This is a genomic window from Chryseobacterium sp. CBTAP 102 (genome assembly GCF_003201365.1).
Taxonomy (GTDB): domain Bacteria; phylum Bacteroidota; class Bacteroidia; order Flavobacteriales; family Weeksellaceae; genus Chryseobacterium; species Chryseobacterium candidae.
The window spans coordinates 57,672-152,716 of the sequence record NZ_QICX01000010.1; the positions used below are offsets into that span (position 1 = coordinate 57,672).

General features: G+C 35.5%; 85 protein-coding genes and 12 tRNA genes (1 of these 97 only partly in view). 30 read left to right on the plus strand and 67 right to left on the minus strand.

Features of this window, described 5'->3' with window-relative positions:
- A protein-coding gene (locus C8D70_RS14310) for a type VI secretion system contractile sheath small subunit (RefSeq protein ID WP_076596830.1) crosses the window boundary here: on the minus strand, nucleotides 1-351 show its 5' portion. 96 nt of this gene lie to the left of the window's left edge; 351 of the gene's 447 nt are visible here — the first part of the coding sequence; the start codon lies at nucleotides 349-351; its stop codon lies off the left edge, out of view.
- Between the two features lie 353 nt (nucleotides 352-704).
- On the opposite strand from C8D70_RS14310, the gene C8D70_RS14315 reads away from it, so the two are divergent.
- Nucleotides 705-1,751: a hypothetical protein gene (locus tag C8D70_RS14315; protein WP_076596804.1), complete on the plus strand. Its 1,047-nt coding sequence runs from the start codon at nucleotides 705-707 to the stop codon at nucleotides 1,749-1,751.
- 59 nt (nucleotides 1,752-1,810) lie between these two features.
- Here the strand turns inward: C8D70_RS14315 and C8D70_RS14320 are convergent, their stop codons facing one another.
- Nucleotides 1,811-3,907, minus strand: a complete 2,097-nt coding sequence (locus C8D70_RS14320; RefSeq protein WP_110367745.1) for a M13 family metallopeptidase — start codon at nucleotides 3,905-3,907, stop codon at nucleotides 1,811-1,813.
- A 196-nt stretch (nucleotides 3,908-4,103) separates the two neighbouring features.
- Nucleotides 4,104-4,997, minus strand: a complete 894-nt coding sequence (locus tag C8D70_RS14325) for an AraC family transcriptional regulator (RefSeq protein WP_110367746.1) — start codon at nucleotides 4,995-4,997, stop codon at nucleotides 4,104-4,106.
- A 183-nt stretch (nucleotides 4,998-5,180) separates the two neighbouring features.
- Here C8D70_RS14325 and C8D70_RS14330 point away from each other — a divergent pair, with 183 nt between their 5' ends.
- Nucleotides 5,181-6,383, plus strand: coding sequence for an MFS transporter (locus C8D70_RS14330; protein ID WP_076596829.1), 1,203 nt, complete (start codon nucleotides 5,181-5,183; stop codon nucleotides 6,381-6,383).
- Between the two features lie 67 nt (nucleotides 6,384-6,450).
- Here the strand turns inward: C8D70_RS14330 and C8D70_RS14335 are convergent, their stop codons facing one another.
- Entirely contained in the window at nucleotides 6,451-6,831 is a 381-nt protein-coding gene (locus C8D70_RS14335; RefSeq protein ID WP_076596792.1) for an STAS/SEC14 domain-containing protein, read from the minus strand.
- A gap of 113 nt (nucleotides 6,832-6,944) precedes the next feature.
- On the opposite strand from C8D70_RS14335, the gene C8D70_RS14340 reads away from it, so the two are divergent.
- On the plus strand, nucleotides 6,945-8,150 hold the full coding sequence (locus C8D70_RS14340) for an NAD(P)/FAD-dependent oxidoreductase (RefSeq protein WP_110367747.1): 1,206 nt from the start codon (nucleotides 6,945-6,947) through the stop codon (nucleotides 8,148-8,150).
- 279 nt (nucleotides 8,151-8,429) lie between these two features.
- On the opposite strand, the gene C8D70_RS14345 is transcribed toward C8D70_RS14340, so the two are convergent.
- Together C8D70_RS14345 and C8D70_RS14350 are read right to left on the minus strand one after the other, a co-directional pair.
- Nucleotides 8,430-9,620, minus strand: coding sequence for a VWA domain-containing protein (locus C8D70_RS14345; protein WP_110367748.1), 1,191 nt, complete (start codon nucleotides 9,618-9,620; stop codon nucleotides 8,430-8,432).
- A 197-nt stretch (nucleotides 9,621-9,817) separates the two neighbouring features.
- Nucleotides 9,818-10,492 carry an SIMPL domain-containing protein gene (locus tag C8D70_RS14350; protein ID WP_076596795.1) on the minus strand — a complete coding sequence of 225 codons (675 nt, stop codon included), beginning with the start codon at nucleotides 10,490-10,492 and terminating at the stop codon, nucleotides 9,818-9,820.
- 138 nt (nucleotides 10,493-10,630) lie between these two features.
- Between C8D70_RS14350 and C8D70_RS14355 the strand changes: the two genes are divergently transcribed.
- The 3 genes from C8D70_RS14355 (at nucleotide 10,631) to C8D70_RS14365 (ending at nucleotide 13,862) form a co-directional block, all read left to right on the plus strand.
- The gene (locus C8D70_RS14355; protein ID WP_110367749.1) at nucleotides 10,631-12,424 is read left to right on the plus strand and encodes a histidine kinase; all 1,794 of its coding nucleotides are present in this window, start codon (nucleotides 10,631-10,633) and stop codon (nucleotides 12,422-12,424) included.
- Nucleotides 12,425-12,509: 85 nt separating this feature from the next.
- Nucleotides 12,510-13,244 carry a LytR/AlgR family response regulator transcription factor gene (locus tag C8D70_RS14360; RefSeq protein ID WP_110367750.1) on the plus strand — a complete coding sequence of 245 codons (735 nt, stop codon included), beginning with the start codon at nucleotides 12,510-12,512 and terminating at the stop codon, nucleotides 13,242-13,244.
- Between the two features lie 75 nt (nucleotides 13,245-13,319).
- Complete coding sequence (locus tag C8D70_RS14365; protein ID WP_110367751.1) at nucleotides 13,320-13,862, plus strand: lipocalin family protein; 543 nt, start codon at nucleotides 13,320-13,322, stop codon at nucleotides 13,860-13,862.
- A gap of 65 nt (nucleotides 13,863-13,927) precedes the next feature.
- Here the strand turns inward: C8D70_RS14365 and C8D70_RS14370 are convergent, their stop codons facing one another.
- A complete protein-coding gene (locus tag C8D70_RS14370) occupies nucleotides 13,928-14,401 on the minus strand; it encodes a hypothetical protein (RefSeq protein WP_110367752.1) in 474 nt (157 codons plus the stop codon).
- Nucleotides 14,402-14,515: 114 nt separating this feature from the next.
- Here C8D70_RS14370 and C8D70_RS14375 point away from each other — a divergent pair, with 114 nt between their 5' ends.
- The 3 genes from C8D70_RS14375 to C8D70_RS14385 all read left to right on the plus strand — a co-directional run bounded on the left by C8D70_RS14375 (nucleotide 14,516) and on the right by C8D70_RS14385 (nucleotide 21,516).
- Entirely contained in the window at nucleotides 14,516-15,766 is a 1,251-nt protein-coding gene (locus tag C8D70_RS14375; protein WP_110367753.1) for a CinA family nicotinamide mononucleotide deamidase-related protein, read from the plus strand.
- Nucleotides 15,767-15,854: 88 nt separating this feature from the next.
- Nucleotides 15,855-19,253 (plus strand): polysaccharide deacetylase family protein, encoded by a 3,399-nt coding sequence (locus C8D70_RS14380; RefSeq protein ID WP_110367754.1) that lies wholly within the window; start codon nucleotides 15,855-15,857, stop codon nucleotides 19,251-19,253.
- A 205-nt stretch (nucleotides 19,254-19,458) separates the two neighbouring features.
- On the plus strand, nucleotides 19,459-21,516 hold the full coding sequence (locus tag C8D70_RS14385; protein WP_076596802.1) for a M13 family metallopeptidase: 2,058 nt from the start codon (nucleotides 19,459-19,461) through the stop codon (nucleotides 21,514-21,516).
- 234 nt (nucleotides 21,517-21,750) lie between these two features.
- On the opposite strand, the gene lipA is transcribed toward C8D70_RS14385, so the two are convergent.
- On the minus strand, nucleotides 21,751-22,617 hold the full coding sequence (gene lipA, locus C8D70_RS14390) for a lipoyl synthase (protein WP_076596790.1): 867 nt from the start codon (nucleotides 22,615-22,617) through the stop codon (nucleotides 21,751-21,753).
- Between the two features lie 269 nt (nucleotides 22,618-22,886).
- Nucleotides 22,887-23,447, minus strand: a complete 561-nt coding sequence (locus C8D70_RS14395; protein WP_076596789.1) for an RNA polymerase sigma factor — start codon at nucleotides 23,445-23,447, stop codon at nucleotides 22,887-22,889.
- Between the two features lie 198 nt (nucleotides 23,448-23,645).
- Here C8D70_RS14395 and tyrS point away from each other — a divergent pair, with 198 nt between their 5' ends.
- Complete coding sequence (gene tyrS, locus C8D70_RS14400) at nucleotides 23,646-24,941, plus strand: tyrosine--tRNA ligase (protein WP_076596788.1); 1,296 nt, start codon at nucleotides 23,646-23,648, stop codon at nucleotides 24,939-24,941.
- A 77-nt stretch (nucleotides 24,942-25,018) separates the two neighbouring features.
- Here the strand turns inward: tyrS and C8D70_RS14405 are convergent, their stop codons facing one another.
- Complete coding sequence (locus tag C8D70_RS14405) at nucleotides 25,019-25,450, minus strand: hypothetical protein (RefSeq protein ID WP_228402587.1); 432 nt, start codon at nucleotides 25,448-25,450, stop codon at nucleotides 25,019-25,021.
- A 245-nt stretch (nucleotides 25,451-25,695) separates the two neighbouring features.
- Here C8D70_RS14405 and C8D70_RS14410 point away from each other — a divergent pair, with 245 nt between their 5' ends.
- From C8D70_RS14410 to C8D70_RS14420, 3 genes are all read left to right on the plus strand, one after another.
- Nucleotides 25,696-26,334: an alpha/beta hydrolase gene (locus C8D70_RS14410; RefSeq protein ID WP_110367755.1), complete on the plus strand. Its 639-nt coding sequence runs from the start codon at nucleotides 25,696-25,698 to the stop codon at nucleotides 26,332-26,334.
- Between the two features lie 118 nt (nucleotides 26,335-26,452).
- The gene (locus C8D70_RS14415; protein WP_076596785.1) at nucleotides 26,453-27,772 is read left to right on the plus strand and encodes a PDZ domain-containing protein; all 1,320 of its coding nucleotides are present in this window, start codon (nucleotides 26,453-26,455) and stop codon (nucleotides 27,770-27,772) included.
- A gap of 4 nt (nucleotides 27,773-27,776) precedes the next feature.
- Nucleotides 27,777-28,304 (plus strand): hypothetical protein, encoded by a 528-nt coding sequence (locus tag C8D70_RS14420; RefSeq protein ID WP_076596784.1) that lies wholly within the window; start codon nucleotides 27,777-27,779, stop codon nucleotides 28,302-28,304.
- Here the strand turns inward: C8D70_RS14420 and C8D70_RS14425 are convergent.
- From C8D70_RS14425 to C8D70_RS14610, 37 genes are all read right to left on the minus strand, one after another.
- Nucleotides 28,297-29,340, minus strand: a complete 1,044-nt coding sequence (locus C8D70_RS14425; RefSeq protein WP_110367807.1) for a L,D-transpeptidase — start codon at nucleotides 29,338-29,340, stop codon at nucleotides 28,297-28,299. The genes C8D70_RS14420 and C8D70_RS14425 overlap by 8 nt on opposite strands.
- A 556-nt stretch (nucleotides 29,341-29,896) precedes the next feature.
- Nucleotides 29,897-29,970: transfer RNA gene (locus C8D70_RS14435), tRNA-Asp, on the minus strand.
- 327 nt (nucleotides 29,971-30,297) lie between these two features.
- Complete coding sequence (locus tag C8D70_RS14440; RefSeq protein WP_110367757.1) at nucleotides 30,298-31,485, minus strand: glycosyltransferase family 4 protein; 1,188 nt, start codon at nucleotides 31,483-31,485, stop codon at nucleotides 30,298-30,300.
- Nucleotides 31,485-32,618 (minus strand): glycosyltransferase family 4 protein, encoded by a 1,134-nt coding sequence (locus C8D70_RS14445; RefSeq protein ID WP_110367758.1) that lies wholly within the window; start codon nucleotides 32,616-32,618, stop codon nucleotides 31,485-31,487. Before C8D70_RS14445 ends, C8D70_RS14440 begins: the two co-directional genes overlap by 1 nt.
- Nucleotides 32,615-33,409 (minus strand): hypothetical protein, encoded by a 795-nt coding sequence (locus C8D70_RS14450; protein WP_181416136.1) that lies wholly within the window; start codon nucleotides 33,407-33,409, stop codon nucleotides 32,615-32,617. The genes C8D70_RS14445 and C8D70_RS14450 overlap by 4 nt, the downstream gene beginning before the upstream one ends.
- On the minus strand, nucleotides 33,378-34,601 hold the full coding sequence (locus C8D70_RS14455) for an O-antigen ligase family protein (protein ID WP_110367760.1): 1,224 nt from the start codon (nucleotides 34,599-34,601) through the stop codon (nucleotides 33,378-33,380). The genes C8D70_RS14450 and C8D70_RS14455 overlap by 32 nt, the downstream gene beginning before the upstream one ends.
- Nucleotides 34,591-35,730 (minus strand): glycosyltransferase family 4 protein, encoded by a 1,140-nt coding sequence (locus C8D70_RS14460; protein WP_110367761.1) that lies wholly within the window; start codon nucleotides 35,728-35,730, stop codon nucleotides 34,591-34,593. The genes C8D70_RS14455 and C8D70_RS14460 overlap by 11 nt, the downstream gene beginning before the upstream one ends.
- A 6-nt stretch (nucleotides 35,731-35,736) precedes the next feature.
- A complete protein-coding gene (locus tag C8D70_RS14465) occupies nucleotides 35,737-36,873 on the minus strand; it encodes a polysaccharide pyruvyl transferase family protein (RefSeq protein ID WP_110367762.1) in 1,137 nt (378 codons plus the stop codon).
- Nucleotides 36,863-38,344, minus strand: coding sequence for an oligosaccharide flippase family protein (locus C8D70_RS14470; RefSeq protein WP_110367763.1), 1,482 nt, complete (start codon nucleotides 38,342-38,344; stop codon nucleotides 36,863-36,865). The genes C8D70_RS14465 and C8D70_RS14470 overlap by 11 nt, the downstream gene beginning before the upstream one ends.
- A gap of 9 nt (nucleotides 38,345-38,353) precedes the next feature.
- The gene (gene wecB, locus C8D70_RS14475; RefSeq protein ID WP_110367764.1) at nucleotides 38,354-39,475 is read right to left on the minus strand and encodes a non-hydrolyzing UDP-N-acetylglucosamine 2-epimerase; all 1,122 of its coding nucleotides are present in this window, start codon (nucleotides 39,473-39,475) and stop codon (nucleotides 38,354-38,356) included.
- Nucleotides 39,476-39,502: 27 nt separating this feature from the next.
- Nucleotides 39,503-40,669, minus strand: a complete 1,167-nt coding sequence (locus tag C8D70_RS14480) for a nucleotide sugar dehydrogenase (RefSeq protein ID WP_110367765.1) — start codon at nucleotides 40,667-40,669, stop codon at nucleotides 39,503-39,505.
- Nucleotides 40,670-40,684: 15 nt separating this feature from the next.
- Nucleotides 40,685-41,980, minus strand: coding sequence for a nucleotide sugar dehydrogenase (locus C8D70_RS14485; RefSeq protein ID WP_110367766.1), 1,296 nt, complete (start codon nucleotides 41,978-41,980; stop codon nucleotides 40,685-40,687).
- 52 nt (nucleotides 41,981-42,032) lie between these two features.
- On the minus strand, nucleotides 42,033-44,375 hold the full coding sequence (locus C8D70_RS14490) for a GumC family protein (protein WP_110367767.1): 2,343 nt from the start codon (nucleotides 44,373-44,375) through the stop codon (nucleotides 42,033-42,035).
- 3 nt (nucleotides 44,376-44,378) lie between these two features.
- The gene (locus tag C8D70_RS14495; protein ID WP_228408033.1) at nucleotides 44,379-45,089 is read right to left on the minus strand and encodes a polysaccharide biosynthesis/export family protein; all 711 of its coding nucleotides are present in this window, start codon (nucleotides 45,087-45,089) and stop codon (nucleotides 44,379-44,381) included.
- A gap of 342 nt (nucleotides 45,090-45,431) precedes the next feature.
- The gene (locus tag C8D70_RS14500) at nucleotides 45,432-47,327 is read right to left on the minus strand and encodes a polysaccharide biosynthesis protein (RefSeq protein ID WP_076596769.1); all 1,896 of its coding nucleotides are present in this window, start codon (nucleotides 47,325-47,327) and stop codon (nucleotides 45,432-45,434) included.
- Nucleotides 47,328-47,554: 227 nt separating this feature from the next.
- A tRNA-Asp gene (locus tag C8D70_RS14505) sits at nucleotides 47,555-47,631 on the minus strand.
- Nucleotides 47,632-47,663: 32 nt separating this feature from the next.
- A tRNA-Asp gene (locus C8D70_RS14510) sits at nucleotides 47,664-47,737 on the minus strand.
- A gap of 32 nt (nucleotides 47,738-47,769) precedes the next feature.
- Nucleotides 47,770-47,843 (minus strand) — tRNA-Asp (locus C8D70_RS14515).
- A 32-nt stretch (nucleotides 47,844-47,875) separates the two neighbouring features.
- Nucleotides 47,876-47,949: transfer RNA gene (locus C8D70_RS14520), tRNA-Asp, on the minus strand.
- 126 nt (nucleotides 47,950-48,075) lie between these two features.
- Nucleotides 48,076-48,393 (minus strand): thioredoxin, encoded by a 318-nt coding sequence (gene trxA, locus C8D70_RS14525; RefSeq protein WP_047380983.1) that lies wholly within the window; start codon nucleotides 48,391-48,393, stop codon nucleotides 48,076-48,078.
- Between the two features lie 80 nt (nucleotides 48,394-48,473).
- Nucleotides 48,474-49,649 carry a cysteine desulfurase family protein gene (locus C8D70_RS14530; protein WP_110367769.1) on the minus strand — a complete coding sequence of 392 codons (1,176 nt, stop codon included), beginning with the start codon at nucleotides 49,647-49,649 and terminating at the stop codon, nucleotides 48,474-48,476.
- Between the two features lie 2 nt (nucleotides 49,650-49,651).
- Nucleotides 49,652-50,119, minus strand: coding sequence for a hypothetical protein (locus tag C8D70_RS14535; RefSeq protein ID WP_076596767.1), 468 nt, complete (start codon nucleotides 50,117-50,119; stop codon nucleotides 49,652-49,654).
- A 24-nt stretch (nucleotides 50,120-50,143) separates the two neighbouring features.
- Complete coding sequence (locus tag C8D70_RS14540; RefSeq protein ID WP_076596766.1) at nucleotides 50,144-50,731, minus strand: HAD-IB family hydrolase; 588 nt, start codon at nucleotides 50,729-50,731, stop codon at nucleotides 50,144-50,146.
- A gap of 5 nt (nucleotides 50,732-50,736) precedes the next feature.
- Nucleotides 50,737-51,462 carry an SDR family NAD(P)-dependent oxidoreductase gene (locus tag C8D70_RS14545; protein ID WP_076596765.1) on the minus strand — a complete coding sequence of 242 codons (726 nt, stop codon included), beginning with the start codon at nucleotides 51,460-51,462 and terminating at the stop codon, nucleotides 50,737-50,739.
- The gene (locus C8D70_RS14550; protein ID WP_076596764.1) at nucleotides 51,462-52,781 is read right to left on the minus strand and encodes an FAD-binding oxidoreductase; all 1,320 of its coding nucleotides are present in this window, start codon (nucleotides 52,779-52,781) and stop codon (nucleotides 51,462-51,464) included. Before C8D70_RS14550 ends, C8D70_RS14545 begins: the two co-directional genes overlap by 1 nt.
- A complete protein-coding gene (locus C8D70_RS14555) occupies nucleotides 52,778-53,665 on the minus strand; it encodes a decaprenyl-phosphate phosphoribosyltransferase (protein ID WP_110367770.1) in 888 nt (295 codons plus the stop codon). Before C8D70_RS14555 ends, C8D70_RS14550 begins: the two co-directional genes overlap by 4 nt.
- Before the next feature lie 107 nt (nucleotides 53,666-53,772).
- The gene (locus C8D70_RS14560; protein WP_076596762.1) at nucleotides 53,773-54,462 is read right to left on the minus strand and encodes an OmpA family protein; all 690 of its coding nucleotides are present in this window, start codon (nucleotides 54,460-54,462) and stop codon (nucleotides 53,773-53,775) included.
- A gap of 26 nt (nucleotides 54,463-54,488) precedes the next feature.
- Complete coding sequence (locus C8D70_RS14565; protein WP_076596761.1) at nucleotides 54,489-54,980, minus strand: lipocalin family protein; 492 nt, start codon at nucleotides 54,978-54,980, stop codon at nucleotides 54,489-54,491.
- A gap of 124 nt (nucleotides 54,981-55,104) precedes the next feature.
- Nucleotides 55,105-56,787, minus strand: a complete 1,683-nt coding sequence (locus tag C8D70_RS14570) for a S8 family serine peptidase (protein WP_110367771.1) — start codon at nucleotides 56,785-56,787, stop codon at nucleotides 55,105-55,107.
- Between the two features lie 93 nt (nucleotides 56,788-56,880).
- Nucleotides 56,881-57,504: a WbqC family protein gene (locus C8D70_RS14575; RefSeq protein WP_170872089.1), complete on the minus strand. Its 624-nt coding sequence runs from the start codon at nucleotides 57,502-57,504 to the stop codon at nucleotides 56,881-56,883.
- Nucleotides 57,505-57,563: 59 nt separating this feature from the next.
- The gene (gene lepB, locus C8D70_RS14580; RefSeq protein ID WP_110367772.1) at nucleotides 57,564-59,210 is read right to left on the minus strand and encodes a signal peptidase I; all 1,647 of its coding nucleotides are present in this window, start codon (nucleotides 59,208-59,210) and stop codon (nucleotides 57,564-57,566) included.
- A 131-nt stretch (nucleotides 59,211-59,341) separates the two neighbouring features.
- Nucleotides 59,342-60,043, minus strand: coding sequence for a 4-hydroxy-tetrahydrodipicolinate reductase (gene dapB / locus C8D70_RS14585; RefSeq protein ID WP_076596758.1), 702 nt, complete (start codon nucleotides 60,041-60,043; stop codon nucleotides 59,342-59,344).
- A gap of 63 nt (nucleotides 60,044-60,106) precedes the next feature.
- A complete protein-coding gene (locus C8D70_RS14590) occupies nucleotides 60,107-60,745 on the minus strand; it encodes a DUF5683 domain-containing protein (RefSeq protein WP_076596757.1) in 639 nt (212 codons plus the stop codon).
- Nucleotides 60,746-61,636: a ParB/RepB/Spo0J family partition protein gene (locus tag C8D70_RS14595; protein WP_076596756.1), complete on the minus strand. Its 891-nt coding sequence runs from the start codon at nucleotides 61,634-61,636 to the stop codon at nucleotides 60,746-60,748. It lies immediately after the preceding gene.
- Between the two features lie 68 nt (nucleotides 61,637-61,704).
- Nucleotides 61,705-62,478, minus strand: a complete 774-nt coding sequence (locus C8D70_RS14600) for a ParA family protein (protein WP_002981269.1) — start codon at nucleotides 62,476-62,478, stop codon at nucleotides 61,705-61,707.
- A 164-nt stretch (nucleotides 62,479-62,642) separates the two neighbouring features.
- Nucleotides 62,643-63,485, minus strand: coding sequence for an energy transducer TonB (locus C8D70_RS14605; RefSeq protein WP_110367773.1), 843 nt, complete (start codon nucleotides 63,483-63,485; stop codon nucleotides 62,643-62,645).
- Between the two features lie 311 nt (nucleotides 63,486-63,796).
- A complete protein-coding gene (locus C8D70_RS14610; RefSeq protein ID WP_062676417.1) occupies nucleotides 63,797-65,083 on the minus strand; it encodes an adenylosuccinate synthase in 1,287 nt (428 codons plus the stop codon).
- 235 nt (nucleotides 65,084-65,318) lie between these two features.
- On the opposite strand from C8D70_RS14610, the gene C8D70_RS14615 reads away from it, so the two are divergent.
- Complete coding sequence (locus tag C8D70_RS14615; protein WP_146212887.1) at nucleotides 65,319-65,720, plus strand: hypothetical protein; 402 nt, start codon at nucleotides 65,319-65,321, stop codon at nucleotides 65,718-65,720.
- A gap of 60 nt (nucleotides 65,721-65,780) precedes the next feature.
- A complete protein-coding gene (locus C8D70_RS14620) occupies nucleotides 65,781-66,704 on the plus strand; it encodes an alpha/beta fold hydrolase (RefSeq protein WP_110367775.1) in 924 nt (307 codons plus the stop codon).
- 158 nt (nucleotides 66,705-66,862) lie between these two features.
- Here the strand turns inward: C8D70_RS14620 and C8D70_RS14625 are convergent, their stop codons facing one another.
- Both C8D70_RS14625 and C8D70_RS21210 read right to left on the minus strand, forming a co-directional pair.
- Nucleotides 66,863-68,452, minus strand: coding sequence for an ABC-F family ATP-binding cassette domain-containing protein (locus tag C8D70_RS14625; RefSeq protein ID WP_110367776.1), 1,590 nt, complete (start codon nucleotides 68,450-68,452; stop codon nucleotides 66,863-66,865).
- A 76-nt stretch (nucleotides 68,453-68,528) separates the two neighbouring features.
- Complete coding sequence (locus C8D70_RS21210) at nucleotides 68,529-68,660, minus strand: hypothetical protein (protein ID WP_262484570.1); 132 nt, start codon at nucleotides 68,658-68,660, stop codon at nucleotides 68,529-68,531.
- A gap of 189 nt (nucleotides 68,661-68,849) precedes the next feature.
- On the opposite strand from C8D70_RS21210, the gene C8D70_RS14630 reads away from it, so the two are divergent.
- The 5 genes from C8D70_RS14630 to C8D70_RS14650 all read left to right on the plus strand — a co-directional run bounded on the left by C8D70_RS14630 (nucleotide 68,850) and on the right by C8D70_RS14650 (nucleotide 73,513).
- Nucleotides 68,850-69,404, plus strand: a complete 555-nt coding sequence (locus tag C8D70_RS14630) for a phosphoribosyltransferase (RefSeq protein WP_076596749.1) — start codon at nucleotides 68,850-68,852, stop codon at nucleotides 69,402-69,404.
- Nucleotides 69,405-69,557: 153 nt separating this feature from the next.
- Nucleotides 69,558-70,136, plus strand: coding sequence for an adenylate kinase (locus C8D70_RS14635; RefSeq protein ID WP_034697446.1), 579 nt, complete (start codon nucleotides 69,558-69,560; stop codon nucleotides 70,134-70,136).
- A 56-nt stretch (nucleotides 70,137-70,192) separates the two neighbouring features.
- On the plus strand, nucleotides 70,193-71,176 hold the full coding sequence (gene obgE / locus C8D70_RS14640) for a GTPase ObgE (protein ID WP_076596748.1): 984 nt from the start codon (nucleotides 70,193-70,195) through the stop codon (nucleotides 71,174-71,176).
- A 320-nt stretch (nucleotides 71,177-71,496) separates the two neighbouring features.
- A complete protein-coding gene (locus C8D70_RS14645; protein WP_110367808.1) occupies nucleotides 71,497-71,988 on the plus strand; it encodes a DUF6438 domain-containing protein in 492 nt (163 codons plus the stop codon).
- 217 nt (nucleotides 71,989-72,205) lie between these two features.
- Complete coding sequence (locus C8D70_RS14650) at nucleotides 72,206-73,513, plus strand: DEAD/DEAH box helicase (protein WP_110367777.1); 1,308 nt, start codon at nucleotides 72,206-72,208, stop codon at nucleotides 73,511-73,513.
- 57 nt (nucleotides 73,514-73,570) lie between these two features.
- Here the strand turns inward: C8D70_RS14650 and C8D70_RS14655 are convergent, their stop codons facing one another.
- From C8D70_RS14655 to C8D70_RS14690, 8 genes are all read right to left on the minus strand, one after another.
- Nucleotides 73,571-74,716, minus strand: a complete 1,146-nt coding sequence (locus tag C8D70_RS14655; protein WP_110367778.1) for a hypothetical protein — start codon at nucleotides 74,714-74,716, stop codon at nucleotides 73,571-73,573.
- 3 nt (nucleotides 74,717-74,719) lie between these two features.
- On the minus strand, nucleotides 74,720-75,487 hold the full coding sequence (locus C8D70_RS14660) for a TatD family hydrolase (protein WP_110367779.1): 768 nt from the start codon (nucleotides 75,485-75,487) through the stop codon (nucleotides 74,720-74,722).
- A gap of 5 nt (nucleotides 75,488-75,492) precedes the next feature.
- On the minus strand, nucleotides 75,493-76,014 hold the full coding sequence (locus C8D70_RS14665) for a DUF4269 domain-containing protein (protein ID WP_110367780.1): 522 nt from the start codon (nucleotides 76,012-76,014) through the stop codon (nucleotides 75,493-75,495).
- Nucleotides 76,015-76,965, minus strand: a complete 951-nt coding sequence (locus C8D70_RS14670) for a GSCFA domain-containing protein (protein WP_110367781.1) — start codon at nucleotides 76,963-76,965, stop codon at nucleotides 76,015-76,017. It abuts the gene before it with no gap.
- 76 nt (nucleotides 76,966-77,041) lie between these two features.
- A complete protein-coding gene (locus tag C8D70_RS14675) occupies nucleotides 77,042-78,013 on the minus strand; it encodes a polyprenyl synthetase family protein (RefSeq protein ID WP_076596742.1) in 972 nt (323 codons plus the stop codon).
- Nucleotides 78,014-78,114: 101 nt separating this feature from the next.
- The gene (locus C8D70_RS14680) at nucleotides 78,115-79,257 is read right to left on the minus strand and encodes an inorganic phosphate transporter (protein ID WP_110367782.1); all 1,143 of its coding nucleotides are present in this window, start codon (nucleotides 79,255-79,257) and stop codon (nucleotides 78,115-78,117) included.
- 12 nt (nucleotides 79,258-79,269) lie between these two features.
- Complete coding sequence (locus tag C8D70_RS14685; protein ID WP_027374906.1) at nucleotides 79,270-79,908, minus strand: DUF47 domain-containing protein; 639 nt, start codon at nucleotides 79,906-79,908, stop codon at nucleotides 79,270-79,272.
- Between the two features lie 151 nt (nucleotides 79,909-80,059).
- On the minus strand, nucleotides 80,060-81,760 hold the full coding sequence (locus tag C8D70_RS14690) for a DEAD/DEAH box helicase (protein ID WP_076596740.1): 1,701 nt from the start codon (nucleotides 81,758-81,760) through the stop codon (nucleotides 80,060-80,062).
- 466 nt (nucleotides 81,761-82,226) lie between these two features.
- Here C8D70_RS14690 and C8D70_RS14695 point away from each other — a divergent pair, with 466 nt between their 5' ends.
- The 3 genes from C8D70_RS14695 (at nucleotide 82,227) to C8D70_RS14705 (ending at nucleotide 85,463) form a co-directional block, all read left to right on the plus strand.
- Entirely contained in the window at nucleotides 82,227-82,892 is a 666-nt protein-coding gene (locus C8D70_RS14695) for a DUF2461 domain-containing protein (protein WP_110367783.1), read from the plus strand.
- 268 nt (nucleotides 82,893-83,160) lie between these two features.
- A complete protein-coding gene (locus tag C8D70_RS14700) occupies nucleotides 83,161-83,955 on the plus strand; it encodes an FkbM family methyltransferase (RefSeq protein WP_110367784.1) in 795 nt (264 codons plus the stop codon).
- A gap of 8 nt (nucleotides 83,956-83,963) precedes the next feature.
- The gene (locus tag C8D70_RS14705) at nucleotides 83,964-85,463 is read left to right on the plus strand and encodes a lipopolysaccharide biosynthesis protein (RefSeq protein WP_110367785.1); all 1,500 of its coding nucleotides are present in this window, start codon (nucleotides 83,964-83,966) and stop codon (nucleotides 85,461-85,463) included.
- Between the two features lie 18 nt (nucleotides 85,464-85,481).
- On the opposite strand, the gene C8D70_RS14710 is transcribed toward C8D70_RS14705, so the two are convergent.
- The 4 genes from C8D70_RS14710 to C8D70_RS14725 all read right to left on the minus strand — a co-directional run bounded on the left by C8D70_RS14710 (nucleotide 85,482) and on the right by C8D70_RS14725 (nucleotide 90,089).
- Nucleotides 85,482-86,522, minus strand: a complete 1,041-nt coding sequence (locus tag C8D70_RS14710; RefSeq protein ID WP_110367786.1) for a glycosyltransferase — start codon at nucleotides 86,520-86,522, stop codon at nucleotides 85,482-85,484.
- A gap of 122 nt (nucleotides 86,523-86,644) precedes the next feature.
- Nucleotides 86,645-87,499 carry a glycosyltransferase gene (locus tag C8D70_RS14715; protein ID WP_110367787.1) on the minus strand — a complete coding sequence of 285 codons (855 nt, stop codon included), beginning with the start codon at nucleotides 87,497-87,499 and terminating at the stop codon, nucleotides 86,645-86,647.
- Nucleotides 87,500-87,590: 91 nt separating this feature from the next.
- Nucleotides 87,591-88,991, minus strand: coding sequence for an aspartate ammonia-lyase (gene aspA, locus C8D70_RS14720; protein WP_110367788.1), 1,401 nt, complete (start codon nucleotides 88,989-88,991; stop codon nucleotides 87,591-87,593).
- 72 nt (nucleotides 88,992-89,063) lie between these two features.
- Nucleotides 89,064-90,089 carry an N-acetylmuramoyl-L-alanine amidase gene (locus tag C8D70_RS14725; protein ID WP_076596733.1) on the minus strand — a complete coding sequence of 342 codons (1,026 nt, stop codon included), beginning with the start codon at nucleotides 90,087-90,089 and terminating at the stop codon, nucleotides 89,064-89,066.
- A 136-nt stretch (nucleotides 90,090-90,225) separates the two neighbouring features.
- Between C8D70_RS14725 and C8D70_RS14730 the strand changes: the two genes are divergently transcribed.
- The 3 genes from C8D70_RS14730 (at nucleotide 90,226) to C8D70_RS14740 (ending at nucleotide 90,516) form a co-directional block, all read left to right on the plus strand.
- Nucleotides 90,226-90,310 (plus strand) — tRNA-Ser (locus C8D70_RS14730).
- Nucleotides 90,311-90,325: 15 nt separating this feature from the next.
- A tRNA-Pro gene (locus tag C8D70_RS14735) sits at nucleotides 90,326-90,400 on the plus strand.
- A gap of 42 nt (nucleotides 90,401-90,442) precedes the next feature.
- Nucleotides 90,443-90,516, plus strand: a tRNA-Arg gene (locus C8D70_RS14740).
- Nucleotides 90,517-90,700: 184 nt separating this feature from the next.
- Here C8D70_RS14740 and C8D70_RS14745 read toward each other — a convergent pair.
- From C8D70_RS14745 to C8D70_RS14770, 6 genes are all read right to left on the minus strand, one after another.
- On the minus strand, nucleotides 90,701-91,237 hold the full coding sequence (locus tag C8D70_RS14745; protein ID WP_076597589.1) for a thermonuclease family protein: 537 nt from the start codon (nucleotides 91,235-91,237) through the stop codon (nucleotides 90,701-90,703).
- A 134-nt stretch (nucleotides 91,238-91,371) separates the two neighbouring features.
- Nucleotides 91,372-92,109: a hypothetical protein gene (locus C8D70_RS14750; protein WP_110367789.1), complete on the minus strand. Its 738-nt coding sequence runs from the start codon at nucleotides 92,107-92,109 to the stop codon at nucleotides 91,372-91,374.
- Nucleotides 92,110-92,247: 138 nt separating this feature from the next.
- Nucleotides 92,248-92,571 carry a hypothetical protein gene (locus C8D70_RS14755; RefSeq protein WP_110367790.1) on the minus strand — a complete coding sequence of 108 codons (324 nt, stop codon included), beginning with the start codon at nucleotides 92,569-92,571 and terminating at the stop codon, nucleotides 92,248-92,250.
- A 71-nt stretch (nucleotides 92,572-92,642) separates the two neighbouring features.
- Nucleotides 92,643-93,281, minus strand: coding sequence for a hypothetical protein (locus tag C8D70_RS14760; protein WP_146212888.1), 639 nt, complete (start codon nucleotides 93,279-93,281; stop codon nucleotides 92,643-92,645).
- A gap of 49 nt (nucleotides 93,282-93,330) precedes the next feature.
- A complete protein-coding gene (locus tag C8D70_RS14765) occupies nucleotides 93,331-93,666 on the minus strand; it encodes a hypothetical protein (protein ID WP_110367792.1) in 336 nt (111 codons plus the stop codon).
- A gap of 190 nt (nucleotides 93,667-93,856) precedes the next feature.
- Complete coding sequence (locus C8D70_RS14770; RefSeq protein WP_110367793.1) at nucleotides 93,857-94,291, minus strand: hypothetical protein; 435 nt, start codon at nucleotides 94,289-94,291, stop codon at nucleotides 93,857-93,859.
- A gap of 164 nt (nucleotides 94,292-94,455) precedes the next feature.
- On the opposite strand from C8D70_RS14770, the gene C8D70_RS14775 reads away from it, so the two are divergent.
- The 4 genes from C8D70_RS14775 (at nucleotide 94,456) to C8D70_RS14790 (ending at nucleotide 95,030) form a co-directional block, all read left to right on the plus strand.
- A tRNA-Pro gene (locus tag C8D70_RS14775) sits at nucleotides 94,456-94,530 on the plus strand.
- Nucleotides 94,531-94,548: 18 nt separating this feature from the next.
- Nucleotides 94,549-94,622, plus strand: a tRNA-Arg gene (locus tag C8D70_RS14780).
- A gap of 242 nt (nucleotides 94,623-94,864) precedes the next feature.
- Nucleotides 94,865-94,939: transfer RNA gene (locus C8D70_RS14785), tRNA-Pro, on the plus strand.
- A gap of 17 nt (nucleotides 94,940-94,956) precedes the next feature.
- Nucleotides 94,957-95,030, plus strand: a tRNA-Arg gene (locus C8D70_RS14790).
- Nucleotides 95,031-95,045 lie beyond the last annotated feature (15 nt).

A 95,045-nucleotide genomic window follows, 5' to 3' on the forward strand; every position in this document is an offset into this window, starting at 1 on the left:
TTTCAGCTGACGTACTATTTTGTTGTACTGCTCCTGTTCCATGCTCAGCTGCTGCAGATAATCTGATTTCTGAGTAAGGCTTTTAGGGGTAAAGTCTCCAAGGTTTTGAAAACGGAATTCCTCTTCTATCACTCCACCGTCTTCTGCTTCATGCTGTACAGATATTGCAGGCTGAAAATGTTTGAAAACATCTTCCACGGTTTTTAATCCTGTTACAATTTCAGGGGTATAAGACTCTTCTGTTGTAAGTTGGCTTACTATCAGTGATTTATTTTCCTGTATTTCCTGAATAGCTTCATTAGCGTCTACTTTTACCTCGTTTCCGCCAACACCATAATTAAACATTGCCATATTATTGTTATTTTGAGATTTATTAATTTGGTTTGGATTTGTCTTTGAATAATTTACTGATGAATCAAATAAATTACCAATCCAATGTTTAAATTTAAAAAAAAACTGTAACATAAAAAATTTTACTAAGATTTTTCCTGGATCATCAAATTTATTTTGCATTTATTCAACATAAAATCACCACATTACGATATCACTAAGCTATGAAAAAATAAATAAAGTCTTCCAAGAAAAATAAAATAAAATTTTTGTTTGTTTTACTCTTTAACAAACATGCCTAATGAATATTAAAATAAGAATTTCTCTCACTTTGCAAAAAATATTTTTTATATTTAAACAAAGTGAACAGTGTCATGAAAGATGTAAAAATAGCGTTCAGAAAACCCATATTTCCAGTTTCGGAAGCGTTACAGCAGTATTTGGAAAAATACAACAGAACCACCAAGATCAAGTTTCTGTATGAAGACCTTTTAAGGTTTAGTGACAGTGTGAGAATTCTGGATAAAGAAGGCAAAGATACTTTGTGGCTTGGGGTGCTGTATTCTGAATATGAGTTTAAAGAAATAGAGGCCAATTTAAATAAAATTTATACCCTCCTTCATTCTGATGGAGATACGGCTACATTACCTTATCTGAAAGTTGACACGATCGATTTTTGTACTTTCGGGAATTCCAAACCTTTCCGGATCCGGGTAAGAAATGTACTTAATGATAATTATACTTATTTTTATATTAAACAGGCTGATGCCTCACGAATATTCGGATTGGAGCTTGAAGACCTGCTTTCTCCCAACCGGATTAATTTTCTGGTTTATAAAAACACTTTGATTGAAGAACATATTTTAGGAATTCCCGGAGATGTTTTTATCCAGAAGCACCTTGCCAACTGTACAGAACTGGAAAAAGCACAGATCTCCAAGGAATTTGTGAAGTTTAATGAACGCTGCCTTATCGGGCTTCTTGGTGACATGCGTTCTTATAATTATGTTGTAATTCCCATCCATGATTTCGACCAGGTTATTTACAGAATCCGCCCTATCGATTTTGATCAGCAAACGTATGAGGGAAATCTGAAAGTATATCTTCCCCAATATTTTAAAGAAAACAATCAGATGGTGAATATGGTTTTGGAAAAACTCAAACCAAGTTCTATAGAACAGTACCGTAAGGAAGTACGTTCGCAGATCGTAAAAAGAGTTACAAGCAGCCAAAACAGATTTGATGAACTGATTTCTATTATGAAAAAAGACAATATAGCACCGGAAGCCAATGTTATAGAACTAAGAACTGCTTTACAAAAACTCACCTACGATGTCAATTTCAAGTATTGTAAAACCATGGGAGATATTATGGAAACCGGAATAAAGTTTGTGCTCCGGAATTATAAGAAAGAATATTAAAAAGAGAATCCGCTTCGTATTGAAGCAGATTCTTTCTTTTCTAACAATTTAAGGTAAAATTACCAGATTTTTATTCTGTCCTGAGGAGCTTTATACATTTTGTCTCCCGGTTTGATATCAAATGCTTTGATGAATGAGTCCTGATTTACCAATGGCCCAAAAGCTCTGAACATTCCCGGAGAATGCGGATCGGTCTTCACCTGATTAATCATATACTGATCGGTAGCTTTAGTTCTCCAGACCGTAGCCCAGCTCATAAAGAATCTCTGATCCTGAGTGAATCCGCTGATCTTACCTGGGTTTCCTTTATCTTTTAAATACATCTGAAGGGCATCATAAGCCACCGCTACTCCACCTAAGTCACCAATGTTTTCACCGCTTGTGAATTTACCGTTTACGAAGCTTCCTTTTACAGGTTCGTAAGCACTGTACTGAGCGGCTAACTGACCTACTTTTGCATCGAAGTTTTTACGGTCTGCATCCGTCCACCAGTTATTCAGGTTACCATCTCCATCGAAACGCGAACCGCTGTCGTCAAATCCGTGAGAAATTTCGTGACCGATAACGGCTCCGATTCCTCCGAAGTTCACCGCGGCATCAGCTTTAGGATTGTAGAAAGGCGGCTGAAGAATAGCTGCAGGGAATACAATTTCGTTGTTTGATCCGCTGTAGTATGCATTTACCGTTTGCGGAGACATTCCCCATTCTGTTTTGTCAACAGGTTTTCCAACTTTATCCAAACTTCTCTGATACTGCCATGCTGCAACATTCTGAAGGTTAGAATAAAGGGTAGCCCCTTCTTTTGGAGATTCTACTTTCAATTGGGTATAATCTTTCCATTTATCAGGGTAAGCAATTTTCACCGTAAACTTGGATAGTTTTTCCTGAGCTTTTACTTTCGTTTCAGGAGACATCCAGTCAATATTGGCGATATGTGTTTTGAATGATTTTAAAAGGTAATCAATATACGTTTCCATCTGCTTTTTAGCTTCAGGAGTGAAATATTTGTCTACATACAGTTTTCCGAAAGCTTCTCCAAGAACACCATTGACAAGGGAAAGCCCTCTTTTGTTCATTGGACGCTGTTCTTTCTGACCCTGTAAATATTTAGCATAGAAATCGAATCTGATCTGCTCTAAACTGTCATCAAGATTGCTTGCATTTCCGTTGATGATGTGATATTTCAGATAGTCTTTCAGCAGAGGAAGGTTTTTCTGCGTAATGAACTGATCCATATTCTGGTAATATTTCAGTTCTCCGATAATTACCCTGTCTGTATTTACTCCTGCATCTTTCAGGTATTTGGCAAGGTCAACGTTTTTTACAAGCCCTGACAATTCTGATACATTTTTAGGATTGTATCTTAAATTGGCATCTCTGTTCTGCTCAAGAGTCAATAAATAATTGGCGAGCTGTTTTTCAAAGTCTACCACATTCTGTGCAGCCTGAGGAGAATTTTTATATCCTAAAACCCCGAATAGCTTTCCAACGTAGGTTTGATATTCTGCTAATGTTTTAGTATTGGCATCGTTTACTTTTTGATAGTAATCTCTTCCTAATCCCAGATCCGGACCGCCAAGATATACCGCATTCATGTTGGAATTTTTCATATCAGCACCTACTCTCCATCCATAGAAAGAGTTGTCTCCTAATTTTGTAGCATCCAAAAGGTATTTCTGAAGATCACCAAGACTTTTAATAGCATCTACTTTGGCAAGATCAGCTTTGATAGGTGCCAGACCTTCTGCATTTCTCTTATTGGTATCCATAAAAGAAGCATACAGATTCTGGATTTTCTGTCCTTCTGACCCAGCAGGATATGATTCGGTAAGAATTTTGTTTAAGATATCTAATGAAGCATCATCTACATTTTCTCTCAACGCATTGAAAGAACCCCAGCTGGCTTTATCGGAAGGAATCTGAGTATTTTTCACCCAGTTTCCGTTCACATAGCTAAAAAAGTCATCCTGCGGGCGGACACTGGTATCCATATACGATAAATTAATTCCCTCTTCTTTTGCTTCTTCTTTTACCGGTTCAGCTACTTTTGCTGCAGCTTCAGTTTTATTCTCAGTTCCTGCAGTCTTTGCTGCGCCACACGAGTTAAGAAATACAATACCTGAAAGGGCAAGTATCCCAATATTTAGCTTTTTCATTAAAGATAATTTTTGATTTTACACAAACTTATCAAATATACAAACTTTAATGATATGTAATGAATGATATTTATATATGGGTAAAAAATTGAACATTTGGATTAAAAGTTTAAAGTTCATAGTTTAATGTTTGACGGGGTGGTTCATACAACACTCACAAAAGCATCCACAGCAGCGGACTTTAGTTAAAAATTACTTAACAAGTCGTATCCTTCTTAATCACTCCAATTCTTCCATTGATTTCAATAGGTCTGAAATGTTTTTTCTTAAATTCCGAAGGCGTTTCTCCTGTATGCTGCTTGAATAATTTATTAAAATAAGAAAGGCTTTCAAAGCCCACCTGAAAACAAACTTCCGTCACAGACTGATCTTTCAGCAGGAATATTTTAGCCTGATTGATTCTGTAATTGTTGACAAAATCTGTAAAGGTCATATTTGTCTGCTTTTTGAAATACCGGCAGAAAGCAGGAGTGCTCAGGCTCACTACCTTGGCCACTTCATTCACATTAGGCTTTCGGTCGTAATTTTCATGAATGTAATCATAGATAGTTCCCATTCTGATTTTATCATTCAGAAACCATTTGATTCTTGTATCTTCTTTATTGAGTTCCTTTACTTCAGTAGAATCGGCGAGGATTTGCAGAATTTCAATTAACCCAACTAAAGATTCAAAAGAGTTTTTATCTTTAATAATCTGCAGTTTTTCAACAACTGTATTTTTCGTTTCTCCGGAAAATGATAGTCCGAGGTATGACCGTTCTAAAAGGTTTTTAATATTTTCAAATTCAGGAACAGGAAGAATAATATCCTGAAGGAAGCTTTCTCTCATCTGCAATACAAGCTGTTTACATTCGGTCTGAATACCGTAATCAAAATTAAGATGAGGTACATTGGAACCAATCAGTAAAAGATCACTGTCTGTAAAGCCTGAAATATTTTTTCCAACGTGACGGATTCCATTCATAGCTTCTACATATACCAGTTCAATTTCCGGATGATAATGCCAGAAAAAACAGTTTTTCAGAGAAGGAGCAAACAGCTTGAATGATTTTCCTTTTTCAAACTCAATAATTTCTTTCTGGATTTTCATTTTGTTCTGATTTGATTGTTTCTGAATTTAAATTTAAATAAAAAGGTTAATATGGAGCAAATTTTTATCATTCAAAGAGGTGTGAAATTCAAACTTTCTGTCGATTTTTGCACTTTCAAAATAAAGATACTCAGTGAGTCATTTAATTTGAAAAGAATTAATTCAGAAAAAGATTTAGATACAATGAAGATTGATAAAAGAATAATACCACTGGCCATAGGTGGTTTAGGGATAGGAACTACAGAATTTACGGTCATGGGACTTTTGCCGGATATTGCCAAAACATTGCAGATCACCATTCCGCAAGCCGGACATCTGATTTCTGCGTATGCTATGGGTGTGGTTATCGGAGCTCCGATTCTGATTGGGTATTCTGTGAAATTTCCACCCAAAAAAGTTCTGATGGCTTTCATGATCCTTTTTACATTATTTAATGGTCTTTCGGCTGTTGCTCCTGGATACAACAGTATGTTGGTTATCCGTTTTATGTCCGGACTTCCTCATGGAGCATTCTTCGGAGTAGGAACAGTGGTGGCTTCAAGAATGGCAGGAAAAGGAAAAGAAGCCTTTTATATATCCATGATGTTTACAGGTCTTACGGTCGCCAATCTGGCAATGGTACCTCTGGTCACCTATATAGGGCACACTTTCCACTGGAGACTGTACTTTGCTATTGTAGCAGTTATTGGACTTTTTGCTATCTTATTTTTAAAACTCTGGCTTCCCGCAATGGAATCCAACCAGAATACTCATTTCATGGAAGAGTTGAAATTCCTTAAAAATAAACAGTCTTGGCTGGTATTGGCCATTACAGCGATAGGATTTGGAGGATTGTTCACATGGTTAAGCTATATCACCCCTTTAATGACCATTGTTGCCGGAATCAAAAGCAGCCAGATGGCTTATGTAATGGTTCTTGCCGGAGCAGGAATGGTAGTAGGAAATCTGGTTGGAGGCATTGTTTCAGATAAATTGGGTCCGGAAAAAACCTGTTCTCTTTTGATCTTCCTGATGATGATTTCTCTTGGTGGTGTTTTCTTTCTTGCGGAATATAAAAATATTGCTCTGGTATTGACATTTATGTGTGGTGCTTTGTCCATGTCTATTGCATCGCCTATCAATATTATGATGATGAAAGCGGCCCCGAAAAGTGAAATGATGGCTGCCGCTTTTATGCAGGCTGGTTTTAATATTGCCAATGCAATGGGTGCTTTTCTTGGTGGTATTCCTTTGGAATATGGCTATTCATTCAATTATCCGTCATTGGTAGGAGTGGGAATGACATTGATTGGAGTAGTTATAAGTATAAGGTATATGTATCTGTACGGCTCAAAAACTCAAAATGAAGAAGAAGTGGCTGCGGAATGTGTATCATGTGATAAATAAAGAGTTATAGTTAAAAATGTAATCGCCTGTTTCTCACTGAAACAGGCGATTTTTTATAAGATAAGTTTTATGCCTCTACTTCATCTCCGTTTTTACACCAATACAGGGCATTATATAAATTTTCTTTAGGAAAGGATTTAAATTCTCCCGGCATCAGGACACTGAAAATACTGGTGAAATTCTGTATTCCTGCTTTGTCTGTTACAATGGCTGCACGATTCCAATGGGCAAGGTTCTTGAACCCTAACAGCAAATCTTCAAGCCATGCTCCTACGGTAAAATTATCCAGATCGGTATCCAAATACAATAAATAGTTGAGTTCACCGAATTGCTCTACCTTCTCTTTCACACGCGGAATTACCAGTCTTTCAAAATCCTCTTTCGTTACTTCTCCCGTTGCATTAAATGCTGCAACATTCTCCGGAGCTTCTGGAATAATTGTTATCATAATAAATATTTTTTGGTGGTTTAGTTTAAAAAATAACAATAATTACACCATTATTTGATGTATAATTGTTAAAAAAGGTATAAATATTGATATTTTAAATGTAAAATATCAATATGGATTTAAAATCAAATGAACCTTTCTGGCTTTTAAAAAACGGATTATTAGCATCTTACCCTTCATTAAAATCAAACGAAGAATGTGATGTTCTCATCGTGGGCGGAGGTATTACGGGAAGTCTGATTGCCCATCAGATGATAGAAGACGGATATAGTACGATTCTTATTGATAAGAGAGAACTTTGTAACGGAAGTACTTCTGCTACAACTTCAATGCTCCAGTACGAAATAGATGTTCCACTCTATGAACTGATAGAAAAAATAGGAGAAAAGGGCGCGATCTTAAGTTATAAAGCTTGTAGTGATGCTATTGATAGGATAGAAAAGCTTTCAAAACTCACCAAGTCAAATGCAGGTTTCAAAAGAAAAAAATCACTGTATTTTGCTTCAAAAAAGAAAGACCTCCAATGGCTGAAGAAAGAATACCAGGCGCGGAAACAAAACGGATTTGAAGTACAATGGCTGGAAGCAGAACAGATTTTAGAACAATTTGAATATGACAATACCTATGGCGGAATTTTATCAAAACAAGGAGCAAGTATTGATGCTTTTCAGTTTGCTCATGAGTTATGTATACATAATGTAAAGAAAGGGCTTAAGATATTTGATAAGACTGAAATGGTAAAAGTAAAAGAACACAAAGGGTTTAATCTGGTTACCGTTGACAGTGGATTTGAGATCAAAGCAAAAAAAATCATTTACTGTATTGGTTACGAAAGTAAAAACCTGTTAAAAGAAAATTTTGTTAACCTGAAAAGTACCTATGCGGTAGTTTCCGAAATAGATAAAGACAAGTTTAAAAACATAAGCAGCACTTTAGTATGGAATACCGACGACCCGTATCTCTATATGAGAACTACTGATGACGGAAGGCTTCTGATTGGAGGAGGAGACGAAGATTTTTATGACTCAGAAAAGCGTGACGCCATACTCCATAAAAAAGAAAAAGAGATTCTGAAAAATCTAAAGAAAATAAAGCCGGATTACCACTTTTATCCTGATTTTGTATGGGCTGGTACTTTTGGTGAAACTAAAGATGGTTTACCTTACATCAGCGAACATGAGAAATTTAAGAACTCCTATTTTGTGCTAGGTTTCGGTGGAAATGGAATTACTTTTTCGGTAACGGGAATGAAAATGGCTTCTTTGTTTATGAAAGGTAAAAAGCATCCGTTATCAAGGTATTTTAAGTTTGGAAGGTGATGCTTTATTTTACCACAATTTTTTAATAAGAATAAAGGTTATTTAGATTCCTACGGAATGACAAACTGCCTGGATAAATCGTTATTCCAATTGTGTCATTCCATAGAAATTCTGCTTAAATCATTTGAAAAAATGTAGTAAAAAGATACTTTGACAAATAGCCCGATAGAAAGACCTTAATTCCCCTCCTCCGGAGGGGTGTCGAAAATTCAAAGAATTTTTGACGGGTGGTTTTATTCATTATCCAGCATCAAAAAAGCGGGTTTTAACCCGCTTACACTACAAACTATACCCATTCTTCTTAGCCAGTTCAAGAATAGAACTCTCAATGGCTTTTCCCAAATCGTCAGAATCATCAGTACCCCGTTTTTTCATTTCGGAGTCAATGTACATCTGACGTTTTCTGGAAAGTTCCTCAATTTCCTTTTGAATTTTGTCCCGAGCTGCTGATTTTATAGCAATTGTCTTTTGAATTTCTTCCTTGCTTTTTCCTTTCAATTCTGCAGGAAGTTCACTTTCTTTTACATTGGCGATAAATCCTGCATCTTTTTCAGCTTTATCCACAAGATCCCAGTGATCATTTTTATAAGCATTCTTTTTAGATTTGGCAACCGCTCTTTCCACTAAGTTGGATGCCGATTGGGCTTCTGCATTTTTATCCTGTGTGATCTGCTTAAGCCTGTATTCTGAGCCATGATTTCCGTAATAGATATACGTATCATTCAACTTTGCATTGCATTCAGAAATTCTGATGTCATAAGGTGTTTCAATATAGAGTACTTTTCTGTCGCTATCAATATTGAAATACTTTCCACCTCCTAATAAAGCTCCGTTTTGCCAGAAAGTCTGGATTCCTTCTTCCCGGCTTCCACAGAAAATGGTATTGGTGTAAATATTTTTACCTTTTGATTTTGAAACAACCTCTTTATAATTTATTTTTCCCTGATCAAATGATTCGTTACCAGCAATATAAATCAGTTTCATGCTTTTTTCATTGCTGTCCCAGTTCAGATTGGCTGAAGCGTCACGAATCACAGCGCCACAGTATTCACTGCCGCCATTGGTTCTTAATGCAAATAATTTTTCAGAAACCAGATCAAGATCCTGAGTGAGAGGAGTAACCTGACGGATGTAATTTTCATCACGGATTCCGTCATTACCGTATTCATACAGTGCAATTTCTATCTCGGGAGCTTTTCCGTTGTATCTAAGAGTAGTCAGCGTATTTACGATATTCCATAATCTGGATTTTGCCTGATCAATCAGTCCGTCCATACTATTGGAAGTATCCAGAAGAAGAGCAACCTGAATTTTGTTTTCTTTTGTGATGGAGTTTACGGGAATCAGTACGTTATTTTGAACCTGAAAATTATGATTTTCATTACTTTTTGCATAACGGTTATCAGGAAGATTTCCGGAGCTTAATAAAGCCGTACCTGCTGCAAGTGCTAAGATTTTTAAAGTTGTCATATTGTTATTTTTTTATAAGTTATAATTAGGAAATAGCGTTTCGTCGTTTATTATTTTGAATTTCTAAAGTAAAATTATCCCTATTTAAGATTTGGAATTACGAGACTTGGTGAATGAGTAGTTTGACTTGGTGAACCTGGCAACAAGCAAAAAATAAAGACAGCTCAGGAGGAACTGTCTTTTCAAATCTGTTATTTTTAAAGGATCTCGTATTTTGTTTTAATGCTGTATTTCAGCTTGATGTTTTCAATATTATCAAATGAAAAATCTATCGGAGAATCCGCCATTTCCAACTGAATATTGCTTGCTCTTCCTTTGTAAGCTACTGGCATAATCATATCGCTGGTGTAATCTTCTATTTCTACAATTTCAAGAGCGTTTCCTGTTTTTTTACCCATGCTTTCCAATAAGTAGTCAGCTTTTTCTTTGGCTGCCTTTAGAGCATTGATCTTAACGGCTTTTCTGAAATCCGCAATTTTGGTATTCTTTACCTCTGCAATGTTCAGGCTGCTTACCCACTTTTGGTTCAGATCTTCAAAGATCTTGCTAAGGCTTGATTTTGTGCCGGCTTTGAACTGATAATTTTTGGAAAACCTGGCTGTTTTAGAATAGATATTCTGGTACATGGCTTTGAACTTGATATCCTCGTTCTTTACTCCTGCGTTTTTTAAAATATCAAATAGCTTCTTTTCATTATCTGCCAGATCGTTTTTATTATCAGCTTTGATCCCTATGCTGAAGATAATTTCATCCGGTTCTACTTCCATTTCGGCAACGCCTGTTACTTCAATGACGTTTTTCTTTACTTCCTGAGCATTTACAAAGCTTCCAAGGGTTAAAATTCCGATTAATAAAAAATGTTTCAATTTCATAATTTCCTGTTTTTAAATTTTTAATTCTGATGTAAAATTACTCAGATCAGAAACCTGAATCCGGGAGACTTGGTGAAATGGAGCTTTCACTTGGTGAATAATTTTTGAGTGCACTATATATATGTATATCTTTGTTTTATGAAAATGCTTACACTTTTTACTTTCTTTTTACTGATGCTTTGGGGAAATACAATATCTTCCCAAACCACCAATAACAGTAGTACCGCTGTAGAAGAGGTGCAGGTAGAAACGAAGAAGCTGAAAAAAGCAATGGACAGTAAAAACGAACCTGCCCAGGCAGATTCTTATTATAATATCGGGGAAACATTTTTCAATGGCGGAAACTTTCCGAAAAGTGAAGAGTATTATACAAAAGCCAAAAAACTGTATGAAAAACTCAATGACAAACCCAATATTGAAAAAGCTACCCGGAGATTAGCCCAGTCACAGGAAAAACAGAATAAAATAACGCCTGCCATCAGCAATTACAGCATGGCTGCACAGATGAGTTACAGCGAAAAAAGTAAAGCTGTCAATTCTAATGATGTGGCAAGGCTTTCTTCTCCTACACCGGAGCTTAAAGCAGAGGCTATTCAGAATAATATCAATCTTACTAAAAAAGAAAATGAGCAAGGCGATCTTGCAGAAAGCTACAGTCAGCTGGCAGATGTTAATCTCAGACAGAAAGACGTATCCAGTGCTGAAGAAAACCTGAATACAGCCTATCAAATTTCTAAAAAAGAAGCTCCTCAACAGGCGTTGGCAATCAATCAGAAACTGGCCGATCTTTATGTAGAAAGCAAAAACTTTGAGAAAGCTATTGAAGCTAAAAAGAAAGTTCTGAAGGAGGATTTCGTGAAAGAGAACTCACAGGAAAAAGTCAATCAGATTCAGGAGCTGGCAGATATCTATATTAAGAAAAATGATCCGAAGGAAGCCGTAGATCTTTTGAAAAATGCCTACGGAATTGCTTTAGACAAAGGTCATACGCTGGAAGCACAGAGAAGTGTGAAAAAACTGGACAGCCTTTATGCCATTTCAGGAAATTTAGATGCTTCAGTTCAGTTATACAGAGACTTTTTGGGAAAACTTCCGAATCTCGTTTCCAAAGACAGAAGCCTTGTTGATAATAAGATTCTCGAAGATACAGAACAGCGAATCTCACAACTGGAAAAAGAAAAAGAGCTGAAAGATGAGCTTATCAGAAAGAAAAATGTTTTTAATTACGGACTGATCGGAGTTTTGATTTTACTGACAGGATTAATCATTTTTATTTTCATAACCCTGAAAAAAGTTCAGACGAAAAATAAGAAAATAGCGCTTCAGTCGCTGCGTCGTGAAATGAATCCTCATTTTATTTTCAACAGTTTAAATAGCGTTAACCATTTTATAGCCACCAATAATGAACTGGAAGCGAATCAGTATCTTACAAAATTTTCCAAACTGATGCGCGGTGTAATGGAAAACTCTACTGAAGATTTTATTCCTTTTCAGCAGGAGCTGGATCTTCTTCAAAATTATCTTGCTCTGGAAAAAACACGTTTTGCAGATAAATTCGATTATGAAATTGAAGTAGATAAAAGTCTGAATATGCAAAACCTGCAGGTTCCGGGAATGCTGATACAGCCGTTTCTTGAAAATGCCGTATGGCATGGGCTTCGTTACAGAACCGAAAAAGGATTCTTAAAATTAAGTTTTGATAAAAGCGAATCCCATCTTAAAATTCTTATTGAAGACAACGGAATAGGAATTGAGGAAAGTAAAAAGCAGAAAACCCAGCACCAAAAGACCAGAGAGGGAAGAGGAATGAAAAATACACTGGAAAGAATCCAGCTGCTGAATGATCTGTACAAAAAAGACATCACCTGCTCGGTAAAGGATAAGGAAAACAACAATGGTGTTTTGGTAACCATCCGAATGAATCTTGCCTAACCGGAATTAAGGCGGATTGTACGATTGGTTAAATATCACTAATTTGCATCTGCAACCTATTAGCAGCCACCTAAAATCTGTTCAAATGAAAATAAAAGCAGTCATTGTAGATGATGAACTCATAGCAAGGGAAGTTTTACGAAGCTATCTTACCAAATACTGTCCGCAGGTAGAAATTTTGGGTGAAGCTGAAAATATCAAAGAAGCTGTTCCGTTAATTGCTGAAAAACAGCCACAGCTGGTCTTTCTGGATGTAGAAATGCCTTTTGGAAATGCCTTTGATGTTCTGGAAGCCACCAGAGATTTCTCCTACGAAACCATTTTCATTACCGCATTTTCACAATATTCTTTACAGGCTTTAAATAAATCGGCAAGCTATTATATTTTAAAACCCATTGATATTCAGGAACTTATTCTGGCCGTCAATAAAGTGGCGGAGAGCCTTGAGAAAAAAGATGAGCTCAACCGGAATAAGATTCTTCTTGAAAACCTGAAATTAAAACCTGAAAAGCAGCAGTTGATTTTACCAACTTTACAAGGATTTGATGTTGTAAAGACCGAAGATATTGTCAGGCTTCAGGCGGATGGAAATTTTACTCAGGTATATCTTACAGACGGCTCGAAGAAGATGGTATGCCGTTTTCTGAAACACTTTGATGACCTTTTGGAAAATCCGTTTGTAAGGGTTCACCGTTCTCATATTATCAATACAGGTTTCGTAAAATCCTATCATAAAAGCGGAACGGTTATGTTGTCTGATGATACGGAAATTGAGGTTTCAGGAAGCTTTAAAGATAATTTCCTAAAGGTATTTTCATAGAATTTATTGTACCTTTAACAGACTTAAGGCATTATTTTTGACGTTTTTATAACAACCACACAAAATATTTCTGTCATGAAAACTATTCATAAAATTATACTTCCCGTTTCATTAGGAGCATTGGGGCTTATCGTTTTCAATTCCTATTCTGTAAGAATTCCAAGAAGAGCAGCTGCAGTAAAGAATTTTGATCTTAAAAAATACCTTGGCAGATGGTATGAAATAGCACGTTTTGATTACAGGTTCGAAAAAAATATGGATAATGTTACCGCAGAGTACACGGAGAATCCGGATGGAACAGTACAGGTAAAAAATAAAGGTTACGATTATAGTAAAAAAGTATGGAATGAATCCATCGGAGAAGCAAAATTTGTAAAAGACCCGACAGAAGCCCGCCTCAAAGTTTCATTTTTTAAACCGATATGGGCTGGTTATAATGTGATAGATATTGATGAAGACTATCAGTATGCGCTGGTAGCAGGAAGCAGCTTAAAATATTTATGGATACTTTCCCGTACCACCAGCATTCCGGAAAGTATCCGCCAGCGTTTCATTCAGAAAGCAAAAAAAATCGGCTATAATACCGATGAACTGATCTGGGTGAAGCATAACCAATAAAAAAACGAAGAAAACAGATGAGGTTCATCAACTAATTTGCTCTCTGTTTTCTTCATTCTAAGTTTTTAGCTGTTTATATATTCCTTCCATTCCTCAAAACGATGATCAATAACCTGTTTCATCAGATCATAGTTTTCGTAGGTATCCTCTATGTGATAGAATGTTTCGTATTCGTAGTCGCTTTCTTCTGCTTTGGTATCAAAAATATTCACATAATCATCAGCGAATGAACTGTATCTGTTTCCAAAATCGGTATCATCAGCATAATAATCTTTTGCAAAAAGATTCCCCAGTTCATTCAGATCATATTCGGAAAATTTTCCATCGCAGGAATCCATAACAAATTCTGCACCGGTAATTTCTCTTCGTTTTACTTTTTCTATTTCCTCTTTTGCATCTTCTTTCAGCTCATCAGAAATAAGATTGTTATGAATACACCAGTTCAGAAACATTCCTGTATGTGTTGCCCCGTTTTTCTGAGGAAGTCCTTCCGGAAAATCACCGCCATAATGCCATGAAGCATCATCATATTTAGACATAATTTGTATTGTAGTTTTTGATAATTCTGGCAAAAATAGAAAAAATCAATTTATATTGCCGCTGCCACAGAATTTTCCGTCATTTGCATAGAATTTTTTTCAACAAAAAAACATATGGAAAAAGCTGTTCTGATTACTATCGGGGATGAAATTCTTTCCGGAAATACGGTAGATACCAATTCTAATTTTATTGCAACTGAACTTAAAAATATTGGAATAAAAGTTATTCAGATTCTTACGATCTCAGATGAAATTGAAACCATTAAAAATGCATTGAATGTTGCTTTTGAAGCAGGTGATTTAGTCATTACAACGGGTGGACTTGGCCCAACCAGAGATGATAAAACCAAAAAAGCCCTCGCAGAATATTTCAACGATCAAATAGCTCTGGATGAGGTAACCTTCAACCACCTGAAAGGTTATATGGAAAGACGAGGAAGAGCAGATATTCTCGAAAGAAACAGAGAACAGGCTTTTGTTCCTACCAAATCCATTGTTTTTCAAAACCATTACGGAACTGCTCCATGCATGATGATGGAAAAGGACGGAAAATTGTGCTACAGCCTTCCGGGTGTTCCTTACGAGGTGAAACCACTTATTAAAGATCAGATTATCCCTTATTTACAGCAAAGATTCAGCCTTCGCTATATCTATACCAGAATTGTTTCTGTGGTAGGGATTCCTGAAAGTATTCTTGCAGACAAAATTGAAGACTGGGAACTGGCACTTCCGGAAAATATTGCACTATCTTATCTTCCGGTAGGAACACGTGTAAAACTTCGTCTGACAGCTTCCGGAGAAAATGAAGAAGATCTGAAACAGAGAACGGAAGAAGAAATCCAGAAATTGCTTCCTCTGATAGAAGGTCATGTGATTGCAGTATATGAAGATAAAATTGAAAATATTCTGGCAGAAATGCTTACCGAAAGAAAGCTGACGATTTCAACCGCAGAAAGTTGTACCGGAGGTGAACTGGCAAAAATGATCACTTCAGTTTCCGGAAGTTCAAAATATTTTCTGGGCGGAATGGTAGCGTATGCCACAGAGAAAAAGATTAAAATTCTGAATGTTTCCAGAGAAACCGTTGATGAATTCACTGTGGTGAGCGAACAGGTGGCGCAGGAAATGGCCAGAGGCTGCCAGGAATTGTTTGAAACTCATATTTCCCTTTCTACAACAGGTGTTGCAGGACCGGGAAAAGGAGAAGACGGTAAAGATGTGGGAACGGTTTACTATACGATCAGAATCAATGATCAGGAAGTAACCTCAAAATTGTACATGCCTCATCTGGAAAGAGCAGACTTTATGCATTTTGTATCTCAAAAGGTGATTCAGGATTTGGTAAGTCTTCTTGTAAACAGTTAGATAGACTATATCTTTTTAATTTTTTTTTAATTAATTTTTATGCAGTTTTTCACGCTTTTTGAAAGCCCTACAATAAATTTCAAAAATCGTGGAAAATTCCAAACAGATTTTTCAGACCAGCAGCAAAAAACGATGGAAAAGTGTACAGTGGGGAAGCCGTGTTTTTATCTTTATAGGAATACTGCTTCTTCTTGCTTTAGGTCTGATGATGACTCTGGACAGAAGTCCTAAAATTCCTTTTAAAGAAGATTATAAAGCGGTAATTACAGCCAACAAACCTTATCTTCAGGAGAATAAAATTTCCAAAGAATATAAAGGTTTCAGAAGTTTTATTTCTGAAAAAACAATTCATACCAGTCTCGACAAAATTGAGAAGGCAAGAGCCGAAAGATACAAGAATCAGAACCGAAACTGGACCCAGTTTCCGGGAGGAATCCGTTCTGCATTTTATGTGGCCTGGGACCCTCAGTCGCTGATGTCTCTGAAAAGAAATATCAGACACGTGAATCTTGTTTTCCCTGAATGGTTTTTCCTTGATCCCAAAACAGGTGACCTTAAAACCAATGTGGATCCGGAAGGCTACAAAGTGATCAAAAGAACGGGTGTTGCTGCTATGCCAATGCTAAGTAACAACTCAGACAGAGAATTCCGTTCAGAAGGATTGGTGAAAGTTCTTAATGATCCTCAGAAAAGAACCCATCTGATTCAAAAAATTACTCAGCAATGTCAAAAATATCATTTCAAAGGAATTAATATTGACTTTGAAGATATGAACCTGAATTCTGATGACAATCTGATTGCCTTTATGAAAGAGCTATCAGAAACCTTCAAAAAGAATCAGCTGCTGGTGACCATGGATATCATGACGGATAATGACGATTACAATATCCCAAGATTGAATCCTTATGTAGATTACTTTGTGCTGATGGCTTATGATGAATATTCAGCAGGAAGTGATGCAGGTCCGGTTTCTTCTCAAAAATGGATTGAAGAACAGACTGGAAAAATTGTAAAACAAACCTCTCCTCAAAAGATTGTTTTAGGGTTGGGAGCATACGGTTACGACTGGAGTTCCAATAAGGATGATAATACTTCTGTTACTTATATGCAGGCAATTACCAAAGCCAGTGCCAGTAAAGCAGTTATTGATTTTAATGACAATACTTTTAATTTAAATTATTCTTATACCGATTCTAAAAATTTAACCCATACCGTATTTTTTAATGACGCCGCTTCTATTTTCAACACAATGCGTTTCTCTTCAGAATATCCTCTGGCCGGAACAGCACTTTGGAGGTTGGGAAGTGAAGACAGCAGAGTCTGGAATTTCTATGATAAAGACCTCACCTTTACCGGGCTTTCCAGACTGAATTTAAAAACACTGGAAAATGTAAAAGGGCAGACCATGGTGGATTATATCGGAGACGGAGAAGTATTAGATGTTCTGAATACGCCTCATGACGGAAAAATTGCACTGGAAATTGATCCTAAAGAGAAAATTATCACAGACGAGAATTATATTACCTATCCAAGTTCTTATGAAGTAAAAAAATATGGAAGCGCTCCTCAGAAAGAGCTTGTCCTCACTTTTGATGACGGTCCGGATGAAACCTATACGCCGCAGGTTTTGGATGTATTGTCCAAATATCATGTTCCGGCAGCCTTCTTTCTGGTAGGATTGAATGCAGAAAAAAACCTTCCGCTTGTGAAAAGGATTTACCGCGAAGGACATGAGATAGGCAATCACACATTTACCCACGAGAATGTAGCAAAAGTAAGCCCGGAAAGGGCTTTGCTGGAAATGAAACTGACAAGACTGCTGATTGAATGTATCACAGGCCATAGTACAATTCTCTTCAGAGCGCCATATAATGCAGACTCTGAGCCTACCACTTCGGAAGAGATTATTCCGGTAGCTTTGGCCAGACAGCAAAACTATCTTGATATCGGGGAAAATATAGACCCTGAAGACTGGCAGCCAGGGATAAAAGCAGATGAAATTGTAAAACGTGTAATGGCTGGAATCAAGCAGCAGAGAGGAAATATCATTCTTCTTCACGATGCAGGAGGAGATACCAGAGAAGAAACGGTAAAAGCTTTAAAGATTCTGATTCCGACACTTCAGAAACAAGGCTATCATTTTACCAATCTAACGAATATTCTGCACAAAAGCAGAAACGAACTGATGCCTGAAGTTCCTAAGACAAAGTCTTATTACATTATGCAGCTGAACCTTGTTTTGGCTACCGTTATCTATGGAGTAAGTCATTTTCTCGTGGCATTATTTACTATTTTCATTGTATTAGGATTAATCAGATTATTGCTGATGGCATACTGGGCTTTTAAAGAAAGAAGCAAAGAAAAAAAACTGGGTGAGTTTCCAGTTCTGAAATCTTATCCGAAGGTTTCCATCATAGTTCCTGCTTATAATGAAGAAGTGAATATTGTGTCTTCCCTGCAGAATTTGCTGAAACAGACTTACCCCAATTTTAATATTATTATGGTAGATGACGGAAGTAAGGATTCTACTTATGAAAAAGCAAAAACTGCATTTCCTGAACATCCGAAACTGAAAATCTTTACCAAAGGAAACGGTGGAAAAGCCACAGCTCTGAATTTCGGAATATCACAAACCGATGCCGAATATGTAGTATGTATTGATGCCGATACGAAACTGCAACAGGATGCTGTGAAATATCTTATTGCAAGATTTTTAAATTCAAGTGCGGAAGAAAAAATAGCGGCTGTAGCAGGAAATGTGAAAGTAGGAAACAGAGTCAACTGGCTTACCAGATGGCAGGCTATAGAATATACAACAAGTCAGAATTTTGACAGGCTGGCATATGCTCACATCAATGCGATTACCGTTATTCCGGGAGCTATCGGAGCATTTAAAAGATCCGTGATCATTGAAGCAGGAGGCTATTCATCCGATACTCTGGCAGAAGATTGTGATATTACGGTGAAAATATTAAAAGCCGGATATACTGTAGCGAACGAAAACAGAGCAATAGCAGTAACGGAAGCTCCCGAAACCACAAAACAGTTTTTAAAACAACGTTTCCGCTGGACTTATGGAATTATGCAGATGTTCTGGAAACAGAGACAGACTTTCCTTAACCCTAAATATAAAGGATTGGGACTTTGGGCAATGCCGAATATTTTATTATTCCAATATATTATACCATTTTTCTCACCATTGGCAGACTTGATAATGTTCTTTGGAATTCTTTCCGGAAACGGAGACAAAATATTCACCTATTATCTGATCTTCCTTTTGGTGGATGCTTCACTAGCTTTAATTGCATTCATCGTGCAGCGTGAAAAGCTGATTAATCTGCTGTATATTATTCCACAGAGATTCGGGTATAGATGGCTGATGTATATTGTATTGTTTAAAAGTTTAAGAAAAGCACTGAAAGGCGAAATGCAGTCCTGGGGATTTCTGAAAAGAACCGGAAATGTAAAAGAGATAGCAACTTCATGATAACTAATAAAGGCTGGAAGCAGGAAGAATGAGGCTGGATGTTATTATTCAGGAAGCTGAAGTTTGTGTTATGACTTTCATAACTTCCAGCTTCCTGCTCCCAACTTCCCATTTAGGATGCTTTCATGTTATTTGTTTAAATTTTTTTCGTTGAAAAGTAACAAATCCGAAATAAATTATACCTATTCTAAAAATTGTTATCATAATGAAAAAAATAACGCTTTCTTTGTTTTTAATAGCAGGGATCTGTACTCAGACTACGATGAGCGCACAAGCTAAAGCTGCTAAAGTAGCAGTGAATAACACAGATAAAGGCTTAGACCTTAGCTTGATGGACACTTCGGTGCGTCCTCAGGATGATTTTTACAACTACGTAAGTGGAACCTGGATGAAAACAGCCAAAATTCCATCTGACAAACCAACATGGGGAAGCTTCAACAAACTGGCTGAGGATACGGATAACAATTCCATGACCATCCTGAACTCTCTTCTGAAAGATAAATTTGCTGACGGAAGTGAAGGAAAGAAAATTCAGGATCTGTATGCCACTTATATGAATATGCAAAAGAGAAATGCAGACGGCATTAAACCTATCCAGGAAAACCTGAACAAGATTGATGCTATTAAAAACATGGCCGATCTTCAGAACTACCTTACTTCTGTAACCAAAGAAGGGGAAAACGTTTTCTACGGATGGGGAGTGGATGCAGACCTTAAAGATTCTAAAATGAATGCCGTTTATCTAGGAAACGCTTCATTAGGTTTAGGAAGAGATTACTATCAGAAAGTAAACGAGAAAAATACAGAAGCAATTGCTGAATATCAGAAATATGTAGCTTCAATGCTAAAAGAATTAGGATACAAAAATGCTGATGAAGCAGCAAAAGGTATTGTTAATTATGAAAAAAGCATCGCAAATACTTACCTGACAAACGAGCAGAGCCGTGATAACACCCTTCAGTACAATCCTAAAACGATGGCTGAACTTTCTGCTTTAGTAAAAAATGTTGACCTTCCAGGTTACCTTAAAAAAGTAGGCGTAAATTCTGACAAAGTAATTATCAGTGAATTAGGATTCTATAAGAACTTTGATAAATTGGTAAACGCTCAGAATCTTCCTGTAATCAAGGATTATCTGAAATTTCACATGATCCACGGAAGTGCTTCTTACTTAAGCGAAAACTTAGGAAACATGAAGTTTGCTTTCTATGGTAAATATCTGAGAGGACAGCAGGAACAAAGAGCTCTTAACAAGAGAGGATTTGAATTGATCAACGGTACTTTGGGAGAAGCTTTCGGAAAACTATATGTTGAGAAATATTTCCCTGCTGAAGCAAAAGCTCAGATGGTGGAATTGATTGACTATTTAAAGAAAAGTTTCGCTGTTCACATCAACAACTTAGCGTGGATGTCTTCTACCACTAAGGAAAAAGCAATGCAGAAACTGAACAAGTTTACTGTAAAAGTAGCTTATCCGGACAAATGGAAAGATTATTCAAAATTAAATATCGTTTCTGAAGCTAAAGGAGGAAATCTATATCAGAACCTTCAGAACATCGGTGAATGGCAGTATAACAAAGATTTGGCTAAAATTGGGAAGCCGGTAGATAAAACAGAATGGGGAATGACGCCACAAACTGTAAATGCATATTACAATCCGGTAAACAATGAGATTGTATTCCCTGCAGCCATCCTTCAGCCGCCATTCTTTAATCCTAAAGCTGATGCTGCGGTAAACTTCGGAGGAATCGGAGCCGTTATCGGTCACGAAATGAGCCACGGATTTGATGATTCAGGTGCACAGTTCGATGCAGACGGTAACTTAGTAGACTGGTGGACTCCGGAAGATAAAGCAAACTTCGAAAAAGCAACAAAAGCTCTTGCTTCTCAATATGACAAATACGAGCCTGTAAAAGGAACTTTTGTAAACGGTACTTTCACAAACGGTGAAAATATCGCTGACTTAGGTGGTGTAAATATCGCTTATGATGCTCTTCAAATGTATTTAAAAGACAAAGGAAACCCAGGGAAGATCAGTGGATTCACTCAGGATCAGAGATTCTTCCTAAGCTGGGCAACGGTTTGGAGAACATTATCAAGTGAGAAATATATGGTGAATCAGGTGAAAACTGACCCGCACTCTCCAGGATATTTCAGAAGCTTCGGTCCGCTTATCAACGTTGATGCCTTCTATAAAGCATTCGATGTGAAAAAAGGAGACAAATTATACAAAGCTCCGGAAGAAAGAATCAAAATCTGGTAACAACAACAACCGCTCAGCAATGGGCGGTTTTTTTTAGGTGGCAGGAGGAAGATATTAGGTAACAGGTGATGAGATTTAGGGATTAGGAGATCGGAAGACTTTATTGTAAAGATTGCCACATTCATTAGCTAATCCGTAACACCTGATACCTGCAACCTATCACCAATAATCTGCTACCTGATCCCTGCTACCTAAAAAAACAAAAAAACCGTTCATTGCTGAACGGTCTGTAATTTAATGAATATGTTTTTCTGCGTGGTAAGAACTTCTTACAAGAGGAGAACTTTCAACGTGTCTGAAACCTAAGCTTCTTGCAAAATCCCCGAACTCATCAAATTCTTCAGGCGTGATAAATTTCTTTACCGGAAGATGTTTTTTAGTTGGCTGCAGATATTGTCCAAGAGTGATTACGTCTACGTTGGCGTTTCTGATATCTTCGATCGTCTGGAAAACCTCATCTTTAGTTTCCCCTAATCCAAGCATAACCCCTGTTTTTGTTCTTCTTTGGCCGGCCTCTTTCAGATATCTTAATACTTCAAGGCTTCTTTCATATTTTGCCTGGATTCTCACTTCTCTGGTCAGACGTTTTACCGTTTCCATGTTGTGAGAGATCACTTCAGGAGCTACATCTACCAATCTGTCCAGGTGTTTTGTAATTCCCTGGAAATCCGGAATAAGTGTTTCCATTGTAGTTCCCGGAGAAATTCTTCTTACAGCATTCACTGTTTCTCCCCAAAGAATAGATCCCATATCTTTCAGATCATCGCGGTCTACAGAAGTAAGAACAGCATGTTTGATCTTCATTAATTTGATGGATCTTGCTACTTTTTCAGGCTCATCCCAGTTTACATCCAGCGGTTTTCCTGTTTTTACGCCACAGAATCCACAGCTTCTTGTACAGATATTTCCTAAAATCATGAAAGTAGCTGTACCTTCGCCCCAACATTCTCCCATGTTCGGGCAGCTTCCGCTTTGGCAAATGGTATTTAATTTATATTTATCAACCAAAGTTCTCAGCTCTCTGTAATTCTTTCCGGTAGGAAGTTTTACGCGGATCCATTTTGGTTTTTGAACGGTAGTGTCTTGAACTGAATTTTCCATTTCTAAAATTGAAGTTCAAAGTTAAGGATTTTTTAATGGAAACCATCAACCGGATCTATTGATGAAATTGATCATTCAAATTTCATTTGTATATTTATCTCTCCAAAATATTCTTATGAAAAAATATTCTTCCTTCTTTTTCTTCCTAAAACAAAAGAAGAGGTTTATTTCTAAATAAAAGTTGTGATATTTAAGTTTTGGCTAAATCCAATTTTGAATTTATATTTTTAGTAAACAGGCTTCTATTGAATAGATTGATTTTTCTGAGCTTAATGATCATCAAACTCATTATTTTTCAATAGCTCGGCTAAGACTTTTTTAGCACGCATTACCCTTACCTTAGTATTGGCAACTGAAATTCCCAGTTCTTCAGCAATTTCCTTGATGCTTTTTTCTTCAAAAAATCTCAGCTTGATAATGTCCTGGTAGTTCGCATCCAGAGATTCTATGGTTTTGATGATTTTCTTTTGTTCTTCTTCAGAAATGAGAAGTTCTTCCGGTGATTTGGCATATTGATTTTTTACCTCTTCAAGATTTTCAACGGCGTCTTCGTTATCCCGGTTCTTTTTTCTCCAAAAATCGATTACCGTATTCTGGGCAATAGTTAATATCCAGGTTTTAAACTGAAAATGGGGATCGAACATATCCAGTTTTGACAATACTTTTGAAAAAACGTTTACTGTAATTTCATCGGCATCATTTTCGTCTCTCACTTTCTTCATGACAAAAGAGAAAACGTCCACCCAAAAAACATTGATGAGCTTAGTCTGGGCCTTCTGGTCTTTATCTTTGGCCTTCTGTATGAGCAGGAATAGCTGTTCGTCGTTCATTAATAACAAATATAGATTATTTAGGGTGAAAAAACAAAGGGATAAAAAGGTTAAGCCATTCTATTATCAAAGTGGCCGACCAGAAAGTTTTGTGATATTCTTATTTTATATTCCTACCCTATTGCTCTTTTGCTTTTTTACCCTTAATACTTCTGAATTTACTATCTTTGCATCTTAAAATTTTAAAGTTAAAAATCAATGAATTCCTTTATAGAAGAACTGAAATGGCGTGGTCTGTTTGCCGATATGATGCCAGGAACCGATGAACAACTGAATAAAGAGGTAACTACTGCATATATTGGTTTTGATCCTACTGCCGATTCTTTACATATCGGAAGTCTTATCCAGATAAAAATTTTAGCGCACTTCCAGCTGCATGGCCACAAGCCGATTGCGTTGGTAGGAGGTGCAACAGGGATGATCGGTGACCCATCCGGAAAATCTGCTGAAAGAAATCTCCTGGATGAGGAAACTCTTTTACATTATGTAGACTGTCTAAAGAATCAGCTTTCAAAGTTCCTTAATTTTGAAGGAAACGAACCTAACAAAGCTGAGCTTGTGAACAACTACGACTGGATGAAAAATATTTCTTTCCTTGATTTTGCTAAAAATGTCGGAAAGAATATCACGGTCAACTATATGATGGCTAAAGATTCTGTGAAGAAAAGATTCTCAGGAGAATCCGGCGCAGACGGAATGAGTTTTACAGAATTCACTTACCAGCTCATCCAGGGATATGATTTCCTTCACTTATATCAAAACAATAATGTAAAGCTGCAGATGGGAGGTTCTGACCAGTGGGGAAATATCACTACAGGAACAGAATTGATCCGTAGAAAAGCTCAGGGTGAAGCATTTGCATTAACAGTTCCTTTGATTACCAAAGCCGATGGTTCCAAATTCGGGAAGTCTGAAAGCGGTGAAAATTACTGGCTGGATAAAAAGAAAACTTCTCCTTACAAATTCTACCAGTTCTGGCTGAATGCTACTGATGAAGATGCTGAAAGATTTATCAGGTTCTACACTTTCTTAGGAAAAGAAGAAATTGAAGGTTTAATTGAAGAGCATACAACAGCTCCACACGAAAGAAAGCTACAGAAGAAACTGGCTGAAGAAGTTACCGTTTGGGTACATGGAAGAGAAGAATATGAAAAGGCACTGAAAGCTTCTGAAATTCTTTTCGGACGTTCTACTGCTGAAGATCTTGTAAGCCTTGATGAGGAAACTTTCCTTGAAGTTTTTGATGGTGTTCCTCAAAAAGAAATGGCAAAAGCTGATGTTTTGGGAGTAAATATTATTGATCTTCTTTCTGAAAAATCAGGATTTTTGAAATCCAAGAGTGAAGCACAAAGAGAGATTAAAGGAAACTCAATCTCTGTCAACAAGCAAAAAGTAAATGATACTTTTACAGCTAATGAAACGGACCTTATCGATGGTAAATTCTTATTATTACAAAAAGGTAAGAAAAGCTATTTTATTGTAAAGGTAGACTAATCTTAAAACAACATATAAAAAGAATCCGTCTCACAAATTGGTTGTGAGACGGATTCTTTTTATAATGTTAAAGTAATTTAAGGCTCTAAGAAACTGTAATCAATAGAAGCAACCAATACACCTTTCCCTTTCTTCTTCACTGTTCTTGCTACCTCACCATCAATGTAAAGAGTGATTGTCAATTCAGAATTATCATCCGGCATTGAAGCGTTAGCATCAAGATTAAGCTGTGCCTGGCTGGAATTTACAAAGAACTCTCCACTTGTCCAGGGTGAAGTTACAGGAGACTGCGGAGTGTTAAATATATCTGTTTTAGTTGTACCTACCTGTGTTACAACACTTATAATGTTTCCTCCGGCAGTTGTCTTCACTTCGAACTGCACCACATGATCCTGAAATTCTTCATCATCATCTTTTTTACAAGAATTGACAACGGTGATTACAGAAAATAATAAAACGAATAAAAAAGAAAGTCTAAGTAAACTTTTTGAATTGTAAAATTGCTTCATTTCTCCAAATAGATTTTTTAATGTTTCAAATATAAGTTTTTTATTAATATAAAAATAACTTTTATGAAAAATTTCCAATAAAGATTTCCAAATAATATCAAATCAATAAAAATAAAAATTCTCCTGGAAATTCAAAAATATACTCTAAATAATTAATCATTACACATAAATCATCATGCAGCAGAAGTTCATTGTATGAATAACAAAAGTTAAGATTCTGTGGGTAAATTAATTATCTTTGCTGTATGAATTTAGATTATCTAGTAAGAGAGCCGAAAAATATAACTTCCCAAACTCCCATTCTTTTTATGCTTCATGGCTATGGCAGCAATGAGCAGGATCTTTTCAGTTTTAGAGAAACGCTACCCAATGACTGGATTATTGTAAGTTTCAGAGCTCCGCGTGATACTCAGTTTGAAGGATATTCATGGTATGATATCAATTTTAATGATCCTGAAAATTTCATTGATGTTCCCCAGGCGAATGAGTCTTTACATGCTGTTCTGGAAAGTATGCTGAAGATTATCAACCACTATGGACTTACGGAAAGCAAAGCTCATCTTTGCGGCTTCAGCCAGGGAGGAATATTATGTTATGCTTTGGCTTTAAAACATCCTGAGCTTTTCAATCGTGTTGCCTGTATGAGCAGTTATCCTGAAGAAAAAATCCTGAACGGTATTGTAAAAGATAAAAAGAAACTGGAAGGACTTCGTTTCTTCATTTCTCATGGTACGGATGATGCTGTAATCCCACTTGAATGGGGAAGAAAAGCAGCAGATCTACTTTATGATCTCAGCTGTTACTTTACATTCAGAGAGTATATGAGCGGACATGGTGTTAATCAGAAGAATTACATGGATTTGATGGACTTCTTTTCAAAGTAAAAAGACTTCTTTAAAATAAATTCAACAAAAAACACTACTTTATTGTAGTTTATATAAACATTTCAGGTTTTGGAATGTTTTTTTATTATGATATAGATAAATTCACTAAATTCAGTAAATGAAATTTAAATTGCTTTTACTGGGACTATTTCTAAGCATTTTTGTAAATGCCCAGAATACTTTTGAACTGATCAATACTAAAAAAGCAGTTATTCCTTTTAAGTTTATCAACAATCTTATCTTTATTCCTATTAATATTAATGGTGCAGAACTTACCTTTCTTCTGGATACGGGAGTTTCTGAAACCATTCTTTTTAGCCTGGAAAATAAAGAAGTGAAGCTAAGCAATGTTGAAAAAGTAAAATTTTCCGGACTTGGGGGAAGTTTAAGTATTGATGGGCTGAAGTCTGAACGTAATCTGGGCAGAATAGGTGATGGAATAATCAATACCACTATGTCTCTTTATATCATTATTGATGAAGAATTTAATATTTCGCCTCACGTAGGAATTCCCGTAAATGGAGTGATTGGCTATCATTTCTTCAAAAACCATCCTATTTATATCGACTATTCTTCCAAGAAAATAACGGTATTTGAAGATGCCTCTCTTTTAGAAAAGAAAATCAGAAAATTTGAAGAATTTCCCATTACTATTGAAAGAGATAAGCCCTATATGTATGCAGGGGTAGAAATGACGAATGAAAAGAAAGACTCAAAATTACTGATTGATCTTGGAAACAGTGATGCCATATGGCTCTTCCCCACACTTATTAAAAATTTTGTTTATAACAGACCTAATATTGATGATTTTCTTGGCCGCGGTTTCAATGGAGATATTTATGGTAAAAGAAGTCGTATCCATAATTTTTACCTCGGAAATTTTAAGTTTGAAAAGCCTCTTACTTCTATGCCTGATGAATTCTCTATACAACACGTCAATTTAGTAGAAAACAGGAAAGGATCTGTAGGCAATGAAATTATGCGCAGATTTACAGTAATTTTTGATTATCCCAATAAAAAGTTATATTTGAAAAGAAACAGATACTTTAAGGATCCTTTTCATTTTAATATGAGCGGATTGGACTTCAAGCAGGACGGGCTGGAATGGCAGCAAGACAGAATAAATATTGAAACTCAAAAATCAGCTAAAGTAGTTAATGAAGTTTATAAAGAAGCTTTTCGTTATAAATTCAGTCTGAAGCCTATATTCTCTATTGCAGGAGTAAGAAAAGACTCTCCTGCATATGAAGCAGGCCTGAAAAAGGAAGACAGAATTCTAAGTATTAATGGAGACCCTACTTCTGAGATGACACTGGAGAAAATTGTAGAGCTTATGAAATCTAATGAAGGCCGAAATATTACTATGGTTATTCAAAGGAAAAATGAAAAACTCATATTAAGTTTCACCCTTCAAGACCCTATTCCTTATCAAGAATAAAAATATGAATACCGAAGAAACCACCTTAGACAGAATAAGAACGAGACCCAGATTTAAAATGTTTACTCACCTTACCAAAGAAGAGTATGCTGAAAATCTGAAAAAATATATGGAAGTGCATAAAGATGAGTTTTCAGGCAACATCAATAAAGAAGTGGCTACCATCTGGGTAAAAACAGAATATGATAATTACTGGAAACCCCGTCTTGCCTTACGAATAGAAATGGAAGATGAGCATACGGTAATACGAGGCGTGTTTGGCCCGAGTTCTGCGGTGTGGACATTCTTTATGTTCCTTTATTTTTCTTTTTCTATTCTCTGGATGACCTTTTTCACCATGTATTACGTTGAAAAGCAAATAAAAAGCGCCGAATACCCTTGGGCATTGAGCGCTTCTTTTATCATGTTATTTTTTATTATTCTTACTTATATTGCTGCAAGATTCGGGCAATATAAAGGTAAAGAGGAAATGCTTAATCTTAGAAAATTTGCGGAAGAATCTACTTTACAGTTTGAAAAGAAAATTAATTAGACAGAGATTCTACAGGCTTTTCATTCTGAATAGGTACAGCTGATGCTTTTGCCGCTTTGATAGAATCCGCCACTTTTTCTCTGTTGCTTTGTTCTTTAAGCATTTTCGGGACATCCGGTTCTAAGAGTTTTGTAAGTTCTTCAACAGAAATATTGTTGGCATTAGGATCGTCCAGAAGCTTTCTCCATGGTTTTCTTCCGCCCCATTTATAATCTCCGAATACCATTACTGCTGTACCTCTGGCTTTAGTGGTAGCACCTCCGGGATTCAGAATCCAGGTATCTGCATAGGAATACAGCCATTGGGCATCTTTTCTCAGCAATCGTAAACATGAGTGTGAAGCAGGATATCCGGGAAGCGTATATTCATGCCATCCGATTCCTCCTATATTATGAATATTAAAGTTGTAAGGAAGTTTCCATTCACTGCTCACGGTGGAAATAGCCAGTTTCTTTTTCCAGTTGGCAAAAGTAAGTCCCCTTGTGGTCTGAGCTGCTTTTTTACCCATACTTGTAGGTCCCCATTTCACGAGACTTCCATTAGAATATACAGCAAAAGCCTGTATAGGATATGAGAAGATAACAAACTTTTTCACTCCGCTCAACACATCCAGCTGCATGGGAAAAGGTGAATATGCCATCAATGTTGTATCTATTTTCGCAGGAACAACCAATGTGTCTGCATTCCATTTACTTTTAGAATCTAATCGGTTTAAGGCTAAAATAGCAGTTCTTTCCTCTACACTATATTTTTTACTGAATTCTGCATAAATAGAATCACGCATTTTTTTATCCTTGGGAAGAACAAAAGCGTTATAAAAACCATTCTCCTGCATAACAGGTGGAACGGATTCTTTTTTTACTACAGGAACAGAATCTTTCTTTATAGAATCTTTTTCAACCTCCGGAACTTCTGAAGAAGAAACGGTATCTTTAAAAGTATCACTTATTTTTTCTATTTCCTTTTTACAGGAAACAAGCGAAAAAGCGCATAAACAGACATAAAAAAAGGATTTTTTCACAGATATGTTTTTCATAAATAAATCGGCCATTTAGTTTGGCTACCCAGTACAAATATCAGACCTAAATTTGAATCCTAAAAGACATTCTTAAAAATACCGTAAAAAAACGGATGCTTTATCACTGTAAATGAGGAGTTATAGTTGACAAACCGAAAGAAAACATAGATTTTAAAGGTATTCCCCGATATTGAAAAGAAACATTATTCATCAGTCTTTTATCTTGTAGAAATCCATTCTAGATTTCCCTTTTGTCAAAACCGTTAAGCATCCTGATGCCATCCTGCTCCACCTCGGCATCCTGTTATTAAAAGTTTCTTATCTTTTTCTACACTGACATCACATAAACATGAACAGCTTGAGTGCGAAGAGTCCGGTTCTTTAAGCTTTTCAAAACGTTTGCTTCGGATTATACAAATAAATTTCAAACATCCCGTATACTCCCATTCCATCATCAGGGACAGAAAATGCTATATCATCATTCCGGATCAAAATTATAATCTTCGATAATACGGATCAGCCTCAAAAGTTGGGGTAAAAATAAAAAAGTCTTCTATTTCTAGAAGACTTTTTGCGATCCGGACGGGACTCGAACCCGCGACCTCCGCCGTGACAGGGCGGCATTCTAACCAGCTGAACTACCGGATCAATAAGGTAGCATTTGCTTTTTAACTGGTGCAAATATATAGCTTTTTTTAGCTTCTTCAAAGAAACCTATTTCTTTTCTTTCACAGCCATTGTTAAGGTACAGATTGTCAAACACAAAAAATTAAGATATAATTACTATTAAATGTCTTTTTATTATTTTTTACTTAGAAAATTTAAGAAAGTTGATAATAAAAACACACAAGATCAACATTCCTGTTACTTAAATTCCAAAATAGTAATTTCTCCGTACTATTCAATTAGAGATATAGCGTGTATGATACTTTTAATATATTTTTTGAACATAGCAACCCATTCTATCTTGATTATTTATTCTGTTTGTTCGATAACTTCAACAAATTTTTTACACAAAATAGATTTGTCGTAAACTGTTTCAGCCAGTCTCCTCGCATTCTGTCCCATTTTATTTACCAATTCAGGGTTATCTTTCAGATAGAGTACTTTTTGTACAAGCTCTTCCGGACAGTTTGGGTTTACATAATATCCGCAATGGTATTTTTCAGCTATATCTTTAGTCCATCCGGCAGAGTTTACCATAATTGGTTTTCCTGCAGACAATGAATCGAATAATTTGTTTGGAGAGTTGGTGTACAAAATCGGGAGATCCAAAAAGGAAATCATAGAAACATCCGAAAAATTGACAATCTCAGATACGTCATTCATAGGGAACTTTCCGAGAAATTTCACATTTTTAAGTTTATTTTTTTCTACTTCATCTACCAAAGTTTTTTCGGTGGAACCTCCTCCTACAAACAGAAATTCTATATCATCTCTATTTTTTAATAATTTGGCGGATTCAATAATTGAATGAGCTCCATTTGCCAATCCCAGAGACCCAAAATGAACTACTTTGAAGGAATCTTTTTTTAACCCGAGCTTTTCCATTAGTTGATCGTTTTTTCCTCTGGGCCAGAATTCGTCCATTTTAGCCATATTCGGAATCATTGATGTTTTTTCTTTTGGAATATATTTAACGACTCCGTCCTGCATACCGGGAGAAAGTGCAATAACATGGGCAGCATTTTTATAAATCGTTTTTTCCAGCAGACGGATTATTTTTATTGTCCAGCTGTTTTTTATAGCTCCCATCTGAATGGGTACCTCCGGCCAGAGGTCTCTTACTTCAAAAACATAAGGTGTCTTTTTAAACCACTTTAATATAAGTGCCGGAATACCTATTGTAAGAGGCGTAGATGTAGCAATCACCAAATCGATATCTTTCTGTTTCAATCCCACAACAGAGGACTTGTACATAAACTTCAAGAAAGCTTTTAACCTTCTGGAAACACTCATATTCTGGTCGTAATCTTCTTTTATATAAATGATTTCAATACCATCAATTTTTACAATTTTAATATCTTCTGAAAATTTGGATGATGAAGTAAGCATAGTAACTTTATGCCCTTTTTTAATAAGTTCTTGTGCCAGCCAATACGATCTTGTTCCTCCTGGTTCCCGGGGAGTTACGAAATATTGATGTATGTATAGAATGTTCATTATTGTTTTTGTTTATATAATTGCTGATATGCTTCTGCTATTTTCTTCCAGTCGTGATTTTCTGAAAATTTTCCAATATCAAAACTATAATGATCCCGTTTTTGGATTAAGCGTTCAAGCCCTCGTTCAATTGCTGAAACAGAAGTATCTTCCACTTTTTCCCCAATAGAATCATCATAAAAACCATCGATTCCTTCATTTTGCGTGTACATCACCGGTAATCCCTGCAGTAACGCTTCTATATAGACCAAGCCAAAGGTTTCGGCTCTGGAAGGCATTGTAAAGAAGTCGCTTCTTTCGTAATAGGATTTTAGAACAGGCAGGCTGTTTACTCTTCCTACAAACTCAAATGAGTGATCGTTTTTAATAGAATCCAGGATTCTTTTCTCGTCATTTCCTCCTCCTCCAATCAGTGTCAATTTTACCATATTCTGAACTTTGTGATTGTGATTTTTAACAGCATTAATGAGGTTAAAGACATTTTTTCCTTTATCAAATTTTCCTATATACAACAACTGAATCTTTTTTTCGTTCTCAACAATTTTCCTCTGAGAAACCTTTGATTCTATCCAATAAGAATCCACACCGTTCGGGATCATCATTATTTTTTGCTGTACATCATTCATGATATGAGACAGCCGGGGATCTTCCAGCATTCTTTTCTTATAGACTGCCGAAATGGTTATGATCTTATCTGCATTCTGGAGTATTTTTTTACCATAGCCTCTTTCGTGCAGAAAATATTTCAAAAACAGATTAAGATCCGTATTGCGCACTGCCACTATGTATGGGATATTATATTTTTTATGAAGCTCATAGGCTGCCCCGCCATCACTGTACCATGTGTGAGCATGAATAAACCTGACGGACTTTAGATCTATTTTTGCTTCAATGTCTTGTACTATTTTTTTTATTTTTTTCTGATACAAAACCCTATCTGCATATTTTGATAAAATATGACTATAGATAATCTGAGAGCGGCTACTTTTAAAATTTATTTTATTTTTTCCCATTCTGGAAACCTCCCGAAAAGGATTATACACAATCTGCTCTACCCCGTTATTATCCAGCTCCCTCACTAAATTTTTATACACTGTGGATCCTGAGTAATCGTTTGTAATGTGAAGTATCATTTATCTAAAATTTTTAATGTACTATTAAGTTTCTCGTTAATATTAATTGTTTCTTTCGAGGGTTCCCAATAAATAATACCGCTTACTTTCTTTCCTTTGTAGCTATAATCTTTTATTAGTTTTAAATAAGTATCATATAAATTTTCATTAACTACACTACCACCGGAAATTTTATTATAAGGGTGAATTTTATACCAAATAAATGGCAACACTGGCTTTTGAACTTTTTCTGCCATATGAAAGCTCAGATCTAAATTAGTTGTGATATAGTTTTTAAAATAATTATCACCTTTTTCAAAATTAGAGTACATTAGGTATAATGAAGGTGCCAGATAATCTACACTTTTTAGTAATGGCTTCAGCTTTTCAAAGTCATTAAATTTCTTTTGAAAATCATAGTTGAAGTTAAACGGAACGCCATATAATACAACTTTTGCATTAGGTCTCATTTTTTTAACAAGATTTACCATATCTACCAGTTTCTTTATATTTGAAGCATAATTGACATCAAATCTGCTTTTCTGTTTGACATCCTGATAAATCTTATTTTCAATATCCAGTACTATTAAATCGGTACTTTGTTTGTTAGGTATTATAGTATTAATTCCTTGAGTTAAGGTATTAAGGTCAATGATATTTTTTTTATTCCCATCAATGTAATGTTGACCAAAAAAATAATAATTTTTTATACAATTTTTACATTGTATATTATACCTTTTACTTTGTGTATATACATAAAATTGTTGTCCATTAAACCAGCTAGGCACTAAGCACAGGAGTACGATGAACATTAAAATATTTTTCATATCTAAAAGTAATAATTGTTAAAATCAATAAATACCATAGCAAATTGTTGGAATAAATATTATTTGAAAACATACTGAAAATAAAAAACTGGCAAAAAATCATCGGAACCCAACCCGTTGAATGATCATTCTGTATAACATACTTACCTTTTATAAAAAGAGTTCTAATAAATAATATTACAAGTATCATTCCGATAAAAAAACCTGTTGCCATAAAAGCTTCGACAAAAAGGTTATGAGGATAAGAGCCTATATATGGTTTTGTTTGTATTAAAAAATTTTTTCCAAAAAAAGGATTGTCAATAAATTCTCTTAAAGCGACCTTAAATAATTTTTCACGCTCATTATCCTTTTCAAAAGTTGAAACCAATCTATCTAAAAAATTACTTTTAAACAGACTTCCAAACAATTCCATAATCTGAAAAAAGAAAACAGAAATAAAAACAGCAGGTATACTCAAATAAAAAACTCCTTTCGTTCCTTTTTTAATAACAAAATAAAAAACAGTTGACAAAATCAAAGCTATAAACGGACTTCTACTTGCTGATACGAAGATAATCAGTGCCCCTAAAATTATACCGGCTATATAAAGAATAGAAAAAATTCCTTTTTTCTCATTTGTTAGCTTATAAATCGACAATAATGCTAACATAGTTCCATATTGTCCATATACAAGGACTCCTATTTCAAGATCTCCGACATCTCTTCCTGTAACATTATTGTTATTTCTTGATAGTAGTGATATAAAGAGTAAAGCATATATAATATAATAAATTATGTTAAGTATTACTTTAAAGTTTAATTTCTTAAAGTCCAATACCATAAAGCCGAAAGAAGGTATTAACACAGCTCCAAATGCAAACTGAATATATTCTGAGTAAGATTTATTGGAAGCTAACCTAACAGGTTCTATATAAATATCTTTTAACAGGAATAATGAATAAAATCCCCAAAAAATTATAAATAACGTATAAAAGTTAAAAACTTTATAATTAAACTTTTTGGAAAAAATATTGGTACTGATAATTATAAGGCTAAAAGCTAGTACGAGTACACGATAGATTATATTAATACCCTGTCCTTGTATTTTTAAAATAGAAGGTAGGAAACTAGATATTAAAAAACCAGCTAAACAAAAGATTACATAAAAATTATAAAACTTTTTTTTAATTTGCATTATGCACTTTATTAATAAAATTCATCCAATTTATTTTCCATTTTTGTTCATTGAAAGAATACTCTATTGTTTCTTTTGCTTTTTCTGAAATTCTTTTTAAAATATCAGGATTTTCAATCAAAAAACTTATTTTTTCAATAAAAGCTTTGCTATCAGGATTCATAATATATCCATTATAATCGTCTAGAATAATATTGGTCATTCCCCCCACATTTGAAACAATAGGTACAGCTCCCGCCGCCATTCCTTCTAATAATGAGAATGAAGTCCCTTCACTTCCATAAGTCGGCACTAAAGTAATATGATGTTGTAAATTGAACTGCTCAGATTCTCCGATATCATATTTAGTAATGGTGACATTTGAGAAAGAACCGATTTCTTTTATTAATTCATTTTTTAATAGTCCTTCTCCACATATTGTAAATTCTACATTATCATATTTTGTTGTAATATTTTTTACTATATCTATCAAAATATGTACACCTCTCATCATCTCGAACCTTCTTGCAAAAAGAATTTTAATTTTATCCCCAGAAATCTGATTGATGCTGGTTTCTTTAGAAGTGGTAGCATAATTAGGTATCACTACCGTATTTTCTGAATAACTTCGAGGTAAAATTGTTCTTATCCAGTTTGTAAAATTATAATCTACACATACAACATTTTTACAAATAAGAAAGTCTTTTGCATTTTTGTAACATTGTAAGAGTTTATAGAATATACCTACTATGTTCTTTTTAAAAAATCCGGGAAAGGCATTATATGAAATATAATCAAATGAAATCCCATGTTGGATAGAAATCGTTTTTGAATATCCTTTTAACTTAAATGCGATCTTATCTGTACCAAAAACAATTATATCATTAACTGAAATTTTATCTTTAACCTGGCTAAAAACATCTTTCGTTTGTTTTTTTAATGATTCTTTCAGATTGTTTTTCTTGCCTATAATAGTTATTCCTTTATATTCTGACACAAAGTTTTCGTCTGCACCCTGGTAAATTACTACCTCATATCCTGCATTTTTTAAAGCTGTACCTAGACCTATTAAATAATTCTGAATACCTCCAACCGTAATCTGCTTACCCAAACGATCCATTACTGCTAAATAAAAAATATGTATTTTCATCTGATATTATTGTAATTGATTATAATATTCTTTTAATTTTAAAAACATTTGATCAGATAATGTTTTAAATGCAAGCATCTTCTGCGTCAAATATGTTTTTCGTTGTACATAGTTTTCATTGAGTAAAGAAATCTTGGAATACAAATCTTCCAGATCGAACGGATTTCCCCAGCTATATGAACTTTCAGAATAGGTTTCTGAAATAAACTTTAACTTCTGTTCAACTTCAATTGTTATAAATGGTGTATTCAATAATGAAGCAAAGATAGCCCCATGAAAACGAGCTGTAATAAATAAATCGCACTTTGAAATCTCTTCCAAAAAAGAGTCAAATTTATCCTTTTCAGGATTCCAGATGATCATATCCAATTTATCTTTTTTGCTATACCAATAGGAATCAGATTCGGCATCAAAAAGGATATACTTTATCTCGTATCCGTCTTTCTTAAGCTTTTCCGTAGCTTGCTGCAATTTTTCATAGTACTCTCCTCCTCCATTTGCATAATTCCAGTCTCTTACAATAACACCTATCTTCTTTATTTCGTTAGTCTCATTTGTATATGAATCTAAAAAATGGCTATTAAAAGAATAACAAATATCCGGTGAAAGAATTGGTTTTTTAACACCCCATTCTTTTGATTTTTTTAAAGCAAATTCATCTCTTACTCCCACAAATTCAGCCTTAGCAAACAACTCTCCCGTTTTTCTCTCTATAGTTGAATTTTCTATATCAAAAGGGCCTACACCTACACCAACCAATGCAATGTGTGAAGCATAATTGCTGATCTGGAATTTGTTTTCAATAAAGTTTTTCTTTACTATTTTTTTGTTAATATAATTTTTAATATGGCTGAGATTAAATATTTTATCTTTTAACGCTTTGCTGAAAGTATTTTTTTTAAAATGATAAAATTGTGTTCCCCCTCCATATACTAATAATTTTGAATTTACAGGTTCTTTAAGTTTATGATAATCCATAACTTTAATACCAGGTAAAATATTATTAATATAAGAAGCTGACTGGCAAAGAAGTACAATATCAGTGGAAACTTCATTCAATTCCTTTACAATAGTATACATTAAGGCATCATCACCAAAATTACCAAAACCATAACCTCCTCTTATAACTATATTAGTTTCCATTTTTTTCTAAAAATTTTAAATACCATATCTTGAAAATAAATGCAATAAATAAAAATGACATCAACATAATAAAAGCCCTTAAGAACATATTAAAATGAAAATAGTATGTTAAAACATTTCCAATTATGAGCAAATAAATAAGTAAATTATATTTGGTCATCAGTAATTCCTTGTTTACAAGCTTATTCTTTATAAAGTATGGAATAAAGACTACAAAATTTAATATATAAGCAACTAGAAAAGCGATAGACCTTCCTATTGCTCCTTGTTTAATTAATAAAAAAGAAAATAGAATTGCTGTAACAGCCCAAAATCCATTGCTAAATACACTAAACCACATAAAATTGCCAGCTGCAAAATTCCTTGCGACCCCTAATTTTTGTGCATTAATTAAGGTGAATAATACGACTATAACTGTAGTATTATACATAATAGAAGAATTATATTTACTCCCAAATAACTGAGAAAAGACATCAGGAAAAGTTAAAATTGGCAAGCATATAATTATACCGATAATGTATGGCAGCAGAATATTAATAAAATCAAACTTTCTGTTTCCTTTTCCAAAATTTTTAATTGCCATAGGATATATTACTTGTCCGACAATTCCCAGTAATAATGTTGCTAATTGGGAAAAATTAAAAGTCGCATTATAAATTCCTAATTGATAATATCCACTTATATGATTTTTTATCAACATAGAATTACAAATCAGTACCACGGGGCTTAGCATCATACTGCTTATAAAAGATGGTAAAGTGAAGTTATACACTGTTTCTAAATGCTTCTTCTGGCCTTTTATTGTAAACTTCATTTGTTTAAGGTTTAATTCTCTTTGTAATAATATTGCTGAACAGAGCCAAATAGAGAAATTAATTATAACAAGAGAAACAACTACACCGTAAATTCCAAATTTGTATGCAGAAAACATTATCAGCGGTAATGAAAGAATCCCATTTACCATATTGACAAATGATATGCTTTTAAAATTTTCAAGACCAGCAAGAGCACCAGTTTGCAATCCGTTAAGGGATGAGAAAAAAATAGCAAAAGCACAAAGTAATACCTCCTTATACATATTTTGATTTCCCACAATATACTCACCTATCTGTTTATTAAACACTAATGAAAGAACAAGTATCGCCACTGCTAAAAAGAATACAGACAATCTTGTTAAAGAATAAATCTCACTGGCCTTTTCCTTATCACTCTCAGCATATAGAGCAAGATATTTTGTAGCAGTTACACCAAAACTTGCAAGGCTGAATGTAGTAAATGTATTAATGTATGATTGCAATAATCCCAACTTTCCGTATTCGTCTACTGTTAATATTCTTGCCACTAAAAAAAGAGCTATAAAAACAAATCCTTTAGATATAAGAGTTCCCAAAAAGGACCAGAATACTCCTTTAATAATCTTTTGTTGGTTTCCCGTCCCTAAGACTTTCTTATATAATGATTTTATATTCACCTTTCAAAATTATTTGGATGATATAAAGTCTACGATTCTTTTACACGCCTTCCCGTCTCCATACGGGTTATGAAGCTCACTCATTAAGTTATATTGTTCGGAATTATCAAGTAAATTTTGTGTTTCTGCAACAATTTTATTTTTATCTGTTCCTACCAAAATAACTGTTCCGGCATCTACCGCTTCAGGACGCTCAGTTGTATCCCTCATTACTAAAACGGGCTTACCCAAACTCGGAGCTTCTTCTTGAACCCCTCCTGAATCCGTAATGATCATATAAGACTTATTCATAAGCCAAACAAATGCAGGATAAGCTAGAGGAGATATTAGATGAATATTATCAATTCCTGATAAAATTTTATAAACAGGTTCTTTTACATTTGGATTTAAATGAACAGGATATATCACCTGTACATCTGGATTGTTAATGGCAATTTCCTTAAGTGCTTCACAAATATTTATAAATCCTTCTCCGTGATTTTCGCGTCGATGACCAGTTACCAATATAAGTCTTTTTGAGGAATCAACGATGTTTTTCAAATAATCAATTTCATTATTGGATATTGTGTTGACTCTATCAGTACTATCTAATAAAGCATCGATAACAGTATTACCGGTTACAAGAATATTTTCGTTTTTTATATTCTCATTTAATAAATTTTGTTTCGATTGTTCGGTTGGGGCAAAATGGTAGTCCGATATACGTCCTGCAACCTGACGATTTATTTCCTCTGGAAATGGTGATCTTTTATTGTGTGTTCTTAATCCTGCTTCTACATGGCAAACTTTAGCTCCTGCATAAAAAGACGCAATACTTGCAGCCATTGTAGTCGTTGTATCTCCATGAACATACACAAAATCAGGTTTAAACTCCTCTAGAATAGGACGAAGTCCTGTAATAATATCGCCTGTAAGAGTGTATAGATTTTGATTAGGCTTCATTAAGTTTAAATCATAATCAGGCTTTATCTCAAAAAAATCAAGTACTTGATCCAACATTTCTCTATGTTGAGCAGTCACACATACTTTTGTTTCAAAATCGTCACATTTTAAAAGTTCCTTTACTAAGGGAGCCATCTTTATAGCTTCTGGACGAGTTCCAAATATAATTAGATGTTTTGTTTTAATCATTAAATTAATTATAATGCATTTATACTTTTAATCATTACCAAATAGATCCCTTGTATACACTTTTTCCTGTACATCAGCAAGTTCCGATGCATTACGGTTAGAAATAATTACATCGCATTCTTTCTTGAAAAGTTCGAAATCTTTTACTACTCTGGAACCGAAAAAAGACTCTTCATTAAGTGCCGGCTCAAACACTTCCACTTCTACTCCCTTAGCTTTAATCCTTTTCATTACACCCTGTATGGCAGATGCTCTGAAATTGTCGGAGCCTGCTTTCATGATCAGACGGTAAACACCTACCTTTTTTGGTTTTTTGGCGAGTACAGAATCTGCTATAAAGTCTTTACGGGTTCTGTTTGCATCTACAATTGCCTGGATAATATTATTGGGAACAGCGTTATAATTTGCCAAAAGCTGTTTGGTATCTTTAGGCAGACAATATCCTCCGTATCCAAAAGACGGATTATTATAATGTGAACCAATTCTTGGATCCAGACCAACACCTTCTACAATCTGGCGGGTATCCAGTTTATGGATTTGCGCATAGCTGTCTAATTCGTTGAAATAAGCTACACGCAATGCTAAGTAGGTATTTGAAAACAATTTAATGGCTTCGGCTTCTGTAGGATTTGTAAATAAAACTGGAATATCCTTTTTTATGGCGCCTTCTTTCAGCAATTCTGCAAAAATTTTTGCTCTCTCGCTCTGCTCGCCGACAATAATTCTGGAAGGATATAAATTATCATATAAAGCTTTGCCTTCTCTCAAAAATTCAGGAGAAAACACCACATTATCTGAATGCATTCTGCTTTTTAACTCTACAGTATAGCCTACCGGAACTGTAGATTTAATAATAATTACAGCGTCAGAATTATACTCCGCAATTTCTTTAATTACATTTTCAACACTGCTTGTGTCGAAATAATTGGTAGTAGGGTCATAATCTGTGGGGGTAGCAACAATAATATATTCAGCTTTATCATAAGCTTCCTTTTTATCTAAAGTGGCTTTGAAATTAAGGGGTTTCGTGCTTAAAAACGTACTGATATCTTCATCTTCAATAGGAGATTGTTTAGAATTAAGCAATTCTACTCTTTCCTGAATAATATCTAAAGCTACCACTTCATTATGCTGGGCCAATAAGACGGCATTAGACAAACCAACATATCCCGTTCCTACTACTGCTATTTTCATTTTTTATTTTCTTTTTTATAAACGATTATCGTATTTTTCTAAAATTCCTTTAACATCATATACAACTGCTTCTTCCTTCAGATAACGGGAAAGATCAATATTCAGGAACTCATCATGCGAAACCGTGAGAACGACAGCATCAAATTTTTCCTCCATATCTTCAAGAGTATTTCTAGATTTTATACCATATTCGTGCATTACTTCTTCCGGGCTTGCCCACGGATCGTAGGTTACAACTTCGATAGAATAGTCTTCAAGTGCATTGATAACATCTGCTGCTTTTGTATTTCTTACATCCGGACAGTTTTCCTTAAAGGTGATTCCAAGATTCAGTACTTTCGCATCCGTAATATTGATTCTTTTCTTAATCATTGTTTTTACCACCTCGGAAGCTATAAACTGCCCCATAGAATCATTCAGTCTTCTTGCTGTAAGGATAAGCTCAGAATAATATCCTACGTCCTGTGCTTTCTGAGCAAGATAGAAAGGATCTACCCCTATGCAGTGCCCTCCTACCAATCCGGGCTTGAACTTCAGGAAATTCCATTTCGTTCCTGCTGCTTCCAAAACTGCGTGTGTATCAATATCCAATAGATTAAATATCTTTGCGAGCTCATTCACAAAAGCAATATTGATATCACGCTGTGAATTTTCGATCACTTTTGATGCTTCAGCTACTTTAATGGTTGGTGCCAAATGGGTACCTGCTGCAATTACGGATTTATATAATTCATCTACTTTTTTACCAATTTCCGGTGTAGAGCCTGAAGTTACTTTTAAAATCTTCTCTACGGTACGTTCTTTATCTCCCGGGTTAATTCTTTCAGGAGAATATCCTGCAAAAAAATCTTCGTTAAACTTCAATCCCGAAACTTTTTCAAGCACAGGGATACACTCTTCTTCTGTAACACCAGGATATACAGTAGATTCATAAATAACAATATCTCCTCTTTTCAATACATTTCCCACTGTTTCAGACGCTTTATATAGAGGCGTCAGATCAGGACGGTTATGTCTGTCTACCGGTGTAGGAACAGTTACGATATAAATGTTAGCATCTTTGATATCCTCCAGATTAGATGAGCAAAGCAATCCTTTTGATAAACTTGAAAATGGATTCTCTTTTACTAAAACCGGCAGCAATACTTCATCTTCTACCTCCAGGGTAGAATCTTTTCCGCTATTCAATTCTGCAATTCTGGCCTGATTGATATCAAAACCAACTACGGAATATTTTGTTGCAAATAAACGAGCCAGAGGTAACCCTACATATCCTAAACCTATTACCCCTATTTTATTTTCTATATTCATATTTTATGGTGTTCTTACTTTATTTTTATGTTTATTTTTGAAGATAATTTGATTACTTATTAAAAAGCTTTTGCCACCAGTTTTTCTTCTTATCAGCTGTATATCCGTAACCGTAGCCATAGTTGTATCCATAGCCATAACCACCAACATTTTTAGAAACATCGTTGATCACTAAAGAGACGTTTGATATTTTTGATTCTTTAACCAGTTTATTTGCAAAATCTAGTAATATTTTTCTTGATACTCCTGATCTCAGTACGTATAAAGAAGCATCGGCAGTATCAGAAATACTCAATGTATCTGACACAAGCATCAGCGGAGCTGAATCGATCACAATATATTCGTAACGGGAAGACATCTCACTGATAAGCTTCTGATAACGACCGTTGGAAAGAAGCTCCTGAGGATTTGGAGGAATGGATCCTGCATAAATTACATCACACTCAGGATTGGTATCTGAAGTATAAATAAGATCTTCTACATCTACCGTTTCGTCATATAAATATTCCGTAAGACCAGCATTCTTAACACGTTCATCGTCATATCTCTGTATCTGTGGATTTCTAATATCCGAACCAATTAGCAATGATCGTCCGTTTTTATTTCCCAATGTCAGAGCAAGATTCACTGAAACCAGTGTTTTTCCTTCTCCCTTCACTGAAGAAGTTACCAATATGACTTTCGCTGAATCTTTCTTAGGAAGTAAGAATTTCAGATTGGAAACTAATATTCTGAATGCTTCAGCCAATTCTGAGAAATCGTTTTTCTGTACAAGGTGAAGCTGATCATCTTTTAGAGCAGGAATATCTGCCAGTACCCCAAGAGATGAATTTTCTGAAATATCTGTACGGTTGTAGATTTTATCATCCCACATAAAGAAAAGATAGAACAACACAAGCGGTATAATTAATCCTAATATAGCGGCAGCCAAAAGAATGATGTTTTTCTTAGGCGAAACCGGAATATCATCAGTGTAAGCAGGATTTACAATTTTAGCTTTCGGAACATTCACAGAAAGATTGATCGCATTTTCTTCTCTTTTCTGTAAAAGGAAAAGGAAAAGCTGTTCTTTAAGATTCTGCTGGCGTTCGATACCTCTGTAGATTTTCGACTGTCCGGGAACTTTTTCAATCATTCCTGTACTGGTGGAGATCTGGCTGTTTATCTGTGCAATAGTAGCCTGAATCGTTGCTTTTTGCTGACGGATGTTATCTCTCACAATTTCTTTTAGTGAAGAAATTTCTTTATTCATTTCTATCACAGCAGGGTTTTCATTGGTAGCCTGCTTCAAAGTTTTATTTCTGGTGATAACAAGAGTATTATATTGTGAAATTGCCTGTTCCAAAGCAGGATTGAGTCCTAAATTTGAAGGCATAAGCTGATTATCTCCTTTTGAAGCTTCATTTTGAAGTGAGTTAAGAAGATCCAGTTGTGTTTGCTGCTGAAGCAATTGCTTGGTATTTTCATTTGTATTTTGAAGTGCCAGCTGAGCCTGAGCCTGCAAATCCACGATTTGGTTACGGTTCTGAAAATCTTCTTTCTGATTCTCCACTCCGGAAAGATCCCGTGAAATAACTTCTAATCGTTTATCGATAAATTCCTGCGTATTTTGAGCTTGTAAGTTTTTATCTCTTAGCCCATCCAGATTATACTGTTTTGTTACTTCATTAAGAATGGCTTCTGATTTTTCGGGAACAGTTCCTACAATCTTAATGTCCATAAGCATAGCTTTCTGATCCGGAAGGTCAACCTGAATCTTTTTTTCCAAAGATTTTATCTTCTCTATAGGATTCCAAAAGACAATTTTATATTTATCTTTAAAGGTAAGACCCGGAACTTTTTGAAGAACTACAGTTCCAAAATCAAGTGCTAGATTTTTATCGAAAACCCCCTTTACTTTTTTGCTTTCCTTATCTTCTAAAACAAATTCGTTTCCGTTTACCTCTTTCACCATGTATTGGGAAGAAACAAATTTTTTGGTATTATTATAAGAAATAATTTTGGCAACAATCGGAACTTTGGTAAATAATTCGGAATCTCTTATTTCGCCTGAATTATAATATTGTATATTAAGATTCAGGTTTTCAACAACTTTCATCAGAATAGGTCTGGAGCTTACTACAGCCACTTCACTTTTAAGTTCATCTGCATTTCCTAAACCAAGTCCTAAGTTATCAAGATCAATTAATGCGCCTGTTAAATCAGACTGTTTCTTATCAAATTTTAAAGTAGTAATCGATTCATATTGAGGGACAGCGTATCTTAAATATATGAAGGCTACAATAAGAAATAATAAGACAGATGTTATAAACCAAGGCCATTTGACTAAGTACTTTCCAATGATCTTTCTTAAATCCAACGATTCTTCACTTTCCTGAAATTCTATCTGCTGCATATTTTATCTACGAGTTAAAGCAATAATAAGTGTACCAGCTGTCAGTAAAGCACCAATAATCTGGAATGTAAGGGCTCTGTTCGGATTCGAGTTGGCTTGAACCTGTTTATTTTTGTCTGGCTGTACATATAATATGTCATTTTGCTTCATATAATAGTATGGCGAACTCACAATATCAGATCTGGTAAGGTCGATATGAACAATTTGGTCTGTACCATCTTCTCCTGTACGGATAAGCTTTACGTTTGTACGGTCTCCGAAATCTGTCATATCACCTGCAAGACCAAGAGCCTGAAAAATATTGATTTTTTGAGAGACACTTTCTTTCTGTCCTGGTTCCTTCACCTCTCCTAAAACACTTACATTGAAGTTTTTAAGGGTTATAGTTACCAATGGATCTGTCAGATATCTCTTAAGACGTGATTCAAGTTCCTGTTTCAATTGTATCTGTGTCATTCCTTTGGTATACACATTTCCTAAAACCGGAAAAGAGATATAACCTTCTTCATTGACAAGATATTGACTGGGTTCTACATACTGGTTAATTCCCCTACCACCATCACTTCCAACCTTGTTGGCAGTATTTAAGTTAAAAGGTTTTACAGCAATTTCATCAAGTGCAGAAACAAGAATTAAAAGTACATCTCCTTCCTGAATATGCAAGCCTTGAAATTTTGCTTTAGCAACCTCCTCTTCCATATTATGTTTTGACATATATACCATATTCTGCTTTGGCCGGCATGATAATAAAATAACCGACAAAAGTGTTATATATGTAATAATCTTTTTATTCATATGCTATTTATTCTAAGTCTACTTGTGTTATTATTTAATAATCTATCTGGGTTAAATTTAAGATACTTATTGTAAGAAAGCTAACCACACATAATTTATTATATTAATCAGGATATTCACTTATGCGAAGCGTATTTTAATCTGTATATTTAAATTAATTCATTCTCTAGCAATTTTCATTCCGTTTGGAATTAAAATTGTTAAATTATTATTTTATACTTTTTTTTGTGGCTTTTATGCTTTAATTTCCGTCATACACTTTTACCCGGATACGCAGTCAAGAATTTCAAACTCCGAATTATTGCTTATAAATTCAGGAACAATAATTTTTAATATTCTCACAATCTGTAAACTATCTTTATTCATTGCTGACAGAATAATTTGTGTACTCAAATTTTCTATATCTTCAAACTTCATTAATGGATCTCTTGATATCATAATTTTCTCATGGTGCGTTGGAATTGTTGTAGCATTATCTGTTAAAAGTTCTTCATACAGCTTTTCACCAGGTCTTAACCCAATAAAATCAATTTTAATATCAATACCCGGAGTATATCCTGATAATTTTATCATTCTTTCCGCCAAATCCAGAATTTTAACCGGTTTCCCCATATCAAAAACATAAATTTCACCTCCCTGCCCCATCGTTCCGGCCTGAAGTACCAATTCGCAGGCCTCCGGAATCGTCATAAAATAACGAATAATATCGGGATGGGTAATCGTTACCGGACCTCCTTTTTCAATTTGTTTTTTGAAATGTGGTATTACAGAGCCATTGGAACCTAATACATTTCCAAAACGTGTTGTTATAAATTTTGTTGTATTATCTGAAGAATTTTGTAAAGACTGCACAAAAAGTTCTGCAGCTCTTTTGGAAGCCCCCATTACGTTAGTAGGATTTACAGCTTTATCCGTAGATACCATCACGAAACGATTAACATCATATTTTTTTGATAAGAGCGCAACATTCTTAGTTCCTCCGATATTTACAAAAATAGCTTCATGCGGATTATCTTCTATCAAAGGTACGTGTTTGTATGCTGCTGCATGATACACTATTGAAAACTGATAATCATCAAACAATTTTTCCATTCTGGAATAATTTGAAATATCCGCCAGTATAAATTTAAACCTTTGATTGGGAAATTTTTCTAATAAATCAAGCTGCAATTCATATAAAGGAGATTCAGCCTGATCTACAACTACAATAAGTGACGAATTTAGCTGAGCAACCTGTCTTACAATTTCGCTTCCTATAGATCCTGCTCCTCCGGTTACCAGAATATTTTTATTAACATGATAAGATTTTACCTCATCATTCTCTATTTTAATTGCCGGACGGTTCAGTAAATCCTCAATCTGAAGAGGACGAATGTCTTCCACTTTATGATTTTCTTTTATTATATTGGTTACCGGTGCTTTTAATACTTTCAATCCTTTATCCAATGCAAAGCTAGTCCATTCTTCTATCTCTTGCTTAGTCATCACATCTTTGATTAACACCGCATCAAACTGTTCTTTAAGATTACCGCTTTTAAGAAATTGCTTTTTATTATAAATTTTATGACCAAGCAACATTGCTTTTTTAGAATCCGATCTTGCACTAAGAAACCCAGCCAGCTGATATGGATGATCGGGATTATGAATAATAGCCTTTGCTAGTGACACAGAAGTATCCTCTACCCCTACAATAGCAATTCTGTCTTTAGATAGAGTACCCTTACTTTCTAACACACCAAAAAGTTCTTTTGTTATCATTCTGAAAAAGAACATCAGAAAAATAGAGATAAAGAAAAATAAAAAAAGAACAGGGTATAAAAATACTGGTTTACCCAATATCAGTTCCGATATAAAATTCAGCCCCAGCAAGACAATAAGAGCACTGCCTGAAGACCATACAATTCTAAAGAAATCAAAAAAAGTAGAGTGTCTGATAATTCCTGCATACGTCTTGAAAAGAACTATACACAAAATATTAATGATAATCACTGAAAATATTTTTTCCTTTTGATACTTAATGAAGTTAAGTTTTACTCCTAGACTATTCAAAAGAAAATATGAAACTAAAACTGAAAAAAAAATGACTGAAATATCAATAAGAAAAACCGACCACCTGGGTATATATCTTACTTCCCTGATTTTAAAAACATTCCCCATACACAAATAAACCTAAAGTATCTTTTTCATTAATTCAACATTTGGTGGTTTTATTATCGAGCGAAGATAATAATTATTATTAATATTTTTAATAGCATATGTTAATTTTTATTCAAAATATAAATCTTCTGTTTTGAGATATTCTTATATTTAATTCACATGCATACACAAAAAAAAATACTGTAAAATATGTATTTTACAGTATTTTGACTACTTTGATATCGCAGTGGCGATCCGGACGGGACTCGAACCCGCGACCTCCGCCGTGACAGGGCGGCATTCTAACCAGCTGAACTACCGGATCAATTTTTTTAAAAGAAATTGAGAAAACTTCTGCGATCCGGACGGGACTCGAACCCGCGACCTCCGCCGTGACAGGGCGGCATTCTAACCAGCTGAACTACCGGATCAATTTTTTTAAAGTAAATTGAGAAAACTTCCGCGATCCGGACGGGACTCGAACCCGCGACCTCCGCCGTGACAGGGCGGCATTCTAACCAGCTGAACTACCGGATCAATTTTTTTAAAGTAAATTGAGAAAACTTCTGCGATCCGGACGGGACTCGAACCCGCGACCTCCGCCGTGACAGGGCGGCATTCTAACCAGCTGAACTACCGGATCATTATTTTAAAGAACGTCGTTTCTTTTTCGTGGTTGCAAAATTACAACTTTTTTTGTCATCTGCAAATTATTTTAAAAAAAATGCCTTCCAATACTGGAAGGCGTTCATTATCAAACTTATTTTTTTTATAAGTGAGCGCTTAATTTTTCAGCAATTACCTCTTTTGGAGCTACACCTACTAATTTGTCTACTACTTCTCCATTCTTAAAAATAAGAACTGTAGGAATATTTCTAATACCATACTGCATAGAAATTTCTTGGTTGTTGTCTACATCTACTTTCCCAACTATTGCTTTACCTTCAAAATCTGATGCTACTTCTTCGATGATTGGTCCTAAAGTTCTGCAAGGTCCGCACCATACTGCCCAGAAGTCTACTAATACCGGTTTGTCTGATTTTAAAACCGTATCCTGAAATGAGCTGTCTGTAATTTCTAAAGCCATTTTTGTTTCTTTTATTTTAATTAATATTATTTTCTTTTCCTTTATTGGATGTTCAAAATTACGCTTTTTAGAGCACAAGACTATCTATGCTCAACATTAGTTTTTTCTATAGTGTAATCGCTTGAAATTTCCTTTAATGCATTGACCAATATATCGATCTCTGCTTTTGTAGTCATATGGCTGAACGATATACGTAATGGAGTGCAGTGATCCATTTCACCCTCAGAAAGCACCATCATCATAACCATTGAAGGCTTTGACGCACCTGATGAGCATGCACTTCCCTGAGAAATTGCAATGCCTTTCATATCCAATTGAAGTCCTATCAATGGGTTTTTATAAGGCAATAAAGCACTTAAAACCGTATAAAGACTGTTTTCTTTCTCAGCACTTCTTCCGTTGAATTTAATTCCTTCAACTTCGGCAGAAAGCCTTTCAATTGCATACTCTTTGATATTCTGCATATGGTTGGTATATTCCTCCATATGATTCAGAGAAAGCTCTAATGCTTTACCCAACCCTACGATACCGCAAACATTTTCTGTTCCTGCTCTAAGACTTCTTTCCTGAGGCCCTCCGGTAATAATTCCTTTTAAGCCTGTTGATTTTCTGATAAATGCAAATCCAGCACCTTTGGGTCCATGAAATTTATGGGCGCTACAAGATGCAAAATCCACAGGGATATCAGAGAAATCAAGGTTCATATGGGCCATTGTCTGTACAGTATCTGAGTGGAAAAGCGCATGATGCTCTTTGCACAGCTGGGCAACTTGTTTAAGGTTAATGATATTTCCGATTTCGTTATTGGCATGCATTAAGCTAACCAATGTTTTTTTATCTGAAGCTTTTAAAAGTTCTTCTAATTTAACAAGGTCAATGTCTCCTTTTTCATTCGGACGGATGTAGTTTACTTCTACTCCTTTTCTGCTTTTCATATCCAGAATACTTTCAGAAACACATTTATGTTCCAGAGGAGAGCTGATGATTCTTTCTACTCCAAGGTGTTCTACCGAGGATTTGATGATCATATTGTTTGATTCGGTACCACAGGAAGTGAAAATGATTTCAGCAGGAGTTACATGAAGATAGTCTGCAACCTGTCTTCTTACATTTTCAATAAGGATTTTTGCTTCCTGCCCAAAACTGTGTGTTGAAGACGGGTTTCCGAAATTCATTTTCATAGTGCCAACCATTGCATCTATGACTTCTTCTGCAAGCGGAGTGGTTGCGGCATTATCTAAATATACTTTATTCATTATTATTTTGAATATTTTAATTCTACAGAGGTAAATTTGTAATCTGCGGGAACAGTAAATATAATCCAGGGGCTTGAGATCATCTGAATTTCCATTCCACCTGAGGGTTCTCCAGCCGGAACTTCCACATATAAAATCTGATTTTTAACAGATATATTTTTAATCTCTTCAATTTTGTGACTGCCTGATCTGAAGCTTCCCAAATTATATAAAACAACTTTTTTATTTTTCGGAAATTGTGGATATTTTATATAAGATTCCTTTCCCGGTTCTGAAATGCCAAAACTTCCGCTGATAATGTTCCGAAAATCCTTTTCGTCTTTAATGATCTTAAAGCCGGGAGCATCGGCTCCTCCCTGATTTTCAGAAACCAGGAGATCCGTGTTTTCCTGCATAGCAGAAAACTTCTGAGATGAAGTACCGGCACAACCCATGAAGAGTACTGCACATGCAATGATAAGGCTTTTCATTTTTTACAATTTTATCTCCCAAAATTAGTGAAAAAATTGGTAATGTCCCTCATTTGCCCATTTCAACATTGGACGATCTCCGGAAGTATCACCAAATGCAATAATTTTATCATATCTGGAATCATTAATTTCTTCTTTGATTCTTACGAGCTTTTCATTTCCATTGCAGTTTTTTCCTACAAAATTTCCGGTGAAAACCCCGTTCTTGAACTCTGCCCGCGTAGACACAAGCTCCATTTTAAGTTCTTCTGCGAAAGGTTTCACCCAGATATCAAGTGAAGCGGTTACCAATAAACTCTGTGTATTATTCCTATCGATATTTTTTATAAAGTCTAACGCATTTTCCCTCACTATCTTAGGATAATGCATCTCAAAAAACTGTTTAGACTTCTGTTCTATTTTCTCCTGGGTCTGTCCCCTTAAAATAGAACCGATAAAGCTTTTTTTCACTTTTTCCGTTTCGGCCAGTTTCAGCTTCAGCAGGATAAAAAGAGGCACATGTCTTAAAAATTGTATACGGTATTTTGTAGAATCGTAAAATTTAAGATACATAAACATGGTATCCTTATATGTCAGGGTTCCGTCAAAATCAAAACAATACAATTTTTTCATTTTTTTTAAAGCTTTAATTTTTTAAATATAAATTCAGGGATATTCCTGATAATCATCATGATAATACTCCAAACCGGCAAAACATATGCCACATCCTTCTGCTTTTTAAAGGCTTTATAAATACAGGAAGCTGCCTGTTTCGGAGTTGCTGTCAGTTTCGGATTTAAAGGCAGGCCTTCTGTCATCTTGGTTGCCATAAACCCAGGCTTTATTGTAAGAACATGTACTTTCTTATCAAAAAGGTAGTTCCTCAAACCGCTCAGGTAAGCCGTAAAAGCAGCTTTTGCACTTCCATAGATAAAATTACTCTGTCTCCCTCTGTCTCCTGCCACTGATGAAAGCCCGATAATCGTTCCGGATCTTCTGCTTTCAAACTTATGGGCAAAATAATTCATCACAGGAACCAGTTTTGAATAATTAATCTCAATGATACGTTCTGTATTTTTGTTATCATATAATCCTTCTTCGGTTCCTTCTCCCAAATATCCTACGGCACAAAATAATACATTTGAATTGATATTATCAAATCTATTATAATCAATTTCTTTTGTCAGATCCAGTTCTACAACTTCCGCCTGCTGCAGAAACTTAACATCAATATGCCTTGCAAAACGCTCTGTAGTTTCTTTATTTGAGGTAAAAAGATAGATTTTTTCAAACTTTTCTCCTTCCTGAAGTGCTTTTTCCACAAAAGCCTGTGCCACTTCAGATGTACTTCCCAGAACTATCATTATGAATTGTTATTTATGATTCTTTTGTGCTGTAAAGACACAAATTTAGGATTTTGAATATTTTTCAGGTAACTGGTCAATGATGATCTGCTCATACTGTCTTTGGTAAGATAAATTCTCCCTCCAAACTCCTGAACAATAGCATCAAGCTGATCTACCAGTTTTTTCAGTTTTGAATTAACTTTAAAATCCAGAGCCAATGTATACCCTTCAACAGGGAATGAATTGTAAGCCTGAGGATTGTTTTTTCCAAAAAGTTTTAAAACAGCCAGGAATGATCCGTTTCCGCTATTCGCTATCGTTTCAAGGATTTTTCTCATTCCTTCTTTTCCTGTTTCTTTAGGAATAACCATTTGGTACTGTATAAATCCTGATTTGCCATAGATTTTATTCCAGTCATTAACAGCATCCAAAGGATAGAAAAACGTCTCATAATCGATAAAATTCTTAACTTCCTTCTTAGACTGTTTCTTATAGTATAACCAATTAAATATTTTTACGGTAAGGGCATTCAGTACAAATCCCGGAAAATAAAACGGAACTGTAGGAGAAAATTTCTTCTTCAATCTCAAAGGTGTTTTGGAAAAACTCTGGGGAAGTTCATGCTGGAAAGCATGTTCTCCTCTCATCAGAATACTTCTTCCGATATTTTTTCCTTTCTGAAGACAATCAATCCAGGCAACCGTGTAGGTCCAGCTTTCGCTTTCATCAAACAGTTTAAAGATCTCATCCAGATTATCCGCTTTGATGCTTTCCTGGCGAATGTATGCAGATTCTATATTTTTAAGTTTAAATTTTGCGGTAAGAATAATTCCTGTAAGTCCCATTCCTCCAATGGTAGCCCAGAACTTTTCCACATTCTCTTCTCTGGAACAGGTAATAATTTCACCTTTCTCAGTCATTAGCTTAAACTCAATCACATATTCTGAAAAACATCCTTCTGCATGATGGTTTTTTCCATGAACATCGGAAGCGATAGCACCTCCTACTGACACAAATTTTGTCCCGGGAGTAACGTATAGAAAGTATCCCTGTGGAACTGCTATTTCCAGTACATCTGAAAGCAGCACTCCGGATTCACATTCTATGATTCCGTTCAAACGGTCAAAATTGATAAATTTATTTAATTTTTTAGTTGAAAATATAGATTCTCCCAACGAAGCATCTCCGTAGCATCTTCCATTTCCCCTTGCAATAACTTCGTTGTGATTGAGTACAAATTCTTTTATTTTTCTGAAACTGTCCTCAGATCTCATTTCCTTCTCTACTATTGGGAAATTCCCCCAGTTTGTAACTTTCTGTGTGAAATTCGGTTTCATTTCTTAAAATAAATTTGAATTAAAAATGCAACTACCCAAAGCAATAAGGTAACCTGTATATAACGGTCTCTGTAAACAATTTTTGTTGGAGATTCCGTTCTGTTGTAAACAAGGGTCTGCTGAAGATATCTTAACAACGCAAATACAACAAAAATTACGGTATAAAAAACTCTTTCGTGAAATCTTTCCTGAACTTCCGGAGAAAGGGTAAACATGAGATAGCAGACAATAGCCAGTGTAATAGAAATGGACAAAGCAATATCAGCAAACTGAACGTTATATCCATCCAGCGCTTTTCTTGTTTTTCCTGAAACCTGTGCATTGATAAGTTCGCCTCTTCTTTTTCCTATAGCCAGTACCAAAGCCAATACAAATGTAAGCAGGATCGCCCACTGTGAGATACTTATTCCTGTAATATAACCTCCGGCCAATACACGCAGAACAAATCCTATGGCAATAATAAAGATATCAATGATAGGAACATGCTTCAGCCTGAAAGTATAGGCAAGATTCATCACCACATAAAAAACTATGATGATGGCAAATTTCCAAAGTAATTCATGGAAATAAATTTTTGTAAAGAATACAAGAGCAATATTTACCAAAATAAGACCAATAAGAATTCCTACGGCTTTTGATTTTGAAATAGCACCACTGGCCAAAGGTCTTCTCCTTTTCTCTGGGTGTTTTCGGTCTGCTTCAATATCGTTATAATCATTCAGTATATAGACCACACTTGCTGCAAGTGAAAATATAACGAATGCAAAAATGCTCTTGAGAAGCAGATCTATATTGGTAATATTACCTGAAAAGAAAAGAGGGACAAATACAAAAAGGTTTTTCACCCATTGCTCCACACGGAGCAGCTTTAAATATTTCTTCATTTATGTTATTCCAAATACAAAAATAATAAATTCAAAATTTCTAGCATAAAAATACAAAAAAAACCGCCGGGGCGGTCTTTTACGAAAATATTTATATATTAAATTAACTATTGGCCTTGTTTGGCATCGTTAATCATCTTTTCATTGGCAGTAATAGCAAACTCTACTCTTCTGTTTTTAGCTCTTCCTTCATCTGTATCGTTGCTAGCTACAGGCATAGCTTCACCTTCACCTTTTGTAAACATTCTGGCTGATGCAATTCCTTTTCCTACCAGGTATGACTTCACAGCGTCTGCTCTTCTTTGAGAAAGCTTAAGGTTGTAAGCATCTGCACCCTTGCTGTCTGTGTAACCATAAATATTAATATTCGTATCTGGATTATTAACCAGTACTTCAGCTAATTTGTCAAGGTTTGTTTGTGCAACAGAAGTAAGGTTTGAAGAGTCGAAAGCAAAGTTTACAATACTTTCATTCATGGTTACCTTAATACCGTCTCCTACTCTTTCTACCTGAGCTCCCGGCAAAGTTTCTTTAATATCTTTTGCCTGCTTATCCATTTTGTTACCAATAACGTTACCTGCAACGCCACCTATAATACCTCCCAATATAGCTCCGATAGCTCCGTTTCCTCCTTTTCCTACATTGTTACCAAGGATACCCCCAATTACGGCTCCCGAAGCAACCCCTACTGCTGTACCTTTTTGTTGGTGATTTGAATTCTGAACCGCTTCACAGCTTGTCAATAATAATGCTGATGATAAGAAAAGGGCTCCTACGTATGTTTTTGTAAATTTCATTTTTTTTGATCTTTTATGTTGATAAATTATTTCATTCCTGTTCTCTGGAAGTTGTAAACTACTTTTACATTACCTCCTTCAAAAGGAACATCTTGCTCAAGTGAAAACTGATCTGTAGTCTGATTGATCATTGTAAGGCTGTAACCTGCTGTATTTTGTTTAGCTTTTGTACCTGAAGCAATTTTTTTAAACATAAATGTATTACCGCCTTTTACTTCAAATTTGATGGGCTGTGTAATTGCCGGGCAATCTCCACCCCCGTTTAAAGTATATGCTCCTGTCCAGTTATTGGGAATCAATCTCCAGTGGCTTCCTACGAAACACTGTGCATCTGCACCTTCGTCAAAAGGCTTAATTTTATAACCTTTATCATAATCTATGCTTACAATCTGCCAGTCTCCTTTCATTTTCAGGAAGTCGGCTCTTTGATTTTGAGATGTGGCTGCTTTGTTAACAGAGGAACACGAAACTGCAAAAAGTGATGTTCCCAACATCCCTGCAAGTAGTAACTTTTTCATTTTGTTGTTTATTATTTTGTTACTATAAAGTTACAAAAAACCGTGCCAAAATTTAAAATAAAAAATAAAAAGTCCGAAAAAATTCGGACTCTTTATGGTTTCTCCTTAAATACAGAGAGATAAATTATTTTTTAACAGCCTTTTTTACGGATTTCGAAGGCTTGGCCGTGCCTGAAGGTTTACCTTTATAGAAATTGGTATACGCATATTCTGCGGCCTTTTTCAGGTCAATAACTCCACCAGCCTGAGATTGGTCTCCAAATCCATTTGCTGTACTTGGATTGCTGCTTTTCACAAGAGCTTCAATGATCTGATAAGGCTTCAGATCCGGCATATAAGCCAGTAAAACAGCCGCTCCTCCGGCTACAACAGGGGAAGCCATAGAAGTACCCTGCAGGTATTTATATTCGTTTTTAGGAACGGTAGAATAAATTTCCTCTCCCGGAGCAAAAACGTTGACCATTTTTTTGTTGTAATTAGAAAAATCTGCTCTCAGTGCATTATTTTTATTGGTACTTGCCCCTACTACAAGAACGTTACTTACAAATGGCTTTTCATCTGTAACATTTTTAAAGTTGGTAGGATATGCCAGATGTTCTGCTACATCTTCATTTTCGTTACCAGCAGCTTTTACCAAAAGAACACCTTTATCTTCAGCATATTTGAAAGCATCCCAAACCACATTTTTACCGGGAGAAACCGGTTTTCCAAAGCTCATGTTTAATACTTTGGCTCCGTTATCTACTGCATATCTGATGGCATTGGCAACATCTTTATCTCTTTCATCTCCATTCGGGACTGTTCTTACAGACATGATTTTAGCCACTTTGGAAGCGACTCCGTACTGAACTTCTTTTCCTTGAGGAAGTCCGGCAATAATACCTGCCACGTGAGTTCCATGTTCTGCGTCCGGTCCTTCATAATGATTATTTCCATAGATTTTTTCAGAATAATCATCATAGTTATCCCCTACAATCTCTTTTCTTGGATCATATGAAAGGTCATATTGTTTTGCTGCAGGAGCAAAGTGATCGATTGCTTCTTTCATTTCCTCCTTCATCTTCTTTTCAAACTCTGCTGCTGATTTTCCTTTGAATTCTGGGCTTTGTGAAATCTGGCCTAAAAATTCCATCGCAATGGCATCTCTCTGATCTGTAGGAGCTTTGATCCCAGCAATCGTTTCTGCAGTTACAGGCTTACCTCCCAGCAGTTTTACCATATTAGGAATCAATTCGTTAAGCATAGAATAGGTTCTGAAGTTCTGCTGAGCCTCGATACTCTTTTTATTGAACATATCTTTGGCTTTCATGTACATCTCAAACTCATCCTTCATCTTAGCCTGATTGGCTTTATTTTTTGTGGAATCATCTCCTTCGAAAACAGGTTTATATTTGGCAACTACTCTTGTCACCTCCATGTTATCGATATCAATATCACCGTTTTTTCCTCCTATAAAGTTCCATCCGTGTACATCATCAATATATCCGTTTCCATCGTCATCTTTTCCGTTTCCGGGAACTTCGTTCGGATTTGACCATAGATTCTTTACCAATCCCGGATGATCTACCTGTACTCCGCTGTCTAACACACCCACCACTACGGTTTTATGCTTCAGCCCTTTAGATTCCAGGTATTTATAAGCATTTGCAGTATTTACCCCATATACTTTTGAAGTTGCAAAATCTTTATGATACCATGTCATAAGATCTTTATCTTCTTTGGGATCAATACTTTTAGCTTTAGATTCCTGTGCAAAAGAGAAGCTAAAACCTGCCAAAAAAACGGCAGCTAATAATACCTTTTTCATATGTTGATATTTAATTTTTTAAAGACTTATGCATATTCCCATCGCCACCTGCATCTGTTTTATAGTGAAAATGCCATCAAAGGCGATGGTATGCTAATCTAATTGTTTTATATTTTTTATATACACTAATGATTCCGGCCCTTTATTACAGATAAGGTCAAGAACCGAAAGATCTTCCAAAAATCCTAATTTATCAGAGAATGTCTGGTAATACTCTTCCATCTGAAATTCTGAAGGAAGTTTTGCTGAAAACTTTTCTCTGAAATTGATACTGTCAGGATTTTTGATATATTCTTCATTCAAAGAGTGTGCCTTTTCTGTTTTCAGTATCTGTTGGATTACTTCTATTCCTTTAAGGTTAAAATCAAGAAGAAACTTTTCTTTAAGGTCAAATATTTTTCTGAACTTGTCTTCGTAATACTCAAAATAAGGAGAGCTTTGATATGCGGTCTTAATGGATTTCCAATGAAGCGTTCTCCAGTCTTCACGGTAAGAGATTTCAATATCTTTAAATTCTCTTTTCCCGTTATGGTTGATAGGAATTATTAATGACAATTTTCCGTTGGCACCATAAATATTGGCTCTGTTTCTATAGGTTTGCTTCGGGAAGTTTTCAAACTGTTCAAATACAATTTTATTATCAGGATTCAAAAACACTGAGAACCATGAGATTGGGGGCATATAAAATGCCGGCAATAATACATTCGTCATATTCATAATGCAAAAATGAAGTATTTTTTCAAATACTTCATTCTATTTTAAGTTTAATTTTTCTATTAGTCGTCTTCAGTTTTTTTCTTTCCGAATAATTTCATGAAATAATCCCATCCGAAGAATAAAATCAGAATCATCGCTGCAACCCACCAGTAAGAAGTTTTATTGGCTTCACCTGTGTTGGTGGCTTTGAACATTCTTTCCCAACGGATTTTGAATGGAGCCTGGTAAGTGGAACTGCTGTCAGAGAAAGCACCCTGAAGACTCATCCATGTAAACATTGGTTTTCCAACAATATTTTCTTCCGGAACGAAGCCAAAGAATCTTGCATCCAATGAAGCATCTCTGTTGTCCCCTATCATCATATAATAATCCTGCTGAATGGTATACTGATTCGCTTCTTTACCATTAATGAAGATCTTTCCGTTCTTTTTCTCTAAGCTGTTGTGTTCATATTCAGAAATGATCCACTGGTACATTGGCAGTGTTTCCTGATTGATCGCTACTACATCTCCTTTTTTAGGAATTCTAACCGGTCCGTACCAATCCTGATTCCATGGTTTGTTGATTGGGAAAATAGATTGAGTAGTATCGATTTTAGTTTTAGCTTCGTCTCTGTAATATACTGCAGCTTCTCCTTTTGGTGAAACCTCTTCCTTCATATCAATAACGTGAGGAAGTTCTTTAATTTCTTTAGCCGTTTTATCCGTTAAGCCCTGGAATCCATAAAGGAAACCTCCGTTATTCTGCTGTACTTCCTGAACCGGTAAGAATCCATAAGCTTTATATAAAGTAGGGATATCCAATTGAGCGTCCGTCGTTACAAGGTATCTGTGCTGTACTTCCTGATCTCCTAAAACAGTCTCCGGCTTTCCGTTGACGAAAAGTCTTCCGGCTCTCATTTCAAAAGTATCTCCTGCTGTAGCCACACATCTTTTTACGTAAGGATCTTTTCTGTCAATTGCTGTATGTACTGAATCCTGAGGATAGTTGAAAACCACCACATCATTTCTCTGCGGCTTATTGAATTGTAATATTCTTGTATAAGGAAGCTTTACTGCGTCTACATAAGACTTCGGATCATCTTTCGGATTCCCTTTCTGTCCTGTATCCATAATGGTTCCCTGAAGGAAAGGTATGGCTACCGGACGCATTGGAAGTCTGTAACCGTAGCTCCATTTGTTTACGAAGAGGAAGTCACCTACCAATAATGTTCTTTCCATGGATCCTGTAGGAATCCCGAAAGGTTGTGTTACAAAAACGTGGATAATGGTTGCGAAAACTACCGCAAAGGTAATGGAACCGATGAATGTATCATTCTTCTTATCATTTTTTTCTTCGTCTGTAAGAAACAGATCGTTTGCATTTTCATCTTCTAACTCTACGTCTTTAGAATAGTTGATGACCGCCATATAAATAAATGGCAGGATCACGGTAAGAATCTGATCTTTGAAAAGTGTTTTTCCAAACTTTTTCACCAGGTAAAGGTGGAAAACAGACATCATGATTGGCCCTACTATCGGAAGATAAGACAGGATTGCCCACCATTTCGGGTGTTTTGTTTCTTTCAGAATAATGAAATAGTTGTAGAAAGGGATAAAAGCAAATAAAGGGCTATAACCCATTTTCTTGAACAGTTTCCAAGATGAAATGCCCATCAATACGGATAGTATGAGGACATATACTGTATAAGTTAAAAAATAATTCATAAATTTTTGTGCCTATTCTTATGATATCAATGATAAAATGATGAGTAATAAATGATAAAAGCAGTCCGCTGTTTACAATTCACTATTCATCATCTTCTTTATTTGTCGCAATTTACAGAATTTGTTACAAATTAAAGCCCCAAAACGTCTTTCATTGCGAAGTTTCCTTTTTTATCTTTAATCCACTCTGCAGCTACTACAGCTCCCAGTGCAAAACCATTTCTGTTGAATGCGGTATGTTTGATCTCGATTTCGTCTACCTCACTTCTGTAGTACACGCTGTGCGTTCCGGGAACTTCATCTTCACGTACTGCAAAAATTCCAAGCTGCTTCCCTTCTGTTTCTTCCAGCTTCCAGGCATCAAATTTCGGATTGTTTTGAATGATTCCTTCTGCAATGGAAATGGCAGTTCCACTTGGAGCATCTTTCTTATGAATGTGGTGAATCTCTTCCAGCTGGCAAGAGTATTCATCTACGTTTTTCATCAGAGCTGCCAATTTTTCATTTAAAGCAAAGAATAAATTTACTCCTAAACTAAAATTAGAGCCATATAGGAAAGCTGTTTCGTTATCTACAGCCAGTTTTTCAATTTCAGCTTTTTGATCAAGCCATCCTGTTGTTCCGCAGATCACCGGAATTTTATTTTCAAGACAAGCTTTGATGTTTTCAAATGCAACTTCCGGCAGTGAAAATTCAATCACAACATCCGGATTATTAAGATTCTCAGCAGTTGGGGTTTCCTTCAGACGGGCAACTACTTCATGACCTCTCTTCTGTGCGATCTCATCAATGATCTTACCCATTTTACCGTAACCGACTAATGCTATTTTCATATAATCTTTTTATTTTTTTAAACTGCATTCAATCCTAAGAACTTTCTGCAGGTCTATTGTCTTTTAAAATCTGTAACTTAAACTGAATCCTGTTTTCGGTGCACTGTACCCATACTGATCCTGAATAACCGATGGCTTAAAAACCAGATCCGGGTCATGACGGCTTTCGTAAAGATGGGCATCTACTACAGCATCTACAATATTCAGAATATAGATCAGACCTGTAATAGCAATGGCATAATCCCTTTGCCTTTTGGCTCTGTCCTGTGCATTACCCAAAGCTCTTTTGTCCAGCCAAGGGTGGGTGTCTACAAATTCATTTGGTGTACCGTTCAGTTTTGCTACGTAATATTCCCGATATTTTTTGTATTGGTTATCATTCCATACAGCAATACCAACTCCCGCTCCTACCGCTCCCCAAACAATGGGAATCTTCCAGTATTTTTTATTATAAAACTGTCCTAATCCAGGTAAAACTGCGGAATACAATCCCGCTCTGGTAGGATTCAGCTTTATAGTTTTTACTGTGGGACCATTGGCTTTTTCAAGATCTTCAATAATCTTTGCTTCTGTTTTGCCTGGTTTCACCACACGAGGTTCTTCTTTCGGAAGAGTCTGCATCCGAACGGTATCGATAGGTTTTACTTGTGAGTAAGCCAGTGCAGCGATACACAAGAAAAATGTGAAAAATATTTTCTTCATTTATTTAATATGGGATAAAATATATTCCAGCTCTTCTTCATTTTTGAAGTCCAGAACAATCTTACCTTTTTTACCATTTCCAGAAGCTTTGATCTCTACTTTTACGTCCAAGATATCTGCAATGGTCTTCTGGGCTTTTTTATAGTTGTTGGAAAGCTCTACTTTTGCTTTTTTAGCGGCAGCAGATTTTGGGTTCTTTAATGCAGCGGCAGCCTGTTCAGCCTGACGAACGTTTAATTTTTCTTTGATAATAAGATCAAACAAAACCTGCTGATCCTCTTCACTTTCAAGGCTGATAATGGCTCTTCCGTGTCCTGCAGAAATCTCACCGCTTCTGATGGCATTCTGAATATCCGGATTTAATCTTAACAGTCTGATAGAATTGGTAATGGTACTTCTGTCCTTTCCTATTCTCTGGCTCAGGTTTTCCTGAGTAAGACCTATTTCTTCTAAAAGCCTGTGATAGGTTAATGCTATTTCGATAGCATCAAGATCTTCTCTCTGGATATTTTCAACAAGAGCCATCTCAAGAAGCTCCTGGTCATTCACTAAACGGATATAGGCAGGAATAGTCGTTAACCCTGCAATTTTAGTTGCCCTGTAACGTCTTTCCCCGGAAATGATTTCAAACTTTTCACCGTCTTTTCTCAGGGTAATCGGCTGGATTACACCCAAGTTTTTGATTGACTGTGCTAGCTCATTTAATGCTTTTTCATCAAAATAAGTTCTCGGCTGCGTTGGGTTCGGATAGATATCTTCAAGCGCAACTTCCACAATATTTCCCACAAACTTATCTGCTCCTTCATCAGTAGCGGAATTGATAGTTGCTTTGGATTCTGCACTTAAAATGGCGCCCAAGCCGCGTCCCATAGCTCTTTTTTTGTCCTTCATAGATATAATTGATAAATGATGTTTGAAAAGTGATGCCTGGCATTCACTTATTGCCATTTATTATTAATTTAATTCTTTATTAAGTTTTCATTCTTCAAAAGAACTTCTTCAGCTAACTGAATATACTGAACAGCTCCTTTACTTTCTGCATCATAATTCAGGATACTTTCCCCGAAACTTGGTGCTTCACTCAATCTTACGTTTCTGCTGATAATGGTTTCAAAAACCATCTCAGGGAAATGCAGATTTACTTCTTCCACTACCTGATTGGATAATCTCAATCGGCTGTCATACATGGTTAAAAGAAGACCTTCAATTCCAAGATCTTTATTATGGATCTTCTGAACATTTTTAACGGTATTCAAAAGTTTCCCAAGCCCTTCTAATGCGAAATATTCACACTGGATCGGAATGATTACAGAATCTGCTGCCGTAAGAGCATTGACGGTAATAAGACCTAAACTCGGTGCACAGTCGATGATAATATAATCATAATCATCTCTTACGCTTGCCAATGCTTTTTTCAGCATATACTCACGGTCTTCCTTGTCTACCAATTCAATTTCCGCTGCTACCAGATCGATATGTGACGGAATAATATCCAGGTTCGGAGTTGCCGTTCTTTTGATACAGACTCTCGTATCCGCACTGTGCTCCAGCAGATTATATGTTGAATACTGAACATCTTCAACACCCAGGCCGGATGTAGCATTCGCCTGAGGATCAGCATCGATGATTAATATTCTTTTTTCCAATACTCCTAATGCTGCCGCCAGGTTTACAGCGGTGGTAGTTTTACCAACGCCTCCTTTTTGATTAGCAATACCTATGATTTTTGCCATTATTAGAACTTTAAGTTTCAAAAATACACTTTTTTCTTTGCTCTCGGTGAGTGAGGAAAATCAAAATTGAGTTAAAATATTGTTAATAAGCAATTTAACGATAAAAAAAATTATCCACAAAAAAAATTCTTTGTGGATAACTATTTGAAATTTACTTTTTCGTATTAATTCTCAAATTTCATGGAGATGGGAAATTTGAAATAACTTCTTACGAATTCTCCTTTTTTGTTTTTGGCGGGAATCCATTTTCCTTTGTTGGAAATCATTTTAATTGTTCTCATTGCCTCATTGTTAAAATCGGCGTTGGTTCCGTTAGCTTTTACCCCTGAGATGGTTCCGTCCATTTCTACAATAAAGGTAACTGTCGTTTTTACGACATCTTCGGATTCAAATCCTGAACTGTCGAAGCTGTTCATCACTTTATTTCTGAAGGAGTCTATTCCTCCTGCAAAATTGGCTTCTACACTTAATTCCGTTTCAATCTTTTTAGGATCTGCTTTTTCAACTACTGGATCAACTTTTACCGCAGGTGGACCATCACCTCCAATAACACGCGGAACAATCGGAATATAGGTTGTATTTGGTATTTCTTTACCTTCAGATGTTTCTGTGCTTGCTACGGCATTCGTTTTATCTACAACTTGTTTTTCATTGGTAACAATCGCTTTAGGCTCTGGCATTCTGTCATCATATGTTTTTACTGCGGGAGCTGGTGGCGTTGGTTTTACAATTTGTACAGGAGGATCTTTCGGCTTTTCTACATCTTGAATCTCAATTACATGTGGAAGATTATATACAGTTCCTGTAGGTACTTCTGCAGGTTTAAATGCAGAAATCACAAACGGCGTAATAGATACTGCAGCCATTAGACTTGCTCCGATAAAAAGCGCTTTGGTTAATATTCTATCTGATTCATTTCTTAATGCATAGGCACCATATTCTTTATTGCGGTGCTCGAACAGGACTTCGTTGAACCGAAATTCCTGGTTTTGGTTATGTTGTTTCATCACTACTACTATTTAAACTGTTAAAAATTTTGATTATTAGTTTTGTTAGCTCTTATCGATAAGCAATATTATAATATCAAAACATCTGCCAAAATTTTACTAAAACAACATAATATTAGAAAATTTTATGACAATGTTTAAATTTTAACATTTACAAATAGAAAGTTTACAGGAGAAAAAGGAGTTATTTCTTCTGTAAATAAATAGCAATTCATTACCTTATCCCTGTCAAGGTTTTGAACCTTGACAAGGGTAAAAAAAAAAGAGACCATCCAATGATAGTCTCTCTATTATTTTAATCTCTAAGAATATTAGAATAATTCTTTTCTGATGATATTCTGACTTCTTTCAGGACCTACAGAAACCAAGTATACGTTGATTCCTAAGTATTTTTCTATAAACTCGATATATTTCTGAGCGGTGTCAGGAAGTTCATCATAGCTTCTTGCTTTCGTAATATCTTCGCTCCAGCCTGGTAAATCCTGGTAGATTGGCTCGTAATTGTATAGTTTTTCTGTTGAAGAAGTGAAATAATCGATGATTTTTCCGTCTTCAGTTTTGTAATGCGTTACTACTTTCAGATTCTCAATTCCTGTAAGAACGTCAAGCTTAGTGATGACAAGGTTATTGATACCGTTAATCATACAAGCATGCTTTAAAGAAACAAGGTCTAACCAACCTGTTCTTCTTGGTCTACCTGTAGTTGCTCCGAATTCACCACCGATCTGTCTGATTTTTTCACCCAGTTCGTTATCCAGTTCAGAAGGGAAAGGTCCGTTTCCAACTCTTGTACAGTAAGCTTTTGCAACACCAATTAAGTTCTGAAGTGAAGTTGGCGGCACACCTGCTCCTGAACAAACACCTCCTGTAGACGGAGAAGATGAAGTTACGTATGGATAGGTACCGAAGTCGATATCCAACATTAACGCCTGTGCACCTTCGAATAAGACGTTTTTACCGTCTCTGATCGCTTCGTTCAGCTCTAATTCTGTATCAACGATTCTGTCCTGAAGCTGTTTTCCGATTGCTAAATATTCGTTGTAGATTTCTTCAACGTCTAACGTTGGCTTTCCGTAATATTTTTCAAAAAGAGAATTTTTAACTTTTAAGTTTTTCTCGATTTTATCTCTTAAAATTTCAGGATTTAAAAGGTCTACCATTCTGATCCCGACTCTTGCAATTTTATCTTCATAACAAGGTCCGATTCCTTTTTTGGTAGTTCCGATCTGAGTTCCTCCGTGTTCCTCTTCACGGTAAGTATCCAAAAGGATGTGGTAAGGCATGATGACATGCGCTCTTCTGCTGATAAAGATATGATCTGTTCTCAAGCCTTTGCTCTCGATCTGACCAACTTCTTTAATGAAAGACTTAGGGTTTACCACTACTCCGTTCGCAATGATACATTTCCCTTTGCATTGAAGAACTCCTGAAGGAAGAAGGTGTAGAACGAATTTCTCATCACCCACATAAACCGTGTGACCAGCATTGTCTCCACCCTGGAAACGTACTACATAGTCCGATTTTGCTGATAAAACATCCGTGATTTTTCCTTTGCCTTCATCTCCGTACTGAAGACCTACAACTACATAAGTTGACATATTTTACTTTTGTTTTTAGATTCGTGCAAAATTACTTTTAAAAAATTGGGTGAGCAAATTTGAGAGGAATTTTATTTTGGGGTGGGGTGAAAATCATGAGGTTGGAAATAGTAAAGATGAAATATTAATAAGATTTATTCTGTATCATTGTACTTACAAAATATGCCAACCAATTCAACTAAATATTTTATTAGTTTTGACTTTCCGAAAAAGCTTAATATAATTTAAAACTCCAATGAAAAAAATCATTTATCTACTCTTTTCGATGCTTTTTCTAGGTACTTCTTTGAGTTTCTCACCCAAAAAAATGGAAAACGGGAAATATAAACTTACCGGAAAAATAGTAAGTGATATTTCTCTACCTCCAGATTGTGGTTATATTGCTTATGCTACAGTAGTAGAATTCGAAATTATTGATTCTAACATAAAAAGTTATACAAATAAAAAAATTCCCATTATAATAAAATGTCCTGAGTTATATGGAAATCATTTTTTTGAAAAAGATAAAGTTTATACACTAAATATAATTGATAAAAGCCAGACTGATTTTGGCTGGACGATTACAAATTTAAGTCTAGAAAAGAAATATAATCTGGATAAAAGGTTATGGGCAGTATCAATTAAAAAGGAGGAATAGTTTTTGTTAATGCAAAACTTTTTTATTCCCTATCTTTGATCAACACCCAAACAATTTTCTATGTCACTATCCCAAACATCAGCCTTTCTCCCATCAAAAATAAACAGCGAATCCCGGCTTTACTATACTCAATTCTCTACACAAACAGCAAAAGCCACTCTTCTCATCGTTCACGGCATGCAGGAACACAGCGGAAGATATGCAGAGATTGCAGCATATTTTGCGTCTCATAGAATTGCTGTATTGACCTATGATCACCTGGGACATGGAAAATCTGTAAAAGAGAAAAAAGATATTGGTTTCTTCCAGCTTGAAAAACCGGATGAAAGGCTTGTTGCAGATGCTGAAATGATGGCAGATTATCTTGCAGAACAATATCCGGATGTCCCCCATTTTATTCTGGGACATTCTATGGGATCTTTTATTACACGATGTCTTCTTCAAAAAGCAAGCAGTAAATTTTCCGGGGCTATCATTACAGGAACCGGCGGACCTTTACCGGGAATCAATATATTGAGAGTTTATTTGTCATTGGCCAATGCCATAGCGCCTCATCATCGTACTTTTTTGAATTCTGTTTTCACGAGTGTCAATAACAAACATTTTAAAAAGGATAAAGATTTCAGTGATACCAGCTGGCTCAGTGTAAATCCTAAAAACCGACAAGCTTTTGAACAGGATGAACTTTGTGGAATTCCGTTCACTCATAATGCTTTTTATACTTTATTTACCATTTATAAAAAAGCGACAGCGAGAAACTGGGCTGCACCTATTTCTAAATCATTTCCTTTTTTATTCGTAAGCGGGCAGAACGATCCGATCGGTGATTTTGGAAAAGGAGTCATGCAAACCGTCAACAACTTAAAAATTGATGGTTTTCAAAATGTGGACTTAAAAATCTATCCTGATATGCGTCATGAGATTTTAAACGAATCCATAAGAGAACAGGTTCTGAAGGAAATCCATAACTGGATCTTAAAATAATAAGAACAAAATAAAAATTCCAGATAGCATTGATCTGGAATTTCTGTATAAGTTTTGGCTAAAGCAGATGGAGTTGTTTTGATGTTGAAGGCGGGCTAAAGCCCACCCCTATTGAATATCTAAAAAGGATTTTGTCTGATTTGCAAGAAATATAATAATTACCCCAGCATCAATTCTCTGTCAATTCCAATCTCCTGAAGGAAAACCTCATCATGGGAAATCACCAGCAGGGTACCATGATAATCTTTTATAGAATTGGTGAGAATTTCCACATTCTGGAGATCTAAATTATTGGTAGGTTCATCAAGGATAATCATATCGGGTGCTTTATTACTGATGGAAAGTCCGCAGAGAAGCAACCGTAAACGCTCTCCGCCACTTAGCATTCCACATTTTTTGTCCCAGGTATCTTTCCAAAATAAAAATCTGGTCAGTAATGTTTTCACTTCGGATTCCTGCATGGCATTGTCATTGAAAGTCTGTACAAAATCGTAAAGCGTTGAATCATTATCAATAAGGGAATATTCCTGGTCAATATAGATACTGTTGAATTCTATCTTATTTATTTTTCCTTCCGAAGGTTTAATATTTCCCAGCAGAAGTTTTATCAGGGTAGTTTTTCCGGAACCGTTTGAGCCTTTCACTGATATTCGGTCTCCGCTTCGCACCTCCATACTGATGTTTTCTTTCCAGAGTTTTTCTTTTCCGTAAGTGAAATTAATATCTTCAACGGTAACAAGGATCTTTCCTGAATGCAGATTGGAATCATTAAAATTAACTTTCATCTGATCAGAATTCTTTAAGGAGGAACGCAGATCTCTTAAGTCACCGGAAATCCCACTAATTTTCTCTGCGTGTACACTTTTAAGTTTTGAACTGTTTTTTTCAGCATTATTCCGAAGCGTATTCATCATAATTCTGGCTACTCCGGACTTTTCCTGCTTCCCTTTACCTCTTGCATCCAGTTTTTGCTTTCTTTCCAGAGTTTCCCTTTCCTTTTCTTTTGCTTTTTTCAGAGCACGTTCTTTGGAATGGATATCATTTTGCAATGCTTCCTCCTCCACTTCTTTCTGTTTGGCATAAAAGTCATAGTTTCCACCATAAGTTGCAATTCCCTGATTGCTTAATTCGAATATGGTATCCACAAGATTGAGCAAATTACGGTCGTGGCTTACGATAAACACTGTTGCATCTGTTTTGTTGATAAGATCATACAGTAATTTCCTGCCATTAAGATCCAAATGGTTGGTAGGTTCATCCAATACAATAATATCAGGTTGATTGATCTGAATTCCGGCGAGAAAAACTTTAGTCTTCTGTCCTCCACTCAGGTCTTTCAGTTTTTGAGTTAATTCAAAATTTTCGAGACCCCAATGCTCCAAAGTATGCTGGCATCTTTCTTCAATATCCCAGTCGTCATTGAGCGTTTCAAAATATATTTCGTCCACCTCTCCATTGGTAATTTTTTGAAGAGCATGGAGTTTCTGATCTATCCTCAGGCATTCTGCAATGGTAAGATCATTTAAATTTCCAAATATCTGCGGTACATAAAAGATATTACCCGGAATATTGGTATTGCCGTTGAGAGGCTGTATTTCTCCCGCGATTATTTTCAGCAGGGTTGATTTTCCCACGCCATTACTCCCTACCAGAGCAGATTTGGTATGAGACTGTATTGTTAAATTGATATGATTAAATAGAAGATTTCCTCCCGGAAACCCAAAGGATATATTTTGTAGTAAAATCATGATTTCTTTCTTAATAATGGTTGAACACCAGCAACTTCTTCATTACTGTTTTTATGAATCTGAAAGAAATGATATCCTACATGTCTGTATTGTTGGGTTTGAAAGAACAAAGATAGTCATTTTCCTGAATATCATTCTTTTTCATTTCAATCAGAACATTTATCCCCCTCTTTTGCTTCTTTGTTTTAAACACTTGTTTATTTTTCATTGTTTGCGGAGTCGTTTTTTAAGGTTATACCTTAATGTCTCGTTAAAAAGCTTCTCTTTATTATTATTTAAACAGACTTTATCATATTATTCAATTCAGATGTCCTGAAACCATCAAAGTTTCAAACTGATAAAAACAGGAAAGTATTTTAATCAAAAATCCGTAACTTTGCCTCCTACTAAAAATTTTATGGAAAGCATTAAAGTTCACGACAAAACTTTCGTTCCTTATTTAAAGGATGCCGAAATTCAGGAAATTGTAAAAGAGACAGCGTTAAGAATTTATGAAGATTACAAGGATGAAGTTCCTGTTTTCATTGGGGTGTTAAATGGAGTGGTGATGTTCTTCTCTGATCTTTTAAAATATTACCCGGGGGAATGCGAAATTGCCTTCATTCAAATGAGCTCTTATGTAGGAACTGAGTCTACGGGGATCGTTTATCAGAAAATGGAGCTTACAAAAGACGTAAAAGACCGCCATATCATCATTGTTGAGGATATCGTAGATACAGGAAATACGGTTGAAAGTCTTTTCAAATATTTCAAAGAAACACAACGTCCTAAATCTGTAAAACTGGCTAGTTTTCTATTGAAACCTGAGATTTACAAGAAAGATTTCAAACTGGATTACATCGGAAAGGAAATCCCAAACAAATTTGTACTTGGATACGGACTGGATTATGATGAATTGGGAAGAAACCTTCCAAATTTATATCAGCTGGAAGACGGACAAATCAACCATTAAACGCTGTTGGCTATTAGCTGATAGCTTTTAGCTTAAAAATTATAATAAAGAAATAAATTTAATATTAACTTAAAAAAGCTGAAAGCAAAGAGCAAACCGCCAAAAGCCAGGAGCCGGAAGCAAAATGCCAATTGCTGGAAGCGTATCAACATTATGATAAACATTGTTCTGTTCGGCCCTCCAGGAAGTGGAAAAGGAACACAAGCCCAGAATCTGATCGAGAAATTCAATTTAAAACAGGTTTCAACAGGTGATCTTTTCAGATACAACATGAAAAATGACACTGAACTTGGAAAACTGGCGAAGTCATACATCGATAAGGGAGAATTGGTTCCGGATCAGGTAACAACAGATATGCTGATCGACGAGATCAAAAAACCTACTGATACCAATGGTTTTATTTTTGACGGATATCCAAGAACAACTGCTCAGACAGAAGCATTGGAGACTATCGTTAAAGAAGTACTGAATGACGAGATTGACATCTGTCTTTCATTGGTAGTAGAGGACAAAATTTTGGTTGAAAGACTTCTGAAAAGAGGTGAAACCAGCGGAAGATCAGACGACAGCAATGTAGAGATCATCGAAAACAGAATTAAAGAATATTATACCAAGACAGCAGAAGTTGCCGAGCTTTATAAGCAGCAGGGGAAATATGTAGAGGTAAACGGTGTTGGAGAAATTGATGAGATTTCCCAAAAACTTTTCGCTGAGGTAGAGAAAATTAAATAATCGGGATATGGCAAGGGATAAGAAGTTTCATCCCTGCAACCCGCAACACAAACTATATGTCTAACTTTGTAGATTACGTAAAGATCCATTGTAAAAGCGGACACGGAGGTGCTGGTTCTGCCCACCTTCGCCGTGAAAAGTATATTCCTAAAGGGGGGCCTGACGGTGGCGACGGAGGTCGCGGCGGACACGTCATCATGAGAGGAAATGCTAATGAATGGACTTTGCTTCCACTCCGATATACCCGTCACATAAAAGCAGAACGAGGTGAAAACGGAGCGAAAAACCAGCTGACAGGAGCTGACGGTTCTGATATTTATATCGATGTTCCTATTGGGACTATCGCTAAAAATGAAGAAGGTGAAATTATCGGAGAAATCCTTGAAGATAAACAGGAAATCATTTTGATGCAGGGAGGAAAAGGAGGAAAAGGAAACGAACATTTTAAATCCTCTACCAATCAGACTCCAAGATATGCTCAACCCGGAATGGATGGCGAAGAAGGCTATGTAGTCTTCGAGCTTAAAATTTTGGCCGATGTAGGACTTGTTGGATTTCCAAATGCTGGAAAATCTACACTCTTGGCTTCTGTTTCTGCAGCAAAACCCAAAATTGCCAATTACGCTTTTACTACATTAACTCCTAACCTTGGGATTGTAGATTACAGAAATTACAAATCATTTGTGATGGCTGATATCCCGGGAATCATTGAGGGAGCAGCAGAAGGAAAAGGTTTAGGACACAGATTCCTGAGACATATTGAAAGAAACTCTATCCTTTTATTCTTAATTCCGGCCGATTCTGAAAACCATTTCCAGGAGTTTAAAATTCTTGAAAACGAACTGAAGGAGTACAACCCGGAACTTTTGGATAAAGATTTCATTGTTTCCGTTTCAAAATCTGATCTTCTGGATGATGAACTGAAAAAAGAAATTGCAGCAGAGTTCCCGGAAAACAAACAGCCTCTATTTTTCTCAGGGGTTACCGGAGAAGGCCTTATGGAGCTGAAAGATGCTATCTGGAAACAATTGCACGGATAGACGTACATTGATTTATCAGTTTTATTTTGAAAATAGAGCTGCAGCATAAAAAACAGCCTCAGATTTCCTCTGAGGCTGTTTTTCTTTATAAAATTTCCCATGAATTTTTAAACCATTAAGAAAAGATTTAAAAATAAAGCATCGTTAAGATGAATCATTCTGATCTCTTAAGCATAAAGCAGAGCTTATCTTCATATTCTTAACACTTGATACAATCTTAAAGGTTAAGCAGATTTACTATTTTATGTTTAACATCGAAACAAAGAAAATTTTATCTTTTGGAACAATTCTTGGGAGACTCTTTCAAATTTAAAAAGACTATGAAATATTTCCTCGCCATTTGCGCATTTGTGTTTTTGACATCCTGTACAACTTCTCAAAAAGTAAATTCAAAATATACTGCAATTGAATATGAGGCAACTCCGTGTTTTGGTTTCTGCCCTGTTTTTAAAATAACAATCAACCAGGACAGAACTGCAGTTTTTGAAGCAGAACATTTTAATTTTAATGATAAGCCTTCCAAAGATGAGTTCTCCAAACCACGTGAAGGAACTTTTAAAGGAGTCATTAAAGAAGAAGATTATAATAAATTAATCAGTTTACTTGATGGCTTAAATGTAAAAAGTTTGAATAACAAATACGGTGAACACAATATTACCGATCTTCCAACCGCCTATTTAAGAGTACAATTCGCTGACGGGACTTCAAAAAATGTGGAAGATTACGGAAAGCGTGGAAGCGAAAAGCTTTCGGAACTGTATCAGTTTTTTGAAAATTTACGAAAAAACCAGCAATGGACTAAAGTGAAATAATTTCATTTACTATGATCTTTTGATCCAGATAAGATTTTTACAATAAAACAATTGGCTGCTTGTATATGGGTGGCCATTGATATTTTACAGCCATAAAATAAGCTTTATAAAGATACAAATGAGCAGAATAAAAATCTTAATTTTTTTTAAACTACCTTTGCAGAATGTAATTCTTTCAGACTGAAGGAATTTTTATTTAAATTTTAAAATAATTCATTTGAATTTTACAGACTTAAACTTAATAGAACCTATTGCAAAAGCAATCCAGGAGCAGGGATACACCACACCTACGCCTATTCAGGAAAGATCTATTCCTGATATTCTGGAAGGCAGAGACTTTTTAGGTTGTGCGCAGACAGGAACAGGAAAAACAGCTGCTTTTTCCATCCCCATCCTACAGAATTTATCCAAAAATAAAATTCCCAACAAACATATTAAAGCATTAATCCTTACACCAACCAGAGAACTGGCTATTCAGATTGAGGAAAACATTAATGCGTACGGTAAATATCTTCCATTAAAACAACTTGTTATCTTCGGAGGAGTAAAGCAAGGAAACCAGGAGGCAGCTTTGAGAAAAGGTATTGATATTCTGGTAGCAACACCGGGAAGACTTCTGGACTTTATTGCACAGGGCATAATCAGCCTGAAAAATCTTGAGATTTTTGTTCTTGATGAAGCAGACAGAATGCTGGATATGGGTTTTGTACATGATGTAAAAAGAATCATTAAACTTTTACCTCAGAGAAGACAAACTTTATTCTTTTCCGCAACAATGCCGGCTGAAATTCAAAAACTGGCTAATTCTATCCTCAATAATCCGATAAAAGTAGAGGTAACTCCGGTTTCTTCTACGGCAGATACCATCAAACAATCTGTGTATTTCGTAGAAAAGGATAATAAACTGAATTTACTTTCTCATATTCTGCAAAATGATATTTCAGACTCTGTATTGGTTTTTGCAAGAACGAAGCACGGTGCAGATAAGATTTCCAGAAAACTTCAGAAGGATAATATCTCTGCAGAAGCAATTCACGGTAACAAATCTCAGAATGCGAGACAAAATGCATTGAATAATTTTAAATCCGGAAAAACAAGGGTTCTTGTCGCCACAGATATTGCTGCCAGAGGAATTGATATTGATGAATTGAAGTTCGTGATCAATTTTGAGCTTTCCGATGTTTCTGAAACGTATGTACACAGAATCGGAAGAACCGGAAGAGCCGGAGCCGAAGGTAATTCTATATCTTTTGTAGACGGACTTGATCTTTTGAATTTAAAGAATACAGAGAAACTGATTGGAAAGAAAATCCCCGTAATCAAAGATCATCCGTTCCATACTGATGATCTTGTTGCCCAGAAAAGGGATTCAAATAACAAACCTGTGCATGCAGGTGGTGAGAAACCTAAAACAACAGGCAACAGTAACAGCTCAAGGCAGAGTAACAACCGTAAAAAGCCTTCTGCGGGAGCTTCGGTAGGGTTTAAAAAACCTAAGAACAAGAATTTCACAAGAAAGAAATAAAATAAAAAAGGTCGTCTCACAACTTGTGAAAACGGCCTTTTTTATGATCGTTGATTATTATTCTGTTTTTTGTTTTGTATAGCAATAACCGATAATACAAAAAGGTAAACAAGCTGCCAGATAAGTGGTAGAAAAGAAATTATTCTGGTAAGAAAACCCTAAAGTGAAATACTGTTCACCTACAAAACTTAACATCACCAAAAAAAGAATATAAGCTGAGAAGTAAAATACTGTTTCTATTTTTTTAACATAGAAGGAAAGGATAACCGACAGTATCATAAAGAACAGCATAACAAATTTATTGCTTTGTCCCTGAAGATTAAGAGGATTATATTGCAGCACATGCTCAATATTTTTGGCAGGCAGCAGAACAGATGCCAATAAGATTGCTACCGTCAATAAAAAGCATACCCCAAATTTTATTTTATTTTTCCAGCTGGTTTTAATAAAAGGATTTAATAAAAAAATAATCAAAGGGATGATCACTGCGCTTCTTGTAAGACATAGAATTCCTATGCATATTCCCAACAGAAAAGGTCTTTTAAAGTAATCATCTTTAAACTTTCTGCTCCAAAAAAGAATAAAGGCTGCAACTGCAATAAAGGAAGAGATAAAATCACTCTTACAGACCACTTCATAAATATAAGCCAGGGAAATACCCAACATTCCTATCGCAAAAAATCTATGAAAATTGCTCTTAAATTCTAAAAAAATAACATAGGAAAACAGTAAGAAGGCAGCAACCTGAAGGTATCCGACATTCCCTAAAAAATAAAAAACACTTGACAAAAGCAATTGCCCGGGGAGATAAGAGGATAAATTTCCCATGAAATTTGGAGTATCATAGATATATTCTCCTTTTATCCAATGCTCCACAGAAAATTCTAAAGTTGCCCATCTGTCAATATTCATTTTGTAGGGATCTTTTATCACATGGCACAAAGCAATGTAAACAATAGTTATAAAAACGATAAGAACATATACAGATTTTTCGGTCCATAATTTTTTCAACCAGGACCATTTTCCTAAAGAGAATAATAATAAATTACCCCCTGAAAAAAGAATAACTAAAATAGTAAGAGGAACAAAAGACTGCCTGATTCCATATTTTGTCAGAAATAAAAGATTAATGATGAAATAAACAGCAAACAGCAATATGCCATTCAACCTGTTGCTCCTAATAAAATTTAACAGGGCATTCATTAATTATGGTATTTGAAAAATGTTTTTGGCATTTTCTGTTGTAATACGGTCTATCTCAGAAAAGTCTTTCCCATAGATATCCACCAGTTTTCCGGCAACCAGATCAAGATAAGAGCTTTCATTTCTTTTCCCTCTTTGAGGAACCGGAGCCAGATATGGAGAATCTGTTTCCAGAACAATTTTATCCAATGGAACTTCGTTCAGAAACTGATCTATTTTTCCATTTTTAAAAGTCACTACTCCACCGATTCCCAAGATAAAATTAAGATCAATGGCATGTTTTGCCTGTTCCAGATTTCCAGAAAAGCAATGGAAGATTCCTCTAAGTTTCGGATGTTTTTTTCTTTCCAGAACCTCAAATGTTTCATCAAAACTTTCTCTGGTATGGATGACAATCGGAAGGTCTTTTTCTATCGCCCAATCAATCTGCTGTTCAAAGGCTTTCACCTGAATATCAAGTGTTGTTTTATCCCAATAAAGATCAATTCCAATCTCTCCAATGGCCGGAAAATGTCTCTGACCAAGATAATTTTTTACGATTTCAAGTTCTTTTTCCCACGATTCTGGCTTTACATAGCAGGGATGCAGCCCCATCATAGAAAAAATCTGGCCCGGATAGTCTGTTTCCAGCTGCAGCATTTTCTCATGGGATTCAGAATCGATGGCAGGAAGGTAAAATTCATTAATTCCTTTATCTAAAGCTCTCTGAATAGCTTCTTTTCTGTCTTCATCAAATTCTTCTGCGTATAGATGTGTATGTGTATCAATCATTTTATTTAAAATTTCAACAGATCTTCATAAGGGTTTTCAAGTCCCAGCAATAGTCCGAAAGCTGGCTCTGTTTTTATTCCCTGTTTTTTCAGCTCTATTATTTTTTGTTTAAATTTTTTTCCTTTTTTCAGTAATATTTTGTATTCTGCAACCATGTGAAGGTATGCATTCTGCTCTGTTGTAGGCTTATTTTGTCCAAAAATCTCAATAAGAAACCCGTCCAGTATAAAATTTAACGTAATACATTTCTCCCCGTTTACAATGGGATATTCCACTTCTGCATCATGAGGAATAAGCTGGCAAAATAGTAAATCATCCAGAAAATCCTGTTCAAATTTTAAATCCACCTCGAAAATAAGATCCAGATCACTTCCTTTGATATCAATCTCAATAGGAACAGTTCCTGCTAAAATTGGAGAATAATCCTTCAATTTATCGAAAACACGATATTTTGTAAGAATTTCGTAAGCTTTTTTCTGTCTTTCATTTCCATCTTTCAGATAGTCAATTCTGGTGAAATCAGGCATTTAAAATATTTTATGTTTTACCTTCTTGCGCTGTACTTCAATTCTCTGATCCAGTTTTTCTCTGAACTCAATAAACTTAGGATCTTTCTTATCGCTTGTCTTGTGTTCAAGAGCCTTGATGATCTTAAAATTTTCTTTGATAAAGTTCTGGGTTTCTTCTGAAAAATAAGACTTCCCGAATTTCTCAAATATATAATTAACCGCCTGCGTACTGGGATGAATCATATCTTCTTTATAAAAACGGTAATCCCTGAGGTCATCCATTAAAATCTCATAAACCGGCAGATAATGACAGTCTTCGAACATAGAAATAGACTCATGGATAGCCGTAATCAGCTTGGATTTGCTCAATTGGTTTTCTACCATTCCGTCTTTTGTATGCCTTACGGGGGAAACGGTAAACAGAATTTGCACTCCTTCTTTACAAATATCTTTAAGATCCAGAATTGTATGGTAAATTGAGCTTGTCAGCTCCTGATGGGAAAGTAATCTTTTCTCAAAAAACTTCTGCGGAATTTTGTGACAGTTGGCTACCAGCTTTTTCTTGGGAAGAAATTCATAGATAAATGAAGATCCGTAAGTGATAATGATCCAGTCAGCTTCCTGAAGAAAGGCATTTCCCGCTTCAATAGCACCGTTAATCCTGTCCAGGGTCTGATGAATATATCGGGTATCAAAACTGGTGTGATGATCCAGAGAGATGTATTCTTCATTGTAAGTAATCAGTTCCTCTTCTTCGTAAAATGCAGAATCATGTAATCTGTTGATGGCATTATTGATGGAAAAAGGATTAAAAATAGTCCCAAAGGGGTTGTTAAGAGTCTGAAGTTGTCCGTCCTGAAGTAGATCTGTCATTTCAGAGGCAAAGCATGATCCTATTGAAAATATTTTATCTTCAATCTCAATCTTCTTTTCTGATACGGGAATATCAACTTCGGTTCTGAATTTCATTGTATAGGGATTAGGTTACAGGGAACAGGTTGCAGGTAAATTGCTGTTACCTGCTAACTACCCTCTGTTACCTATATTAACTTTCTCTTCTCAACAAATAATTAGCCAGTTCAATGAAAGGTTTTTTCTTTTCTTCCGGAACATCTATTTTCTGAAGGTAACTTTGTCCTATTTCATTATGTTTTTCAATCAGACGTAAAGCTTTTTCATCTACTTTTGTTCTTCTGAAAATCTTTTCTACGCCATACACCTTATCAACATTTTCAGTCTTCTTAGAATACCAGTAATCCAGTTCTTTTCTTTCTTCATCGGTAGCATGTTCTCTTGCTAACAGATACAGAACCGTTTTTTTGTTCTCATAAATATCTCCGGCATGCTTTTTTCCAAACTGTGCCTGATCTCCGAATACATCAAGATAATCATCCATAATCTGGAACGCAATTCCGATATGCTTTCCGAAATTAAAAATAGCTTTCGCATCTTTAAAATCAGCTCTTGCGATCAAAGCCCCGATTTCAAATGAAGAAGCACTTAACACTCCGGTTTTATAGGTAATCATTCTGATATAATCATCAAAAGTAACGTCTTTCTGAGTTTCAAAGTTGATATCATACTGCTGTCCTTCACACAACAGAAGTCCTGTGTGGGTAAATATTCTGATACATGCTTTGAAAATTTCAGGTTCAAGATCTTCAAAAAACTTATACGCTTTCAGCATCAGCCCGTCTCCGGAAAGAATACCTACATTAAGGCCATGTAAAGTATGAATGGTAGGCTTGTTTCTTCTTAAAGGAGCTTCATCCATAATATCATCATGGATCAGGGTGAAGTTATGGAAAAACTCGATAGCCAATGCAGGTTTGATGGCCTGTTTAAGATCTCCACCGAACATATCACATGCCATCAGCACCATAATAGGACGAAGACGTTTTCCACCATGGGAAATAATATAATTCATCGGCTCATAGAGCTCCGAAGGTTTATCTTTAAAAGTATATTTAGTGATGGCATCTGCAACAATCTGCTGGTATCTGTCTAAAAATTCCATAAAATCTTATAATTTGAACAAAAATACGATTTTTCAGGGCTTTATAAAACAAAAAACTTTGCCCAAACGGACAAAGTTTATATAATTATATGATTTGTTTTTTAGAAAACGAAAGTTACCACAAGATAGGTAATTCCCGCTACTATTGCAGAGATCGGAATGGTAAGAACCCAAGCCCAAAGTAAGCTTACAGTGATTCCCCATCTTACCGCTGAAATTCTTTTCGTTAATCCTACCCCGATGATAGAACCAGTAATCGTATGGGTAGTAGATACAGGAATACCGAAGTGGTCTGTAATGAACAAGGTAATAGCACCTGCAGTTTCTGCACTTACACCTTCTAATGAAGTTACCTTAGTAATCTTGGTACCCATAGTTTTGATGATCTTCCAACCACCGCTCATGGTTCCTAAACCGATAGCAAGGAATGATACCAAAGGAACCCAAAGGTAATGTTCTGCAAAATAATCAAAACGTCCTGCAGCAGGAATATTCAGATAAACCGGGTCATGCAGCATTTCAACATGATAATAGATAAGTGCTGCACCAATGATCCCCATTACTTTCTGAGCATCATTCAAACCGTGCCCCAAGCTGAATAAAGCTGAAGAAGCCAGCTGTAATCTTTTGAAAGACTGGTCTGCTTTGTGTGGGTTTGATCTTTTATAAAGGTGTACAATAATCAGGGTAATGATGATTGAGATAATCATCCCTATAATTGGTGCCATAAAAATGAACAGGAAGATAGGAATTACTTTATCAAACTTCACTACACTCTGATGGGTAACCTGATTGAAAGCTTCTTTAACAGTACCCCACATTCCAAGATCTGGCTGTGTTGCCACCACATCATGATAATCCATCATGAAAGCATGCATAAGAGCTGCTCCCAGGAAACCTCCGATCAGCGTATGTGATGATGATGAAGGGATTCCGAACCACCACGTAAGGAGGTTCCAGGCAATAGCTGCCACAAGACCGGAAAATATAACTTCAAGGGTGATAAAATTCTCGTTAACTGTTTTGGCAATTGTGTTACCAATTTTGAATTCTCCAATAATATAAGCAGCAATAAAGAAAGCTGCAAAGTTCCAAAGCGCCGCCCAAAGTACAGCCTGGAATGGAGTTAAAACTTTTGTAGAAACTATAGTTGCAATTGAGTTGGCTGCATCATGGAAACCATTGATATAATCGAAGATCAATGCCAGCGCAATAATAACTATAAGTAAAATCGGAAATTCCATTTTTGCTATGTATTAGGCGTATTTAATCATGATGTTCTCAATGGTATTGGCAACATCTTCTGCTTTGTCTGTTACAATTTCAAGGTAGTTTAATACGGATGAAACTTTAATAATGTTGATGGCATCATTGGTTTCAAATAATTCTACCATTGAGTTGGAAAGCAAATCGTCGGCAATATTCTCAATAGAGTTCACCTTAATACAAGCTTCTTTCACCTGTTCCATATTTTTAAACCCTTTCAGGTTTTTCATAGCATTCTGAATTTCAAGACATGCTTTGTGGATCAATAAAGAGAAGTCTGAATAAGCCTTCATCTCAGGTGATTTGTAAAGGAAAATATATTTTGTGGATGCGTAGATATAATCAGCGATATCATCAAGCCCGGTTGCCAGTGTGTGGATATCCTCACGGTCAAAAGGTGTAATGAAGTTTTTCCCTAATTCCACGAAAATTTCGTGAGTGAGTTCATCATTCTTGTGTTCGAAGTCGCTCATTTTCTTCAACATTGAATCGTCATTAAGATCGAAATCCTTGATTCCTGTGTTGAATTCTTCTGACATTGCAACTAGATTTTCAGTTACTTTTTCGAAAAGTACAAAGAAGATTTTATCTTTTGGTTGAAAAGCGTGGAAAATATTACCAATTCCCATTTTTTAGTATTTATAATTCGTGTGCAAATTTCTTAAAAAAGGATTGTACGTGAAACTATATGACATTAAGTTTTGTTAACATTCGCTTAACAACTGATTATCAAATAAAAAAACCGGCATTAATGCCGGTTTTGTATGGTATAGGAAGAGATTAGTTTGCTACTTCAGCTCTCATATCTTTTCCTTTGAACTTCATAGATTGAATATTGCTCAATACATTGTCTTTGAAAGATTTTTCAACTTCGAAGAAAGAGAATTTCTCTAAGATTTCGATATCACCGATTTCAGCTCTCTTTTTGGTTTTTCCGCCAGCAGTTGCCTTATTGATAATATCTAAAACATCAAGCTTTTTCAAATGGTCTTTCTTACCAAGGTTGAAGAAGAATCTTACCATGTTTTCATCTCTTCTTCTTGGTTTTGCCCCACGATCTCTGTCTCTTCCACGATCTCCTCTATCTCTGTCGCGACCTCTATCTCTGTCTCTGTCACGTCCACGGTCTCTTCTTGAGAAATCGTCATCTCTGCTGCTGAATTTCTGCTCTACAAGATCATGCTTGTCTTTGTAGTATAAAGCAAGATCTCTCAACTGGAACTGTAGAAGCTGGTGTACCAGTTCTTCTTTTGTAAAGTTGCTCAGATCCGGGATTAAGCTGTCATCAAATTCGAAAAGATCTTCGTGCTCCGTCAATAATTTTTCGAATACACCACCTACCTGAGCTTTGATAATATCATCACCAGTAGGAATGAATTTCTCGTTGATTTCAATTTTTGTTGCAGATTTGATCTGTTTCAGTTTTCTGCTTTCTTCAGGCTTGATTAAAGCCATGGAAATACCATCTTTCCCAGCTCTACCTGTTCTTCCGCTTCTGTGAACGAATACTTCAGGATCATCCGGTAAAGAGAAGTGAATAACGTGAGTTAAAGAGTTCACATCCAATCCTCTCGCTGCTACGTCTGTTGCTACAAGAATATCGATGTTTTTCAATCTGAATTTCTTCATTACCGTATCTCTCTGCGCCTGAGAAAGATCACCGTGAAGAGCATCAGCTGCATATCCGTTCTGCATTAAGAAATCAGCAACCTCCTGAGTTTCCATTCTCGTTCTGCAGAAGATAATGGAGTATTGGTTAGGATTCGCATCAATAAGTCTCTTCAATGCTTCTTTTTTCTGACGGTATCCTACAACATAGTATTCGTGAGTAATGTTCTTCTTCACTTCGTTGATAGAACCTACTGAAATACGATGTGGTTTTGTAAGATAATTCTTGGAAATTCTTTCCACCTCTTTATTCATCGTTGCAGAGAATAAGAAAGTTTGTTTCGTTTCCGGAGTTTCGCTTAGAATGGTTTCCAATTCATCCTTGAATCCCATAGAAAGCATTTCATCAGCTTCGTCTAATACCAACCAATGAATCGCAGAAAAGTCTAGTGCTTTTCTGTTGATAAGATCAATTACTCTTCCCGGAGTTCCCACAATGATTTGTGGTTTATCCTTCAAAGATCTCATCTGCTCTACAATACTACTTCCACCATAAACCGCAGTTGTCTTGATGTCTTTCATATACTTAGAGTAATTCTTTATGTCCTTCGAAATCTGAAGACATAATTCCCGTGTCGGACAAAGCACCAATAATTGGATTTTGCGACTCGTATCGTCAATCATATCCAAAATCGGAAGCGAAAACGCTGCTGTTTTGCCTGTCCCCGTCTGCGCAAGTGCGATCAAGTCGCGAATATCTGAAAGAATAAAAGGGATAGTCTGTTTTTGGATTTCTGTTGGGCTTTCGTAGCCCAGTTCGCCAATTGCCTTAAGGATATCAGGACTTAAATTGGTTTCCGTAAATAAATTCATTAACTATTTTAAAATTTTTGCAAAGATACAATAAATATTTGATTTGTTTTTGAATAAAGTTTTAAATATACAATCTTAAATTCACAATCCTGTAATATTTTTTTAATTTTTGGAAAATTAAACCCAAAAAAACAAGCCTCAGATTAGAAAATTGTTAAACATTATTTTTTTTTATTAAATTCGATTGATTTTTTCTGTACTATTTATGAATTTTCAAAAATAAAGCCATGAAAAGTAAATTTTTCTTTTGGCATCTTTCTGCATAATCATTTAATACCTGTCCATCCATACTATTATGCATCCGTATGAAATCTGGGAAATTTTATTGAATAGAAAAAACAGAATAATATTTCTATGAATACTTTTTGTACATTTGGTTTTGAGGTTTCAGGGCTTTGAAATTTTGGTCCGGGCTCGGGAAGCAGTTTCGAATCTCATGTAATAACAAAAAAACACTTAACACAATATGTCTGCAAGTATTTCTCCCAAAACTTTTGATTTTTTACAAAAGTTAAATAAAAATAATAACCGCGAATGGTTTAATGAAAATAAAGACCTGTACACAGAATCTCAGCAAAATGTAGTTTCATTTTTAGATGAACTCATCAAAGAAATGTCTGGTTTTGATGATGAGCTTGCTAAAATTGACAGTAAAAAAGCCCTTTTCAGAATTTACAGAGACACCCGTTTTTCTAAGGACAAATCTCCTTATAAAACCAATTTCGGAGCTTCTCTTGGAATGGGAAAAGGAAATCAGAAAGGAGGTTATTACCTTCACCTGGAACCTGGAAAATCCTTTTTAGCCGGAGGAATTTACATGCCGGAATCTTCCGTACTGAAAGAAATTCGTAAAGAAATTTCTTTGTACGGAGATGATTTTCTGAAAATTCTCAATAATAAAGATTTCAAAAAACATTTTCCAGAACTTGATCAGGAAGACAAACTGAAGAAAATACCTCAGGGTTTTGAGAAAGATGATCCTATGGGAGAATATCTCAAGCTTAAAAACTTTATTGTGGTATATTCTCTGAAAGATGAGGAAGTACTGGACAAAAATGCGGTGAAAAACATGACCAAAGTTTTCAAACTGATGAAGCCTTTCAATGATTTCCTGAATACACCTTTTCTTTAAACAGTTTTATTTTTTTTCAATCACAGATCACTCATTTTTAACAGAGAATCGGGTGCGTTCTTACTGGTTTGTATTATTTTAGAATATTATTATTGAGATATTCAGGGTATGCAGATATCTCTGGGACAAATCAAAAATATATTAAAATTCAACAGGTTACAAAAGTGATTTTAAAAACCTATCCTGAAAATCAAGCCATTATAATTAACATTTTTTAAGAAAAGTTTTACATTTTTACTTATCTTTGCTGTTCGCCAAAAAGCCAAAGATGTCTTTATACCAAAAAATTGCAGAGAAACTACAATACATAAGCCCGAATTTCTACAAAAAAAGATATTTTAAAGCTCTAAATAATCTTAATAAAAATAACTTTTCGGAACGTAATGTAGAACCGGAATTGGTATGGATTAAAGAATACCTTCCTAAAAATGCTGTGATACTGGATATTGGTGCCAATGTGGGAACTTTCCTTTATCAGCTGGAAAATACATTGAAGCATGAGCATATTTATGGTTTTGAACCTAATAAAAAGCTTTACAGAAGACTGAAAAGACTGTTTTCTGACATGCATATTCTCCCTCTTGCTCTTTCGGATGAAAACAGGATTGCAGAATTCAAAGTACCCATTATTAATGGGAAAACTATTGCTTCCCGTGGTACTTTAAACACTTCTTACAAAGAAAAAGGAGAAGAGAAAAGCTATACGGAACAAGTAAAGGTTATTAAACTTGACGAATGGGCAGCACTGGAAAATTTCAGCAGACTTGATTTTATCAAAATAGACGTTGAAGGAAATGAAATAAAAACATTGTCCGGGGCGAGAGAAACCATCAGACAATTCAAACCGACTTTAATGGTCGAAATGGAACAAAGACACCACCAAACTCCTATATGGAATGAAATATCCGAAGTGATGAGCTGGGGATACGATGCCAAATATCTTAACAGAAACAGCTTTACGCTGGAAAATCTTACAGAAGATATCATAACGCAAAATACAAACGACGAAAAAAATAAAACTCAGTACATCAACAATATTATTTTTATACCTAAAAACATTTAAAACAACTTATGAGTGTAGTAGCGAGACAAGGCTTCAAATATTCCATTATCGGTTATATTGGTTTTTTGCTGGGCACGGTTTCCGCAATATTCATATTTCCGAATGATTTTGAATTTTACGGAAAGCTACGCTACATTCTTCCTACAGCTGAAATGCTGGTTCCTTTTGTTGTTTTGGGTATTTCTTATTCGAATGTGAAATTTTTTCACAAAGTAGAAAAAGATGGTAAAAAACAGAATATGCTGTCACTGTCACTACTGACGGTTTTTATCAACTTTATTATTTTCACTGCTGTATTTTTTATACTTCCCTATTTTTATCCGAAATTCAGACATTCAGAAGCATGGAAGATCAAGGAAATGATTCTGCCATTGATTTTAATCCTTTCATTCTGTGCTATTTTCAATAAATACACATCCAATTACAAAAGAATTGTAGTTTCCAATATCTTCGACAATCTGTTTCCGAAAATAGCGAACCTGGGAGCATTCTGTCTTTTTTTCTTTGCTTTATCACAGAATGTTACAGCTTCTGCGTCACAGATCATTGCATATGCTTTCTTTTTTGGAATTTTCTTTTTAATGCTTTTGGGATATATTTATTACACCAACAAACTGGAAAAAATTCAGCTGGATTTTAATACCGATTATTTCAAAAAGAATAATTTCTGGAAAGAGTTTTTCAATTACAGTTTCTTTGGATTTCTGGGAACTTTTGGAAATTATCTGGCGATCAACAGCTTTATGATCGGAGAATTTATGGGAATGGAAGAGGTTGGAATTTATTCTGTTCTGTATGCTCTGATCTCGTTAATTTCTATTCCCCAGCTTGGATTATTTAATATTTCAGCACCTATCATCAACAAAACTCTGGCAGACGGAGATATGGTGGAACTGGACAGGTTCCATAAAAAAACTTCTTTAACACTGTATTTCCTTGGTGCTGTTTTATTCTCATGTATTATGGTAGGATTCCCTTATCTGACGCAGTTCATGCCAAAGAACGGAACCATGCTCAGAGAATATGAACCCGTAGTCTGGATCTGGGGTTCTGCAGTATTAATAGATCTTGCTACCGGATTCAACGGGAATATTATTTCACTCTCAAAATATTACAGATTCAATATTCTGGTGATGCTTTTGCTGGCCGGGCTGACTATCGGACTGAATTATTATTTCATTAAAAACACGGATCTGAAGCTGATCGGAATTGCTCTGTCTACAGCAATTTCCCTTACCATTTACAATGTGGTGAAAATTGTTTTCAATTATATTGTGTTTAAGGTTTCGCCTTTGAGTATTGAAATGATTTTTGTCTCCATTATCTGTACTTTAGCTATTACCGTGGCTATTGTTCTCCCAAATTTCAACAGCAATCTGCTTAATCTTGTTTACAAACCTGCAGTTGTTTTGATACTGATCTATATCGGAAATTACTTCACCAAGATTTTCCCGGTTGAAGACTATCTGAATATGAGATTTATTAAGAGTGTATTTAAGATAAAATAAGAGAATGATCCTGGCTTTTCAGACCAAAGACGCTAGAAATTGTTCCAGTCTCTTCTGAACTTTTTTCCTGCTGTATGTTGTCAAAAAATCAAATGAAGTCTCTGAAACAGTTCTTAATTGTTCAAGAACATTTTCTTTTTCAGCAATAATGAAGTCCAGTTTTGAAGGATAATTTCCTGGAAAAACCGCCAATTTTCCGTAGGCGATGGCATCACCCAGATTTCCTGTCATTTTAGTCAGTCCATAAATTTCTTTCATGCCGAAAAACTCTGTTTCCTGCTGAATCGGGCACCATAAAACATCTGCTTTCTGCATCCATTTTTCAAAATCTTCGGAGGAAACCCTTTCTGAAAAACAGATAATTTCAATGTTTTCCGGTAATTTTCCAGGCAGGTTTTCAAGTTGTTTTAACTCGTGTCCGCCCGCTTTTCCAAGGAAAACAAATTTGCAGGGCTGATCCGTACTGAGTTTCTGAATAGTTTTAAAAATATGGGCGTAATCTCTTCTTTTCTGTGAAACTCCACCAGGAATCACCACCACAAGTTCTTCATTTTTTGCTTTATCAAAATCTCTTGTATAAAACAGCGGCAAATACTGATATCTCCCTGAAACCAATGCTTCATCCAGCACGAAAAGAGTTCCTGAAGTCTTATAAACTTTGGTTTTGTAAAATAATCCTTCCTTCAGCCATAGTTTTAATCTGAAGATAATATCTCCTTTGAAAACACTTTTTATAAGGTCCAGCTTTGAAGATTTTATGAAATTAAGATTATGGGTAATGACTGCGGTATTATACTTTTTTGTTACTGCCAAAAATGTATTAAAATAACGATGAACAGTTCCTATGATCACCAGATCATACCCTTTTCCCTTTAGCTGATCCATAATCATAGAACTGTCTGATAAGAAAACTGCTTCATTGTGATGACTTACCTGATCTTTGATTCTCTTTGAAAAATAATAGTCTACCGCAAAATCCTGACAACCTTCCATAATATCCATGAAAGCGTGAGCTATTTCTGCGTGAGTGTCTATTTCTATGTAAGCTATTTTTTTCACGGGTTTGCGGGAGTTATATCTTAAGTTTTGGCTAAAGCCAATGGATTTTTATTTTTTTAATTAAACGGGCTAAAGCCCGTTTATACTGATGAACATTTGCAATGTATAAAATAATTTATCTTTTACATCTTAAGCCATTTCTTTTTCAGCATTCTCCAACGCTTATCATTAACGGCTTTTTGTTCTTCTTTTGTAATTTTCAATTCTAATTTCTTTGATCTGCAGCTTTCATAAGACCTGATGATATCAAAGAAAAATGAAGAAGACTTACTTTTCATAGCTTCTTTTGAGGAGGCGATATATGCCAGAAACCTGTTCAGTCCCAAGAAATAAAAATATCTTCCGTAATAATCTGCAGGACGTATCGTATAATCAGCTCCTTTTACTTTAATCAACTTTACATGGAGCTCAGGAAGAACAACTTCTTTCCATCCCAGATTTCCCAACAGTATAGAGTCAATATTATCCCAGCCCAAAGTTTCCCTTAAACCGCCAATCTGAATAAAACATTCTTTACGGTAAGCCTTCATAGGACCTCTTACGTGATGTTTATTAGAATTACCTTCATACACCCAATTTCCGTCTTTTTCTATATACAGAAGGCCTCCTACAAGGCCATATTCGGGATGATTGATAAAAGCTGTTTCTACTGCAGTGAGGTAGTTTTCCGGAAGAATGATATCAGCATCAAATTTACAGATAATGTCAAATTCATTTATCGTTTGAGTATTGAGTCCGTTGTTAAAAGCATGAACTACTTTAGAACCTGGCTGATGTTCAGATTTCTGAAGGTTGATTGTTTCAAAACGGGAATCAGTTTCTGTGTATTTCCTGATCACTTCAGCTGTTCTGTCTGTAGAACCGTCATTCACCACCACTACTTTAAAATCTTTGCTGCTTTGCTGTTGCAGAGAATTAAGAGTAAATGGGAGGTTGTCTTCTTCGTTATGAGCAGGAATGATGATTAAAAACCTCACGAATTATAGTATAAATGATGAATAATAAATGATCAATGATGAGAAGCTTTTGAGGGCATCAATTATCATTGATCATTTATCGTTGATGATTTTATTTGTTATGCGGTTTCAGCATGTTCTTCGGATCAAGAATTTCATCCAGTTTTTCCTGAGAAAGAATTCCTTTCTCCAGAACAAGATTGTAAACACTTTTCCCGGTTTCCAATGCTTCTTTAGCAATTTGTGTAGACTGTTTGTATCCGATATAAGGGTTTAATGCGGTTACAATACCAATGCTGTGTTTCACCATATTCAGACAGACTTCCTTATTGGCCGTAATTCCAACCACACATTTGTCACGAAGTGTATCCAAAGCATTGCAAAGGAAGTTGATATTTTCCATAATGGCATGAGAAAGTACCGGTTCCATTACATTCAGCTGCAGCTGTCCTGCTTCTGCTGCAAAAGTTACGGTAAGATCATTCCCGATTACTTTGAAACAAACCTGGTTGACTACTTCCGGAATTACAGGATTTACTTTCCCAGGCATGATAGAAGATCCTGGCTGCATTGGCGGAAGGTTGATTTCAAAAAGACCTGCTCTTGGGCCTGATGAAAGTAATCTTAAATCATTACAGATTTTAGACAGCTTTACTGCAAGACGTTTTGTTGCTGAAGAGTAGATTACATAAGACCCTGTATCAGGAGTGGCTTCTACTAAATCAGGTGCTGAAACAATCGGAAATCCTGTAATCTGAGCTAAGTTTTTAGCACAAAGGGCAGCATATCCTACCGGAGCATTTAATCCTGTTCCGATTGCTGTAGCTCCCATATTTACTTCCACAAATAGGCTGGCATTGTTATTAAGCTTGGAGATATCTTCTTCCAAAGTGGCTGCGTAGGCTTCAAACTCCTGTCCTAAAGTCATCGGAACGGCATCCTGAAGCTGTGTACGTCCCATTTTGATCACATCCTGGAATTCCTGCCCTTTTGCACGGAAAGCCATGATAATTCTTTCCAGTTTTTCCACCAATCCGATGTTCATCTGAAGCAGTCCCATTTTGATTGCTGTAGGATAAGCATCATTCGTAGATTGAGAGAGATTGATATGATCATTAGGTGAACAGAACTCGTATTCTCCTTTATTTTTTCCTAATTTTTCCAACACGATATTGGCGATCACTTCATTCGCATTCATGTTGATGGAAGTTCCAGCGCCTCCCTGAATCATATCTACCGGAAACTGCTCATGATATTTCCCTTCTACAATTTCATCACATGCTTCTGCTATTTTAAAATACAGATTTTCGTCTAAAAGCCCTAATTCATAATTGGTTTTTGCCGCTGCTTTTTTTACAAACGCCAATCCTTTTATGAAATCCGGATAGGAAGACAAAAGCTGTCCTGAAATTTTAAAATTGTCGATAGCTCTTTGTGTCTGAACCCCATAATAAGCGTCTAAAGGCACATTCAGCTCGCCTAATAGATCACTTTCTTTTCTGAAATTTTCCATTACAGATATTTTACTGTTTTTGATCGTTTAAAGATAGCAAAAACGCATCTAACCGATGCGTTTTAATTTGAATTATTTTACAGTATATTTTTGATTTAAAGCCTGGAGTATTGCCCATGTTTCAGCATCCATGATTCCGTCATAATTCTGTGGACGGAAGTGGTACTGGAAAGCTTCAATTGTTTTCTTGGTAGCATCGTCCCATTGTCCGCTAAGATCAAGTGCATATCCGAATTTCTGTAATGAAGTCTGAATAAGGAAAATAAAGCTGGCATCATTATATCTGGCTGCCAGGTCTGCCTGTGCAGTTGCAAGATACGTCTGTTTGGCAGCTTCATCATACCACATTCCAACCTGATATTCGTCATAGAGCTTTTTCCATGGGAACATCGGTCCAGGATCCTGCTTTCTTGTAGGGGCAATATCTGAATGGCCCAATACGTTTGTTGGCTGGATCTGATACCTTGTTACAATATCTTTAACCAATGCAGCCACTTTTTTTACCTGCTCATCACTAAAAGGGGCAAAAATTCTTTTACCGGTACTATCTGTAGTATAGCCTGTATTTACAATTTCAATACCGATAGAATTATCGTTAAGATTTTTATCATTTCTCCACGCACTTACGCCTGCATGATATGCCCGTTTGTTTTCATCCACCAATTGATAGATCTCATTATCTCCGGTATTATTTACAAGATAATGGGCACTTACCGCCTGTTGGGTAAGAACAGTAACTGATTTATCATCTGCAAGAGCGGTATAATGTAATATCAGATAACGCTGTCTGAAATTCTGGGCCACTGCAGGAAAAAAAGTTTTCACCACTTTATATCCGCCTGGTTTTGCAGATACGATAGAACCATAACTTGCCGTATTATCATTTTTGGTTGGATCTGCTATATTGGTCGTAAAAAAATCCACTCCATGATCAGATACAACTTTAGGTTTTTGAGCAACCGGAGGTTTTGTCTGAACAGCTGGTTTCGCCTGTGTTGTTGGGGTTTTCGGTTTGTAAGTATTTTTTTTCACATTTTGCCTGGAAGTACATGAAAAAACAAATGTGCTTAATCCGATGATATATAATGTTTTACGCATCAGTTTGGTTTTTGGATGATTTATTAGTTCAAAAATACACAAAATTTTCTTGAATTTTATTTGGTAAATAAAGAAATCTGTTCTATATTTGCACTCGCAATAACGGAACAACGATCATTAAAAAATAAACAAAAAAGGAGGGTTGCCGGAGTGGTTAACGGAGCAGTTTGCTAAACTGTCGACGCGAAAGTGTCGCAAGGGTTCGAATCCCTTACCCTCCGCTCTTCTTATATATTCGGGGCGTAGCGTAGTCCGGTCATCGCGCCTGGTTTGGGACCAGGAGGTCGCAGGTTCGAATCCTGCCGCCCCGACTTTTTAATGTGCTTATTTACTAAGCGGGAATCAACTTTTAAGGGTGCGTAGCTCAGCTGGATAGAGCATCTGCCTTCTAAGCAGACGGTCAAAGGTTCGAATCCTTTCGCGCTCACAAAAACCTCACAATTCTTATTGTGAGGTTTTTTGTTTATTTTAGTTTCATGTAATTTATTCCGAAACTTTGGATAATTCTATCTTATACATTCTTCAGAGTCCCTTCATTATGAGCATCAATTGCATGATTGATGGAGGCTTAATTGACCGTTTTCATTTTTTACCACTTATCAGATTAAACACTAACCTTCTATAAATGCAACATCTTTTATTTTTGCTCCATTTTTAGCAGCTTCCATTTTCTTCGTCTTTCTAAGTTCCCGTTTGATTTTACGATATTCCCACGGAGCAATGGCATTACTATCCTGCCACAGACCTATTTTCTTCTGTTGTGCGGTTTCCTGCAGTTTTCCCAAAGAGGCATCTTTGGAATAGGAAAAATACCACCATCCCATTCCGGCTTTGATAAGCTCTCTGGAAAGGTATTTTCCGTCATCATAGTACACTTTCGCAATGGATCTTCCATAACGGTCTGTAGTGGTTTCAACAAAGCTTACCGTTTTCCCGAATACCTGAGCAGAAGTAAACTGCCTGGCATTTTTACCGAACGCCTGCCCATTTTCCGGACAATCGACTTCGGCTAATCTGATCTTTTTTTGTTGATTGCCTTTAAGCAATAAAGTAATTGTGTCTCCGTCTGAAATTTTGATCACTTTTCCAGTCGTCTGTGAGAACAGGAATAAAGGGAAAAGTACGTACAACAGCATTAATCGTTTCATGGGGCAAATATAGGGATTAGTGGGGCTTTTTAATTAAAAAACCTCGCAAAATGCGAGGTTTTTATAATATTGAATTAAGTTATTTGATTTTTTTTTTGCATCAAAGTTGGGAGACTTTGCAGAGTGAGAGAATCTTAAAAAGCTAAATCATCTACATAAATATTAAGACCGGTCCTTTTTAAAATTTCTAAAGATCTAAAAAAATAACCAGTTCCCAATGATTTTTCCAGAGCGTCTGCTGAATTGATATGCAAATGAAATTCACTCATATTATTATTCATACTTACATCGATAGTATGATCGTGAAGTGAATCCAATCCATTTCCCATAAAGCCTCTTTTCCCAAAAAACAATTCACCTAAATAACAGAAATAATCTTCATTATTTTTAACAAGACTTCCCTCCATTTTCATGATGCTATTCTCTTTACTCATTTTATAAAGACCATGGTTCCAAATAAAACAAGCCTGGAGATAAGAGTTTTTAAGTTCACTGTTCTCAGTCTCCCACCAGTTAAATTCTGAATAATTGAACCAATTGTAAAAATTTTCCATGAGATATTGATCATATCCTCTTCCTGTACTACTCATTTTATTAATCATAGTTCCATAAAGAACGATCCCATCTGTCTCATTATAATCTTCCTCAGTTAAAACATAGTCTACGATAAATCGGGTTTTATACAATATTTCTTTTTTACCTGCTTTATTGTAAATCTTTACGGTTAGCTTAATTTCAGGCTTTTCTAATTCTGCTAAAATAATGGATTTAGCTTCAGGCTTAACCTTCAGCAATAATTCATCATTGACAATTTTCTTATTTCTAGTAAGATCTAGATAATCTATTTTAATATTATTTAAAAATACCTCCATTTTTATTTACCAAATTATTTTATTTCATAAACACCCTTACTCTTAGGATCTTGTCCAGCAAAGTCTTCAATTTTGTATATAACAAAACTTGTAAAACTATTAAGTTTATTGGTATCAGCTAAAACTAAATGTATTAACTCAAAAGTTGGGTTCTAAACCAAATTTATCTTGATAATCAAATTTTTCAATTTTATCAGAGTTTTTAATAACTATCTCTAAAGAACCTTTTGGTTTTATTATTGAGTCTCCATCCAAAACCTTATCCCACCAATCTCTATAAACCACTATACTATCTTTATTGCCATACACCAAGAATGGTATATTGTGATTATCATAATTAATATACTTTTTGCTAACTATTGATTTTATACCTTTATTTCTAATTTCATCTAAAAAACGGTCTTTGCTTTTTGACGAAAATATAGCTTTGTATAGAAATATGCCGGCAATTATAATCAACATGATTATTAAATTTCTATTTCTTTTGTATGAAAAATATCTATCCACAGCCTCTTGAGTTCAGAACTACAATTTCACCAGTTAAATGGCATGGACACATAGGTGTTTTCAAAGATATTTAGGGGTAAATCTTCTGTTATTTTTAAGCTAGTTTTGTCACTCTTCACAATGCAGACTTTCAGTAATTCTCCACGGTGATGGTAACCATTTAAGATCAATGTCTGAATACCATCAGTATCTAAAATTCTGATAAGCGCTCTAGATTTATCTCCTGTATCTGTTAATTCCAGAAAACTTAAATCGATATCTTTAAAAGAGAGATCCTCATCGGTCACAATCTGAAAAAAGCGTTGTCCGGTATCATATGCGGTCAGGCCTTTAAATTTTTCATCTGCAGTTTTAAGATTGGTTTCCAGGCAATCCAGATATACTTTTCGCTTTCCTGACAGGTAATCTCGTTTGTGTAGCTTAGCCTCTGGTAAGAACTCAATATCATTTCTCCTGAATGCTCTTTTCCATTCATCTATTTTTACTAAAATATCTTTATCTGCATACTCCCATAAAAACGAATAAACTTTTTGGTCAGGAAGAAAATTTTCCATTTGAATTCCGTCTTCCTGGTTATAAAACAACCAGAAACTATCATAGTTCAATTCACTATGTTTAAAAAAATTGGAAAGGTAATAATGATGAATATCTCTATATTTCTTCATAAAACATTAATGTTTTTTTTGGAAGGCATTTCATTTTTCGCCGGAATAATTATAACTCCCAACAACCAATATTTACAGGTAACGAAGAATAAGTTTCAACAAAAGCATCATGATCAAAACGATAAAAATAAAAGTCTTGCATATTAATCTCAATTTTATGGATTTTAATTTCCAGATGCATAAAAAATGTAACAAACGTCCTCATAAAATCATTGATATTAAGTACTACACTCTCGTCAGCATACAATCCACCGTTGATCTGATTACCAGAATAACCACCTCCCCAATACAGACCATGATGTTCAATAAAAGAAATAAACCAGTCAACCAGATTCTCCGACAATTCTTCATAAATTACAATTTTAAACTCGAATATATCTTTCATTAATTCTTATTTCAAATAGTTTTAAAAACTTTTAAAAATAACTGTTTATTCTCTTCAATCAAATCACTGATAATAATTGCCATTTTATTTTGGTGAATATCTACACTGTCAAAATGAATCCCAATAAATCCTTTATTCATTTTTTTCGGCATCATAATCTTAGCGCTGTGTTTATTGATTATATCCTATCCTAGTAATAATAATTAACATTAAAAACTCCATTTCTGTAATATCTGTCAGAATTATCAGAAAAATAAGCTCTGAATTCTCTGTTATTCTTAAACTTCTCAAAAATCTCAGGCTCTACCGTAATCATATAATTATCTTCCACAAAAGGTTTATAATCACCATAATAAATATAACCAATGTGCTTATTTGCAGTATTAATGCTGTATAACCGGGAATCTTCAGTCCATTCTTTTTTAACGACCATTGATTTGGGTAAACTCAGTGATGCATTTACAATAGTGTGACTTACAAATTCCTGATTCTTATAGCAAGAAGACATCACCATCAAAAAACAACAGAACAGAGGAAAACAAGCTCCTGCTTTCCAGGCTGTTTTTTTATATTTCGGGATAAGAATGTTTAATGTGAACAAAAAAAACGAAAATTCTTTCATCATTTTTAATTGGGCTAAATCAATGGTTATTAACAGGGTAAAGGTAATAAAAACGGGCGCATAAAAAATTAATTAAAAATTATACTTCGTTTTCTTTTTTTATTAAAAAAAGAATCGCAACTTTGCAGCCCTAAAAATGAAGTAAAATTCGTTATTGATGACCCTTTCGGGGCGTAGCGTAGTCCGGTCATCGCGCCTGGTTTGGGACCAGGAGGTCGCAGGTTCGAATCCTGCCGCCCCGACTTTAAAAAAAACATTTAGGGTGCGTAGCTCAGCTGGATAGAGCATCTGCCTTCTAAGCAGACGGTCAAAGGTTCGAATCCTTTCGCGCTCACTTAAAGACTTACTGGAAACAGTGAGTCTTTTGTTTTTTCTCCGGTTTGGGTAAAAGACATCCATTTTAGTGAGGGATAACAAAATAATCCAAGAACGTGATTTTTAAATAAGTATACCTAATCAAAGAGCGTTCATAAAAAAATAATTAAAATTTATTCATAAATTTATTTTTTTATTCCAAAAAGTATTGTACATTTGCAACCGCAAAAACGAAGTAAAATTCGTTACTGATGACACCCTCGGGGCGTAGCGTAGTCCGGTCATCGCGCCTGGTTTGGGACCAGGAGGTCGCAGGTTCGAATCCTGCCGCCCCGACTTTAAAAAAACATTTAGGGTGCGTAGCTCAGCTGGATAGAGCATCTGCCTTCTAAGCAGACGGTCAAAGGTTCGAATCCTTTCGCGCTCACTTAAAGACTTACTA

Bases quoted from the DNA above. Each gene is read 5' to 3' on its own strand.
- C8D70_RS14315 (WP_076596804.1), top strand. From the start codon at position 705: ATGAAAGATGTAAAAATAGCGTTCAGAAAACCCATATTTCCAGTTTCG.
- C8D70_RS14320 (WP_110367745.1), bottom strand. From the start codon at position 3,907: ATGAAAAAGCTAAATATTGGGATACTTGCCCTTTCAGGTATTGTATTT.
- C8D70_RS14325 (WP_110367746.1), bottom strand. From the start codon at position 4,997: ATGAAAATCCAGAAAGAAATTATTGAGTTTGAAAAAGGAAAATCATTC.
- C8D70_RS14330 (WP_076596829.1), top strand. From the start codon at position 5,181: ATGAAGATTGATAAAAGAATAATACCACTGGCCATAGGTGGTTTAGGG.
- C8D70_RS14335 (WP_076596792.1), bottom strand. From the start codon at position 6,831: ATGATAACAATTATTCCAGAAGCTCCGGAGAATGTTGCAGCATTTAAT.
- C8D70_RS14340 (WP_110367747.1), top strand. From the start codon at position 6,945: ATGGATTTAAAATCAAATGAACCTTTCTGGCTTTTAAAAAACGGATTA.
- C8D70_RS14345 (WP_110367748.1), bottom strand. From the start codon at position 9,620: ATGACAACTTTAAAAATCTTAGCACTTGCAGCAGGTACGGCTTTATTA.
- C8D70_RS14350 (WP_076596795.1), bottom strand. From the start codon at position 10,492: ATGAAATTGAAACATTTTTTATTAATCGGAATTTTAACCCTTGGAAGC.
- C8D70_RS14355 (WP_110367749.1), top strand. From the start codon at position 10,631: ATGAAAATGCTTACACTTTTTACTTTCTTTTTACTGATGCTTTGGGGA.
- C8D70_RS14360 (WP_110367750.1), top strand. From the start codon at position 12,510: ATGAAAATAAAAGCAGTCATTGTAGATGATGAACTCATAGCAAGGGAA.
- C8D70_RS14365 (WP_110367751.1), top strand. From the start codon at position 13,320: ATGAAAACTATTCATAAAATTATACTTCCCGTTTCATTAGGAGCATTG.
- C8D70_RS14370 (WP_110367752.1), bottom strand. From the start codon at position 14,401: ATGTCTAAATATGATGATGCTTCATGGCATTATGGCGGTGATTTTCCG.
- C8D70_RS14375 (WP_110367753.1), top strand. From the start codon at position 14,516: ATGGAAAAAGCTGTTCTGATTACTATCGGGGATGAAATTCTTTCCGGA.
- C8D70_RS14385 (WP_076596802.1), top strand. From the start codon at position 19,459: ATGAAAAAAATAACGCTTTCTTTGTTTTTAATAGCAGGGATCTGTACT.
- lipA (WP_076596790.1), bottom strand. From the start codon at position 22,617: ATGGAAAATTCAGTTCAAGACACTACCGTTCAAAAACCAAAATGGATC.
- C8D70_RS14395 (WP_076596789.1), bottom strand. From the start codon at position 23,447: ATGAACGACGAACAGCTATTCCTGCTCATACAGAAGGCCAAAGATAAA.
- tyrS (WP_076596788.1), top strand. From the start codon at position 23,646: ATGAATTCCTTTATAGAAGAACTGAAATGGCGTGGTCTGTTTGCCGAT.
- C8D70_RS14405 (WP_228402587.1), bottom strand. From the start codon at position 25,450: ATGAAGCAATTTTACAATTCAAAAAGTTTACTTAGACTTTCTTTTTTA.
- C8D70_RS14410 (WP_110367755.1), top strand. From the start codon at position 25,696: ATGAATTTAGATTATCTAGTAAGAGAGCCGAAAAATATAACTTCCCAA.
- C8D70_RS14415 (WP_076596785.1), top strand. From the start codon at position 26,453: ATGAAATTTAAATTGCTTTTACTGGGACTATTTCTAAGCATTTTTGTA.
- C8D70_RS14420 (WP_076596784.1), top strand. From the start codon at position 27,777: ATGAATACCGAAGAAACCACCTTAGACAGAATAAGAACGAGACCCAGA.
- C8D70_RS14425 (WP_110367807.1), bottom strand. From the start codon at position 29,340: ATGAAAAACATATCTGTGAAAAAATCCTTTTTTTATGTCTGTTTATGC.
- C8D70_RS14440 (WP_110367757.1), bottom strand. From the start codon at position 31,485: ATGAACATTCTATACATACATCAATATTTCGTAACTCCCCGGGAACCA.
- C8D70_RS14445 (WP_110367758.1), bottom strand. From the start codon at position 32,618: ATGATACTTCACATTACAAACGATTACTCAGGATCCACAGTGTATAAA.
- C8D70_RS14450 (WP_181416136.1), bottom strand. From the start codon at position 33,409: ATGTTCATCGTACTCCTGTGCTTAGTGCCTAGCTGGTTTAATGGACAA.
- C8D70_RS14455 (WP_110367760.1), bottom strand. From the start codon at position 34,601: ATGCAAATTAAAAAAAAGTTTTATAATTTTTATGTAATCTTTTGTTTA.
- C8D70_RS14460 (WP_110367761.1), bottom strand. From the start codon at position 35,730: ATGAAAATACATATTTTTTATTTAGCAGTAATGGATCGTTTGGGTAAG.
- C8D70_RS14465 (WP_110367762.1), bottom strand. From the start codon at position 36,873: ATGGAAACTAATATAGTTATAAGAGGAGGTTATGGTTTTGGTAATTTT.
- wecB (WP_110367764.1), bottom strand. From the start codon at position 39,475: ATGATTAAAACAAAACATCTAATTATATTTGGAACTCGTCCAGAAGCT.
- C8D70_RS14480 (WP_110367765.1), bottom strand. From the start codon at position 40,669: ATGAAAATAGCAGTAGTAGGAACGGGATATGTTGGTTTGTCTAATGCC.
- C8D70_RS14485 (WP_110367766.1), bottom strand. From the start codon at position 41,980: ATGAATATAGAAAATAAAATAGGGGTAATAGGTTTAGGATATGTAGGG.
- C8D70_RS14490 (WP_110367767.1), bottom strand. From the start codon at position 44,375: ATGCAGCAGATAGAATTTCAGGAAAGTGAAGAATCGTTGGATTTAAGA.
- C8D70_RS14495 (WP_228408033.1), bottom strand. From the start codon at position 45,089: ATGTCAAAACATAATATGGAAGAGGAGGTTGCTAAAGCAAAATTTCAA.
- C8D70_RS14500 (WP_076596769.1), bottom strand. From the start codon at position 47,327: ATGGGGAATGTTTTTAAAATCAGGGAAGTAAGATATATACCCAGGTGG.
- trxA (WP_047380983.1), bottom strand. From the start codon at position 48,393: ATGGCTTTAGAAATTACAGACAGCTCATTTCAGGATACGGTTTTAAAA.
- C8D70_RS14530 (WP_110367769.1), bottom strand. From the start codon at position 49,649: ATGAATAAAGTATATTTAGATAATGCCGCAACCACTCCGCTTGCAGAA.
- C8D70_RS14535 (WP_076596767.1), bottom strand. From the start codon at position 50,119: ATGAAAAGCCTTATCATTGCATGTGCAGTACTCTTCATGGGTTGTGCC.
- C8D70_RS14540 (WP_076596766.1), bottom strand. From the start codon at position 50,731: ATGAAAAAATTGTATTGTTTTGATTTTGACGGAACCCTGACATATAAG.
- C8D70_RS14545 (WP_076596765.1), bottom strand. From the start codon at position 51,462: ATGATAGTTCTGGGAAGTACATCTGAAGTGGCACAGGCTTTTGTGGAA.
- C8D70_RS14550 (WP_076596764.1), bottom strand. From the start codon at position 52,781: ATGAAACCGAATTTCACACAGAAAGTTACAAACTGGGGGAATTTCCCA.
- C8D70_RS14555 (WP_110367770.1), bottom strand. From the start codon at position 53,665: ATGAAGAAATATTTAAAGCTGCTCCGTGTGGAGCAATGGGTGAAAAAC.
- C8D70_RS14560 (WP_076596762.1), bottom strand. From the start codon at position 54,462: ATGAAATTTACAAAAACATACGTAGGAGCCCTTTTCTTATCATCAGCA.
- C8D70_RS14565 (WP_076596761.1), bottom strand. From the start codon at position 54,980: ATGAAAAAGTTACTACTTGCAGGGATGTTGGGAACATCACTTTTTGCA.
- C8D70_RS14570 (WP_110367771.1), bottom strand. From the start codon at position 56,787: ATGAAAAAGGTATTATTAGCTGCCGTTTTTTTGGCAGGTTTTAGCTTC.
- C8D70_RS14575 (WP_170872089.1), bottom strand. From the start codon at position 57,504: ATGAATATGACGAATGTATTATTGCCGGCATTTTATATGCCCCCAATC.
- lepB (WP_110367772.1), bottom strand. From the start codon at position 59,210: ATGAATTATTTTTTAACTTATACAGTATATGTCCTCATACTATCCGTA.
- dapB (WP_076596758.1), bottom strand. From the start codon at position 60,043: ATGAAAATAGCATTAGTCGGTTACGGTAAAATGGGTAAGATCATTGAT.
- C8D70_RS14590 (WP_076596757.1), bottom strand. From the start codon at position 60,745: ATGAAGAAAATATTTTTCACATTTTTCTTGTGTATCGCTGCACTGGCT.
- C8D70_RS14595 (WP_076596756.1), bottom strand. From the start codon at position 61,636: ATGAAGGACAAAAAAAGAGCTATGGGACGCGGCTTGGGCGCCATTTTA.
- C8D70_RS14600 (WP_002981269.1), bottom strand. From the start codon at position 62,478: ATGGCAAAAATCATAGGTATTGCTAATCAAAAAGGAGGCGTTGGTAAA.
- C8D70_RS14605 (WP_110367773.1), bottom strand. From the start codon at position 63,485: ATGAAACAACATAACCAAAACCAGGAATTTCGGTTCAACGAAGTCCTG.
- C8D70_RS14610 (WP_062676417.1), bottom strand. From the start codon at position 65,083: ATGTCAACTTATGTAGTTGTAGGTCTTCAGTACGGAGATGAAGGCAAA.
- C8D70_RS14615 (WP_146212887.1), top strand. From the start codon at position 65,319: ATGAAAAAAATCATTTATCTACTCTTTTCGATGCTTTTTCTAGGTACT.
- C8D70_RS14620 (WP_110367775.1), top strand. From the start codon at position 65,781: ATGTCACTATCCCAAACATCAGCCTTTCTCCCATCAAAAATAAACAGC.
- C8D70_RS14625 (WP_110367776.1), bottom strand. From the start codon at position 68,452: ATGATTTTACTACAAAATATATCCTTTGGGTTTCCGGGAGGAAATCTT.
- C8D70_RS21210 (WP_262484570.1), bottom strand. From the start codon at position 68,660: ATGAAAAATAAACAAGTGTTTAAAACAAAGAAGCAAAAGAGGGGGATA.
- C8D70_RS14630 (WP_076596749.1), top strand. From the start codon at position 68,850: ATGGAAAGCATTAAAGTTCACGACAAAACTTTCGTTCCTTATTTAAAG.
- C8D70_RS14635 (WP_034697446.1), top strand. From the start codon at position 69,558: ATGATAAACATTGTTCTGTTCGGCCCTCCAGGAAGTGGAAAAGGAACA.
- obgE (WP_076596748.1), top strand. From the start codon at position 70,193: ATGTCTAACTTTGTAGATTACGTAAAGATCCATTGTAAAAGCGGACAC.
- C8D70_RS14645 (WP_110367808.1), top strand. From the start codon at position 71,497: ATGAAATATTTCCTCGCCATTTGCGCATTTGTGTTTTTGACATCCTGT.
- C8D70_RS14655 (WP_110367778.1), bottom strand. From the start codon at position 74,716: ATGAATGCCCTGTTAAATTTTATTAGGAGCAACAGGTTGAATGGCATA.
- C8D70_RS14660 (WP_110367779.1), bottom strand. From the start codon at position 75,487: ATGATTGATACACATACACATCTATACGCAGAAGAATTTGATGAAGAC.
- C8D70_RS14665 (WP_110367780.1), bottom strand. From the start codon at position 76,014: ATGCCTGATTTCACCAGAATTGACTATCTGAAAGATGGAAATGAAAGA.
- C8D70_RS14670 (WP_110367781.1), bottom strand. From the start codon at position 76,965: ATGAAATTCAGAACCGAAGTTGATATTCCCGTATCAGAAAAGAAGATT.
- C8D70_RS14675 (WP_076596742.1), bottom strand. From the start codon at position 78,013: ATGGAATTTTTAGACAGATACCAGCAGATTGTTGCAGATGCCATCACT.
- C8D70_RS14680 (WP_110367782.1), bottom strand. From the start codon at position 79,257: ATGGAATTTCCGATTTTACTTATAGTTATTATTGCGCTGGCATTGATC.
- C8D70_RS14685 (WP_027374906.1), bottom strand. From the start codon at position 79,908: ATGGGAATTGGTAATATTTTCCACGCTTTTCAACCAAAAGATAAAATC.
- C8D70_RS14690 (WP_076596740.1), bottom strand. From the start codon at position 81,760: ATGAATTTATTTACGGAAACCAATTTAAGTCCTGATATCCTTAAGGCA.
- C8D70_RS14695 (WP_110367783.1), top strand. From the start codon at position 82,227: ATGTCTGCAAGTATTTCTCCCAAAACTTTTGATTTTTTACAAAAGTTA.
- C8D70_RS14700 (WP_110367784.1), top strand. From the start codon at position 83,161: ATGTCTTTATACCAAAAAATTGCAGAGAAACTACAATACATAAGCCCG.
- C8D70_RS14705 (WP_110367785.1), top strand. From the start codon at position 83,964: ATGAGTGTAGTAGCGAGACAAGGCTTCAAATATTCCATTATCGGTTAT.
- aspA (WP_110367788.1), bottom strand. From the start codon at position 88,991: ATGGAAAATTTCAGAAAAGAAAGTGATCTATTAGGCGAGCTGAATGTG.
- C8D70_RS14725 (WP_076596733.1), bottom strand. From the start codon at position 90,089: ATGCGTAAAACATTATATATCATCGGATTAAGCACATTTGTTTTTTCA.
- C8D70_RS14745 (WP_076597589.1), bottom strand. From the start codon at position 91,237: ATGAAACGATTAATGCTGTTGTACGTACTTTTCCCTTTATTCCTGTTC.
- C8D70_RS14750 (WP_110367789.1), bottom strand. From the start codon at position 92,109: ATGGAGGTATTTTTAAATAATATTAAAATAGATTATCTAGATCTTACT.
- C8D70_RS14755 (WP_110367790.1), bottom strand. From the start codon at position 92,571: ATGTTGATTATAATTGCCGGCATATTTCTATACAAAGCTATATTTTCG.
- C8D70_RS14760 (WP_146212888.1), bottom strand. From the start codon at position 93,281: ATGAAGAAATATAGAGATATTCATCATTATTACCTTTCCAATTTTTTT.
- C8D70_RS14765 (WP_110367792.1), bottom strand. From the start codon at position 93,666: ATGAAAGATATATTCGAGTTTAAAATTGTAATTTATGAAGAATTGTCG.
- C8D70_RS14770 (WP_110367793.1), bottom strand. From the start codon at position 94,291: ATGATGAAAGAATTTTCGTTTTTTTTGTTCACATTAAACATTCTTATC.